This is a genomic window from Flavobacterium sp. 21.1 (assembly GCF_057801535.1).
The window spans coordinates 171239-286581 of sequence record NZ_JBYNXA010000002.1; the positions used below are offsets into that span (position 1 = coordinate 171239).

Below are 115343 nucleotides of genomic sequence, written 5' to 3' on the forward strand. Positions count from 1 at the left end.
AAATCGCTTTGATCGGTGTTGAAAACTGGGGTGTGAATTTCAAACAAGCTGGAGATTTGCGAAAAGCATCGGAAGGTGTTAATAAGGAAGATTTTAAAATTTTGATGAGTCACGACCCTTCGCACTGGAATTCGGAAGTGCAGCATCATGAAAATAACTACCAGTTGACGTTGTCCGGACATACACACGGATTGCAGTTCGGAATTGAGATTCCCGGGATTATCAGATGGAGTCCTGTCCAGTATGTCTACAAGCAGTGGGCGGGGTTGTACGAAAATCTGGGACGTTACATTTATGTGAATCGCGGGTTTGGTTTTCATGCTTATCCTGGTCGAGTTGGTATTTGGCCGGAAATAACGGTAATTCAACTAAAAAAAGGCGAAAGAGTAGCATAAATGCTTAAAAATATTATATTTGTATACTGTTTTTTTAAGAACAAGAGTTTTTAATTAATCTAATTTTCTCGCTTATGTCAAAATTTGGAGAACTAATCAACACACAGGTTCCTGTTTTAATCGATTTTTATACCGATTGGAACGAATCCTCTGTATCCATGCATCCCGTAATTAGAGATGTTGCTGCGGCGCTAGGCGATAAGGCTAAAGTGATTAAAATTGACGTGGACAAAAATCAGGAATTGGCAGAAGCTTTGCGAATTAAAGGATTACCAACGTTAATGATTTATAAAGAAGGTCAGATGGTTTGGAGACAATCCGGAGAATTGGATGCCAATACGATCATCGGTCTGGTCCAGGAAAACACTTAGTCGATTGTAACGAATTGAAATCCTTTTTCTTTTAAAATTGCGATCGCTTTCGGTAAAGCATACTCTACATTGCGGAAGGCTTTTTTGCTATCGTGAAACACGATGATGGAGCCTTGCGCCGTATTCGCGACTACATTACTCAGGCACTTTTCGGGAGAAATTCGGGTGTCGAAATCGGCACTCAAAACATCCCACATAATAATTCGGTAGCCTTTTTTGCGTAGTTGCGCAGATTGGGATGAACGTATTTTGCCGTAAGGCGGACGGAAAATTCTCGAAAATACAGGAACGTTAGATTTCGCATTTTTTTCGTTTTCTCCCTGTGCTGGCGCACCCTGCATTCTTAACTTGATTTCTTCTTCACACAAACGAATGTTTTCCAAATACTCTTTGTTTGCTGTTTTCCAGCCTTGCAAATGGTTGTAGGAATGATTTCCTATGCTGTGTCCTTCTGCTATTATTTTCAGAAAGAGTTCCGGATATTTTCTAATATTGTCCCCGATGCAAAAAAAGGTAGCCTTCACATTGTAATGCTTCAAAACGGATAATATCCATTCTGTCGCTTCGGGAGTGGGGCCGTCGTCAAAAGTAAGGTATATTTTATTTTCAGTATTCGGGAGGTCCCAAACCTGATTGGAAAATATTCTCTTGATGAGTTTGTTTGTCTTTATCCAATAGAAATCCATACTATAAAAATAAGGCTTTCAAAGTAAAAAACCTTGAAAGCCTTCGTTTATTTTAGAGTGGATTTTGCTTATTCCATGTCTCTGTCCAAAAGCGGAAAACGTTTGTTGTAGCTGTTGAATTTAACTCTGTTTTGATTGTAGAATTCCATGTCACCTCTTTGCTTCATTATGCCCAGCAGTGCTCTGTAGCTTTCAATGTCTGTGGCGATGTCCATGTACAGATCATTTTGATCCGTAGGTTTTAAGGTGCTGTAATACTTCAGGTTTTCCTGGTATTTCTTCATTAATTGTGACAATAGTTCTCTGGCTTTGGCTTTTTCGCCTAATGCATAATATCCGCCCGCAAACGGATCGACAAAACGGTAATAGTCATAATAATCTAAAGGCATTTTTGTAATCGCCAGATCGATTATTTTTCGCGCCTTGTCTTTCTTGCCTTCGTTGATTAATGCTTCCATTAAACGGGCCAAATTGGTTCGGTAAGAAATACTGTTTTTGCGGGTTTCCGGATCATGATAGATGTTCGGGCTTTCGCCATTGCCCCAATCCCATGACATCACGTTTTTGTACATTTTGTCCGTGTCGATATAGCCCATTTCAAATTGGTTGGACTCGTCGTTTCTTGGTGTTTTTACTGGCACCAAGCGATAAACCATGCCTTCCAGTTGCAGGTATTCTTTCATCCAGATGTAATCCTCGTCATCAAAACTTCCCGGCGAGAAGTAAATCGGACGTTTCCAGTTGTTGTTGGCTACCACATCCAACATCATTAAGCGGTTTTTGTAGATTACACCTCCTTTGATGTCTATATCGATATTTGAAACGATAGAATCATTCATGTTCGATGGAACCACTTTGTTTTGGATAACAGCATTTTTGTCTACAGGAATGCTGATTTTGTTGGTAGGGAAGAATTGGACTTTTTGCCCGTTCTCCATAGTTTCGATGGTTCTTTCGTCTCCGGATTGCACGAATTTCAGGAATTGTTCAATCGGAATTCGTTCTTTGGTAATTTCACGGTGAATGATATAATCGCGCGTTCCGGCAACATATTGATCATGTGTGAATCGTATAGGTAACGGTTCTGATTTGTATGCTTTTGCTTTCATCTGGTCGATATACCAATCCGTCGCAAAAAGTTGGGTGTTTACAATGCGTATGTCCGTTCGGTAGCCTTCGATTTCCTGAGCATACCATAACGGGAAAGTGTCGTTGTCCCCAATGGTAAACAGTATGGCATTCGGTTCACAGGAATCAAGATAAGCTTTTGCCATGGCTATCGCTGTATATCGGTCAGAACGGTCATGATCGTTCCAGTTTTCTTTTGCCATTAATAAAGGTGCGGCTAATAAGGAAATAGCTATGATTACCGGGCCGGCTACTTTTGGTTGTAGATATTTTTTAGCGTTTTCGTAGATCGCATAAACTCCAAAACCAAGCCACATTGCGAATACATAGAATGAACCTACAACGGCGTAATCGCGCTCACGTGGTTCAAAAGGGCGTTCGTTAAGGAATATTTTTAAAGCGAAACTTGTAAATAAGAATAAGGCTAGCAAGATGTAAAAGCTCTTCAGGTCTTTTTTTGCATGCCAAACCATTCCAAGGATAGCTAATATAAAAGGTAGGAAATAGTAAGTGTTTCTTGCTTTGTTGTTAAGAATATCCGGAGGAAGGTTTTCCTGTGGGCCAAGGTGCATATTGTCGATGAAATTGATTCCACTCAACCAGTTTCCGTTTTGGGTGTCATATTTCCCCTGGATGTCGTTTTGACGGCCAACAAAATTCCAAAGTAAATACCTCCAGTACATGTAACCGAATTGGTATTCAAACATGAATTTCATATTATCAGCGAAAGAAGGTTTTTCTACAATCAGGTAATCGCCATATGATTTCAAAAATTTATCATATCCTTCCAAATCGATTTTACCGGCAGCAAATGCACTTCTGAACTCAGACACAATTTGAACTAATTCGTCTTCGTGTGAGTATTCCGGATTAATGGTGAAATTTAACGGTTTTGTAAAAGTCATGTAGTTAACGCGCGCATCGGAACTGTCTCCGTACCACATTCGGGGTAAAATGCCATTGTGTTTGTCGTCGCCGTTGCTTTTTGCGTTTACATAATTGTTTACGATAACGTATTGGCCTGTTTTATAATTTCTTTCGTAGTTGGGTTTGTCATCCTCATACGGCTTATCCGCGTCCAGGCCTGCATACGTTTCCGAGAATAACGGGCCATAGAAAGTTTTTTGCTCTCCGTACTGTTCACGGTTGTAATAGGCAAGAACCTCTGCGGCATCGGAAGGTTTGTTCTCGTTGATAACCACATTGGCGTTCGCGCGGATCGGTAACATCAACCAGGTAGAGAATCCGATTAATACAAATAGGATACAAAGCAGAATGGTGTTATAAAACGGCAATTCTTTCTTTCTGGTGTAATTCAGGCCAAAATAGAAGAAAGCGATAATCAGAAGTAAGGCAAAAATAGTTCCGGAATTAAACGGAAGGCCAATCGTGTTGACCATGAAAATTTCCATTTTACCAAAGAAGGCTAAGGTGTACGGTAATAGGAATTTAAAAACGAAGAATAACACCGCTACCATTACCGCATTGGCAATGATGAAGTTTTTAACGGTGATTTTTTCATAATTTTTAAAATAATATAATAATCCTAATGAAGGAATGGTCAATAAGGCCATAAAGTGAACTCCGAAAGAAAGTCCGATAACAAGTGAAATCAGTAATAACCATCGGTTTCCTCGTGGTGTATGCATTTCTTCTTCCCATCGCAATCCCATCCAGATCAATAAGGCGATGAATAGGGAAGCCATTGCGTATACCTCCGCTTCGGTGGCAGAGAACCAAAAACTGTCTGTGAAAGTAAACGCCAGCGAGCCTACAAGAGCACTTCCTAAAACTACGATAGCGTTTTCTTTGTTGAATTCGGTATATGATGAGACTACTTTTTTCAGAATCAATGTCATCGACCAGAACATGAATAAGATGGTAAAGGCGCTCGAAAATACGGAGGTCATGTTAACCATTAACGCTATTTTACCTGCGCTCGGGGCAAACATTGCAAAGAAAGCACCGATCATTTGGAAGAGTGGGGCTCCCGGTGGGTGTCCAACTTCCAGTTTGGCTGAAGTAGCAATGTATTCGCCACAATCCCAAAAACTTAATGAGGGTTCTACCGTTAAGGTGTAAGTCAATAAAGCAATGGAAAACGTAACCCATCCTAAAATGGTGTTCCATTTTTTAAAGTTGAAAGTAGTCATATAAGATATGTCGGTTTTTTTCAGATTGAATTCTACTACAAAGAAACTCTTTTTTTGCATATAGAAACGTTCAAAGTTTTTTTTTAATATTTTTTTTGATAAAAATTTGGATTCAAAAAAATATGTACTACATTTGCACCCGCAATCAGCAATGAAAGCACAGTGGTACTGGTCTATGGTGTAATGGTAACACTACTGATTTTGGTTCAGTCATTCTAGGTTCGAGTCCTAGTAGACCAACAAAAAAAACCTCCTGACCGGGAGGTTTTTTATTTTCTATAATTTAGAAGTGTGTAATAAAAAGAGCCTGTTCAACTGAACAGGCTTTTTTGTATTATTTTTTGTGTTTTTAGATCTTGAAAGTAACCACAGGTCTTGCAGAGTGGTTTACCAGGTCTTCGCTGATGCTTCCGTTGAAGAAATGAGCCAGTCCTCGTCTTCCGTGCGTACTCATTCCGATCAAATCGGCGTCAATGCTGTTGGCGAAATTTAAAATTCCTTTTTCTACGTTCACATCATTATATATATGTGTGGAGAAATTGTCGATTTGGAATTTAGATGCAAATTCAGACATGATTTTTTCAGCAACTGCTGTTGATTTGAAATTATTCGGTGTGTTTACAGATACTAAATGTAAATGAGCGCCGAATTTGTTGGTGAAGTCAACTGCTTTTTCGAAAGTTTTTGTCACTTCCTCGGAGAAATCGGAAGCGAAAACAAATTTGTTTACGTTGAATTCCGGCATTTCCTGTTTGATTACCAAAACGGGGATGTCTGAAGTTCTAACCACTTTTTCCGTGTTGGATCCGATGATCATCTCTTTGAATCCGTTTACACCGTGAGACCCCATTACGATTAAATCGATATCGTTCTTTTTGCTGATGTCGATGATTCCGGTAAAAGTTGACTGTAATTTGATGATTTGAGAAACTTCCAGTCCTTCAAGGTAGCTTACACCTGTAAGTTCTTCCATTTTTTCTTCAGCTCTTCTTTTGAAGTACATGATTTCCGGAATGGCATGACCATGGGATTGGGCGTCGCTTCCTTCATGAGGAAGGTCAAGCATATGTAGTAAGAAAATCTCTCCGTTATTTTTTCTGGCAATTTGAGCGGCTACTTTTAAGGCGTATTCTGCGTGGTTTGAAAAATCGGTGGGTACTAAAATTCGTTTCATAATATTCAATGTGAGAAATTGGAGTTAAAATAGTTTTTATAAAGATATAAATTTATTTAGAACTGACAATGATTTTCAATATTTAAAAAAAAATTGTATATTTGCACCGTTGTTTGTTAAGGAACTAAATAATGAGGCACGCCATGCGTGCCTCTTTTTATACAAAATATGGCGTTTAAAGAAAAAGTAAGTGAAATTCTCAGGGAAGCCTTGGAGCAAAAGCCTTCTCTTTTTCTAATTGATCTGACAATTACCGAAGCATCCAAAATTATTGTAACTTTAGACGGTGATAATGGGGTAATGCTGCAGGATTGTATCGATGTCAGCAGGATTGTTGAAAACGGTTTGGATCGCGAAGAGCAGGATTTTTCCTTGGAAGTAGCTTCAGCAGGTGCGACGTCCCCGTTGCGGATGCCGAGACAGTTTAAGAAGAACATTGGAAGAAAGCTGAAGGTAACAACGGCAAATGAGAAAATAGAAGCGGAGATTACAGAAGCAAATGACGAGTTCATTGTCTTGGAATGGTCTGCCAGAGAGCCGAAACAAGTTGGTAAAGGAAAAGAAACTGTTCAGAAAAGAGCAGAAATAAAATACGAAGATATTAAAGAAGCAATTGTTATAATAACATTTTAAATAGAGAGTTGGCATGGAAAATATTGCATTAATCGAGTCGTTTTCAGAGTTTAAAGACGATAAACTTATCGATAGAGTTACCTTAATGGCGATTTTAGAAGATGTGTTTAGAAATGCATTGAAAAAGAAATACGGTTCAGATGATAACTTCGATATCATTATCAATCCTGACAAAGGGGATATGGAGATTTGGAGAAATCGTGTGGTGGTTGCTGATGGAGAAGTAGAGGATGAAAATTCTGAGATCTCATTATCGGAAGCCAGAAAAATCGAGCCGGATTTTGAAGTGGGTGAGGATGTTTCTGAAGAAGTGAAATTAATACAATTGGGTAGAAGAGCGATTTTGGCTTTACGTCAAAACCTGATCTCTAAAATCCACGAACACGATAATACCAATCTTTATAAACAATTTAAAGATTTAATTGGCGATATTTACACGGCAGAAGTTCACCATGTTCGTCCAAAAGCTGTAATTTTGGTTGATGATGAAGGAAATGAAATCGTGTTGCCTAAAGAAAAACAGATTCCGTCTGATTTCTTCCGCAAAGGGGATAACGTTCGCGGAATCATTGAAAGCGTTGAATTGAAGGGGAACAAACCTCAGATCATCATGTCAAGAACGTCTGAGAAATTCCTTGAGAAATTATTCGAGCAGGAAATCCCTGAGGTATTCGACGGTTTGATCACGGTTAAGAAAGTTGTGAGAATTCCAGGTGAAAAAGCGAAAGTAGCGGTGGATTCTTATGATGACAGAATTGATCCTGTTGGAGCTTGCGTTGGTATGAAAGGTTCGCGTATCCACGGAATTGTTCGCGAGTTAGGTAATGAAAATATTGACGTAATTAACTTTACAAGCAATACACAATTATATATTACAAGAGCGTTAAGCCCTGCTAAAGTTTCTTCGGTTAAGATCGATGAAGATAAAAAATCGGCTGAAGTGTTCTTGAAATTAGAAGAGGTGTCCAAGGCAATCGGACGTGGCGGACACAATATTAAATTAGCCGGGTTATTGACCGGTTATGAGTTGGATGTTATCCGTGAAGGAAATATCGCTGAGGAAGAAGACGATGTTGAATTGACTGAGTTCTCAGACGAAATTGACGGATGGGTTATCGACGAGTTTGCTAAAATTGGCTTGGATACAGCAAGAAGCGTGCTGAAACAGGATGTTGCCGATTTAGTAAGACGTACAGATCTTGAAGAAGAAACTATTCTGGACGTAATGCGAATTCTGAAGACCGAGTTCGAAGAATAATCCGGAGCAACAACAACACAACACGCATTAAGGTAATAATAAAAAGATTTTATGTCTGAAGAAAGAGTAATAAGAATTAACAAGGTTTTAAGGGAATTAAATATTTCTCTGGATAGAGCTGTGGATTATTTGAAAGATAAGGGTCATACCATCGAGTCAAGTCCGAATGCTAAAATTTCTAATGAGGAATACTCTATCTTGTGCGGTCAATTCTCTGCCGATAAAGGAAAAAAAGTAGCCTCTTTGGAAGTGAGCGAAGAAAAGAAGAAGGAGAAAGAAGCCCTTCGTATCGAGCGCGAAAAGGAGATTGAGGAGAAACGTAAGCAAGATGAAGAGAGACAGCGTCAGGAAATAATCAAAGCCAAAGCTTCACTTACGGGGCCGAAAGCTGTTGGTAAAATTGACCTGGAGCCTAAAAAGCCGGAAGTTGTTGCTGAAACACCTACTTCAGAAAAGATCGAAACTGCGGTTGAACCGACTCCTGAAAAGGTGATTGAAAAACCGGTTGTTGAAGAAGTTCAAAAACCTGTTGAGAAGGTTGAAGAAGTAAAAGAGGTAGCGAAAACAGAAAAGGTAGAAAAGCCTGAAGTTAAAGCTACGCCTGCTCCTGTAGCTGCGACTGCGGAAACTGCTACATCGGGAGAGCCTCAGGAGGAAGAGCGTATCGAGACACAATACCAAAAGCTTTCCGGGGCAACATTTACCGGACAGACTATCGATTTGTCTCAGTTCAACAAGCCTAAGAAAAAGAAAGAAGATTTCAAAAAAGACGCTGTCAATAAGCCTAACGCTGCAGGTACACCTGCAGGACAGGGTCAAGGCGGAGCAAATAAAAATAAAAGAAAACGTATTCCTGGTAAACCGGGAGCTCCAGGTACGGGAACACCGGGCCAAGGTCAGGGTGGAAACGCTCAGGGAGGAGCTAACAGACCAGGAGGTGGCGGAAAATTCGGTGGTAACAAACCGGGCTTCCAAAAAGGAAACCGTCCTGCTATTGTAGCTAAGGTTGAGCCTACGGAAGAAGAAGTTAAAAACCAAATTAAAGAGACTTTAGAAAGACTTCAAGGTAAAGGAGGGAAATCTAAAGCCGCAAAATACAGAAGAGACAAACGTGATTCTCACCGTCAGAAATCAGATGATGAGCAAAGAGCAATTGAAGAAGGAAGCAAAGTATTGAAAGTAACAGAATTTGTTACTGTAGGTGAAATTGCTACCATGATGGATGTGCCAATCACTAAAGTTATCGGAACATGTATGTCGCTTGGAATCATGGTAACAATGAACCAGCGTTTGGATGCCGAAACTTTATCTATTGTAGCTGATGAGTTTGGTTATGAAGTAGAATTCATTACTACTGATATTGAAGAAGCAATCGAGGTTGTGGAAGACAGACCGGAAGATTTGGTACACAGAGCACCAATCGTTACGGTGATGGGTCACGTAGACCACGGTAAAACATCCTTACTGGATTATATCCGTAAAACCAATGTAATTGCGGGAGAGTCCGGAGGTATCACACAGCACATCGGAGCGTATGGAGTGGAGTTGGATAACGGTCAGGAAATCGCTTTCCTTGATACACCGGGTCACGAAGCGTTTACGGCGATGCGTGCTCGTGGAGCTCAGGTTACCGATATCGCGATCATTGTAATTGCTGCCGATGATGACATCATGCCACAAACAAAAGAGGCGATCAGTCACGCGCAAGCAGCAGGTGTTCCATTGATTTTTGCTATTAATAAGGTCGATAAGCCACATGCTAATCCGGAAAAAATTAAAGAACGTTTAGCAGGTATGAACTTGTTGGTGGAAGATTGGGGTGGTAAATACCAATCTCATGATATTTCTGCTAAAACAGGGATGGGTGTTAAAGAATTATTAGAAAAAGTATTGCTTGAGGCTGAAATTTTAGATCTTAAAGCAAATCCGGATAAACCAGCCATCGGAACTGTAGTTGAAGCTCAGTTGGATAAAGGACGTGGTTATGTATCAACAATCCTTGTTCAGGCGGGTACTTTGAAAGTTGGAGATTATGTATTGGCAGGTAAAAATCACGGTAAGGTAAAAGCTATGTTCGATGAGCGTGGTAATTCCGTGAAAGAAGCAGGTCCATCAACACCAATTTCTATTTTAGGATTGGACGGTGCGCCAACTGCAGGTGATAAATTTAATGTGTTCGAAGACGAAAGAGAAGCGAAACAAATTGCAGCAAAACGTATGCAGTTGTTACGCGAGCAGTCGGTTCGTACACAAAAACATATTACGCTTGCCGAAATCGGTCGCCGTATCGCGCTTGGTCAGTTCAAAGAATTGAACATTATCCTTAAAGGAGACGTGGACGGTTCTGTGGAAGCATTATCGGATTCCTTCTCTAAATTATCTACTGAAGAAATTCAGATCAAGATCATTCACAAAGGAGTTGGAGCAATCACTGAATCGGATGTATTGTTAGCTTCGGCTTCGGATGCAATCATTATCGGATTCAACGTTCGTCCGCAAGGAAATGCAAAACAATTGGCTGATAAGGAAGAAATCGATATCCGTCACTATTCAATTATCTACGATGCTATCGATGATTTGAAAGATGCGATGGAAGGAATGTTGTCTCCGGAATTAAAAGAAGAAATTACCGGTACAGCAGAAATCCGCGAATTGTTCAAGATTTCGAAAGTAGGAACTATTGCAGGATGTATGGTTACTGACGGTAAAGTTTTCAGAAATTCGAAAATCCGTTTAATCCGCGAAGGTGTGGTTATTTACACAGGAGAGTTGTTAGCGTTGAAACGTTTCAAAGACGATGTGAAAGAAGTGTCCAAAGGATATGATTGTGGTATCCAGATTAAGAACTACAACGATCTTAAGGAGTACGACTTGATTGAATGCTTCCAGGAAGTAGAGGTTAAGAAGAAACTGAAGTAATCTTTAGCAGATATAGTATAAAAATCCCGATTCGTCGGGATTTTTTGTTTTTTGTCGATTTTACCGGATTTTGTTATAAAAATATTTTTTGGCAGATTATTTTTCAATACTTTCGCGCAAAATTTAAAAATTAAACATGAAAAGGATTACAATTTTATTTTTGCTGACTTTGTCATTATTCGGAAGTCAGAAAGCGATTTCACAAGAAGCTTTTATTGGTGAGATCAGAATGTTTGCCGGAAACTTTGCACCAAACGGTTGGGCTTTATGTGACGGTCAGATTTTGTCGATTGCCCAAAACCAAGCTTTGTTTTCTTTATTAGGGACTACATATGGCGGAAATGGTATGACTACTTTCGCATTACCGGACTTACGTGGTCGTGTACCAATGCATCCAGGTTCAGGTCCTGGTTTGACTCCAAGGGTGCAAGGTGAAGTTGGCGGATCGGAAACCAATATACTTACGATAGCTCAAATGCCGGCACACAACCACACGGTAAATGCTTCCACTGCTGACGGAGATCAGAACGTACCTACGAATTCTATTCCGGCAAATACAAAGGCTTTAGATAAAGAATATGTTTCCGGCGCCGCAAATACTACAATGAGTCCTTCCATGATTGGAGTTACAGGCCAAAATCAACCGGTAAATAACGTGCAGCCTTTCGGAACCGTTAACTTTATCATTTGTTTGAACGGGATTTATCCATCAAGAGGCTAAAGATGAAAAAGTTATTTTCTTTGTTAGTGGTTTTGGGTTCGCTTGGTTTAAATGCCCAAAGCATCACGTTTAATGGTTGTCATCCGCTTTTTGAAAATCAGGACTATGTTTTTGTTAAGGAAACCACGGATGTTACTGGCAGAAATGCTTTCACGACCATTCCCGTAGACGGTGAGCAGTCTTGCGGCGGATTGGGAACGTGTGAATTTAAGATTTTATGGAGTCAGGCAAATTCAAGATGGGAATTTATCGCGGATAGCGGTAACGGAGATTTTGTAAATCCGCATTTGATTTATTACAATTCTTCTTCTTCTTTACCAAATCCTCCTGATCTGACACTAGGAACGTGGATTGAAAATGTCGGACACACCGGTGCTTCATGTGGAGGAAGTTTGACTGCTGTGAATGCGATTATGAGCGGAGCGGTTCAAAGTACACTTTTATCTACGGACGGCTTTTCCTTAACGGCAAATAAAGTTGTAGTTTATCCTAACCCTGCGTTCGATAGGATTACTTTGGTGTCCAATGAAGCAGTTGAAAGTTTTTCGGTACTGTCGGTTCAAGGCCAAGTCGTAATGAATGTAAAGAATAGTAATGAAGCTGATGTGTCTAAGTTGCAAAACGGCGTTTATTTTATTCGTCTGCATAGTAGTAACGATAGCCAAACGTTACGCTTTATTAAAAAGTAGTACGTTTATAGATTTAAAAATCCCGATTCGTCGGGATTTTTTGGCTGCATTAATTGCAATTTTGATCGTATATAATTTAAAATTTTTGAAAGATGAGTATATGTAAATGGTTTCTTTTGATGTTTTTTTTCTTGGCATGTAGCTTTTGTTTTTCGCAGAATTATCGCGATACGGTTATCAATGAACTGGTCAATGTTTCGTTTTTTCATTGTCGAACGAATAAGGAAGAGTATCTGAAGGCAAAAGAGAAAGTGAGTCAGTTAGAGCAAGATTATGGTTATGAAGCCGATTTGAAATTAAGAATTGTTGATTACGGTTATGTTCATAAGGATTTTGAATTTTTTAAAGAACAGCTGGAAATTTTAGTAAAAAACCATGGTTTTGCTGTAGCTTATATGACAGGTCGTGAATCCTATTATGAAGCGATTTTGAAGGGTGATTTTGCCTCGTGGTTCAAGACCATGTATCTTAAGAATCATTTTATCTGGCTTGAGAATAATTTTGAAAAACAAATTGATCAGCAAAAACTGCATGAAAACCAAGTAAAGCTCCAGGCGATTGCCGCGGTAGTATCGAAAGTATCTGAAAATGAAACTTTGTCTGATGCTGATAAAAAAATTGTGGATTCTAAATGCAACGAGATCCTTTTTAGTACTGTAGCGATTCTGCACGATCTTTGTCGTAAATACGATCGATACCCAACGGGAAAGAACTTTGGAGTTGTTCAGGGAAGTATTGATTCAAGACTGTTTATGAATCTGGGTATTAAAGAAAATATGGAACGGACGTGGCTGTTGTTTGAGCCTTATATCAAAAAAAGCTACTTAAAAAATGAAACGGATTACAGGGACTATGTGGTGTATGATGCTTTCAGTTATATTCATTTTGGCCATCAAAAGTACGGATTGCTCAAAAAAGATAGTGTTCCTTTCATGTTGCGCACCCTTACTAAAATAAATGAGGTAGAAGGCGAGCTTCCGATTCAGAATGCTTTTTTTTCGGATAAGGTAAAGAGAGAAATGGGCTGGAAGTAAAATGACAGCGATTGCCATTGTTTTGTTTTAAAAAGGCGGCTTTTTGTTGTTTAGCGGAATTAAGCTGTATGGTGAATACATAATTTTAATATAAAATGTATTATATAACTGTCTAAAATTCATAATTTTACTATTAAATTTAATGTTGTTGGGAATTAAAAACAAAGCGTCATGAAATCAAAAATTGCTGTTTACGAAACGCATAAAGAAGCAGTAAATGCTATTAAAGTGTTGAATGACCAAGACTTTCCCATGAATAATGTTTCGCTTTTGGGAAAAGCGGAAATAATTGACGATCATATTCATATGCAATCTGTGGATACGCTGCAAAAAGCGCCGGCTGTGATCGGTATGGGGGCGGGAACGGTTATTGGTCTGCTTTCAGGTATCGGGGTTTTTACAATTCCCGGTTTTGGATTTCTATATGGTGCAGGCGCCTTGATTGGTGCTATAGCCGGATTTGATTTAGGTATTATTACGGGCGGACTTATTTCTTTTTTGTCCCTGTTAGGTATCAAAGAGGATGAAGTTCTGAAATATGAAGAACATTTGAACGAAGGAAAGTTTATGGTGATAGTGAACGGTACTATTGAAGAAATTGAGATGGCCGAACATATTCTGCATACGGAAGGTACGCATTTGGAGGTCACAGATTAACAGAATTGATAAATAAAAAGCCGGTTTAAAACCGGCTTTTTTTATATTGTGAATTTAGAAAGAGATTATTTCTTCTTTTGTTCAAATGTAAATTGCATTATTTGTTTGGACGGATCAGTAAAGCTGTTGGGTACTTTTTTTGAATCTCTTTGTAGTTTTTCTCGGCATCGATTCTGGTTTTGAAAGTGCCTACCCAAACTTTGTAACTTGGATTAGAATAAATAATGGTACCGTCTAAATTTCTGTATTCCTTTTTGAATGCAGACAGCATTTTTTTTGCTTCCTCATTGGTACCGTAAAATATCTGGATCTTATAACGGTCATTAACAGTAATGGAAGAATTGATTTTTCTTTTTTCGTTTAAAAGCATTTCAAACTTCGGATCCTGAATAATGTTAATTTTTGAAGTTTGCGAGTGGGCTTTAGAGCCTGAAAAAGAGCACAAAATGAAGAAGGCTAAAATAGGTAGGGTTCTTAAAATTCTCATAATAAGTAGATTTGAAACAAAAATACAATTAAATACGTCAATCTGATAACTTCGATTTATTTAGAATTGGTATAAATTACAATTTAAGACAAATTTAAGGTTTTGAGAATAGGACAATAGTCGTATTTTTGTCCGAGTTTATAAATAAGGTCTGTCTTTATAGGTGTAAAGCAGTACCAAATTTAGTTGATAATCATTTTAATTATGAAAAAAGTGGGTAACCATAATTCGTTTTCAAAAAAATTATTATTCAGTCTGGCGATGCTATTATCGCTGTCGCTGAGTTCTTTAGCCCAAGATCCGGCTGCTCCTGCTGCCGGTGCAGGTGATCCTGCAAAAGGGAAAGCTATTTTTAATGCAAATTGTGCGGCTTGTCACAAACTTGATGCAAGAGCCACAGGGCCTGCCTTACGTGGTGTTGCGGATAAGTACGACAAGGAGTGGATTTACAAATGGGTACATAACAGTGCTGAATTGATCAAATCGGGTGATGCAGATGCTAATAAGGTGTTTGAGGAATTCAGTAAAGTGCCAATGACCCCTTTTCCTCAGTTATCTACCGAGGATATCGATAATATTTTAGCATTTACTTCTGCTCCTAAAGAAGAAGCTGCGGCTGCTGGACCTACTGTCGCTAAAGGCGGTGAGGCTCAGGAAGGCGGTATTTCCAACAATGTGATTTTAGGCGTGCTTGCTTTAGTTTTGGCAATGTTGGTGGCAATGTTGTTGTTTGTGAAAAACGTACTTAACAAAATTGCAAAAGCTAACGGAATCGAGGCTCCGGTGGCTGAAAAATCACTTCCAATCTGGAAGGCATTTGTAAAAAATCAGTTTTTGGTTTTGGTGTCGTCTATCGTGATGATCTTGATAGGTATGTATTTTATCTACGGTTATTTGATGCAAATTGGTGTAGATCAAAACTATGAGCCTATTCAGCCAATCCATTATTCACACAAAATTCACGCTGGTGATAATAAGATAGAATGTAAATACTGTCACTCTTCAGCTAGAGTTAGTAAGAATGCAGGTATTCCTTCTTTGAATGTTTGTATGAACTGTCACAAAAGTATTTCTGAATTCCAAGGGGATAAAGATTCTACTTATGTTGAGTATTCAAAAGAATTCTATACGGGTGAGATCCAAAAATTATATGATGCAGTGGGATGGGATAAGAATACTATGTCTTATACTGGTAAAGTGAAGCCTGTTAAATGGGTTAGAATCCATAACCTACCTGACTTCGTTTACTTCAACCACTCGCAGCACGTATCTGTTGCCGGACTTGAGTGTCAGAAATGTCACGGTAAAGTTGAAACTTTCGAGATCATGAAACAAGACCAGCCTTTAACTATGGGATGGTGTGTGAACTGTCACAGAAAAACGGATGTGAAAATGGAGGGTAATGCTTACTATGCAAAAATTCACGAGGAGCTTTCTAAGAAATATGGTGTAGACAAATTGACTGCTGCACAAATGGGAGGTTTGGAATGTGGTAAGTGTCACTATTAATAATAAATTAAGAAGCTAATATTTATATACAATGGCATCAAACAAAAAATACTGGAAAAGTGTTGAAGAGCTAGACCAAAATAGCTCTATTGTTGAGACGCTAAGAAACAATGAATTTGTTGAAGAAATACCTACAGAAGAATTCTTAGGAGACGCAGCTACCCTGTCTGCTTCATCAACAACTCGTCGTGACTTTTTGAAATACGTTGGATTCTCTACTGCTGCCGCTTCATTGGCTGCGTGTGAAGGTCCGGTTGTTAAGTCTATTCCTTATGTAGTTCAACCTGAACAAATCATTCCTGGTGTTGCAGATTATTATGCAACTACAATGATGGATGGTTTTGATTTCGCAAATATCCTGATCAAAACCCGTGAAGGTCGTCCTATTAAAGTAGAAAATAATAATTTACCTAATGCAAAATTTGGTGCAAATGCGAGAGTTCACGCTTCTGTATTGTCATTGTATGACAGTATGCGTGTGAAACAACCAAAAATTGCTGGTAAAGCGGCCTCTTGGTCAGAAGTAAATGCTGCTGTTGCTAAAAGTTTAGCAGAAGCTAAATCTAAAGGCGGTCAGGTGGTAGTGTTGACAAATACAATGTCAAGTCCGTCTACTGACAGATTGATTGCAGATTTCATTGCAAAAAACCCAACAGCTAAGCATGTAACTTATGATGCGGTTTCTTCTTCTACGGCTTTGGATGCGTTCCAGATGGTGTATGGAGAAAGAGCTTTAGCTGATTACGACTTCGCAAAAGCGGATGTTATCGTATCTATCGGAGCTGATATCCTTGGCGATTGGCAGGGTGGAGGATACGATGCAGGTTATTCTAAAGGTCGTGTTCCTAAGAACGGGAAGATGTCTAAGCATATCCAGATCGAAGCAAACATGTCTTTGGCTGGAGCTAATGCAGACAAACGTATTCCGTTAACAGTTACTGAGCAAAAACAAGCTTTAGTTAAAATATATAATGTTATTACTGGTGCTTCTGCAGGTGCTGCCAATTTAGGCAAGAATGAAGAAGCTGTAATGAAAGCAGCAAAACAATTAAGTGATGCTAAAGGAAAAGGAGTTTTAGTTTCTGGTTTAGATGATGTTAATGCACAATTATTGGTATTGGCGATCAACAAAGCATTAACTTCTGAGGCTTTCAATCCTTCCGCTGCACGTTTGATCCGTAAAGGTGACAGCAAAGCAGTAGCGCAATTGGTTGCGGATATGAAAGCGGGTGCTGTTCATACCTTGATTATGAATGGAGTGAACCCATTATACACTTTAGCAAATGCTTCTGAATTTGCTGAAGGTCTTGCAAAAGTTAAAACATCTGTTACATTCACTTTAAGAGAAGATGAAACGGCTGTTAAATCTACGATCGTTGCCGCAGCTCCTCACTACTTAGAATCATGGGGAGATGTAATGATCGCAAAAGGACACTACGCGATCATGCAGCCGACTATCCGTCCGTTGTTTGATACTAAACAATTCCAGGAAGCTTTAATGGCTTGGACTGGTAATACAAATACTTATTATGATTTCTTAAAAGCAGTTGGTTCCTCAATTGCTGCAGGAACAACTTGGAACCAATTGGTTCACGATGGAGTTTATACTTCGGAAGTGGCTGCGGTTGCAGGAGGTTCTGCGGACTTCGCTTCAGCGGCTTCTGCTTTAGCGCAAGCTAAAAATGAAGGTGGTATGGAGTTAGTGTTATACACTAAAACCGGAATGGGTGATGGTCAGCAGGCAAACAATCCATGGTTACAGGAATTCCCGGATCCGATTACAAGAGCATCTTGGGATAACTATGTGACTGTTTCTAAAAAAGATGCAGAGAAATTAGGCTTAGAGAACCGCAATGTTGCAAACGGAGGTCTTAATGGTAGTTATTCAACTATCGAGGTTGCCGGAATCAAATTGCAGAATGTTCCGGTTATCATTCAGCCGGGTCAGGCAGTTGGTACTATCGGTTTAGCTTTAGGTTACGGTAGAAAAGAGGCAATGAAAGAAGAGATGCAGGTTGGGGTTAACGCGTACAAATTGTATGTAAACCAAAATGCAAATCAAGCTGCTAAAATTTCAAAAGCGGAAGGTGAGCATGAATTTGCTTGCGTTCAGTTGCAAAAAACATTAATGGGTAGAGGTGATATCATCAAAGAAACTACCTTGAAAATATTCAGTACTGAAGATGCTGAAACTTGGAATCCAATTCCAATGGTATCTTTGGATCACCAGGAAACTCCTGCTACAGAAGTGGATCTTTGGGATTCATTCGATCGTACGGTAGGACACCACTTCAACCTTTCTATCGACTTGAATGCTTGTACCGGATGTGGTGCTTGTGTTATCGCTTGTCATGCTGAAAACAATGTTCCTGTAGTTGGTAAATCTGAGGTAAGAAGAAGCCGTGATATGCACTGGTTGCGTATCGACCGTTACTACTCTTCAGAAGAAACATTCAAAGGAGATGGTGAATTAAAAGCAAAAGCAAGTGGGTTGTTAAACTCGATCGATACATTAACAGGAATGGAAGATCCTTCTGAAAATCCTCAGGTTGCTTTCCAACCGGTAATGTGTCAGCACTGTAACCACGCTCCTTGTGAAACTGTATGTCCGGTAGCGGCTACATCTCACGGACGTCAAGGTCAGAACCATATGGCTTACAACCGTTGTGTGGGTACTCGTTACTGTGCAAACAACTGTCCTTATAAAGTACGTCGTTTCAACTGGTTCTTATACAACAAAAACAGCGAGTTTGATTATCACATGAATGATGATTTAGGCCGTATGGTATTGAACCCGGATGTTAACGTTCGTTCTCGAGGAGTAATGGAGAAATGTTCAATGTGTATCCAGATGACTCAGGCGACTATTCTTAAAGCGAAAAAAGAAGGACGTCAGATTAAAGACGGAGAATTCCAGACAGCATGTTCTGCAGCTTGTACAAGCGGAGCGATGGTATTTGGAGATGTAAATGATAAAGAAAGTCAAGTGGCTAAATTGGCTGAAGACGAAAGAATGTATCATTTATTAGAGCACATCGGAACTAAGCCAAATGTATTCTATCACGTGAAAGTTAGAAATACGTAAGAGTAATAAAATTATTAATTAAGAAACAATATAAAGGATTATGTCGTCTCATTACGAAGCACCCATTAGAAAACCTTTAGTTATAGGTGATAAAACTTATCACGATGTAACAGTAGATGTAGCTAGACCTGTTGAAGGTAAGGCAAACAAACAATGGTGGACCGTTTTTACAATTGCATTAGCAGCTTTCCTTTGGGGAGCGGGATGTATGGTTTACACTATCTCTACAGGTATCGGAACATGGGGATTAAATAAAACAGTAGGTTGGGCTTGGGATATCACTAACTTCGTATGGTGGGTAGGTATCGGTCACGCCGGAACTCTAATTTCTGCAGTACTATTATTATTCCGTCAAAAATGGAGAATGGCGATTAACCGTTCAGCGGAGGCTATGACCATCTTCTCGGTAGTTCAGGCAGGTTTGTTCCCGATCATCCACATGGGTCGTCCATGGTTAGGATACTGGGTATTACCAATTCCGAACCAGTTTGGTTCTCTTTGGGTTAACTTTAACTCCCCGTTATTATGGGACGTATTTGCGATCTCAACGTATCTTTCGGTTTCATTGGTTTTCTGGTGGACTGGATTATTACCTGACTTCGCGATGATCCGTGACAGAGCGGTAACCCCTTTCAACAAAAGAATCTATTCCATCCTTTCTTTCGGATGGTCAGGTAGAGCTAAAGACTGGCAACGTTTCGAAGAGGTTTCTCTTGTATTGGCCGGTTTAGCAACGCCACTTGTACTTTCCGTACACACAATCGTATCCTTTGACTTCGCAACTTCGGTTATCCCTGGATGGCATACTACAATCCTTCCTCCTTACTTCGTTGCGGGTGCGATCTTCTCTGGATTCGCGATGGTAAATACATTGCTTATCATCATGAGAAAAGTGTGTAACCTTGAAGACTATATCACGATTCAGCATATCGAATTGATGAACATCGTAATCATGATTACCGGTTCAATCGTAGGTTGTGCTTACATCACTGAGTTGTTCGTAGCTTGGTATTCGGGTGTGGAGTATGAGCAGTATGCGTTCTTGAACCGTGCTACAGGACCTTACTGGTGGTCATACTGGTTGATGATGACTTGTAACGTATTCTCTCCGCAGTTCATGTGGTTCAAAAAATTAAGAACCAGTATCATGTTCTCATTCATCATTTCCCTAGTGGTAAACATCGGTATGTGGTTTGAGCGTTTCGTAATTATCGTGACTTCATTACACAGAGATTATTTACCGTCATCTTGGACAATGTTCCAGCCAACATTTGTTGATGCGGGTATCTATATCGGTACAATTGGTTTCTTCTTCGTATTATTCTTATTATATTCAAGAAGTTTCCCTGTAATTGCTCAGGCAGAGGTTAAGACTATCATGAAGACTTCCGCAGAAAATTACAAAAGAGAAAGAGAAAAAGAAGGACATCATTCACACAATCATTAATAGATCATGAGTACGAATAAAGTTATACATGCTATATATACAGATGATGATATCTTAATGGATGCTGTTAAAGCATCGAGAGCGGCTCATCATCATATTGAAGAAGTTTACACGCCATTCCCGGTTCACGGTTTGGATAAAGCTATGGGATTAGCACCAACTAGAATTGCTATCGCTTCATTCCTTTATGGAGTTGTTGGTTTAACTGTTGCGGCTAATTTATTGAATTACATCATGATTGTTGATTGGCCTCAGGATATCGGAGGTAAGCCAAGTTTTGCTTTCTATCAGAACATGCCGGCTTTCGTACCTGTAATGTTCGAGTTGACAGTATTCTTCGCTGCTCACTTAATGGTTATCACGTTCTATTTAAGAAGTAGATTGTGGCCATTCAAGGAGGCTGAAAATCCGGATGTTAGAACTACAGATGATCACTTCCTAATGGAGGTTGCAGTAAAAGGGAATGAGGAAGACATGATTTCTTTCTTCAAAAACACCGGTGCTGTAGAAGTTAAAGTAATTGATAAGCATTAATAGTAGATATGAAAGCTTTATATAAAATAGTAGCATTAGTAGGTGTATCGATTGCCGCGACATCATGTTTCGACAAATCAAAACCTAACTATCAGTTCTTCCCTAATATGTATGAGTCAGTAGCCTATGAGACTTATTCTCAATCTGCTGCATTCAAAGGTGGTAAAGAAGGTTTAAAACCAGCGCAAGGATCTATTAAGAGAGGTTTCCAACCTTATGAGATTCCAAATACTCCTGCTGGTTATATGCAGGCAAAAGCGACGCTTAAATCACCATTGGATTCATTAACTGTTAATGCTGAAAAAGGAGCGGAATTATTCAATATTTATTGCGCTATCTGTCACGGTGAAAAAGGTGATGGTAAGGGTAATTTAGTGAAAAGAGAAAAATTCCTTGGGGTTCCTAGTTATGCAGACAGAGATGTTACTGAAGGAAGTATTTTCCACGTAATCACTTATGGATTGAACTCCATGGGTTCTCACGCGAACCAATTGTCTCAGCAAGAGCGTTGGATGGTTGTGGATCACGTGTTAAAATTAAGAGGAGAATTAAAGAAGTAAAACTCATTTGAACGTTTAGAATATGTACACATTTTCAAACAAATTAAAAACCTTTGCATTTGTCCTTATGGCGCTTGGCTTGTTAGGTATTGCATATGGTTTTTTAACTGCACCTAAAACTACGCAAGACGTAGAAAAAATATTAGCCGAAAGTCATCATGAGGGTGGTCACCACGCTGCTGTTGCGGCACATGATGCTGCTGGTGCTGAGGCACATCACGATGTTGCCGTGGATTCAGTAAAACATGAAGCTCCTGCTGCTGAAACTCATGCGGTTGCTACAGATTCTGTTAAAACACAGGAGGCTGACTCAACTAAAGCAATTGTAGCTCCTGTAGTTGAAGAAGATCACCATGATGCTCATGCTGCAAAAGCAGAGTCTCATGAAGCTGATGCACACAAGGACCATGAAAAACACTTGAATCACGTATTGCACCAATTGCAAAATAAGCCATGGGCTGCATTGTACGTGGCATGTATCTTCTTCTTGTTGATTTCAGTTGGAGTTTTAGCATTCTATGCTATCCAATGGGCTGCACAGGCTGGTTGGTCGCCGGTATTGTTCCGTGTAATGGAAGGTATTACTGCTTATGTATTGCCGGGTTCAATTATCTTCTTATTGTTGCTTATCTTGTCCGGAATGGAAATGAACCATTTGTTCGCGTGGATGGCTGAAGGAGTTACTGAGCCGAAACATCCAAACTACGATGCTATCATTGCTGGAAAATCCGGTTTCTTAAATGTTCCTTTCTTCCTTTTCAGAGCAGTTACTTTCTTAGGAGGTTGGAATTTATACCGTTACTTCGCAAGAAGAAATTCATTAGCACAGGATAATGCTACTGATGATTCGTTCTACAAAAAGAACTTCAAGGCTGCTGCCGGATTCTTAGCGTTCTTTATCGTTTCGGAATCAATCGCGTCTTGGGACTGGATCATGTCTGTTGACCCACACTGGTACAGTACATTGTTCGGATGGTACGTATTCGCAAGTTTTGTGGTAAGTGGGGTAACAACGATTGCTTTTGTGACTTTATACCTTAAATCTAAAGGTTATTTAGAGTATGTAAATACAAGCCACATTCACGATTTAGCTAAATTTATGTTCGGATTCAGTGTTTTCTGGACGTACTTATGGTTTTCTCAATTCATGTTAATGTGGTATTCAAATATCCCTGAAGAGGTAACCTATTTCGTCACTCGTATCGAGCACTTTAAATTACCATTCTTTGGTATGGTTGTGTTGAACTTCGTATTGCCAATCCTAATCCTTGTGAACTCAGACTTTAAACGTTTGACTTGGGTTATTGTTATGGCAGGTATCATTATACTTACAGGTCACTATATTGATTTCTTCAATATGATCATGCCGGCAACTGTTGGAGATCAGTGGTTCATTGGAGTGTCTGAGATCAGTTCATTGTTATTCTTCTTCGGATTATTCATCTTTGTAGTGTTTACTGCTATAGCGAAAGCTCCATTATTAGCAAAACGCAACCCATTGATCGAAGAAAGTAAACATTTCCATTATTAATATATTTAAAGAAATAAACAAATGACAAGTTTATTGGTACTTACAGTTGTAGTTTTATTAGGGATTGCTATATGGCAATTGACTAAGATATTCGATCTGACACAAATCGGGGCAAAAAAGGATGATTCTGAAGTTGCAAACGATAATGATAATAATGTGAATGGTTACCTAATGTTTGCCTTTTTGGTTTTCATTTATCTTACAACTATTTACTGTGTTGTAAAATTTGGTGACTTACCTTTAATGAGTGGTTCTGCTTCGGCACACGGAGCTGATTACGATAAATTAATGTGGATTTCAATGATCTTGATTTTTATCGTGCAGACTATTACTCAGGCGTTACTTCACTTCTTTGCATTCAAATACCGTGGTAAACAAGGAAGAACAGCTTTATATTTTGCAGATAATGACAAATTAGAGTTTATCTGGACTATCATCCCGGTTATTGTATTGGCAGGTTTGATCCTTTATGGATTGTATGCTTGGACAAACATTATGTTTGTTGATGAAGAAGAGGATGTAATGTATGTGGAATTGTATGCTAAACAGTTCAGCTGGGAAGCTAGATATGCAGGTAAAGACAATACTCTTGGAAAAGCCAATGTTCGCTATATTGAAGGAGTGAACACATTAGGGGTTGATATGTCTGATCCTAATTCACAAGACGATAGACAAGTTTCTGAACTTCACTTGCCAGTAGGTAAAAAAGTGGTTTTCAAAATTCGTTCTCAGGACGTGTTGCACTCTGCTTATATGCCTCACTTCAGAGCACAGATGAATGCTGTTCCGGGTATGGTTACGCAATTCGCTTTCACACCGACAATGACAACTGATCAAATGCGTCAATCGGCTGATATGGTTGAGAAAGTGGCCCGCATCAACAAAATCAGAGCTAAGAAAAGCCAGGAGTTGGTAGCGGAAGGTAAAACTGCCTTAGATCCGTATACTTTTGATTATTTATTGTTATGTAACAAAATTTGTGGACAATCTCACTATAACATGCAAATGAAAATTATTGTTGAGAGCGAAGCTGATTACAAAAAATGGTTAAGCGTACAAAAGTTGTTGAGAATTGCGGTAGCAGAAGATAAAGCAAAAGAAGCTCCGGCGACTGAAGCTGCAGTTCCGGCTGCTAAAGTGGAAACGGTTAAAGTAGATTCGACTAAAGCTTTAGCTCAAGTTAAATAATAATTGATTTTTTAATACTATTCAAATTAAAAGAATATGTCAGCAGTAGGACACGATTTAAGTCACGATCACGGACACGATCACGATCACGAACACCACCATAAAGATACTTTCATTACAAAGTATATCTTTAGTATCGACCATAAGATGATTGCGAAGCAATATTTGATTACTGGTCTTATAATGGGTATCATCGGTGTTATGATGTCATTATTATTCCGTATGCAGATTGCTTGGCCGGAAGAATCTTTCGGTATCTTTAAATTCCTTTTAGGTGAAAAATTTGCTCCGGGAGGAGTAATGCGTAACGATATTTACCTGGCTTTAGTTACCATCCACGGTACGATCATGGTATTCTTCGTATTAACTGCCGGATTGAGCGGTACGTTCAGTAACTTGTTAATTCCATTGCAAATCGGAGCTAGAGATATGGCTTCCGGTTTCATGAACATGATTTCATACTGGTTATTCTTCGTTTCTACCATCATCATGTTATGTTCTTTATTCGTTGAATCAGGACCGGCTTCAGCGGGATGGACTATTTATCCTCCGTTGAGTGCTTTGCCACAGGCGATTCCAGGTTCAGGAACAGGTATGACATTATGGTTGGTTTCAATGGCTATCTTCATTGCTTCGTCTTTGATGGGATCATTGAACTACGTAGTTACTGTAATCAACTTGAGAACTAAAGGAATGTCAATGACAAGATTGCCTCTTACTGTTTGGGCTTTCTTTGTAACGGCTATCATCGGTATCGTTTCGTTCCCGGTTCTATTGTCTGCAGCATTGTTATTGATTTTCGATAGAAGCTTCGGTACGTCGTTCTTCTTATCAGATATCTTCATTTCAGGTGAAGTATTGCATTACCAAGGTGGTTCACCGGTATTGTTCGAGCACTTATTCTGGTTCTTAGGACACCCTGAGGTATACATCGTATTATTACCGGCTTTAGGTATCACATCTGAAATTATCGCAACTAATTCACGTAAACCAATCTTCGGTTACCGTGCGATGATTGCTTCTATCTTAGCAATCGCATTCTTATCGACTATCGTTTGGGGTCACCACATGTTCATCTCAGGTATGAACCCATTCTTAGGTTCGGTATTTACATTTACAACATTATTGATTGCAATTCCTTCTGCGGTAAAAGCATTCAACTACATTACAACGTTATGGAAAGGTAACCTGCAGTTAAACCCTGCAATGTTATTCTCTATCGGATTGGTATCTACTTTTATCACTGGTGGTTTGACAGGTATCATCCTTGGAGACTCTACTTTGGATATCAACGTACACGATACGTATTTCGTAGTAGCGCACTTCCACTTGGTAATGGGTATCTCTGCACTTTACGGATTCTTCGCCGGTGTTTACCACTGGTTCCCTAAAATGTTCGGAAGAATGATGAACAAGAACTTGGGTTACATCCACTTCTGGGTTACTGCAGTTTGTGCTTACGGGGTATTCTTCCCAATGCACTTCATCGGAATGGCTGGTTTACCAAGACGTTACTATACAAATACAGCGTTCCCGTTATTTGATGATTTAGCTGATGTTAACGTTTTAATCACTATGTTCGCATTAGTAGGTGCTGCATTCCAAATTGTATTTATCTGGAACTTCTTCTATAGCATTTTCTACGGTAAGAAAGCAGTTCAGAATCCTTGGAGATCAAACACTCTAGAGTGGACAGCTCCTGTTGAGCACATTCACGGAAACTGGCCAGGTGAAATTCCTCACGTGCACAGATGGGCTTACGATTACAGTAAACCAGGTCACGATGAAGATTTCGTACCACAAACGGTTCCTTACAAAGAAGGAGAAGAGCAACTTCATCACTAATATTATAGATTCATATAAAAAAGCCTTTCCAGTCGGAGAGGCTTTTTTATTCGCTTTTGACTGATGTTCCTGTAATTGCGAGCATAATGTGCGGGTTAGCAAGGAGCAATCTGTATACGAGTTCTGGAATGCTTTTATTGAAGCAGTTCTTATAAAAGAAATTGTCTTTAGGTTTTCGTTGACTATGAGAGGCTACGTTTTCCTCTTTGAGCAGTGGTCCTCGCTGCGCAAAGTCTCCCGACTTTGAGCAAGAATTGAAAGAAGATGCTACGTTCAGATGTTTGTTGGACGTGTTTGTCTCAATAAAAAAGAGGTCATATTGCTATGACCTCTCAATAAATTCTTGATTTACTATCACCCTACACTTAAAACAATAGATAGGATAGCGCCCGAAAAAGAACACGTTTGTAGTGCCTCTTATTCAAACATACAACAAATCAAAAATCCTGATGTAAAATTACGGCTTTTATATATTGTAACCAATTGAAAAACAGATTTTAAGAAAATTTTAGTTCCTTTTTATGAAATAACACTCCGAATTTTCGATCAGGATAATAAGAGCAATTTAGTGCCCCGACAGCCCGTAAGCACATTCCTCGCAGTTCAAACTATTTCAAATAAAAAATCCCAACCATAACAGTCGGGATTTTTTTCATGTGAGAAAGAATTAGTTTTTCGATTTAGTCAAATAATATACCGGAATTCCCGTAAGCATAATCAATACGCCCCAGCCACAGGTTGAGAATTTTGTAATCAGTAAAGTAATGCTGATAGCCGAAGCCGTTATGATGTAAAACAATGGCAAGAATGGGTAACCAAATGCTTTGTACGGGCGTACTGCATCAGGTTGCTTTTTACGAAGAATGAATATGCCGTAAATAGTCAGGATATAGAATATCAACACGATAATCACCACAAAGTCTAAAAGATCCCCGTATTTTCCTGTCAGACATAAGAAGGAAGCCCAAAAACACTGCGCCCAAAGTGCCCAGGCCGGAACGCTGAATTCATTCAGATGGCCTGCTTTTTTAAAGAATAAGCCATCTTTCGCCATCGTATAATATACACGGGCGCCGGCCATAATCAATCCGTTATTGCAGGCAAAAGTGGAAATCATGATCATTACCGCGATAATCAATGTGCCGATGTTGCCAAAAATGCTATTCGCAGCCACCACGGCTACACGGTCTGATTTAGCAAAAGCAATTTCTTCCAAAGGGACTACAGCCACATACATCACATTGGCCATAACATAAATGATGGTGACAATAAACGTTCCTAAAAACAAACTCAAGCCGACATTGCGCTCCGGATTTTTGATTTCCCCAGCAATGAACGTGACACCATTCCAGGCATCACTTGAAAATAAAGAGCCTACCATGGCAGCGGAAATTCCGGTAATAAGTGCAGTTCCGGAAATAGGTAGCCATGAACCCGTTTCGGCATTAAAGGATTTCGTCGCCCAAACATCCGTCCAGTTCGCATCCCAGACGTTGGCTTTAGCGGCCATCAAACCGAATATAATTAAGCCTAATAAAGAAGCAATTTTGATAATCGTCAGGATCGTCTGCAGTATCTTTCCGTTCTTTACCCCGCGACTGTTGATGAAAGTAAGTAATATAATGGTGAAGATCGAAACCAATTGCGCGGCATTAAGCTTGAAGGAACCGATTTCATACAGCACGTTTTCATCACTCACGGCCGGAATCAGATAAGCAGTAAACTTAGAAAAGGCAACGCCTACTGCGGCAATGGTCCCCGTCTGGATCACGCCGAAGAAACTCCACCCATATAGAAAAGCGATGAGTTTATTGTAGGCTTCTTTTAAATAGACATATTGTCCACCTGCTTTTGGGAACATGGCACTCAACTCGCCGTAACTCACCGCAGCAATAATGGTGATAAGTCCGGACAATAACCAGATGATCAGTAACCAGGCGGTAGATCCTACCTGACGTGCGATATCGGCACTTACAATAAATATTCCCGAGCCGATCATTGAGCCCACCACCAGCATGGTACCGTCCAATAAGCCCAATTCGCGTTTCAGATGTTGTGTTTCTTCTTGCATAAAATTTTTGTTAAATTGGCTTAAAGATATAAAAACATCCGTTTTAGTCAGACTTTTTTTTGTAACTTACGTAAAGCTAAATTCTTACGATTATGGACAGTGTAAAAGAATATACAAACGGTGAAGTGACTATAGTTTGGAAACAACATTTATGTCAGCATTCAGGTAATTGCGTCCGTGGATTGCCGGAGGTTTTCCGTGCCAAGGTACAGCCATGGATCAATCCCAGAGGAGCCAGTTCGGATGAAATGGTTGCCCAGGTGAAAAAATGTCCTTCGGGAGCATTATCATTTTATTATAATAAGGATAAGGCGAAAGATGGAGAATAGTTTGGAACTGTTGCCGATTTCGGTTAACGAAGAGAAAGGACGTTTCGAACTGGACGTAGACGGACAAATAGCCTTTACGGATTTTAAAATTACTAAGCAGGATATCATTTTCGTGCTGCACACCGAAGTTCCCATTGCGTTGGAAGGAAAAGGTGTGGGATCAGCACTGGTTTTAAAAACGCTGCATTGGATCAAAGAAAAAGGGTATCCTTTGGCGCCGCTTTGCCCATTTGTAGCGGCTTACATACAAAGGAATCCGGAATGGAAGGAAATTCTTGCACCGGGTTATCACATTTGATTATAAGGTTTAGAATGTGCCGACTGATTACTGCTAACTGATTACTTTCTTCCTATCTTTGCTCCATGAATGAAAATCTGAATCCTAATAAAGAGCGCTTTACCCCGCAGGAAGTTGACATCGAAAAGGCCTTGCGCCCCCTGAGTTTTGACGATTTTACCGGACAGGATCAGGTATTGGAAAATCTCAAAGTTTTCGTGGAAGCGGCCAATCTGCGCGGCGATGCTTTAGATCATACGCTTTTCCACGGTCCTCCGGGATTAGGGAAAACGACCTTGGCCAATATTTTGGCCAACGAGTTGGGCGTGGGAATCAAAATTACTTCCGGACCTGTGTTGGATAAACCCGGTGATTTGGCGGGATTGCTTACCAATTTGGATGAGCGTGATGTTTTGTTCATAGACGAAATTCACCGCTTAAGTCCGATAGTGGAAGAGTACCTGTATTCGGCCATGGAAGATTTCAAAATCGACATCATGATCGAAAGCGGACCCAATGCCAGAACCGTACAGATCAATCTGAATCCGTTTACTTTGGTTGGAGCTACCACGCGTTCCGGATTGCTGACAGCGCCAATGCGTGCACGTTTCGGAATCCAGAGCCGTCTGCAATATTACAACACCGAATTACTGACGACCATCGTGCAGCGAAGTTCGTCTATTTTAAATATGCCCATCTCCATGGAAGCGGCCATCGAAATTGCCGGTCGCAGCCGGGGGACACCTCGTATTGCCAATGCCTTATTGCGACGTGTTCGTGATTTTGCTCAAATCAAAGGCAACGGAAAGATCGATATAGAAATTGCTCGTTACGCTTTGAAGGCTTTGCATGTGGATGCCAACGGTCTGGACGAAATGGACAACAAAATTCTAACGACCATCATCGATAAGTTCAAAGGTGGTCCGGTAGGTTTGACAACCTTAGCCACAGCTGTTTCAGAAAGTGGTGAAACCATAGAAGAAGTATACGAACCGTTTTTAATCCAGGAAGGCTTTATCATCCGAACGCCAAGAGGACGCGAAGTAACTGAGAAAGCCTATAAACATCTGGGAAGAATCCGGAATAATATCCAAGGCGGTCTGTTTTAGGGCATTCCCCTTCAGGTCGGGCTTTCGCACTCGCTTTTTTTAGTTCCGCGAAGCTCCACTAAAAAAGAGCTCAGACAATTGCTCTATCCCTAATGCGGGCCCGGAACAGAAAAATCTGCGACAATCCGCAAAATCTGCGTGATTTTATAATGAGTTCTATTGCATTCCAAATGATAAAATGCATTCCGTGAAAGTAAAATCTGCGAAATTCGCCTGATTTTAAAATAAGATTTCAAATGTCAAACCAGCGGTCAAAATATACCCAAATGATTAAGTCCGAAGCCCAACGCCTCGGATTTTTGTCATGTGGTATTTCCAAAGCTGGATTCTTGGAAGAAGAAGCACCTCGTTTGGAAAATTATTTGAAACGTAATTTTCAGGGCGAAATGCATTATATGGAAAATCATTTCGACAAACGCCTCGATCCGACCTTGCTGGTGGATGGCGCCAAAAGCGTAATTTCCCTATTGCTGAATTATTATCCTTCCGAAGTGCAAAATCCTGAAAGTTATAAGATTTCAAAATATGCTTATGGTCAGGATTATCATTTCATCATTAAAGACAAACTCAAAGACTTACTGCAATTCATGCAAACCGAAATCGGCGAAGTGTCCGGACGTGCTTTCGTGGATTCGGCACCGGTGCTCGATAAAGCATGGGCAGCCAAAAGCGGTTTGGGCTGGGTCGGAAAAAATGGTAATCTGCTTTCGAAGCAGGTCGGTTCCTTTTTCTTCATAGCTGAACTGATCGTCGATTTGGATTTGGATTACGATACCATTACCACAGACCATTGCGGAAGTTGCACTGCCTGTCTCGATGCCTGTCCCACAGAAGCGATCGTGGCGCCATATGTAGTAGACGGAAGTAAATGCATTTCCTATTTTACCATCGAACTGAAAGACAATCTTCCCATGGAACTGAAAGGTAAATTTGATGATTGGATGTTTGGCTGCGATGTCTGTCAGGATGTATGTCCGTGGAACCGCTTTTCAAAACCGCACAATGAACCGCTTTTCAATCCGAATCCGGAATTGTTATCCTTCACCAAAAAAGACTGGGAGGAAATAACCGAAGAAACGTTTCAACGGGTTTTTAAAAATTCGGCGGTGAAAAGAACTAAAATAAGCGGACTTAAACGAAACATAGATTTTTTGAAGTAGTCAATTGTTTTGTTTTCGAAATTTCACCACCATGAATTTTGAAAAGAAGTAAGCGAGTACCCCCATAACACCGCTTACAATAATTGACCCTATTAAAATGGTCAATCCAGTGTCTTTTAAGTTGTCTTTCCAGTTTTCAACGTCAAATTTAATTTGAGTGTTTAGTAGCGATGAACCTACTTCATAATTCAATAACATAAAAAACGGACTCGTCAGCGGATTGGAAATCACACTCGCGGCAAGTGCGATGGCCAGATTGAATTTAAACATCCGGCTCAGTGCAATAACCAATGGCATTCCAAGTCCAAATGTGGGAAACACACTTATGAATGTCCCGATAGCGGCGCCCCACGCAATTTCTTCCGTACTGTTATGGGATCTGGCGATCTTCCAAAAGAAATCGGTGATGGTTTTCCATTTCATTTTATAATCTTTTTAAGAAACCGATTCTGGGGTAAGAAAGTCAGCATAATTTCGAAGAAGCGAACGACATAATACGAGATCCATTGACCAAAACGAACCAAGACGCTGTTTTTGGTCTGAAACGCTTCCGGAGTTATTTGTGTACACTGCGAAATAATATCCATCAAATGATCTTTATACTTCTCGGCAAAATCTGTTGAAGCGATGCCGACATTCATCTCGATACTGGCCTGTGAACTCAAATGATTTAGGTTGAACGAACCGATTGTGGTCCATTTTTGGTCGATGACCGCTGTTTTGCCGTGTAAAATGGATTGGCTCCATTCATAGAGTTCGATATTGTGGCGGAGCAGAAAAGCATAGTAGTAGTTTATTGCTGATTTTACCAGTGGGACATCGGAAACTCCGGACAGAATAAGACGGATACGGACATTTCGTTTCGCCGCTTTTTTGAGGGCCTGGGTAATTCTTCGGCCAGGTAGAAAATAGCCGCAAACGATGGTAATTTCGATTTGGGCCGTCTGAATGGATTTGATATAGGCGTTTTGGATTTCTTTTTTCCGTCGTAGCCAATCGTTTTGCATTATCTTTACACTGATCTGATTGTCCGGTTCCTGTGAAAATGTTTTACCGTTAGGGCGTTTTCCCTTTTTGAAAAAATAGTAATGACAAATCGATTGTGCCTGCCGGGCAATTGCAGGATCTTCAATTAAAACGGCATAATCCAGCCATGGCGCCTCATTTTGGTTTCCTTCATATTTTTCGGCAATATTGATGCCGCCAATCAAAACGGTTTTAGCGTCAGCCACCACAATTTTATGATGGAGCCGTCTTCCCAAATAAAAGGAATGATAGGAAAATAAAGGGGAAAAAAAGCGAAAATGAATGCCGTTTTTTTTTAAATCTTCCACAAATTTATCGGATAAAACCCGGGATCCCAATCCGTCCAAAAGCAGATAAACGGTCACTTTTCGCAAAGCCGCTTTTTTAAGAGCATTGGCTATTTTGTTTCCGGAGCTGTCGTCTGCAAGAATATACGTTTGAAGATGGATTTCGGTGTTGGCATTATTGATTAATTTTTCCAATCGGTCAAAAAAATCCCGTCCGCTGTATACGAGTGTAATTGCGTTGGTGCCAAAATCTGAAGAATTGCCGTTTTCCATTTTCTGTATCCAAATTTTCTGATAAATAGTGGAAGTTTGCGGTCCATCAATTTAGGGATAAATTATAAGATGCGCAATATTTTTTTCGGAGTGGTTGTTTTGGATTTTTTGCTTCTCAAAACCTGAAACGGTTAAAATCAATTACTTGGAGAAACAGAATTTTGGTAAGAAAAAAATGAAATGAAAACTTTTTCAAAGAATAGGGATAAAAATTTCAATTATTATCATCATCCTTTTATCTTTGTTAGTTAGTAAATAAACAAACCATGCATAAAGACAGTAAAAGGAGAGAAGCTTTATTATACCACGCCAAACCAACGCCCGGGAAAATTCAGGTTGTTCCAACCAAAAAATACGCTACTCAAAGAGACTTAGCATTGGCCTATTCGCCAGGAGTAGCAGAACCTTGTTTAGAGATTGAAAAAGACGTTGAAAACGTTTATAAATATACTGCAAAAGGAAATTTAGTAGCCGTAATTTCAAACGGTACTGCTGTTTTAGGTTTAGGAGATATCGGTCCCGAAGCCTCAAAGCCAGTAATGGAAGGAAAAGGACTTTTGTTTAAAATCTTTGCCGATATTGATGTTTTTGATATCGAAGTAGATACCAAAGATGTTGAAAAATTCATTGAAACGGTAAAAAATATTGCTCCGACTTTCGGAGGAATCAATTTAGAAGATATTAAAGCACCGGAGTCTTTTGAAATCGAAAGACGTTTAGTGGAAGAACTGAACATTCCGGTAATGCACGACGACCAGCACGGAACCGCAATTATCTCATCGGCCGCATTGCTTAATGCAGTGGAATTGGCCGGAAAGAAAATGGATGAAGTCAAAATGGTTGTCTCCGGAGCAGGTTCAGCAGCGATTGCGTGCGCGAACCTATATGTTTCTTTCGGAGTTAAACGCGAAAATATCGTAATGTTCAACAGTAAAGGTGCTTTACGTAAGGATGATCCGAAAATTTCCGAGATGCAACGCGCCTATGCTACCGATAAACATTTTGACGGGCTTGCCGATGCCATGAAAGGTTCGGATGTTTTCATCGGATTGTCTTCCGGTGATATCGTGACCCCTGAAATGCTGTTGAGCATGGCTGATAATCCGATTGTTTTTGCCATGGCGAATCCAACACCGGAAATCAGATACGATTTGGCTATTGCAACACGTAAAGACATCATTATGGCAACCGGTCGTTCCGATCATCCTAACCAGGTGAATAATGTTTTGGGATTCCCATTCATTTTCCGTGGTGCTTTGGATGTTCGAGCTACAAAAATTAACGAAGAGATGAAAAAAGCTGCGGTAGTAGCTTTGGCAAACCTCGCAAAAGCCTCTGTACCGGAGCAGGTTAATGTTGCGTACGGAGAAACAAAACTGACATTCGGTCGCGATTATATCATCCCGAAACCATTCGATCCGCGATTAATCGCCGAAGTGCCGCCGGCCGTGGCAAAAGCTGCGATGGAATCAGGCGTTGCTTTAGCACCTATCACGGATTGGGATAAATACCGCGATGAACTTTTAGAACGAATGGGCTCCGACAACAAAATGGTCCGTTTGCTCCATAACCGCGCGAAAACGGATCCTAAAAAAGTAATTTTTGCCGAAGCTGACCATCTGGACGTATTGAAAGCAGCTCAGATCGTTATGGAAGAAGGCATTGGAACACCAATTTTATTAGGAAATAAAGAAACGATTCTGGAACTGAAAGAAGAAATCGGTTTTGACGAAGATGTGGTTATCATCGATCCTAAAACGAAAGAAGAAGAAGAAAGAAGAAATCGGTTTGCCAACGTATACTGGGAATCCAGAAGAAGAAGAGGGACTTCATTGTTAGATGCCCAAAAATGGATGCGCGAGCGTAATTATTTTGCCGCTATGATGGTAAATGAAGGCGAAGCAGATGCTTTGGTTACCGGATATTCCAGAAGTTATCCGACTGTAGTGAAACCTATGTTGGAGTTAATACCAAGACAGCAGGGGGTACACCGTATTGCAACCACGAACATGATGATGACCAAACGTGGTCCTGTGTTTTTGGCCGATACTGCTATCAACCCGAACCCTGAGCCGGAAGATTTGGCAAGAATCGCTTTGATGGCTGCTAAGACCGTTAGAATGTTCGGAATGGAGCCGGTAATTGCTATGGTTTCTTTCTCCAATTTCGGATCTTCATCGGCTGAGAGTGCGGTGAAAATAAGAAAAGCGGTGGCTATTTTACATGAACACCATCCGGACTTAATCGTGGACGGTGAAATCCAAACTGATTTTGCGCTGAACCAGGAAATGCTGGCCAGCAAATTCCCGTTCTCAAAATTGGCGAATAAAAAAGTGAATACTTTGGTATTCCCTAACTTGGATTCGGCTAATATTACTTATAAGATGCTGAAGGAATTGAATAAGGTAATGTCGATCGGGCCAATTATGATGGGCTTGGACAAACCGGTTCACATTTTCCAATTAGGAGCCAGCGTAGAAGAAATGGTGAATATGGCAGCCGTTGCCGTTGTGGATGCTCAGGAAAAAGAAAAAAAATTAAAACAGGCTTTAAAACAATAATTTCAGATAATCTTTTATCCGATAAATAGGAACTTGCTCGGTTCTGATTATCAGGATAAAAGATTTTTCTTATTTTTGATAGATTAATTACTACATATGATCACGCATATTCAGGGGAAACTTGTTGAAAAAACACCTACCGAAGTCGTAATTGACTGCAATGGAGTAGGTTACAGTGTAAATATTTCGTTGCACACTTTTTCGTTGCTCCCGGAATCCGACTATTTGAAGTTGTTTACGTTTCTTCAGGTCAAAGAAGATGCTCATACTTTATTCGGTTTCGTTGAAAAAGCCGAAAGAGAACTGTTTAAATTATTACTATCCGTTTCAGGGGTGGGTGCAAGTACCGCAAGAACGATGCTCTCATCCATTGCGCCACAACAAATTATTCAGGCCATTGCTTCCGGCGATGTCGGCACCGTTCAGTCTATCAAAGGAATCGGAGCCAAAACCGCCCAGCGAATTATTCTGGATCTGAAGGATAAAGCATTGAAAATATATAATCTGGATGAAGTATCCTTTTCACAAAGCAATACAAATAAGGATGAAGCGTTATCTGCTTTGGAAGTTTTAGGATTTGTCCGAAAATCAGCTGAAAAAGTTGTCGATAAAATTGTTAAAGAAGACGGAAACGCTTCTGTGGAAACTATTATTAAACTAGCTTTAAAAAATCTCTAGTCATTTGAAAACGCATAGTAAAGACTTTTTCAAGATTCTTAAATTTGGGTTATCCCTGCTTATACTGTTTTTTGGTGTTTCCATTCAGGCGCAAGTTGATGAAGAAGAGAAGGATTCTGTAAAGAACGGAGTTGATTTAGGGCACTTGCAATTAGGAAATCCGCAGAGCATCACCGAAGCATATACGTATGATCCGGTGACTGATCGCTATATATATACCAAAACTTTCGATGGCTTTAATATAAATTATCCCATCATTTTGACTCCCAAAGAGTATGAAGAACTCTTGACCAGAGAGTCCATCCGGGATTATTATCAAAAGAAACTGGACGCTATCGATGGCAAAAAAGAAGGTGCTGAAGCAGCCAAAAAAGATTTATTGCCAAGATATTATGTGAATTCCGGTTTGTTTGAAACCATCTTCGGAGGTAATACCATTGATATTAAGCCTACCGGGTCTGTCGAAATGGATTTGGGTATCCGATTTACAAAACAGGACAATCCCGCTTTCTCACCAAGAAACAGAAAGAGTCTTACCTTCGACTTCGACCAACGAATCAGTTTGAGTTTGCAGGGTAAGGTCGGAACCCGTTTAATGGTGAATATCAATTATGATACGCAGTCGACTTTTGCGTTCCAAAACCTTATAAAATTAGAATACACCCCTACAGAAGATGATATTATCCGTAAGATTGAGGTCGGTAACGTGAGTTTTCCGTTAAACAGTTCTTTGATCCGCGGAGCCCAGAGTTTATTTGGGGTTAAAACACAATTACAGTTCGGTAAAACAACAGTTACCGGAGTGTTCTCAGAGCAAAAATCGCAAACGAAATCCGTTACGGCACAAGGCGGCGGGACATTGCAGGATTTCGAGTTATTCGCATTAGATTATGATAATGACCGACATTATTTTCTTTCGCAGTACTTCCGAAATAAATATGACGAAGCATTAGCAACTTATCCCGTTATTAGCAGCAGGGTTCAGGTAACTCGTATTGAAGTCTGGATTACCAACAAGCAAAATCGTATCAATGCAAATGATAACAACTTAAGAAATATCCTTGCTTTACAGGATTTAGGGGAAGGTCAGTTGACCGATGCGGCCGGTACCGATATTACTGCTTCGACGGTCGGTGTTCATAATCAGGGGATTCCCGGTTTTTATAATGGAACAACATTTAATGCGCCGTCCAACAACGGTAATAACCTTTTGGATCCTGCACTTATTGGCGCTCCAACAGGATTATTAAACCCTGCAATCAGGGATATTGCAACGGCGTCTAACGGTTTCAATCCGCCACTGGCAGCTGTAGAAGGCAGGGATTATGCCAAACTGGAAAATGCAAGAAAGTTATCGCCTAATGACTATACTTTTCATCCGCAATTAGGTTATATTTCCTTAAACCAGCGATTGGCAAATGACGAAGTATTGGCAGTTGCTTACCAGTATAGTATTGGTGATGAAATTTATCAGGTGGGGGAATTTGGAACCGACGGTGTTGATGCAACGGATGTAAGCGGCGGTATACCGACGACACAGAGTTTGATCCTGAAGATGTTAAAAAGTAACCTGAACAACATCGATCAGCCGGTTTGGAATTTAATGATGAAAAATATCTATCAGATTCCGGGAGCATATCAGTTGTCACAGGAGGATTTCAGATTCAATATTCTTTATACTGATCCGTCACCGTTAAACTATATTAATCTGGTGCCACCTCTGCCGAGTCCGGAGGATCAGGTTACCAGTACACCGTTATTAAAGGTCTTCAATCTCGATAAATTAAATTACACTAATGACCCTCAGGTAGGCGGAGATGGTTTCTTCGATTTTATTCCCGGGATGACCGTTGATACACAAAACGGTCGAATCATTTATACCACGGTAGAGCCCTTCGGTAAACTTTTGTTCGAGAAGTTACGTTCGAGTCCGTTGGAAAATTATGATGATCCACTGGCAGGTTATAATGCCAACCAGACGAAATACGTATTCCGAAACCTTTATAAGAAGACCCAGGCGTTAGCACTTCAAGACAGTGATAAAAATAAGTTTCAGTTAAAAGGAAAATTCAAATCAGTCGGCGGTGAAGGTATTTCCATTGGAGCCTTCAATGTACCTCAAGGTTCGGTTGTGGTTTCTACCGGCGGACGTGTTTTGGTAGAAGGTGTGGACTATACGGTGGACTATCAAAGAGGGCGTGTTCAGATCCTTGATCCTACGCTGGCCAATGCACCGATTGATGTTTCTCTCGAGAACAATTCAGTTTTCGGTCAGCAGACCCGACGTTTTTTCGGAGTTAACGTGGAGCATAAATTCAGCGATAAATTCCAGTTGGCGGGAACCTTCCTGCGGATGTCTGAGAAGCCGTTTACGCAAAAATCGAACTACGGACAGGAATCGGTAAATAATACTATCGTGGGGATGAACGGGAATTTCTCAACAGAAGTTCCGCTGTTTACTCGTCTTGTTAATAAATTACCGAATCTTGATACCGATGTGCCGTCTAATTTCTCTTTCCGTGGAGAGATTGCTTACCTAATGCCGGATGCGTCGAAGAATGACAGTTTTAACGGTGAAGCTACAATTTATATTGATGATTTTGAAGGATCGCAATCTACCATTGACATGAGAGCGCCTCAGGCCTGGTATTTGGGTAGTACTCCTTTGGAAGGCGATTTGGATGGGGTTCCTGGTGAAACTACAAGTCCACCTTCAGATGATTTATCCGTAGGGTATAAAAGAGCCAAGTTGTCCTGGTATACCATTGATCCGGTATTTTATGTCGAATCACAGCGACCGGACGGAATTTCGGAAGCCGATATGCTTACCAATAGGGTAAGAAGGATTTATAGTGATGAATTGTATCCGAATGTTGATATTGCACAGGGACAATCCACTGTCGTAAGCACATTAGATTTAACTTATTACCCTGCTGAAAGAGGACCGTATAATTACAGTCCGTTGGCAGATCCCGGTACCAACGCCTTAGCCAATCCTACCAATAACTGGGGTGGTATTATGCGAGCCATCAATTCCACGAACTTTGAACAATCCAATGTGGAATACATCCAATTTTGGATGATGGATCCTTATTACGGTCAAAATCCGGGTGACACAACTCCGGTAACGAACACGGGTAAACTGACGATCAACTTGGGAGAGATATCGGAAGATATTCTTACTGATGGAAGAAAACTATATGAAAACGGATTGCCGGAAGTAGGTTCTACTTTGCCGACCTATTCCACAAACTGGGGGAAAATACCTTCGGCGCAATCCTTAATTTATGCTTTTGATTCGGATGAGGGGAATCGTGCCGTGCAAGACTTAGGGTTAAATGGTTTAAGCGATGCAGAAGAGGCGGTTAAACATCCTTCTTTTGCAGCCAATCCGGACCCTTCGGCAGATAACTATCAGTATTATCTGAATGCCAGCGGGAACGTATTGGTTCGCTATAGAAATTACAACGGCCTGGAAGGCAACTCGCCTGTAGCTTTGTCGGATACAAACAGAGGATCTACGACATTGCCGGACGTGGAGGATGTTAACCGTGACAATACCATGAATACGATTAACGCCTATTATAAATTTGAAATACCGATTACGCCGAATCCCGTGATCGGACAGAATTATGTTGTCGATACAAGGGTAAATGATGCGGTGCCGATCACAAACGGTACAACTAAAGTGAGATGGGTACTTTATAAAGTTCCTATTCTGGAGGCTACTGCTGCCAATACGGTTGGTTCGATTTCCGATTTCCGTTCGATTCGTTTCATGAGAATGTTCCTGACCGAATTTCCGGAAGAGGTAACACTGCGTTTCGGATCATTGGATTTGGTTCGTGGCGAATGGAGACGTTATTTGTCTTCTATGGATAATAATGACCCGGATGTGTCTGATGATAATACCGGTTTTGATGTGATGTCATTGAATATTCAGGAGAACGGGGACAGAAATCCGATTCCTTACGTAATGCCTCCGGGGGTATCGCGTGAGCAATTAAATAATAATAACTCAATCATTGATCAGAACGAGCAATCGTTATCATTGCGCGTATATAGTAAAGATGGATCACCGACAGGCGGATTGGAAGAAAAAGATGCCCGTTCCGTATTTAAGAATGTGAATGTGGATATGCGTCAGTTCAAAAAGTTACGTATGTTTTTACATGCGGAATCGTTAGAAACCAGCACCGATCTGCAAAATGATGAAATGGTGGCTTTCCTTCGTTTCGGTAATGACTTTTCACAGAATTTCTATGAAGTTCAGATTCCATTGAAACCAACGGCTTTTGGTGAAACCGATCCTGCAAAAATTTGGCCTACGTCGAATGAAATTGACTTGGCGTTGTCGTTGCTTACGCAATTAAAGATTCGTGCCTTGCAGGGGACACTTCCTCCGGATGATGATTTGTCGGACGGAATCCAGTTTGTGAACGAGGATTTTCTTGATGGATCCTTGTCAGGTAAAGAAAACCTGTTACGAATAGGGGTGAAAGGAAATCCGAATTTCGGTTTGGTCAGAACCTTAATGGTCGGTGTTCGAAACAGAACGAATCCAGGTAAAACAATCCGTGGGGAAGTATGGTTCAACGAATTGCGTATGTCTGACATGGATAACAAAGGAGGATGGGCAGCTGTGGCTGCTATGGATACCAACTTTGCAGATTTTGCCGATCTTTCCGCAGCTGGTAGAAGAACAACCATCGGGTTTGGAGGATTGGAAGAAGGTCCGAATGAAAGAAGTCGTGAAGATGTTCTTCAATACAATTTAGTTACCAATGTGAATGCCGGGAAATTACTTCCGAAGAAGTGGGCCCTGACCATACCGTTCAACTATGCTGTAGGTGAAGAAACCATCACGCCGAAATATGATCCTTTCTATCAGGATATCGAACTGCAAACCTTATTGGATGTTACTCAGGATGCAGCTGAACGCGATAATATTGAAGAGCGCGCCATCGATTATACGAAGCGTACCAGCATTAATTTCATTGGTGTTAAGAAGGAAAGAACTGCAGATCAGAAGCAGCATGTTTATGATCCGGAAAATTTCACGTTCTCCCATTCCTACAATGAAATGGAACACCACGATTTCCAGATTCAGAGTTTACTGGATCAACAGGTGAAGTCGTCGGTTGATTATGCTTTTGCGTTTAAACCGAATTCGGTTGAGCCTTTGAAGAATAATAAATTCATGAAGAAAAGCAGTTACTGGAAATTGTTGAGCGACTTTAATTTCAGCTATCTTCCGACAACGGTTTCCTTCTCCACGAATATTCTTCGTCAGTACAACAGACAGGAATTCAGACAGGTTGAAGTGGAAGGTATCGGCTTGGATCCGCTTTACAGAAGAAATTATTTGTATAACTACAATTACGGGTTCAATTACAGTTTTTCAAAAGCACTTCGCTTCAGCTACAATGCGGCTACAAACAACATCGTGCGTAATTATTTCGATGAGAACAAAGTTCCTATCGAAGGACTGTCGGTTTGGGATGATTATTTCAATATTGGGGAATCTAATTTGCATACACAGCAGTTGATCGTAAATTACGACCTGCCGCTGAATAAAATTCCTTTCCTGTCATTCCTGAAATCCGTTTATTCGTATACCAGTGATTACAGTTGGCAACGTTCTTCCGATGCGCTTTCATCTGTTTCTTATCAGGGTGTGGATTTTTCGTTGGGCAACACGATTCAGAATGCAGCATCGCATAAGCTGAACAATACGCTGACTATGGATTTGTTCTATAAATATATCGGTCTGACCGCTAAAAAGAACACTGCTGCTAAACCACAGCCGAAACCGGCGGCGCCAAAACCGGGACAGAAAGTTACGGCAGCACCTACGAATGCACCGGAAGAACGTAGTTTGTTTGCGCAAAGAATGATCGGTTTAGTTACCATGGTAAAAACGATAGGGGTAAATTATACACAAACTGAAGGGACAATGCTTCCCGGATATTTGCCGAGAGTAGGTTTCCTCGGAACTACAAAACCTTCTGTAGGTTTTGTGTTGGGTAGCCAGGCGGATGTTCGTTATGAAGCTGCTAAAAACGGATGGTTAACCTATTATCCGGAGTTTAACCAAAGCTTCACGCAGATAGACAATAAAGTACTGAATATAACGGGACAGTTGGAGCCATTCCCGGATTTTAAAATCGATATATTGGCCGACTGGCTTAAGAGTAAGAATTTTTCCGAGCAATATGACGTGGATGGTAACAGTGTGTACCACTCGCGTTCGCCATACAGTTTTGGAAATTACTCGATGTCGACCATTCTGATCGGAACCGCCTTCACTAAAAGTGATGAAAATGTTTCAGCAGCCTTTGACGATTTCAGAGAAAATCGATTGAAAATTGCAAACCGATTGGCCACAGAACGCGGAATTGACATTAACAATCCTGCGAACATTGATGCGGAAGGTTATCCTAAAGGCTACGGTAAAAACAGTCAGGCGGTATTACTTCCGGCATTCTATGCGGCTTATAAAGGAACAGATGCTTCGAAAATCAGTACAAGTCCGTTCCGGGATTTCCCACTGCCGAACTGGAATGTTAAATATACCGGCTTAATGCGATATGATTGGTTTAAAGATAAATTCAAGCGTTTCTCATTGCAGCACGGCTATCGCGCTGCGTATACTTTGAATTCTTACCGCTCTAATTTTGAGTATTATGAGAATCCAAATCCGGATGTGTCTTCGGGAACGGTTAATTATCCGACTAAAGACATTATTTCGAATGTGAATTTAGTAGAGCAGTTCAATCCGCTGATCAGAGTGGATTTTGAAATGAAGAGCTCTATTAAAGTCCTTGCGGAAATGAAGAAAGACCGTGCGCTGTCATTAAGTTTTGATAATAACCTTCTTACAGAGGTTAAAGGAAATGAATATATTGTCGGATTGGGATACCGTGTTAAAGACGTAACTTTTACTTCGTCGCTGTCTGATGATCCTTCCGGTGTGATCAAAAGTGATATTAACTTGAAAGCGGACGTTTCTTTCAGAAATAATAAAACGATAGTTCGTTATTTGGATTACGATAACAATCAGTTGGGTGGTGGTCAAAATATCTGGTCAATCAAATTCACGGCTGATTATTCTTTCAGCAGAAATTTGACGGCTATTTTCTATTATGATCATTCGTTCTCAAAAGCGGTTATATCTACGACTTTCCCGATTACGAACATCCGTTCGGGATTAACGCTTCGATATAACTTCGGAAATTAAAGAAAAAACATTTTATAGTTCAAGCGAATAAATTTACATTTGTCGAATAAAAATAAACACAATGAATATACCAGCTAATTTAAAGTACACAAAAGACCATGAATGGGTTAGCCTTGATGGCGATGTAGCAACTGTAGGGATTACAGATTTTGCACAGAAAGAACTTGGGGATATCGTATATGTTGAAGTGGAAACCTTAGATCAGACTTTAGCAAAAGACGAAGTTTTCGGAACAGTTGAAGCTGTGAAAACGGTTTCTGATTTGTTCTTACCGCTTTCAGGTGAGATTATCGAATTCAATGAAGAGTTGGAAACGACACCAGAAGCTGTGAATTCAGATGCATACGGAGCAGGATGGATGGTTAAAGTTAAAATTTCTGATGCTTCTGAAATAGATTCATTGATGTCAAGCGAAGAATACAAAGCGCTAATTGGAGCATAAGAAAAATTTTCTTTTAGCGTTACTTTGGACAATTGCAATCGCGGCGGCCTGCTTGATTAGCATGGAGAAAGTGCCCACCGTAACGGTTTTCGGGAAAGACAAAACGGTTCATTCCTTTTTTTATTTGGTCTTTTCCATATTATGGTTCTTGTTTCTTTCGAAAGAATTTCCAAAATGGACTTTTACGCGAAAGGCCTTGATTGTTTTGGGTTCCTCGCTTATATACGGTGGAGTTATTGAAATCTGTCAGGGACTTTTCACCACATCAAGACAGGCAGATCTGTTAGATGTTGTTGCTAATACATCCGGCAGTGTTATCGCAGTCCTGGTTTTGTATCTCATAATAAGACCAAAGAAGTAAGGCGCTTCAAAAAAATAGTACAAATAAATCTCCCACTTCGGTGGGATTTTTTTATTTTTATCGCATGGATATAAGACAATATTTGGATTCTACCTATTTGAAGACGGCTTCCCAGGCTGGTTTGACCAAAGCTCAGAACATTGATGTGGTAAAAGGTTTTGTACAGGAGGCGATCGATGAAAAATTCAAACTGATCATGATCCGACCTGATATGGTGGCCTTAGCTAAAGAGATGATTGTTGCTTCTAGTTCTAAGGTCAATGTAGGTACTGTCATTGATTTTCCAAACGGAGACGGACTGCTGACGGAAGCTCTTAAAGAGGCAGAAACAGCAATTGTGAACGGGGCTGATGATCTTGATTTTGTGGTGGATTATGAGGCTTTTAAAAGAGGAGAGCTTGAACACGTTAAAAAGCAGGTGCTGGCAGGAACGAAACTTGGACTTTTTCATAACAGAATCGTCAAATGGATTATTGAAGTGGCTGCCATGAACGATCATCAGATTGTTCAGCTAACCGCACTTATCAAAAATGTGGTTCTCGCTAATTTTAAAGAAGAGCAATATGCAAATGTCTTTGTGAAATCATCAACAGGTTTCTATAAGACAGAGTCCGGAAAGCCTAATGGCGCGACAATCCCATCCGTAAAATTAATAATTGAAAATGCTTTTCCGTTGTCGGTGAAGGCGGCAGGCGGGGTGCGAACCTATGAGGAAGCGCTGGAGATGATTTCTTTGGGCGTAAAACGAATCGGAACGTCATCAGCCAAAGCCATTGCAAACGGACAGGCTTCCCCAAATGAATATTGAATTCGATTTTGTGCCTTTTAGGTGGAAATATTGAACAGTTATAAAGCAATTGATAAAATGAAATATTTAATAGCGTTACTTTTTTCTTTCGGCTTGAGCCAATTTGTTGCTGCACAAACCCATCCAACGGAGCAGTTTCCTGTCTTCCCTGAATGTAAGATGGCAACTGTGGGTCAGCAGGAAGCATGTTTTCATAATACCCTACAGAATTTTGTCTACACAAATTTTAAGGTGCCTCAATCCGTAACGGATAAAAATTTCAAAGGTTCGGTAATCGCACTTTTTGAAGTTGATACTACCGGAACATTTAAAGTGCTTTATACTGATACTGCTTATCCCGAGCTAACAGACGAGACGAAACGTGTGTTTTCGCTGTTGCCAAAAGTGGAACCTTCCAAATACAATGGAAAACCGGTATATTCTAAGTTTTCCATCAAAATTGCTATTCCATTGGTTCAACCTCCCGTTTTTGGAGCACCGGCAATAGCGGATCAATCAAATAAAAATGCTACGATCGACCCTAAATCGGAATCAAAGGAATTCGAATCGGTACCTTATAAAAAATTTGATAATCCGCAGTATAAGAGCAGTTTGAATATTCCTTTTACGCACGCTGTTTACAACGAGTTTGATCCTTCTTTGAATCAGGTCGGCACAAACAACCATACGGCGTCGAAACCATATACTTATGCCGAAGTCTCTAAATATCAGGATTTAGAAAAAGATTATAAAAGGAATTTGCTGAATAAGCAGTCCTGGTTTGGTCGAAAATTGTGGAATGAACATTTAATAGCACTTCAGGGGGATATTTATTGGTTTACCATGGATCCGATTTTTGATTTCCGTTTAGGGAAGGACTTCAGCAGTGAAACCGTTGATAATACGTTCGTGAATACCCGCGGAATTAATGTGCAGGGAGGTCTTGGCGAACAGTTATTTTTTACGACATCGATTTATGAAAGTCAGGGTAGATTTGCAGATTATTACAATCAGTATGCGGAATCTATTAGGCCTTCGGGTGGAAACCCGGCGATTATTCCAGGAATTGGTATTGCAAAGGAATTTAAAACAGATGCTTACGATTTTCCTTCTGCCGACGCTAATCTGATGTTTGCGCCTGCGAAATTCATCAATCTTCAGTTGGGGTACGGTCGTAATTTCATCGGAGACGGGTATCGTTCGCTATTTACCAGTGATGCGGCCAGTCCTTATCCTTATTTTAAAATCAATACCACATTCTGGAAAATCAAATATACCAATACGTATATGTGGCTGAAAGATGTTCGTCCCGAAGTTACGGTGGACGGGACCTATGCATCAAAATACATGGCGAATCACTATTTAAGCTGGAATGTGTCAAAACGTTTGAATATAGGTTTGTTTGAATCGGTTATCTGGACGGATACTAATAACAGAGGATTTGATATGAGTTTTGTGAATCCGATTATCTTCTTCCGTTCCGTGGAGTTTTCGTCTTCATCAAAAAGTGGAAATGCTACTTTAGGTTTTGCTTCAAAATACAAATGGAACAGCAAAGTGAATCTGTATGGTCAGTTTTTCCTTGACGAATTTTCACTGGACGATATGAAGTCCGGCAATCAAAGCTGGAAGAACAAATTTGCCTATCAATTAGGAGCTAAATATTACGACGCTTTTAAAGTTAAGAATCTTATGGTTCAGACGGAGTTCAATTTGGTTCGTCCGTATGTGTATTCTCATAGCGATCCTATTACAAATTATGGTCACAACAATCAGAGTATGGGGCATATGTGGGGCGCGAATTTTTATGAATTAGCGGTGATTGGACGTTATTATAAAGGCAGGTGGTTTGCAAATGCGAAGTTGACTTACGGTGTGAAAGGATTCGATTTTGAAAAACCGGCAGCTGGCGCTTCGATTCCGAATTCCAATTACGGCGGTGATATTTATCGAACATACGAAGCGGACCGTTATGCGGATACCGGTGTAAAAGTCGGTCAGGGGAATAAAACTACTATACTGATTGGGGATTTACAAGCGGGTTATGTTGTGAATCCGGCAATGAACCTGAAAATTTTTGGAAATTTGATTTACAGAAATTTTGATCCTACCAAGGACACCGCAACTACTTTTAAATCGGATACGACTTGGTTTTCTGTAGGGTTACGATCCGATTTGTTTAACTGGTATTATGATTTTTAAGGTTTTATGATTTTTTTTCGTACATTTAAGAGCCAACTTAAAAAACAAACTGTATGAAAATTGTAAAGAAATTACTTTTATTTGTTCTCTCCATTGTGGTAATCTTATTGGTTGCCGGGCTTTTTGTTAAGAAAGACTATGCTTTAGAACGCGAGGTTGTAATAAATAAACCGGAAGCGGAGGTCTTCAAGTATATCAGAATGATGAAGAATCAGGATAATTTCAGCGTCTGGAACAAAAAAGATCCTAATTCGAAAAGGGAATTCAAAGGGACAGATGGGGAAGTGGGATTTGTGTATTCTTGGGACAGTGAAAATAATGAAGTTGGTAAAGGGGAACAAGAAATTGTGAATATAGTTGAGAATGAAAGAATCGACATGAAATTGCGTTTTAAAGAACCTTTTGAAGCGGAAGATAATGCCTATTTCATGACTGAAGATCTTTCGCCAAACCAAACCAAAGTAAAGTGGGGTTTTAAGGGTCATATGGATTATCCGATGAATTTATTCCTTTTAACAGTGGATATGGATAAAGAATTAGGTGGGGCTTTGGAAACAGGTCTGAAAGATTTGAAGAAAATTTTGGAACAACAATAAGATTGAAATAATAAAAAGTATAGGCAGGCTGAAAAGTTTGCCTTTTTTTGTTAAAACTGGTTTCAAAACCTGATTTTAAAGGATTGCTATTGAGAAATATAAATTTTGAAGTATATTTGCGCACCATTTTGGCAATTAAATGAAAACTGCATTGGATACTTCGGGTAAATCGTTAACGCTGACCTCTTTACTTACTGATTTTAAAGAAATCACAAAAGCCGGATTGGCTATCAGTGTGGTTTTTTCATCCATTGTCGGGTATCTTTTGGGGGTCTCTGACGAATTTCCTTTTTCATGGGTAACTTTTATATTGCTTGCGATAGGAGGTTACTGTATGGTGGGAGCTTCCAATGTTTACAATCAGATCATTGAGAAAGATCTGGATGTTTTGATGGACAGGACCAAGAATAGGCCTTTGCCTTCGGGAAGAACTTCAAAGCAAAACGCATTTATACTTGGTACGGCTCTTACGCTGATCGGATTGATTATTTTGTATAGTATCAATCCAAAAACAGCCATGTTCGGCGCAATTTCAATATTTCTTTATACCTGTGTTTATACTCCTTTAAAAACAATTACGCCCTTATCGGTTTTTGTGGGCGCCTTCCCCGGAGCCATTCCTTTTATGTTGGGTTGGGTTGCAGCTACCAATAATTTCGGAATTGAAGCTGGGACCTTGTTTTTGATTCAGTTTTTCTGGCAGTTTCCGCATTTCTGGGCAATTGGCTGGTTTTTGTATAAAGATTATGAAAAGGCAGGTTTCTTTATGTTGCCAACAGGTAAGCAGGACAAGAAAACCGCGCTGCAGACCATTTTGTATACCGTTTGGCTGATAATCGCATCATTGCTGCCGGTGTTAGGGTTTACAGGAGATTTGAAATTAAGTTATATTGCTGCAGGCATAGTGTTGTTGTTAGGTTTATGGATGCTTTATTTTGCAGTGAAATTATACAGAGAAATGGATGAGAAGGCAGCAAGAAAGCTTATGCTGGTTAGCGTTTCTTATATTTCTTTGTTGCAGTTGGTATATGTTATAGATAAATTTTTACGATAGTATATGGAAATGGAAATGTCGCTCCAGGAGCATAATGAAAGAAAAGCAAGGTCGTATAAGATGTTGCTTTGGTTTGCAATGATCAGTATTTTGATGGTTTTCGCCGGGTTAACCAGTGCTTTTGTCATCAGTAAATCCCGTCCGGATTGGATCAGTGATTTGGTAGTGCCAAGAGTATTTGCTGTTAGTACAATCGTGCTTTTGATTAGCAGTGTTACGTTTCATTTGGCTAAGCTCTCCATTAAAAAGGATGACAGGAGTAAAACCTCAGTTTTTTTATTGATAACCTTAGGATTGGCAGTGACTTTTGTGTGGCTACAATTTTCGGGTTTTAACGAGTTGTTTAAAAGTGGTCTTGTGCCAACCGGACCTTCCAGTACAATAACGGTTGCTTTTCTGTATGCTTTCGTTATTGTGCACGTTGTGCACCTTATAGGGGGGATTGCGGCGCTTTTAATTATAATTTATAATCATTTTAAACAAAAATACAATTCTGGTCAAACCCTTGGTATTGAGCTAGGTGCGATGTTTTGGCACTTTCTTGATTTCTTGTGGTTGTACTTGTTTTTATTTTTCTATTTCTACAAATAGAAAAAAAATGTAAATTTGGGAACTTTTTAACTAATAACTTTACAATGGGAGCGACAGTTACTACAACAGCTACTAAAGAAAAAACTTGGGATGGCGGAAACGAGCCAATGGGAGCAAGTTATGGCAAAATGATGATGTGGTTTTTTATCGTATCGGATGCTTTAACATTCTCTGGATTCCTTGCTGCTTACGGTTTTTCAAGATTTAAATTTATTGAAACCTGGCCAATTGCGGATGAAGTATTTACACACTTTCCGTTCTTGCATGGTGTAGATGCGCCAATGTATTATGTGGCTTTAATGACTTTTATATTAATCTTCTCTTCTGTGACGATGGTGTTGGCAGTTGATGCAGGACATCAATTGAAAAAAACCAAAGTTGCGGTTTACATGCTTTTAACAATTTTAGGAGGTATCATCTTCTTGGGTTCTCAGGCATGGGAGTGGAAAAACTTTATTCAGGGTTCTCACGGAGCTATTGAAACTAAAGGAGGTTCTATTCTTCAGTTCGTAGACACAAAAGGGGAAAGAGTTGCTTTAGCTGATTTTGCTGCTCATTTACCAAAAGACAGAATTCAGAAAGAAAGAAGACTAGGAGTTTGGTTCGAAGGCGGTGAAACTATTGCTAACTACTCTGTAGAAGAAGTTGTGGAAGGTTTTAAAGCAAACCCGAACCTTTTAATTCGTTCCGAGCACATCAATAGCGATAAAAAGAAAACCGTTTTAACCAGAGAGCAGTCTTTGGAGCGTTTGAAAGATGCTAAAATGGTAGTGGAAGGTGCTAACCTGAAACATAATGAATACGGACATAAATTATTTGCTAACTTCTTTTTCTTTATTACCGGATTCCACGGATTCCACGTATTCTCGGGAGTTTTGATCAATATTTTGATTTTCTTCAACGTAATTCTTGGAACGTATGAGAAAAGAAGAAGCTATGAAATGGTAGAAAAAGTTGGATTGTACTGGCACTTTGTAGATTTAGTTTGGGTGTTTGTATTTACATTCTTCTATTTAGTGTAATTTATATAATAAAGAAAGAATCATGGGACACGCACACGAATCTAATACAAAAAGAATTTGGATGGTTTTCGGACTTCTGTCAGTAGTAACTATTGTTGAAGTTTATTTAGGAATCCACAAGCCGCTTTGGCTTTACAAACCGGAGCTTTTGTCAATGAATTTGTTAAACTGGATATTCATCATATTAACGATTTTTAAAGCTTACTATATCATGTGGGCATTCATGCACTTAGAAGGTGAGAAAAACAATTTAAAAACGTCAATTGTTGGGCCGCTGGTTTTTTTAATACTCTATTTAGTGTTCATCTTACTAGTAGAAGGTAATTATGTTTTTGATGTGTTTAAAACATCTCATTATAAATGGATATTTTAAGAACATATTAACTTATAAAAAAGGTACGCAATTGCGTACCTTTTTTTATTTTTGCACCCAAGTAATCAGTATGCTAACATGAAAAAATATATTGTTCTCACCGTTTTGTTCGCTTTGCCTATTTGCGCCTATCTTTTCTTTTCATCAGGCGTAAATAATTTCGCGAAGTTACCGACGCTAACAGCTAATGTTCCTGAGGTATCTCAATTAACCTCATTAGACGGTAAACCCGTGACCCTTAAAGAGAAAATCACTATTCTGGGGTTTCCCGGTTCTGAGATTTTAAAGGAAAAAGGGAATTCTTTTAACCTGGATCAGAAGATCTACAATAAAAACAAAGAGTTTAAGGATTTTCAGGTGGTAATGGTTGCGCCGATAGGAACAGAAGGCCAGGCTAAAGAATTAATGGCCGAATTAGGCAGAATTTCCGATTTGTCCAACTGGCATTTTGTCTTTGCTAAACCGGAAGAGATACAATCGTTTTACGGTAAATTGAACCTGGTAGGTCAACTGAATGAAAATCTTGCAACGTCCAATGTGTATATCGTTGACAAAGATTTAAATCTGAGAGGCAGAAAAGGAAAGAATAAAAAAGGAGAAGAAGAATACAAAGAAGGATACAATACGATATCGGCTGCGGATCTTCACAATGAAATGGCGGATGATGTTAAAATTATTTTAGCAGAATACCGTCTGGAACTGAAAAGAAATAACAAAAGAAAAATATAATTCGCAATGAAAAACAAATCTTATATAGGTATTTCATTCATCATCTTATTATTTGGGATTTGGGCGGTGCCGAAAATCGTGGCGAAATTCCAAAAGTCGGATTTGTATACCATGGGCCCGGTTCCTAAATTCGAATTGACGGATCAGAACAATAAGAAGATTTCCAACAAAGATTATTTAGGAAAGGTATATGTGATCGAGTTCTTTTTTTCGACTTGTCCTACGATCTGCCCAAAAATGAATCAGAATATGTTGCAATTGCAGAAAGAGTTCTACGGAAAGCCTGATTTCGGAATCGCATCGATAACGATTGACCCGGTAACCGATACTCCGGCGCATTTGAAAGAGCATGCCGAAACATTGGGTGTCAAACATTACAACTGGCATTTTCTGACCGGCGACAGGGATTATATCTACAAATTGGCCCAAGCCGGTTTTAAACTTTATGCTGGCGAAAATAAAAATGCGAACGGTGGCTTTGAACATTCCGGAATGTTTGCACTTGTGGATAAAGAAGGGAATATCCGTTGCAGAAGAGATGCGTTCGATTCACCCATTTTTTATTACGATGGATTGGAACAGCCGGGGATCGACATGTTAAAAGAAGATATTAAAAAATTATTAGAAGAATAGATGGAAAATTCAATCGCAAATTCGGTAGAAAACAAATACAATAAGTGGATTGTGGTTTTGTCGGTGGCAATTCCTGCGGTAGTAGGGTTGTTATTTGGAGTTAATCTTAAAAGATTAGGGTTCGATGTGCAGCCTTTGTCTTTTTTACCGCCGATTTACGCTACGATTAACGGAATAACGGCAGTCTTGCTTGTTACGGCAGTATGGGCTATTAAAAATGGTAAACGAAGCTTGCATGAGGCGCTTATAAAAACGGCGATAGCTTGTTCGGTTGCTTTTTTAGGGATGTATGTGGCCTATCACATGACTTCTGATCCTACAGAATTTGGAGGAGAGGGAGTTATCAGGTGGATTTATATTTTTATTTTGGTGTCACATATTTTACTTTCAGTGGTAATTATTCCTTTTGTTTTGATTACTTACGTTAGAGCTATTTCCAAAAGCTTTGAAAGACATAAGAAGATTGCCAGAATTACGTACCCTTTGTGGTTGTATGTGGCTGTAACCGGTGTGATTGTTTACCTGATGATATCTCCGTATTATGCTAATTAGAGATAAGAAAATAGAGCCAAGAATCAAGACGTGGAGAACGAAAATGTTTTTTTTCTTTCTTCTTGTTTTTTGTTTCTTACCGCTTTATGGTGAAGCTCAATGTGCCATGTGCCGCGCGGCTTTAGAGAGTGAAGAATCCGGCATTCAGGCGGGAGCAGTTAATGATGGAATAGTGTACTTGATGGCAATTCCCTACATTCTGGTAGGATCAATAGGATTTGCGATTTACCGACTGAAATACGGAAAGAAAAAAGTGCAGGATAAATAACAAAAAAGCAGTTTCAACCGAAACTGCTTTTTTATTTCTATGATCTGTTAACCGATCACTGAATACTGAATACTGACCATTTACCACTGCGATCTAGTCCATACCGTCAATCTTGATGTTCATCTGGCCGGAGGTTTTGATAAAAGCAATAATTGCTTTGTCGGTCAGTTCCACTTTGTCAAATTCGAAATCGTTCATCGTACCGTTTACAAAAACACCTTTCATTGGTGAATAATTGCTTAAATAAGGTAACATGTTTTTCTTGGCTTCATCTAAATTCCCCTGAATCGAATATCGGCAGCTTTCCTGGATCTTTCTCAAGATCATGCCGCTTAAAAGCCAATTGGCGGTTTTGGTCAATACGCCTTTAGTGTTTAAAACGTAATCCAGTTGGTCGAAATAGATTTCTTTGGTAACCGCATTGTAACTAGGGTAACCCGACAAATAAATGGTTCCGTTTATGCTTCCGATCATATCCAAGGCAATGATCATTTTACTGTCTTTCTGCCACAGATCTACTTTTTGAACCGTTATTTTACGGCTACCGGACGAGAAGGTCTGGCCCTGAAAGTTCTTCGTTAAAATTCTTGAAGCGCTTTCGTAAGTGGATACCGCCGCGACAGTAGCTTCGATTTTATTCGGCATTTTACTTACCGCTTTCAATGTGATGCTTTCCTTTTTAAAAGTGTTAGCCGGTTTTTCCCCAACGATCGTCTGCATCATACATTTCAGCCCCATATCCATCGTAATTTTGCTTTTTGATAAGACCGCATCGGTTACATACAATTCGGATGGAATCATCTTGAACCAGGTTTCGTATTGCTCGCTGGTAGAGAACGGCGTGCTCAGTTTTTCCAACACCGATAAAACCATTGGCTTGAAATCAGTCGATTTGTTGATGGCGTCATCTATTTTTTTGGCAATTTTCGCTTTGAAAATACGTATCGTCGGATTGACAAGATAAGTGATGGGAACATTTTTCCCGGCAATGATGATAGACGGACTTTCGCTCCATTCAAAATCCTCAATTTCCGAAGTGGTTGTAAGTTTCCAGTTCGAAAGTTTAGCGTCACTCAAAAGGGTGATGGTTCCGTTCAGGTTGATTTCACGTGTATCACTCAGTCCCAGATAATCACTTCCATACGTGACCTTCGCCCAGATTTTCATAGGCACGACAGACTGGATCTTTCCGTTTTTTTCGGTAAGTTTTATCGGCGCCTGTTTCCAGATTTTCATTTCGGTTTTGTCATCCGTCGATATACTGTCGTTGTAGATAAGTCCGGATAGGGACTTGTTGATCTGGTTCTCGATTTCCTTCAGCGGAATTTCGACCGGCATATTGATGAACGAGGTTGTCGTTTTGTAAACGGTAGGGGTGTTGCTGCTCGGAAGAGGTCTTGTTGTCTCGATTTTTTTTGCGGAAGAGCATCTGACAAATAAGGCAAGAAGTACAGAAACGGCTAATAAAGAGAAAAATAACTTCATATTAATTTTGATAAAATCCGAGCAAAAGTAAAATTTTTATTCATTGTATGCTGTAACTTTTTGTAAAGAAATGCGTCTTATGATTTTTAAGAATAAGAGAGTGCTTTCTTAATAAAGTCGATTGACTCTCTTTTCAAAATAAGTGTATGAAAAAAACAAATACGGTTAAAACATTCTTTTTCGGATTGCTGTTGATTTCCTTTCAGTCCCATGCCCAATCCAAAAAATGGACCTTGGAGGAATGTGTGAATTATGCGATGGAAAAGAATATTTCCATCAGAAATACTGCTCTGGATAAAGAACTTTCGGATATTTCCAAGAAGGAAGCTTACGGTAACTTTCTGCCGTCACTGAACGGACAGGCTTCACATTCGTGGAACATTGGTCTGAATCAGGATATTACTACGGGTTTGCTGCGAAATCAGACCACACAGTATAGTAATGTTGGGATTAATGCGAATATCGACATTTATAAAGGGCTTCAGAATCAGAGCCGATTGCGAAAAGCCAATCTTTCGATCATAGCGACACAATATCAGCTTACCAAAATGCAGGAAGATGTTTCGCTGAATGTGGTAAATGCCTACCTGCAGATCATTTTCAACAAGGAAAATTTGAAGGTACAACAGGAACAGCTGGCTTACGAATCCAAACAATTGGAACGTACTCAGGATTTGGTTGACGCAGGAGTGGTCCCGAAAGGAGATTTGATGGATGTGAAAGCAACATTGGCCACGACGACACAAAAAATGATTGCTGCCGAAAATGCCTTGCTGATTTCGAAACTGAGCCTTGCACAATTGCTTCAGCTTGATAATTTTCAGGAGTTTGATATTGCGGATACTTCGATTCCGGTTCAGGAAAGCAGTATTTTGCTTCAGGAGCCAAAATCGATTTTTGAAAAAGCTAAGGAAATCAGAACCGATATTAAACTGGCCCAAACCAATGTTGATATTGCTCAAAAAGATTTGAAAATAGCGCGAGGAGCCTATCAGCCCACGTTAAGCGGATTTTATAGTTTTGCCACCCGTGCTTCCTATTCCGATCGAATTGCAGGAGTGGATCCGATTACCGGAAATCCAATCGTTGCAGGTCCAAAACCGGTCTTAGATCAGTTTGATGAAAATAAAGGACAGAATATAGGATTGTCACTTAATATTCCGATCTTAAATGGATTATCTGCGAGAAATAATGTAGCCCGTTCTAAGGTAGCTTTGGAACGATCTAAAATCAATCTGGAGCAAAACGGACTGGATCTGGAGCGCACGGTTTATACAGCCTATACTGATACAAAAGGTGCTTTGAAATCGTACGAAGCGGCAGTTTCTACAATGGAAGCCAGAGAACAGGCCTATAATTACGCGAAGGAACGTTATGAGGTAGGTTTAATGAACGTTTTTGATTTCAATCAGGCACAGACATTATACGTAAATTCACAATCGGAAGTGTTGCGAACAAAATACGATTATATATTCAGAACCAAAATATTAGAATTTTACTTCGGGATTCCGATTGTACAAACAAAATAGATCATGACAAAAAGAACAGCATATTTACTATTAGGAGGTGTGGTAGTCTTAGTTACAGCATTGGTTGTATTAAGCAAAAAAGGTGTAATTGGAAATAAAGAAGAAGGCAAAGAAGTGGAAGTGGCCAAGACCGATGCCATCACTATCGTGGAAACAGTTTCCGCTACGGGAAAAATCCAGCCGGAGGTAGAAGTTAAGATCTCTTCCGAAGTTTCGGGTGAAATTATTGCCTTACCGGTTAAAGAAGGACAGGCAGTAAAAAAAGGCGATTTACTGGTGAAAATCAATCCGGATATTTATGAATCGGGTGTGAATCGAACCGTAGCGTCATTATCAACTACAAAAGCCGGATTAAATCAGGCGGATGCACAACTGAAGGAAGCGAAATCAAACTACGACCGAAACAAAAGATTGTTTGAAAAAGGAGTGATTTCAAAATCGGAATGGGACAAAGTAGTTTCTGCCTACGAAGTGGCTCAGGCTAATAAAGAGTCCGCGTATTACAATGTTAAAAGTGCTTCGGCGACCGTGACGGAAGCTAAGGATAATCTTGGAAGAACCACTATTTATGCGCCGGCCGACGGAACGATTTCAAAATTGGATGTAGAGTTGGGAGAACGTGTTTTAGGAACCCAGCAAATGGCGGGGACGGAATTACTTCGTGTTGCCAACCTAAATAATATGGAGGTTGAAGTCGATGTGAATGAGAATGATATCGTTAAAATCAGTATCGGAGACGAGGCTAAAATTGAAGTGGATGCTTATCTGAAGAAAGAATTCAAAGGTATTGTTACCAGTATTTCCAATTCGTCCGTGGCTACTACCACAGCCGATCAGGTTACTAATTTTAAAGTGAAAGTTCGTATTTTAAAAGAATCCTATGCGGATCTGATCGAAGGGAAACCGGCTAATTTTTCACCCTTCCGTCCGGGGATGACCGCAACCGTTGATATCATTACCACCAGAAAAGAGAATATTCTTGCTGTGCCAATCAGTGCTGTGGTGATGAAAACGGACACAACTTCGGCCAAAAAAGATATGGTGGAAGAACTGGAAAAAGAGCAGGAAGAAAAAATCAAAGGTTCTACAGATAAAAAATACGAGTGCGTATTTGTTAAAGTAGGGGATAAGGCAAAACTTCGCGTCATCAAAACCGGAATTCAGGACGATACTAATATTGAGGTGCTTAGCGGACTGAAAAAAGGAGATGTTGTTATTGTCGGCCCCTACACAACCGTAACCAAAGAGCTGAATCCGGGCGATAAGGTTTCTATTAAGAAGAAAGAAACTGAGGAAAAGGGCCAGGGGAAGGATGAAAAGGCGTAAAAAGTAGAATTTCAATTACTAAATTCAGAAATCCAAACGGTTTGGCGTAATAGCTTCCGTTTGGATTTTTTGTTTTCGGTTTTGGGAATTTGTTTTGTGACAATTGTTAACCGTATCTTTGTGAATAATTTCAACTTATGGCTTATATTTTAAATATTGAAACGGCAACTAAGAACTGTTCAGTTTCCATCGCTAGCGAGGGCAAGACTATTGCTTGCCTGGAAGTTTCAGAAGAAGGCTATTCCCATGCGGAAAAACTGCATCTTTTCTTCGAACAGGCTTTGCGTATGGCCGGAATATCGTTTCAGGATTTAAAAGCTGTGGCTGTAAGTAAAGGTCCGGGTTCCTATACCGGATTGCGAATTGGCGTTTCTGCGGCTAAAGGATTGTGCTATTCGCTGAATATTCCTTTGATTGCAACCGATACTTTGGAAGCCTTAGCCCGTAAGATCAGTATTGAAAATGGATGTATTATTCCAATGATTGATGCACGCAGAATGGAAGTCTTCGCTGCCGGTTTTGACCAAAATTATATGAAGCAGTTTGAAACCCGCGCGGATATCATCGATGCGGATTCCTATTCCGAATTGTCCGGGAATATACATTTAGTAGGTGACGGCGCTTCAAAATGTAAAGCAGTGCTTAACTCCGGGCGTTTTATTTACCATGATGAAGTGATTTTCCCGTCTTCAAACGAAATGAGCGCAATGTCGTATGAAAAGTACAAAAAAAGCGACTTTGTGGATGTCGCTTATTTTGAACCTTTTTATCTGAAAGACTTTGTGATGACTACCAAGTCTAAATCTTAACCACGGTTTTACTCAGTTCTAAAATATCGGAATTTACCATTGACAGATCGGCATGTTTTACCCAAACGCGAATGGCGAAATTCACGGTTGAATCCGTAAGTTCATGTACCGACACTTCCGGTGTAGGTGATTTTAAGACTTTGGGGTGGTTTTTTACAATGGACTCCAGTTCACCTTTTATGACTTTAATGTCGGAATCGTATCCCGTACGTACAATCAAATCGCTACGACGCGTACTCTTCTGAGAGAAGTTTTTGATTTTCCCGTTGGATAAAATACCATTCGGGATGTAAATTATGTGGTTTTGGGACGTCAGCACTTTGGTGGTGAAAATCTGGATTTCCATTACTTTACCGGTTTCGCCCTGCGCTTCAATGCTGTCGCCTACTTTGAACGGTTTGAATACAATAATTAATATTCCTCCTGCAAAATTCGCCAAAGAGCCCTGTAACGACATACCTACGGCCAATCCAATGGCTCCGAATATGGCTATGAAAGAGGTAGTGTCAATACCCAAACGTGAAATAACCGTTACGAAAAGTAATATACGGGCGCCCCACAGTAAAATATCGGAAATGAACTGGATCACCGTAGGTTCCAATTCGCGTTTGACCATGATTTGTTCCGCTACTTTTTTGAAGATCTTAATTCCCCACATACCCACAAGCAATACTACTACTGCAGAGAGTACCCTTGGTGCAAAGTCAATTAAAACATTAAAATAATGAACGAAGATGTTATTCATTTGTTCTACTTCCATAGTCATTTAGGTTATTTTTAATTCGGATACCGTTGTTTCCAAAGAGGAGTTTGGTAACTGGCAGTTTTTATTTTGGCAAATATAGAACAGAAGATTTTCTTCGTCAAATCGATCGGTTAAAAAAGGTAGTTCAGATTGTTTTGTTGTTCCGGCAATTAGTACATGAGGCAAATAGTGAGCATTGATTTTTTTTAGGTTTTCCAATGCTGTTTTACCGCATACAGCCAGTTCTTTGTTTTCTTCTGACTGACTTAACCACAGGTTCATCCAGTTTGAATAGGCAGAAGCATAATCCATGTGAGGAATCATATGATGCAGCATTTGCAGCGCCGTTTTCTCGTAATATGAATTATGATATAAAACCGATAACATATGCAGGTTGTTAGCCATCACGGAATTGGATGCGGGAATAACATTGTCTTCCGTTTCGAAATGCGGTGCAATCAGTTGTTGGTCATTTCTCGCTGTAAAGGAAAAGAACTGCAGGTTTTCGTCATAGAAATGCTCCAGGCAATAATCCGTCAGTTGTTTCGCCTGCATCAGATAGTTTTCCTCCAAGCTAACCTGATATAAACTTATGAAAGCTTCAATCACAAAAGCATAATCTTCCAGGAAGCCTTTAATGGTGCTTTTTCCGTTTTTATAAGAATGCCACAGAAAACCGTCCTGTGACCATTGTTTTTCAATAATGAATTGTGCATTTTTCTTAGCAATGTCCAGATAATGTTCGTTTCCTAGTGCTTTGTAGGCGTCGGTATAGCCTTTCAGCATTATAGCGTTCCAGGAAGTCAGGGATTTGTCGTCCAGTCTTGGTTTCGGCCGTTTTTCTCTTTCGGTATAAAGCAATTGTTCCCACTTTTTCTTTTTCTGAAGCAATTCGTTTTCGGTCAGGCCGAATTGTGACGCAAGGTTTTCAATAGTCTGACTTTGGATCAAAACATAATTGTCGTGTTCCCAAAAGCCAAAATCGTTTACGTTGAAAACCTCCGCAAAAATTTCGAAATCGTCTTTGAGAAGTTGCTTCGCCTGTTCTTTTTTCCAAACATAAAAAGCGCCCTCCTCGAGTTCGTCTATTTCGTTGATACTGTCGGCATCCAGAGCTGAATAGAAAGCATTATCCGAATTCAATAATTCACGTTCAACGAATAACAGTGTTTTTTCAATTACTTCTTTATAAAGTGGGTTCTGTGTTCTTTTATAAGCCTCGGAATAAAGGGAAATCAATTGGCCGTTATCATATAACATCTTTTCAAAATGCGGAACGTGCCAGCGCATGTCTACCGAATATCTTGAGAAACCGCCGTCGATGGTGTCAAATAAACCTCCGTAGGCCATTCGCGTAAGCGTTAAATCAACAAATTCCAATAGCTCTTTGGATCGCGTCTGATAGCCATAGCGCTGTAAAAACATATAGTTATTGGGCATCATGAATTTAGGTGCTCTGGCATATCCGCCAAACTCCCAGTCGAAGCTTTTAGACCATTTCTCAACTAACGGTCTGATGTTGTTAGTGCTTTCTCTTTCTTCTGACGGATTTTTTTCAACCAGACCCAAAATCTGGATTCCCTGATGCAGTTTTTCGGCATATTCAATCATTTTTTCCGGATTTTCCGAATAAAGATTTTGGAGTTGATTCAGAATATCGATCCAGTTTTCTTTAGGGAAGTAGGTTCCGCCCCAGACCGGACGTCCGTCGGGAAGACATACGGCATTTAGAGGCCAGCCGCCTTGTTTGGTCATCAACTGAACGGCTTTCATATAAACGGCATCCACATCCGGACGTTCTTCGCGATCGACTTTTATGGAAATGAAGTTCGAATTCATGGCGTCGGCCACGTTCTGGTCTTCAAAACTTTCATGCTCCATCACATGGCACCAATGACAGGAGGAATACCCGATGCTAACAATGATGAGTTTGTTTTCATCTCTCGCCGTGGTAAGGGTATGGTCGTTCCATGCTTTCCAATGAATGGGATTGTTGGCATGTTGTAATAAATAGGGGCTGGTTTCGTACTGTAATTCGTTCATAATGGTAAATAAAAAAAGCGTTCAACTCTGAACGCTTAAAGGTACGGTGAATTCCCGAATATTATTTGATTTCGAACGTCAGTTTCAGGTTGACTCTGTAGTGGGTGACTTTGCCTTCGTCGTTAACTACGGCACTTTGCTCCTGAACATAAGCCGATCGAATGTGTTTTAGTGTTTTTGCGGCTTCGGCTACTCCTTGTCTGGTAGCTTCTTCCCAGCTCACATCAGAACTGGATAAAATTTCAATTACTTTCAGAACTCCCATAATGTATTGTTTTTAAAGGTTTACCTAATAAAGGTAAATGGCATTTTTTTTAAAAACAATTCTGACGGAAAGTTTTAGAGCAAAGGACGAAATTAACCGTTAACTGCTTCTACTTTGATTTCCTGATCGTGCAGCATTTCTTTCAGCATGTTTTCGATACCGCTTTTTAAGGTGAATGTAGAGGAAGGACAACCGCTGCACGCACCCTGAAGAATTACTTTTACACGTTTTTCTTTTTCATCATAGGATTGGAAAGCTATGTTTCCGCCATCAGACTGTACCGCCGGTTTCACATATTCTTCCAAAATGTTGATGATTTTTTGAGAAGTAACGTCCAGATTTTCGAAATAGGCTTCCTGTTGTTTTTCGTGATTCGCTGTATTTACGATTTGTGTTTCGTCAATAACTGTTTTTCCTTCTTCAATATAAATTTTGATGAATGAACGGATTTCCTGAGTGATTTCCATCCATTCCGCAATTTCGTATTTGGAAATGGAAACATAATTCTCGTCGATGAATACTTCTTTAACGAATGGAAATTTGAATAATTCTTTTGCTAAAGGAGATGCGGCTGTGTCATCTATGTTTTTGCATTCCACCGCGGTTTTCGTAAGCATTTTGCTGGCTACGAATTTCATGGTCGATGGGTTAGGTGTGGTCTCGCTGTAAACGGTTACCGGTATTTTTTTATTGGCAGTGTCTTCGATGTTCAGAATCTTTCCGCCTTTGTCAACAAAGGTTTCAATTTGCTCGGCTACCAATTCTTTAACTTCATGCCACTCCACGATGGAGAATTTTTCAATGGCAATGAAATTTCCCGAAATGTAAACGGTTTTGACAAACGGAAGGTAAAATAATTGTTTTGCCAAAGGTGATTGGGCGGTTTCATCTATGTTTTTGAATTCAAAATTCTGGCTTTTAGTAATGAAATCAGGAAATTCAAATTTTAATATGCTGGGATTCTGCGTTTCGCGTATAATTACTTTTTGCATGTTTTTGTGATTTTTTGCAAATTTAACGAAGTTATATGCTATGAATAATTATATTTGGCGTTTTAAAGAAAAAATTAACACAATGAGGTTGATTTTTTTACGTTAAAATTGAACATTAAAAATATTTGGTTGTTTTTCTTACCTAAAAATTTATATATTTGGAGGGTTTGAAAAATACCAGCATCTTTTAAATTAAACGACCCCTATTTTCAATAATAAAGAAATATGAACATACTGAAAAAGCGCTTTTTATTTTTAGCTTTATTTTTGACCCAATTCTCTTTTGCGCAGGAAGGTCTTCCTGTTTATTCGGATTATTTATCTGACAACTATTATTTGATTCACCCATCAATGGCTGGAGCTGCAAACTGTGCAAAGGTCAGATTGACTGCACGTCAGCAATGGTTCGGTGAGGCAGATGCGCCAAAATTGCAAACCTTGAGTTTTAATACGGCTTTAGGTGATGAAGGAACTTCTGCTTTTGGGGCTATCGCTTTCAATGATAGAAACGGATACCATTCGCAAAAAGGATTCAAAGTGACTTATGCACACCACATCCGTTTTTCGGAAGGAAATGATGATTTGAACATGCTTTCTTTCGGTGCGAACGTTGGAGTGATTCAAAGTGTTTTGGATGAAACGGAATTCGAGCCGGTTTTTGATCCGGTTGTAGGTGGTACCACGCAAAAATATACTTATTTCAATGTAGACTTAGGTATGTCTTACCATTTCGTAGATTTTTATACGCACTTCACGGTTAAAAATGCAATAGAGTCAAAACGTGAAATTTATTCTGATATCGAAACTGATAATTTAAGAAAGTACATCATTTCAGCGGGTTATACTTTTGGTAATGACGAAAGTCTTCAGTGGGAGCCTTCGGTTATGTTCCAGATTTTTGAGCAGACTAAAGAAAAAACCATTGATATCAACTTAAAAGTGTACAAAACAATGGAAGATTTCGGTAAAGTATGGGGAGGTCTTTCGTACAGAAGAAGTTTTGATGCAACACAATACTATCAGGGTGGTACTGTAGAAGATCAGACATTACAGTATTTTACTCCGATCGTTGGTATCAACTATAAGAGCTTCATGTTTGCGTATACGTACTCGTATTTATCACAAGCGGTTAAATTTGATAACAGTGGTTTCCACCAAATCACTCTAGGTTTCAACTTTAACTGTAAACGCGAGCCTTACCACTGTAACTGTCCTGCAGTTAACTAATAAAAATAATATAGTCCCGTTTATCGGGACTTTTTTTTGAATATACTATGGCATTGATTAAAGAAGTTAGAGGAAAGTATCCTCAGATACCGGAAGATTGTTATGTAGCAGAAAATGCTACTATTGTTGGAGATGTTACTTTTGGTTCATCTTGCAGTGTTTGGTTTAATACCGTTGTCCGTGGTGATGTTCATTCGATCACCATAGGAAATAAGGTAAATATTCAGGATGGTGCGGTGATTCATTGTACGTATCAAAAACATCCGACCATTATTGGAAATAATGTTTCAATAGGTCACAACGCCATAGTTCATGGTTGTACGGTACATGATAATGTTTTAATCGGAATGGGGGCTATTGTAATGGATAATTGTGTTATCCATAGCAATACGATTATTGGTGCAGGTTCTGTTGTTACGCAAAACACGGTTGTGGAATCCGGGGCGATTTACGCGGGTATTCCGGCGAAGAAGGTAAAAGATATCAATGCATCGGATTTCGCAGGTGAAATCGAACGTATTTCGAATAATTACGTAATGTATTCCAGTTGGTTTAAAGAAGAAAATTAGAATTCCTTTTCAAATACATTTTCGGAAAAGCCAAGAATATCTTTAAGGACCTTGGAGTCACCGTTACTATAGAAAATCTGCTTTTTGGTTTCCTCGGAACTATTAAGCAGATTGTTTTTTTTAAGTATGTTCTGCGTCTGTCTTGCCACGGCTTCCCCTGAATCGATGATCTTGATATGATCCGGGATTATTTTTTTTATCTGGGGAATAAGATAAGGGTAGTGGGTGCAACCTAAAACCAGATAATCGATATTGGCTGCTACCATCGGTTTAAGGTATTCTTCCAAGAGTGCGGTCATCTCAGGCGAGTCTATTTTTCCTTCCTCCACTAACTGCACAAGTCCATGTCCGATTTGCTCAATTATTTTGACGTTGGAATATGAGGCAACCGCTTTACTGAATAATTCGCTGTTAATAGTTCCCTGAGTGGCTAAAATGCCTATTGTTTGAGTCTGTGACTGATTAGCTGCCGGTTTGATAGCAGGTTCGATTCCTATGAACGGGATATCGTATTTTGCACGCAGTTCTTTAATGGCATTTGTTGTGGCGGTATTGCAGGCCACGACGATCAACTTGCAGCCTTCAGCAATGAGAAGGTCGGTATTTTTATAGCAAAGTTCAATTATTTCTTCTTTGGAGCGCTGGCCATACGGTGCGTTCTTACTATCGGCAAGATAAATTGTGCTTTCATTTGGTAAAAGGCTGTGAATCTCCTTCCATATCGATGTTCCGCCTATACCGGAATCAAACACGCCAATTGGGTTTTTATTGCTCATAAAACAAATGTAAAAAAAAACTGCCCTTAAAGTAGAGCAGTTTTTCATATTTAGGAAAAGTTTATTAAAATCCTAATTCTTTTTTAACGTCAGCTAACAAGCTTGGTCCGTCTGCAACGATTACACCACTACCTGGAGTTGCATCAAGTACGTATTGGTAACCTTTAGCCTTAGCCACTTTTTGAATAGCCGATTTAGCTTTGTCCATGATAGGTTTTACAAGATCCATTTCTTTTTGCTGTAATTCTTTCTGAGCGCTGTCTCTGTACTGTTGGATACGTTGCCCCATATCTTGCATTTCTTTTGCACGGGTTTCGTTAACTGCTTCAGTTACCGTTGTAGCTTCCGACTCGTATTTTTTCATTTTGTTTTGGTACTCAGTCACCATCGTTTTGTATTCGGTGTCATAAGTTTCGCTGATTTTTTTAACCTGTGCCTGAGCAGTTTTCATTTCCGGCATGTTAGTCATCAGTTCCTGAACATCGATATGGGCTACTTTTGCCTGAGCAGAAATGGTTTGATTTGCACCAATGAAAAGTGCTGCAGCGATAAGTAAAGTTTTTAATTGTTTCATTGTTAGAATAGTTATTAGTAATTTTTAATTTTTGTTTTCTGTTTTATTTTCTTCAGGCTTGTTTTCCCCTGTTTTTTTTTCTTCAGCTTTCTTTTTAGCGGCTTCTTCTTTCTCTTTTTTGGCTTTTTCTCTGTCTTCTATTATTTTCTTGCGGCGTTCTTCCAGTAATCGTTTTCTTTCTTCCAAGAGTTTCTGGCGCTCTTCTGCCGCTGTTTTTTTCTTAGCTTCGGCTTCTGCTTTTTTGTCGGCGGCTATTTCCGCTGCGGTTTTTTCAGCAGGTTTGTCGTCAGCATTCTTGTCATCGGCAGGTTTCGCATCAACAGGTTTCCCGTCTGGCGTTGTCGGAGTTTTTTCACCCGGTTTGGCAGTGGTGGTATCCGTTGCTTTACCTTGTTTCTTTTTTCTTTCTTCTAAAAGTTTTTTTCTTGACTCTTCAGTAGCTTTCTTCTTTTCTTCGATCGCTTTTTTTCTGTCCTCTATAAGTTTTTCGCGAGCTGCTTTTTTCTCGTCCAGTTTTTTCTGTCTTTCTATCTGATCAGGATTTTCGGCTGCCATATCATCTAAGGCATCCTGTTTTTCCTGTTCTTTTATTTGTTTTTTACTCATTTGCTCTTTTTTCTGAGCACGCATTAAAGTTCTTAAAACTCTATCGCTTAAATCGAATCGTTGTGCCGCAAAAAGCATCGTCATGTCCGACGACTTGTCAAAAATGAAATCATATTTCTGTGCTGTAGCAATATCCTGAACAGCATTAAAAACCTGATCCTGTATCGGTTTAATCAAAGTGGCTTTCTGAATCATCAGATCGCCGTTTGGACCAAAGCGCTTTTGTTGGTATTCCAACAGTTCTTTTTCCAGGAAGGCAATTGCTTCTTCTCGTTCGGCAATCAGTTCCTTGGTTAAAAGTACTTTTTCAGTATTTAAATTGTCTTTTAGTTTGGTTATTTCCGTTTTCTTAACTTCAATCTCCTGCTTCCAAGCTTGTGCTTTTTGTTCTAACTGGTTTTTAGCTTCGGCATAATCCGGCGCTTTTTCCAGAATATAATCCATGTCAATATAACCTACCTTAACCCCTTTACTTTGGGCGTTTGCAGTTAAAAAAGCCAAGCTTACAAGTACAACTAAAAAATGTTTTCTCATAATGTTGATAAAGTTAATTTCAACTATCATGCCAAACTTTAAAATTGTTGGCCAATGATGAAATGGGTTTGCCATCCGCTTTTTTGGGTTTCTCCCGGAATTGCGTCGAATCCGTGAGCAAAATCGATTCCCAATAAACCAAAGGCAGGCATAAATACTCTTAAACCTAATCCAGCCGATCGTTTTAAAGAAAATGGTGTGTATGTCTTAAACGAATCGAAGGATGCACCTGCTTCCGCAAAGGTGAGAACGTAAATAGAGGCTGTCTGTGCCAAGGTTATCGGATAACGCAATTCCAATGAAAACTTGTTGTAAACAGTTGCTCCAATCTGTTGTCCTTTTTTCGGACCTTCTTCAATAATTGGGGCTAAGGATTGATTTGGATATCCTCTTAGCTGAATCACCTCACGGCCATCCATAGAGAAGTTTGCCAATCCGTCACCACCTAAATAAAAACGCTCGAATGGTACCAGACCTCTTTCCTGGTTGTAGGCACCAAGGAATCCGAATTCCCCTAAGGTACGTAAAACTAATTTTTCATACACTTTAGTATACCAATCGGCTTTGAATTTTATTTTATAATATTCTAACCAGTTAAAACGAATCTGATCCACTTTGGCCGGATCCGCAGCTGCTAAGGTGTAATCGTTACCTGGAACTGCATTTCCGTCGGCGTCCAAATAAGTTCCTGCAGGAACATACGTACCGTCTGCTGTTTGCTGGTTCTGAGTGGTTACCATTTTATTTTCCTCTAAATTACCTAAATTTCCGTAATCTACACCATTGAAAAGTGAATAAGGCAGTGTAAATTTCCCGGTAAGTGTAAATTCAGATCCATAGGTTGGGTAAATCGGGTTCATACCTTTACTGTTTCTTGATAGTGCAACAGTATAGGTTAAGTTTCGCGAAGTACCGTTACCAAAGGTAAAAAGTCCTGTGAAATAGTTGTTCAGATCGTAGTATTGGAAAGCTGCCGACTGGGATAAAATAAAATAATCATCCGGTACGGTAAGTTTTTTAGCCATACCTACAGAAATAGACGAAATCGTAAAACTCTGGTTTCTGGTGACGTCACGTGTCGAATAATTGTATAAATATTGTTTACTGTGGGATAATGATGTCGAGAAACTCACCGGTTTTTTACCTCCAAGCCAAGGTTCTGTGAAGGATAAACTGTAAGTCTGGAAATAAGAACTTCCCTGTAAACGCAATGCCATTTTCTGGCCGTCACCCATTGGCAACGGTTTGTAGGCATCTTTGTTGAAGACGTTCCTGATGGAGAAATTGTTGAAAGAAAGTCCCAGCGTTCCGATGAAACCACCTCCGCCGTAACCTCCCTGTAATTCTACCTGGCTCGATCCTTTTTCAACAACGTTATAATTGATGTCAACAGTACCGTCGGCTCCGTTTGGCTTTACATCCGGCTTAAGGGCTTCCGGGTCAAAGAAACCTAATTGTCCCAATTCACGAAGACTTCGCATAAGGTTTTCCTTGCTCCATTTTTGTCCCGGTTTAGTGCGTAGCTCACGGAAAATTACGTGATCATTAGTTCTGTCGTTCCCGCTAATCGTAACGTTGTTGAAATACGCGATAGGTCCTTCAACCACTCGGATTTCAAAATCAATCGTATCGTTAACTGTTTTTACCTCTACAGCATTGATGTTCGAGAATAGGTAACCGTTGTTTTGGTATTCATTAGTAAGATCTTCACCATCCGGTTTTGATTTGTCGGCGATTCGTTCCTGTAGTAATTTACCGTTATAAACATCTCCTTTTTTAATTCCCAATATCTGTTCCAGGTGCTGGTTGGTGTATACGGTGTTTCCTAAGAATCGGAAATTTCCGAAGTAGTATTTTTTACCTTCTTCCAGATCGATTTTGATGTCTACCGTATTTTTTTTCTTATCGTAAATAACGGTTTCATTTGTGATCCTTGCGTCCCGGTAACCATTTTCCTTGTATTCTTCAACTAAAGAGTTCAGGTCTTCCGTGTATTTTTCTTTGATGAATTTAGATGGTTTTATGATTCGCCACGGATTAAAGAAGCTTTTTTCTTTTGTATTGGATAATGCGCTTTTAACTTCAGTGGTTGTTAACTGTGAATTTCCTGTGACTTCAATGTTTCTGATCTTTACTTTTTTTCCGCGGTCAACGAAAACAACCATATTTACGGTGTTGTTGGTTGAGTCAGGAATAGTGTTAATGGTAACTTTTGTATTGTAGTAACCGTCTTTTTTGTACTTGTTCTCGATGTAATTCTTAGTGGTGGTCAGCAAGTTTTCATTAACGACTTTGTCTTTTTTAAGATCATTGTCTTTAATCAGTTCGTCCACTTTTCCTTTTTTTACACCCTGAAATTTAACTTCGTTAAGTTTAGGTAACTCGTTGATGTTCAGTTCAAGGAAGATGCTGTCATTCTGGATTTTATCCACATAAAAAGTGATGTCATTGAAAAGTCCGAGTTTCCAAAGTTTTTTTATGGCGCTGCTTATTTCGTCTCCGGGAACGGTAATGAGTTGTCCTTTTTCCAAACCTGAAAATGTTACGACGGTTTGCTGATTGTAAGTTATCTTTCCGGTTACGTCAACATTGGCAAGAATATATTTTTTTCCTGATTCCGGGGTGTTGTCGTCTTGGGCGTTTACGGTGTATATACTTCCTAAAAATATAATTGTAAAAACTAACTTGATAGTTTTTTGAAACATTTTGAAGTTATTTAATTTGTTCACTTGTTTTTCCAAATCTTCGTTCTCTTTTTTGATAACTGATAATCGCGTCATATAAATCTTTTTCTCTGAAGTCAGGCCATAAGACATCAGTAAAATAGAACTCAGCATACGCGATCTGCCACAGCAAAAAGTTGCTGATACGGTGCTCGCCACTGGTTCTGATTACTAAATCTATATCCGGTAAATCATGCGTGTAAAGATGCTGATTAATAATTGATTCATCAATATCAGTTGTCGAAATTATATTATTTTTAACTTTATCGCTGATGTTTCTTACAGCTCTGATGATTTCTTCACGGGAGCCATAGCTTAACGCAAGCGTTAAAGTCATTCGTTTATTGTCTTTTGTTTTGTCGATAACCTCAAGTAATTCCTTTTTTACAGAAGCCGGAAGCGTGTCCAGATTTCCAATGGAATTCAGTCGGATATCGTTTTTCAGAAGTGTTTTCAGTTCGCCTTTCAGGGATGAAATAAGGAGTTTCATCAAAGCATCAACTTCAATTTTAGGACGGTTCCAGTTTTCAGTCGAAAATGCATACAGTGTTAAATTTTCGATGCCGATTTTCGCGCACGTTTCTACTACGATGCGAACAGATTTGGTTCCGCTTTCATGACCAAAAGCACGAAGCATTCCTTTTTGTTTTGCCCAACGGCCATTGCCATCCATTATTATGGCAAGATGTTTAGGTAAATTGTCCTTATTGATGTTTTCCGGTAAACTCATTTTATTGTGCGCAGTAACAAGGGTTTTGACCAAAAGTATACGTTAAGGTAACTCCGGTAAAAACATACCAGTCATTGCTGTTTAAATTTCCAAATTTTAAAGAAGAATAGGCCGAATTATCGGGATTGCTTCCATCTAAATTATCAGTAAAACTATATTTTACGCTGCTTTCTACTCCTAAAACCAAATGATTTGCGATTCGGGTTTTTAAGCCCAAAGTCATCGGAATGGCAAAGGAATACTTGCTTTCGTCGATTTTCGTTTCTCCGTTCAGGACGTATAATTCGTCGTAACGAAACGCGCTCAATCCGGTATAAACATACGGAGTGAGTAAAAACCCGCTGTCATGAAGATTGAAATCAAAGAAATTAAATTCTAATCCGGCAGAAAGTTCTTTGATCTCGTTTTCGAAATTATAACCTCTTTGTTTTCTTGCCGACGCATCCGAATCCAAATCATCAGATGTTATTTTTCCCTGAGTGTATGAGATTCGAAAAGCATGACGTATGCTTCGGTTCCATTTATACAAAACGCCAAAACTGAAATCCTTTGGTGCGATATAAGTCGTCGGACCTACATCACCAATGTAATTGCTTCCTCCCAGAAAAACGCCTAATTCGTGAATCTGAGCATTCACTTGTGTGCATATCAAGAGGAAGAATATGGCCGTAAAGATTCTTTTCATTTTGTTAAAATAGTGTGCAAATATAACAATATTGATTTCTAAACCATCTTTGTTATAGCTTTTTCACGTGGTTAAAAGTAATAAAATTCGAATTAATCTTTACCTAACGGAATTTGTGGGCTTTGTAGTATGAAGGAAGGGGCGAAATTCGTTTAGTTTCGTTTGTCCTCTCCCCAGAGAAGTTTGTTTCGTAAAGTTTTTAGGAACCCTTCGTCCGGAAAGTCAACCATGTTTATGGTAAAAGGGGCTTTCTTTACATGGATTTCATTTTCGTTATCAATGGCTTTTGTGCCGGAATCGAGTGAAACCAGAAATTGGGGTTCCCTGCCCGAAACTTTTAGTTTTATTTCGGTTTCATCACAAATCACTAAAGGGCGGACATTCAGATTGTGAGGGGCAATAGGAGTAATGACAAGGCATTTGGATTCAGGTGTAATTACGGGGCCTCCGCAACTTAAATTGTATCCTGTTGAGCCCGTCGGCGTTGAAATAATCAGTCCGTCTGCCCAAAAAGAGGTCAGATATTCGCCGTTCAGACAGGTTTCAATGGTGATCATCGAAGTGGTGTTTTTACGGGAAACGGTGATTTCATTTAAAGCGAAATTCAAATCATAGATATCGCAGGGATCGGGGTAGCATTCCAAACTTAGTAAAGTTCTTTCGGATACTTTATAATTACCTTCAAATAAATATTGCAGTGATTTTTCTATGGAATCCTGCTGAACGTTCGCCAAAAAACCCAAACGGCCGGCATTGATGCCAACGATCGGTATTTCTTTGCTTTTTACAAAAGTGGTTGCGCGAAGCATCGTTCCGTCACCGCCGATACTGATGAAGAAATTAAAACCTGAATTTAGTTCTGTATGGCTGGAAAAAGAGGGTTGTTCTTTTACGGCAATGTTGTTTTCGACTAAAAGCGCATGATATTTAGCTTCAAAAACCACTTCGGCATTGTGCTTTTGGGTAACCGCCAAAATTCTGTCGATGATGTCTTTAGTGTTTTGCTGATAGGTTTGTCCGTAAATCGCTAACTTCATAAAGCGGGTTTCTGATTAGATGTTTAAATATTTGTCCAGATAGTCGGAACGGTCCTTCAGGTTGTTTAGATAAGCATCTTCCTGATGTTCGCTGATAATTTCATAATTATATCTTCTGAAGGTCTGAATGATTTCGTTCATACCGCCGAGACTCAGTTTTAAAGTAACCTCTACTTTTTCCATGTCGTTATATGAAATGAAAAGGCCAAGCAGTTTCGCATTATTGCTTTCGACAATTTGCGCAATTTCACTCATGCTGTATTCTTTTATTCCTTTTTGTACAATAAGGATGCCTCCGTCTTCTTTTAGAAACGGGGTGTCGTGAAAGCATTTTATTGCATCGGCTATTTCATAATAACCTATATAGGTGTTGTTTGAGTCTAAGATAGGAACGACGTTCGTTTCATTTTTGGCAAAAATTTCAAGAACATCCAGCCAGGGCATGGTGTCTCTTGCGAAAAAACGTTCGAATGTATAACGGAATTCACCTATTTTCCGATCACTGTCAAGAAGTTCAACATCCTCGGCGCTGGCGCATCCAATGTAAACTCCCTCTTCCAAAACAGGAAAATGACTGTATGGAAATTCAAGAAACAGATCCTGAACCGTTTCGATTGAGTCTTCAATGTGCAGCGGTTCAACTTCGTTGTTAATATATTCGGTAATTTCACTCATAGCTTAAAAATCGAAATCGACTGCAAAATAATCAAAAAATAGGATATTCCAGCTTAATTTTACTTTGTATTTTTGTGGGAAAATCATTTTAGCATGACAAAATTATCTGTAAACATAAATAAAATAGCCACGCTGCGAAATTCCCGCGGAGGTAATGTGCCTAATCTGCTTCAGGTTGCGGCTGATGTTCAGCGTTTCGGCGCGGAGGGAGTCACCGTGCATCCAAGACCTGACGAAAGACACATCCGCTATCAGGACGCGAGGGATTTGGTTTCGGTAGTTACTACAGAATATAATATTGAAGGCAATCCGCAACACAATTTTATCGATTTGGTTTTGGAATGCAAACCCACGCAGGTAACGTTGGTTCCAGATGCTGTCGGAGCGTTGACTTCCAATGCGGGATGGGACACGGTGAAAAATCAATCTTATTTGAAGGAAGTTATTGCCGAATTTAAAAACAACGGCATACGAACCTCTATTTTTGTTGATCCTGTTTTGGAAATGATTGAAGGTGCCAAAGCAACAGGTACGGATCGTATCGAGTTATATACCGAAGAATTTGCACATCAGTACGGATTAGGGAATAAAAAAGGAATCGAGCCTTATGTTTCTTCGGCGGTTTTGGCAAACGAATTGGGTTTGGGTATCAATGCCGGACATGATTTAAGTCTTGAGAATATTAAATTCTTCAAAGAGAACATTCCTGGGCTTTTGGAGGTTTCAATAGGCCATGCTCTAATTTCCGAGTCACTTTATCTCGGATTGGAGAACGTGGTTAATATGTATCTGCAACGATTGAAATAATGGAATTACATTCAAGGATAGAAGGCGAAGGACAGCCACTTTTGATCATTCACGGTTTTTTAGGAATGTCCGACAACTGGAAAACATTGGGAACTCAGTTTGCCCAACAGGGATATCAGGTGCGTATGCTGGATATGCGCAATCATGGGAAAAGCCCACATTCGGAAGATTTTACATATGATGTGATGGTTCAGGATGTTTACGACTATTGTGAGAAGAATCAATTGGACAAAATCGTTCTTCTCGGACATTCGATGGGCGGTAAGATCGCGATGCTTTTTGCCACGACTTATCCTGAAAAAGTGGATAAACTGATTGTGGCTGACATCGGTCCGAAATATTATGCGCCACATCATCAGACCATTTTAGCGGGTTTGAATGCAGTCGATTTTTCAACAAAACCAAGTCGTGCGGAAGTTGAAGCGACTGTTTCGAATTATATAAAGGACTTCGGGACGCGACAGTTTTTGCTGAAAAGTCTCTATTGGGTCGAGCCGGGGCAACTTGGCTTCAGATTCAATCTGGATGTTTTCAATCGAAAAATTGAAACGATCGGCAATGCGCTTCCGTTCGAAAATCACTTTGACGGACCGGTGCTGTTTCTTCGTGGGGACAAGTCGGATTATATTGCGGATTCCGATTTTGAAACGATTCGTCATCATTTTCCTGAAGTCGAGATAGTTACCATTGCAAATGCCGGACATTGGCTGCACGCCGAGAATCCAAAGGATTTTTATGAAGCGGTTATAGGTTTTCTGACTAAATAAATCAGGTTTTCAAAAGGGTGTTATTAAAATAGTATGATTGCATAACATTTTTCTTAAAAAAATTGTAAAATCCATATTTTGTTATAAATTTGGAAGTGTCATTAAGAAAAAATGATCAGAAAACTAACACTTTTGTAACTATGAGAAAACTATTATCAGTAACATTATTGGCTCTGGCGAGTACTTCTGCATTTGCGGGAGGTTATCGTGTGAGTTTACAGGGACAGAAGCAGCTTGCAATGGGGCACACGGGTGTAGCTGTTGTAAACAGTGCCGAAGTTTTGTTCTTTAATCCTGCGGGGATGTCTTTCCTGGAAGATAAATTCAATGCGTCAATAGGAGCCAATGCGCTTTTTGCGAAAACGAAATTCCAAAATGAAACGTATAACATGCATAACTCGACAGATAATATGGGGACGCCGTTTACTGCATACGTTTCTTATAAAATAAACAAATGGTTGTCGGCAGGTCTTGCGGTTTATACGCCCTACGGAAGTGAAGTGGAATGGGATCGTGACTGGGAAGGTTCGCACTTAGTGAACAATATTGATTTGAAAGCAATCTACATTCAGCCGACCGTTTCCTTTAAGATCAGTGATGAACTTGCTATCGGTGGTGGGCCGATTTATGTTACCGGTTCGGTAGAATTCAACAGAAACCTTAACCGAAGCCTTACGGATGAAAACGGAAACAGATCCGATGTGACTTTAGATGCAAGCGGAATCAGTGCTTGGGGATACGCTGCCGGATTGATGTTTAACCCTTGCAAAGAAATGCGTTTAGGGGTGAATTACCGTTCGGAGATCATTATGGAAGCCCGAGGAGGGGATGCTACTTTTAATGATGTTCCTGCTTTCCTTCAAGGAACTTATTCGAATACTACATTCAACGCAGATTTACCATTACCGGCCGAATTAACTGCCGGTTTGTCATTGAACGTGACGAAAAAGTGGATGATCGCATTCGATTATAACAGAACAATGTGGAGAGCTTATGAGTCTTTAACTGTGGATTTCGGTAACAGTGTACCGACTTCAGTAAATCCAAGGAATTATCATGACACTAATACTTACCGTATAGGTACACAATACAAAGCAACGGATAAGTTTACGTTCAGAGCCGGATGGTACAAAGATGAAAGCCCTATTTCTTCAGGTTATTTTGCGCCTGAAACGCCTCGTAACGATTCTATGGGGTATACAGGAGGTTTGACTTTCCAGATCAATAAAAATTTAGGTGTTGATGCTTCATTCTTATACCTGCATTTTGATGAGATTGATGCTTCTTATGATCATTATCAGGAGACTACAATTGTAAACGGTCAGCCTGTTACAAGCACAATTCCTTTTGGAGGAACTTATAAATCAAGTGTTTTCTCTCCTGGTGTTGGTTTAACGTATAGCTTCTAATTAGTAAAAGAAAATTGAGATGAAAAATAAATTTATATATTTTGCAGTAATAGCAGCTTTAGGTTTTGCGTCTTGCGAACCTGAATTTGAAACGGAAGTAAATAATGCTTCTTATTCGGCGGGAGAAGCAGATTTTTCTTCGTATGTAGCTATCGGAAATTCACTGACCGCAGGTTACATGGACGGAACGGTTTCTCGCGGAGGTCAGAAGTATTCCTACCCGAACTTATTGTCGCAACAATTTGCAGTTGTAGGAGGAGGGGAGTTTACCCAGCCTTCCTATGAAGATGATGTTAATAATCTGGGCGGACTTACATTAGGAGGTGTTCAGATAGGAGGAACCAGACTGGTTATCGATTACTCTGTACTGTCTCCGGAAAATATTGCAGGGACGCCAACAATTGAGGTGTCTGATTTACAGCAAAAAGCCTTTAATAATATGGGTGTGCCGGGAGCAAAATCATTCCATTTACTGGCATCAGGTTATGGGAATTTGCAAGGGGTTCAGTTAGGTTTGGCAAATCCCTATTTTGTTAGACATGCGACCAGTCCTACAGCGACGATTTTGGAAGATGCCATGTCTAAAAACCCAACTTTCTTTACCAACTGGATAGGGTCAAATGATGTATTGTCGTATGCAACATCCGGTGGTATTGGTGTTGATCATAATGAAACCGGAAATATAGATCCTTCTACTTATGGAGGTAATGATATTACAAATTCGAACGTGTTTGCCAGTGTGTATTCCACAATCATCAATACATTGACTGCGAATGGTGCTAAAGGAGTTGTTTCGACTATTCCAAGTGTAACAGCTATTCCTTTCTTTACGACAGTGCCTTATAACCCGCTTACAAAATCAGTATTGGGTCAGGGGAACGAAGCTGCCGGCGAAGCGACCATCAATGCTTTAAATACACAATTATATGGTCCTTTAAAGCAGGCTTTGACCGCTTTCGGTGCAGGTAACAGAATTAATTTATTGTCTACTACCGGCGGAAATCCATTGTTGATCAAGGATGAGTCACTGACAAACTTATCGGCTCAGTTAACTGCTGCCTTTACACCGACCCTTGGAGCTGCAGCGGCTACATTTTATGGTCAGGTATTTGGACAGGCAAGACAGGCGACTTCTCAGGATTTAGTGCTTTTGACTACAAAAGGTGCTATAGGAACTGCTCCGACAGGTGTTCCGGCTCCACTGGATAAATATGGAATTACCTATCCGTTAGAGGATAAGCATATTTTGATACCAACTGAAAAAACGGCCATTGCAAATGCAACTGCTGCTTACAACTCGGCAATCGTATCAATTGCGGCTTCCAAAGGCTTGGCAGTAGCAGATATGAATAAAATCATGAACCGTTTGGTTTCAGGAATAAGATTGCAGGATGGGCAGATTTATACTGCTGATTACTTTACAAGTGTCGGAGGTGTTAGTAACTACAGTTCCGTATTATTTTCTTTAGACGGTGTGCATCCTAATCCTAGAGGATATGCGGTTATTACTAATGAAATTATTAAGGTGATCAATTCACACTATAAATCAAAATTGCCAATTCATGATATCGGTAAGTTCCCGGGTATTACTATCCTTGGTTCGAACTAATAAAATATTAGCTTAAAAAAAGCGCTGAATTTTCAGCGCTTTTTTTATTTTTATCCAATATTTAAACCTTATGAAAAATTTACTTATCCGACTTTTACTAACAACAATCCTGATCGTTGTTTTGTCTCATTTTCTTCCGGGTATTCATGTGGATACCATAAAAGCAGCATTAATAGTAGCGGTGGTTTTAGGATTGCTGAATACTTTTTTAAAGCCTATTTTGGTTTTCTTTACTTTGCCGATTACGCTTTTTACCCTCGGTTTGTTTCTTTTGGTGATTAACGCCGGAATGGTTTTGCTGGCAGATTATATGATTGACGAATTTAGAGTGGATACCTTCATCAACGCCTTGGTTTTCAGTGTTGTTTTGTCTGTAAGTCAGTGGCTGCTGAATGTTTTTGTGAAGGATTAATTCAGTGCAGAGATTGTTTTTCTTTAGGGTTGTCAGTGATCTGTTTTAGTCTTATAAAAAGAGATAAGATCGGTTTTTGTTCCTTTGTCTGACAGCGGAAAAGCAAACAATTATAATCAAATGAAATACAATCAGTTAAAAACTTGGATGAGTTGTAAAAAATATTTATTTTTGCAACCCAATTTTAGTACGTAAAAAAAATAAATAATGAATATTACAAGAAACAACGTAGACGCGTTAAATGCAATTGTAACAGTTGAAGTTACAAAAGAGGATTATGCAGGTCAGGTAGAGAAAGTGTTGGCTGATTACCGTAAAAATGCTAACATTCCGGGATTCCGTAAAGGTGCTGTGCCAATGAGTATGATTAAAAAACAATACGGTAAAGCGGTTCTTTTGGACGAAGTGAACAAGTTGTTGCAAAATTCATTAAACAATTATCTTGTAGAAGAGAAATTGGATATTCTTGGGAACCCACTTCCAAAAATCACGGAAGATTTCAACTGGGATACTGATAACTATAAATTCGAATTCGAATTAGGTTTGGCGCCTGAATTCAAAGTAGATTTATCTGCAAAAAATAAAATTACAAAATACACTATCGTTGCTGACGACAAAATGTTAGATGAGCAAGTAGAGCGTATTCAAAAACAATACGGAAAATTGATTTCCAAGGATAAAGTTGAAGAAGGTGATGATATCAGAGGAACTTTCTCTAACGAAGAAAAAGGAATCAACAGTTCTGTTAATATTGCTTTAGATATCTTCAAAAGAAAAACGGATGTTAAGAAATTCATCGGTAAAAAAGTTGGTGATGTAGTTGCTTTGGGAACTAAAGGTCTTTTCGATGACGATCATAAATTGATGGATTACCTGACGGTAGATCACGATGATGTTCACGGTTTAGATATCGAAGTGAACTTCACAATTGAAGAAATCAACACTTCTGAGAAAGCTGAGTTAAACCAGGAATTGTTCGATAAATTGTTCGGACCTGGAAACGTATCTTCGGTAGAAGAAGTGAAAGGGAAAATCAAAGAAGATGCTGAGCAGCAATTTGCAACTCAGGCAGATCAGAAATTCTTAAACGATGTTACTGAGTTCTTAATCGAAAACACAAAATTCGATTTACCTGCTGAATTCCTTAAAAAATGGATCCAGACAGTTGGTGAGAACCCATTGACTCCGGAGCAGGCTGAAGAAGAGTACGCTAAATCAGAAAACGGTTTACGTTACCAGTTGATCGAAGGGAAAGTGATCGTTGAAAATAATTTGCAGACTACTTTCGAAGAGTTAAAAGGCTTTACGGCTGATTTGATCAAAAAACAAATGGCACAATTCGGTCAGATGAACCCAACGGATGCTGATGTTGACGGAATCGTTGCAAGAGTATTGTCAAACCAGGAAGAAGTAAAACGTTTATCAGAGCAGATCATGAGCCAGAAGATGGTAAACCTGTTCAAAGAGAAGGTTTCTGCTAAGACTAAAGAAGTTTCTTATCAAGACTTTATTAAAGAAATGTACGGAGAATAATTTTTCGTAAAAAAATAAGTATATTTGAGCGTCAGACATTAGTTTGACGCTTTTTTTAACTTTATAAACCAATAAGTTTACGATATGAATTACGGGAAAGAATTTAAAAAATATGCCACGAAGCATCACGGAGTGAACAGTATGTATTACGATAAGATCGTAGGAAGTATGACTCCGTACATTATTGAAGAGCGTCAGATGAATGTTGCATCTATGGACGTTTTCTCGCGTTTGATGATGGACAGGATCATTTTTTTAGGTACCGGTGTTGATGATTATGTAGCAAACATTATCCAGGCACAGTTGTTATTTCTGGAAAGTGTGGATGCATCAAAAGATATCAGTATTTATATCAATTCTCCGGGTGGAAGCGTATATGCAGGTTTAGGTATTTATGATACGATGCAGTTTGTTAAACCGGACGTAGCTACTATCTGTACCGGAATGGCGGCGTCAATGGGAGCGGTTTTACTGTGTGCAGGAGCAGACGGAAAACGTTCTGCATTACCTCATTCCCGTGTTATGATTCACCAGCCTTCGGGAGGAGCTCAAGGTGTTGCTACAGATATGGAAATCAACTTGAAAGAGATGTTGAAACTGAAAGAGGAATTGTATCAGATTATTTCGCATCATTCAAAACAACCGTTTGAAAAGGTATTTAAAGATAGTGAAAGGGATTACTGGATGAAGTCCGATGAGGCTAAAGAATACGGTATGATCGATGAAGTATTGAGAAGAAGTTAAATTGAATTTCAGCTGCGGCTGAAGTTTACAATCTATTAAAAAATGGCTAAAGAAGTATTAGAGTGTTCTTTTTGCGGAAGGAAAAAGCCAGAAACCAATTTGTTGATTGCCGGAATCAATGCTCACATTTGTGATAAGTGTATCGAGCAGGCTCACGGCATTGTGCTTGAAGAATTGAAACAAAGCGGAGCATCCGGATTGCTTACCGACTTGGTGTTAAGTAAACCAAAGGAAATTCGCGCCTTTTTAGATCAGTACGTGATCGGACAGGATCAGACCAAAAAAGTGCTTTCTGTTGCGGTGTATAACCACTACAAACGTTTGTTGCAAAAGCAATTTGATGATGAGGTGGAAATCGAAAAAAGCAACATCATCATGGTGGGGCAGACCGGGACCGGAAAGACATTGGTGGCTAAAACGATTGCGAAAATGCTGAATGTTCCGCTTGCGATAGTAGATGCAACGGTATTGACCGAGGCGGGATATGTAGGAGAGGACGTGGAAAGCATCCTTACCCGATTGCTGCAGGCTGCCGATTACGATGTGGCTAAAGCGGAAAGAGGAATCGTTTTCATTGACGAGATTGATAAAATTGCCCGTAAAAGCGATAATCCTTCGATAACCAGAGATGTTTCCGGAGAAGGGGTGCAACAGGCTTTGTTGAAGCTTTTGGAAGGAACTGTTGTGAATGTTCCGCCTAAAGGTGGTCGTAAACACCCGGACCAGAAATTCGTTGAGGTAAACACCCAAAATATTCTGTTTATTGCCGGAGGTGCTTTTGATGGTATCGACCGAATCATTTCCAAACGATTAAATCGTCAGGCAGTGGGCTACGGTTCATCTAAAAATACAGATGCAATCGATAAGGATAATCTGTTACAATATATCATTCCGAAAGACATTAAGGATTTTGGGTTGATTCCAGAGATTATCGGACGTTTGCCTGTATTGACACACATGGATCCTTTGGATAAAGCAACTTTGCGAGCTATCCTTACGGAACCTAAAAACGCTTTAGTGAAACAATATAAAAAGTTGTTCGCTATGGATGATGTTGAGTTTGGTATTTCGGATGAAGCTTTGGATTTTATCGTAGAAAAGGCTTTGGAATACAAATTAGGTGCCCGCGGATTGCGTTCGCTTTGTGAAGCTATCCTAACGGATGCCATGTACGACTTGCCAAGTTCAGATGAAACCAGTCTGTATATTGATAAAGAGTACGCAGAACATTCGCTGAGTAAAAATCTGCTCCAGCGTTTGCAGGCTGCTTCTTAAATAAAAAAATCCCGATTCGTTCGGGATTTTTTTATGTTTTAATCGAAAAATATTTCTTCGGAAAAGTCAAGTATTTCCGAGTCGAGAAAGTTGTTCTTCATTTCATCCAGTCCTTTGGCTAAAAGCAATTCAGTTGTGAATTTTCTGCTGATGCCATGTATGTGGTCCTTCAGGATAAGCTTGAAGAAGAACTTGCCTGCAGGGGTTTTAAATTTTAAAAACGAGGTATTTTCAAAGCGCTGCTTTAAAAGCCAAATGTCTTTTTCGCAGTCTTCTTTGCTTTTGTAGCTCTGACTCGTAAAAAGCGTTTTTCCTTTTCGGGAATTGAATTCGAATTTGATTAATCCGTTCTCTTTTCTGCTGATAACGAAAGTTCCCATTTGTGGTTATTGTTTTAAAGGCTGCAAAAATATAAAAGTCCCGAAATATACCGGGACTTTTTGTTTAAACTGCATGCTGCTTTTCGTTTATTTTTGTTTTTTCCGATTTTACATACCTCGCTTTGCAATTCCATAGGGTTATTACGCAAAGGACTTTAACATAAACTGTTTTTTTCATTTGTTATTCGATGATAAATTCAATTCTTCTGTTCTTGCCGTCTTGTTCTTCTGTGCATTTAACGCCGCAGTTGAATTTCAATTGTGTTTCACCAAATCCTTTGTACGTTAATCGGTCGGAAGAAATTCCTTTGCTGATCAGATAAGTATAAGCTGCCTTAGCCCGTTTGTCTGATAAGTTCATGTTGTATGTGTCAGAACCTTTCGCATCTGTGTGGGCATTGATGGCAATTTTCATTGCCGGATTATCATTCAGCACTTCGATGATTTTGTTTAATGAAAGTTCGGATTCTTGCTTTACTGTTGCTTTATTGAAATCGAAATAAATGTTTTCAATTACAATGGCGTTATCAACAATTGCCGCTTTCGTTTGTTTTAAGGCAATTTCTTTGTTGTAATTGCTGTTGGCATTGCTCCAGGCTTTGAAAGTGGATTCGTTGCTGTCGTAACCTTCTTTTTCAGTTAAGATGGAATATTGGGTTAGTGGTTCAACATTTAATGTTATCCTTCCGTGGTTGTCCGATGTGATGTTTTTGATCACTTCGCCAAATTCGTTTTTAATCAACACTTTTGCGTTCGGTAACGCGGTTTTGGAGTTGGTTTCTATCACGATGGCGTTTAGGCTTTGATTAATGCGGGTTAGTTCAAATTTGTAAACATTGAAATCGCTTTTGTCGCTGTTTTTATTTGATGAGATATAACCTCTTGTAGGGCTGCTTAAGATAAAAGCTAATTCATCGTTTGGTGTATTTAGGGTATTGCCTAAATTGGATCGGTTGGTAATTCCGTTATCTGTTAAAGAAGCTCTGAAGATATCGTATCCGCCATAAGTTTCGTGTCCTTCCGAAGAAAAGTAAATATGTCTGTCGGCAGTATAAGGGTGTTTTTCGTTTTTTGATGAATTTACTGTTGGTCCCAGATTTACTGGATTTCCGAGAGTGCCATCAGAAAGTATATCGGCTGCATAAATATCGAATCCGCCAAAACCTCCGGGTATATTGGAAGCAAAATACATTCTTTTACCGTCCGCGCTAACTGAAGGTGTTTCTACGGAATAGTTTTTATTGTTGATGGATAATTCCTGTATGTCTTTCCAGTACCCTTTAATTTCTAAATCTAAAGTAGCTTTAAGAATCTGATACCGGTTTGGATTATCGGCGTATGATCTTGTCAGGTATATTGTTTTTTGGTCCGGCGAGAAGGCTACCCCTCCTTCGTTGTTTTCTCCGTCAAGTAATCTTGAAAAAACGATGGGTGTGGAAAGGTTTCCGTGCTTGTCGATATTCACACAAAATAAATTGTTGTTTGCTGTGTTTGTATTGGCGTCGACGGTTACTTTGGCAAAGCCTCTTTTTTTGTTGGATAAGATCAGGTATTTGTCTTTAAAGAAAGTTGAGCCTACTTCTGATAGTTCAGTATTGATGCCTGCATCGTCAATGATAAAGTTCATTCCTGCGGTTTCCATTGTTGCGGCAGTTAATGCTTTGCTTGTGGTTTTTGTGTTTTGTCGACCTTGTGAAAAGGCGGAAAAAGAAAGTGTGATGAATGAAATCAACACTAGAACTTTTGTTCTCATTTTTGCGTTTTAGTTTTGTTTTTTGAGGATTCGATTATAAATGTTTAAAATCGAGCGCAAAAATACTTATTGTTTTGCAGAAATATTAAATAATCGACAAACGGCAAAAATAATCGACAAGTTACATTTGTAACATATTTTAATCTAAATGTTTTAATTGTAACAACTAAAGGTGAGGAATAAAAAAAGCCTCAAACATTGTTTGAAGCTTTTTTGTACTCAAGGCGGGACTTGAACCCGCACGGACTAATGTCCACTGGATTTTAAGTCCAGCGTGTCTACCAATTCCACCACTCGAGCATTATATTGGTTTGAGCGAAAAACGGGGTTCGAACCCGCGACCTCAACCTTGGCAAGGTTGCGCTCTACCAGCTGAGCTATTTTCGCATTATCATCTTTTTAAAGAACCGCAACACTTGTTCTGTATTGCGAGTGCAAATGTAGCACATAAATTTAATTTCGCAAGTGTTTTGATTAAAAAAAATGAAACTTTTTTTTAATTCTTTGATAACGTATGCGTTATAAAATGATTATTTTTTGCCCAGCATACGTTTAATTTCGTTTAGCTTCATCAGTGCCTCAACCGGAGTTAAGGTATTGATGTCTAAATTCAGGATTTCTTCCTTGATTTCCTCCAAAAGCGGGTCGTCCAAATTGAAAATACTCAGCTGCATTTCTTCTTTATCCGATTTTATTCCGGCTAACGCTTCTCCCGAATGATCTTTTTCGAGCTTCTTAAGAATTTTTCCGGCCTTTGCAATTACAGTCTGCGGCATACCGGCCATTTTCGCTACATGAATACCAAAACTGTGCGCGCTTCCTCCTTTTACCAGTTTTCGGATGAAAAGAACGGTGTCTTTCAATTCCTTAACTGAAACATTGAAATTCTGAACACGCTCGAAAGTTAGTTCCATTTCATTCAGTTCATGATAATGGGTGGCAAACAGTGTTTTCGGTTTGTTCGGATGTTCGTGCAGATATTCGGCAATGGCCCAGGCAATCGAAATTCCGTCATATGTTGAGGTTCCTCGTCCGATTTCGTCTAACAATACCAGGCTTCGGTTAGATATATTGTTCAAAATCGAAGCGGTTTCATTCATCTCTACCATGAACGTAGATTCACCCATAGAAATGTTGTCGCTGGCGCCCACACGCGTAAAGATCTTGTCGACAATCCCCATACGCACATTTTCCGCAGGTACAAAACTTCCCATTTGAGCCAATAAGACGATCAATGCGGTTTGACGAAGGATCGCGGATTTACCCGACATGTTCGGACCGGTAATCATGATGATCTGCTGGCCGACATTATCAAGAAAAACATCGTTTGAGATATAAGGTACACCAGCAGGCAACTGTTTTTCAATCACCGGATGACGACCGTTTTTGATGTCCAAATCAAAACTTTCATCCAATTCAGGGCGAACATAATTATTTTCAATAGCCAGTTGGGTGAATGAACACAAACAGTCTAATTGTGCTACCAGATTGGCATTCAGTTGAACCGGTCTGATGTACGTGGAAATCCATTGCACCAATTGTTCGAATAATTCCGATTCCAATTTGTGGATTTTCTCTTCAGCGCCTAAAATCTTGGTTTCATATTCTTTCAGTTCTTCTGTAATGTAACGCTCGGCATTTACTAAAGTCTGCTTGCGAATCCATTCTGCCGGAACTTTATCTTTGTGGGTATTTCGGATTTCAATATAGTAACCGAATACGTTGTTGAATGATATTTTTAAAGATGGAATTCCGGTTTTTTCACTTTCGCGGGCTTCCATGGCCTCAAGATATTCTTTTCCTGAAAATGCAATGGTACGCAACTCGTCCAATTCCGGATGAATTCCTTTCGCGATCGCATTTCCTTTATTGATAGCTACAGGAGCCTCCGGATTTAATGTGGTTTTTATTTTTTCGCGCAATAAGTCGCATGAATGTAAACTGTCACCGATAGTTTTTAAGGCTTCATTAGTGCTTTCCAAAGCTTGTGTTTTCATCGGGATGATAGCATCCAGGGAATTACACAGGTAAACCACTTCACGCGGACTCACTTTTCCGGTTGCGATCTTCGAAATCAAACGTTCCAGATCGGAAATCTGTTTGATCTGTTGCTGCATTTTTTGCAGTACTTCGCTGTTGGTTTTCAAATATTCCACAACCTCATGTCTTCCTTCAATTTTTTTGGCGTCTTTTAACGGAAGAGCCAACCAGCGTTTCAGTAATCGCCCGCCCATTGGGGAAAGCGTTCTGTCGATGACCTCTAATAAAGTAACCGCATTAGGATTGTAGCTGTGGTATAATTCTAAATTGCGAATTGTAAATTTATCCATCCAAACATAAGCGTCTTCTGCAATACGGTGGATGTTGGTGATATGCTGAATTTTGTTATGCTGTGTTTCGGACAAATAATATAAAATTGCTCCCGAAGCAATGATGCCTTCCTGTAGTTCCTCAATGCCGAAACCTTTAAGTGAATTGGTCTGGAAGTGAGTGGTAAGGCGTTCAAAGGCGTAATCTTCTTTATATATCCAATCCTCAAGGAAAAAGGAATGGAAATCTTCGCCAAAATGTTCTTTAAACTGATTTTTATAATGCTTCGGAACTAAAATCTCACTCGGATTAAAGTTCTGCAATAATTTGTCAACATATTCTTCATTGCCCTGAGCCGTTAAAAATTCTCCTGTGGAAACATCAAGGAATGAAACGCCTACATTTTTCTTTCCGAAATGAACCGAAGCCAGAAAATTGTTGGATTTCGAGTGCAGTACTTCGTCGTTCAGTGCGACACCCGGTGTCACCAATTCCGTCACGCCTCTTTTTACGATGGTTTTGGTCATCTTCGGATCTTCCAGCTGATCGCAAATAGCTACTCGAAGACCTGCCTTTACCAGTTTTGGAAGATAAGTGTTTAAGGAGTGATGCGGGAATCCTGCTAATGCAGTCTCCGAATCCGAGCCGGCACCTCTTTTGGTTAAGGTAATGCCCAAAATGCCTGAAGCGCGCACGGCGTCCTCGCCAAAAGTTTCATAAAAATCACCTACACGGAAAAGCAAACAGGCATCGGGATATTTGTTCTTTATCTCGTTGTATTGCTTCATTAATGGGGTTTCTTTAGGCGCTTTTTCTTTTGTTGGCATGATTATTGGTTTATTTGCAAATATACACGAAGACTTTATTCCGGAAATAGTTGTCTTAAAAATTAATTAAAATTAAGTTTTATTGAAAATTGAATTATCTTTTTTAATAGATTTGCCTTCTAAATGTTTAATAAACAAATTAGTTATGAAAAAAATATTGCTACTAAGCGCGTTTTTTGTATTTGGCTTAACAGCTGCTACGGCACAAGAAACTGCTAAAACGACAAAAGTTACTACTGAAGTAAAAACAACTAAGAAATCTAAGAAGTCTAAAAAGACTGCAGTTGCTACTCCTGAAGTTAAAGGACCTGGAATTGTTTTCGAAAACGAAACTATCGATTACGGAACAATCAATCAGAACGAAAACGGTCAGAGAGAATTCGTATTCACTAATAATGGTAGCGAGCCATTAGTGATTAAGAGTGCGCAAGGATCTTGTGGATGTACAGTGCCTGAAGCTCCAAAAGAGCCAATCGCACCTGGAGCAAAAGGTGTTATCAAAGTAAAATATGATACAAACAGAGTAGGTGTGTTCCAAAAGAACGTAACCATTACTACTAATATTTCTGATACGCCGAAAATTTTAATGATTAAAGGTGATGTGAAATCTGTTGCAGCTCCAATTACTCCAGTGACTCCAACTCCGGTTGCAAGTCCTGTGGCTCCTGCAAAAGTTCAGGAAGTAAAAAGCTAAATTTTTACGATAAATAAAATAGGAAGCCTTCAAAATGTTTAATTTTGGAGGCTTTTTTAATGCATCAAAATGAGAAAACTGGCCAACAGCGAACTGGAACGCAAAAATATAGAGGAGTTTAAACAGGCGGACAAGACGCCCATTATCATTGTATTGGATGATATTCGAAGTCTGCACAACATCGGTTCGGTATTTAGAACTGCCGATGCTTTTTTAATCGAGAAAATCTACCTGTGCGGAATTACCGCGACACCGCCAAATAGAGAAATCCATAAAACGGCTTTAGGTGCCACGGAAACGGTAACCTGGGAATATGCTAAAGACGTGCTGGAAGTTATACGGCAGTTGAAAGACGAGAATATTTCCGTTTATTCAATCGAACAGGTTGAAAATTCTGTTATGTTGAATGATTTTCAGGTGGAATCAGGACAAAGATATGCCTTGGTTTTCGGAAATGAAGTAAAAGGAGTAGCGCAGGAAGCCATTCATCTGAGCGATGGAGTGATTGAAATTCCGCAGTTGGGAACCAAGCATTCATTAAACATATCCGTTAGCGCCGGAATAGTGGTTTGGGATCTGTACCAAAAAATAGCGGATTTGAAAATGAGCTAATTTGAAAATTATTTCGAATTTATTTTTTCAAGGATTTTTAAGTAATCTTCCTGATTTTCCATAAAGTCCAGATCGGAAACATCAATGACCAAAACGTTTAAATCGGTTTGAGTTTGGATGTGATCCAAATAACTCTGGTTAATCTTCTCCAGGTATTCGGCAGGGATTTCCTGTTCGTATGAACGGCCACGCAACTTGATCTGTTGAAGCAAGCGTTCCGTATTTTGGTATAAATACACAAAAAGATCCGGTTTGGGCATTTCTTTGTAGATAATGTCGAACAGGTTTCGGTACAGTCGGTATTCGTCTTCTGCCAAAGTGACTTTCGCAAAAACCAAAGACTTGAAAAAGTGATAGTCGGAAACTATGAAATCTTTAAACAGATCGAACTGGGATAAATCATCTGATAATTGCTGGTGACGGTCGGCCAAAAAAGAGATTTCCAAAGGGAAAGCATAGCGATTCTGGTCTTCGTAGAATTTAGGCAAAAACGGATTATCGGCAAACCGCTCCAGCACTAACTTCGCGTTAAAGTCTTCCGAAATTTTAGTAGATAAAGTCGTTTTGCCTACGCCGATATTGCCTTCAATCGCGATATGTTTAAATTGGTTGATTTTGAAATTTTCTAAAGGTGTATTTAGGCTTTCAACCACTTTACAATCGCTTTTATCATCTGTTTCTTTTATCAGATCTGAAATTGTTTGTTTGGTTTTCGGATGCAGCCAATCCAAATTTAGATCCTGCATCGGTAATAGGACGAACAGTCGGTTTTGCATCTGCGGATGCGGGATGTGCAATGTTTCGGTTTCCAAAACCAGTTCGTCAAAACTAATGATGTCGATATCAATAAGTCGCGCCTGATAACCTTGTTGCTCACTTCTTATGCGACCAAGCTGTTTTTCCGTTTCCATAATCTTGTCTAAGATCTTTTGTGCAGAAAAAGACGTATGCACTAATACAGCGCAATTATAAAACGCATCGCTGTCAAATCCCCAGGAAGGCGTTTCGTATATTTTGGAAACACGAATAACGGTACCTATGGTTTTGTGAATTAAAGAGATGCAGGCTTGTAGGTTCTCCAAACGTTCCCCCTGATTACCTCCTAACGATAAAACAACTTGATGCTGACGGTTCATGTGGCAAAATAACTAAAAGTATTTCAGTATTTAAGATTTTTCAGCAGGATACTTATAAACTTATTTTGGTCTTCAGGTGTAACAATTTTAACATTTTGACTACCTATCATAAAAACAAAAAGAAATGAAATTTTTAGGAAATGTACTGGCAACAATCGTGGGATTGTTTGTGTTTTTTATGATCTTTTTCTTTGGGATCGTATTGATCAGTGCCATTTTTGGTGGTGACGGTGATCATGTAGCCGTGAAAGACGATTCGGTTATCGAGTTGGATCTTACGGAAGTATGTCAAGATTACGGCGGACAATTCAAGTTTACCGATTTTGATTATTTTGAAACCAAACACGATGGTGTTGCTGATGTTTTAAATGCTATTGAAGCCGCTAAAACCGATGATAAAATTAAAGGAATTTCAATTCTGAACAGTGAATCACAAATCGGATTGGCGCAAAGCAAAGCCATTCGTCGCAAACTGGAAGAATTCAGGAAATCAGGTAAATTTATAGTGTCTTACGCCAATGCATTTTCACAGAAGGAATATTACCTTAATTCAATCGCCGATACAATCTATCTTAATCCGGTAGGCGAAATGGATTTTAAGGGATTGTCAGCCGAAGTATTGTTCTTTAAAAACTTTGAAGATAAATCCGGGATTAAAATGGAGGTAATCCGTCACGGAAAATACAAAAGTGCCGTAGAGCCGTTTCTGGAAAATGAAATGAGTGAAGCCAATCGCGAACAAATGAGTGAATTGCTGAACTCGATCTGGAATTCTGTGGTGGCTGATATTTCCAAAAGCAGAAATGTATCCGTAGACAGCTTGAATGCCATTGCTAACTCATTGGGAGCACGTACGCCGGAATTAGCGTTGAAAAAACATCTGATCGACAAAATAGGATATGAAGATGAATACCATAACGGTATCCGAAAAGCATTGAAAGTGGACAAGGATGAGGAGTACAATAAAGTAAGCATTTTGGATTATGCCGAAAATGTAGCCAGAAGCAATACCGATTATAGTAAGAAAGATAAAATTGCCATCGTGTATGCCCAGGGTGAAATTCAATCCGGTGAAGGCGATGTGAGTTATATAGGGGAAGGATCCATGCGTCGTTCTTTGGAGGAAGCGCGTAACGACGAGAATGTAAAAGCCGTAGTTTTAAGAGTGGATTCTCCGGGAGGAAATGCGTTGACATCCGAACTGATCTGGAGGGAAATCGAACTGACCAAGAAAGTAAAACCGGTAGTGGTGTCCATGGGGAATTTAGCCGCTTCGGGAGGTTATTATATTTCTTGTAATGCCAATACGATTTTTGCGGAGCCAAATACGATTACCGGTTCCATTGGGGTTTTCGGGGCTTTGCCGAATTTCCATCCTTTGGCAACAAAATTGGGGATTAACGCCGAGCAGGTAAAAACCCATCAGAACGCAAGCGGTTACAGTGTTTTTGAACCAATTAACGAAAAATTTAAGGAAGTAACGACCGAAAGTATTGAAACGATTTACACTACATTTTTAAAACGCGTATCGGCGGGAAGAAAAATGACGACCGAGCAGGTTGATGCTATTGCCCAAGGTCGTGTTTGGACCGGTGCCGATGCTTTAAGGCTTGGATTAGTGGATAAGATCGGAGGAATGGATGCGGCTATTAAGCATGCGGCATCGTTGGCAAAGATCAAGGAATACAGAACAGAAGACTATCCGGAATATGAAAAGACCTTTGAAGACTGGCTTCGAAATTTCGGTGGAATCTCAATGTTCCAGTCAAAAGAAGCTTTGATTAAAGAAGAAATCGGAGCGGAGAACTATCAGGTTTTAGAGCGCATCCGAAAAGCAAACCAGCGAAGAGGTACACAGGCGGTAATGCCGTTTGAGTTGAACATCCAGTAAAAAATCCAATCTCATTTCATACTAAACCAACTTATTTTATGTTTTCATTTATAAGTTGGTTTAATTTTTGTAGTACTTTCGTGAAATAAATAGTTCAAGCCATGGTGAAGAAAATTTTAAAGATTACAGGAATTTCTCTGTTGATCATAGTTGTTGCGTTAGCGGCGACACCTTTTTTGTTTAAGAACAAAATTAAAGAGTTGGTGGTTAAATCCATAAATGAAAATGTGGATGCCAAGGTGGCTTTTGAAGACGTGGGCTTGAGTTTGTTTAAAAATTTCCCCAATGCCAGCGTTACCATTGATAAGTTAAGTATTATCAACAAGGCGCCTTTTGAAGGGGATACGTTATTTTATGCCGGTGAAGTCAATCTGAAAATGTCGGTTAAAGAACTGTTTAAAGGAGAAGGAGAGGCGATGAATATTGAAGGTTTTTCCTCAAAAGACGGATTGGTGAATATCATTTTTAATAAAGATGGTGTCGGTAATTTTGATATTGCTTTAAAGGATCAAAAACCGGAAGATGAGTCAAAAAGCAAGCCATTTGCCATGAGCATTCAGAAATATTCCATTGAAAATCTGCGTTTTCGCTATACCGATGAAAAGTCGAAGATTAAAATGGTGATCGATAGTCTGAACCATGAAGGAACTGGTGATTTAGCGGCAGATAAACTGGATTTAACCACGAAATCCACTGCGAAACTATCGCTGGATATGGATAAGATGAACTACATGAAAGACGTAGCGTTATCTTTGGATGCCGTTTTGGGAATCGACATGAAGAATCAAAAATATACGTTCCGAAACAACAAAGCTTTGATCAATCAATTGCCGTTGGAGTTTGACGGATTCATTCAAATGGTGGAAAAAGGACAGGTTTATGATCTGAAATTCAAAACACCTACTTCGGATTTCAAAAACTTCCTGGGATTGATTCCGGCAGCTTATGCAGGCAATATCAATACGGTAAAAACAACGGGTGAATTTAGAGTGAACGGAACTGTGAAAGGAGAACTGACCGATACGACTGTTCCGAAGTTTAATATCGGAATCGCGTCCGACAATGCGTCTTTCCAGTATCCGGATCTGCCTAAATCGGTACAGGATATTCATATCGACACAAAAATTATTAACGAAACCGGTTTGATGAACGATACTTATGTGAATTTGGATAGATTATCATTCCGTATCGATCAGGATGTTTTCAACGCAAAAGCCAATATCAGAAATGTGGCCGAAAATGCCTTGGTGAATGCCGAATTGAAAGGAATTATCAATCTGGCCAATGTGACAAAAGCTTATCCGGTGAAATTAGATAAACCGCTTTCCGGAATTCTGAAAGCCGATGTGGTGACAAAATTCGATATGAAATCGGTTGAAACCAGTCAGTACCAGAATATTCAAAACTCAGGAAATTTGTCGCTTACCGGATTTAATTATACGGGTCCTGAAATGGCAAAACCGGTTCAGATTTCACAAGCGGTTGTGGCATTTAATCCGAACCAGATCCGTTTGAACCAATTGGATTTAAAAACCGGAAAATCAGATGTCCATCTTACCGGAACTCTGGATAATTTCTACGGCTTCGTGTTTAAGGATCAGATCCTGAAAGCAAATTTCAATATGAGTTCCAACCAGTTCTTGGTTTCCGATTTTATGGCGCCATCTGCACCGGCTAAGGAAGGAACGGCGAAGAAAGAAGCGGTTAAAATCCCGGCCTTTTTAGATTGTACTGCAACGGCAAACGCAAATACGGTCGTGTATGATAATCTGACGTTAAAAGATGTATCCGGAAAAATGATCATCCGTGATCAGGCCGTAACCCTTCAAAATCTGAAATCCAGTATTTTTGACGGGACAATCGGAGTGGATGGTGTGGTTTCTACGAAAGGGAAAGTGCCTTCGTTTAAAATGAATTTAGGTTTAAATAAAGTGGATATCGCTAAATCATTCACTCAATTGGACATGTTGAAGTCCATCGCGCCTATTGCTGGAGTAGTGGACGGAAAACTGAATTCGACGATCAATCTTTCCGGAAATTTAGATGCTATTGAAATGACTCCGGATCTGAAAACCATTTCGGGTGATTTGGTAGGGCAATTGCTGGGCGCTAAAGTTAATGCCCAAAATTCGCAAGTATTGTCTTCGTTGTCTTCTAACGTTAAATTCATTGATGTAAATAAGTTGAGTCTGAATGATGTTAAGGCAGCACTGTCTTTTACTAACGGAAGAGTGAACCTGAAACCGATGGATTTGAAATATCAGGATGTTAAGGTGACAGTTGGCGGATCGCACGGTTTTGACCAAACCATGAATTACAATCTGAAATTTGATGTTCCGGCAAAGTATTTAGGGCCTGAAGTAAATAAATTGCTTGCAAAACTTACACCGGCAGAGCAAGGGAAAATTGAAAATGTTCCGGTAAATGCCACGATGACCGGAAATTTCAAAAACCCAAAGATCACTACCGACATGAAGCAGGCAATGACTAATGTGACCACGCAGTTGATTAACTATCAGAAAAATAAATTGCTGAATCAGGGAGCTTCTGCTTTAGGAAATATTTTAGGCGGAACCAAAGGGAATACGACTACACCGAAGGATACTGCTAAAACAACTACTCCAAAACCAAAAACGGATGTTAAATCAGCGGCGGAAGATGCTATTAAAGGTTTGCTTGGGGGTAAGAAGAAAAAACCACAACAAACACCTTAAAATAAAAAGCCCCTTAGTTGGGGCTTTTTTTATATTAAATCGATTTGAACCACATAACCTTCAAAGGTGCGGACGTTGAAAACCGTTCCGTCTTCAAAGATGAGGTACTGACCTTTTACTCCGGATAATTTTCCGGAAAATTCTTGGGTTTTGTCCAGGTTCAAACTGTTGACTTTTTTAGGGTATTCCAAAACAGGATAAACCAGATCGTATTTTTTTTCGGGTATCGGTTGGAAATAAGGCTGTACTTCCTCCGGAATCAGATTGCTCAGGCTGTTTCTTTCGGCCACTAAATCGACACTCGGGATTTCGTTTTTAAGCATCTTCTGCCAATTAGTTTTGTCAGCGTAATGGTTTTTTAAAGCCACCTCTGTAATCCCCGCTAAATAACGGTTGGGAACTTCGACGATCGGCACGGCTTCAATTGCTCCTTGGTCGATCCATCGTGTTGGCACCTGCGTTTTTCGGGTAACACCCACTTTTATCTCACTCGACAGGGCCAGATAAACTATGTGCGGTTGTAATTGTACCTTTTTTTCGTATTCTAAGTCGCGGTCAGCAATATCTAAATGGGCAGTGCTCAATTCCGGTTTCATGATCCAATCACCTGCGGCAGCACTTGACATAAAACAGTCGTAACAGAATCCCTGGCGGAAAATTTTCTTCTTTTTTCCGCAATTCAGACACTGATAACCCATAAAGGTAATTTTCAATTCTTTGTTCAACAGCTGGTTAATGTTCAAATAGCTGTTTTCAAAAACAAGATAATACTGAATCGGGTTTCCGAATTCGGTTTGCATTTTCGTCAGTACGCCTTCGTATGTCATTTTTTAAAGGATTTGAAAATTTAGGAATTGGGTTTGCGGGGCAAAATTATTGCTAAAATTTGTTATATTTGGTAAAGTTGTAAAGTTATAATTCCTATTTTACAATTCATAATTCATTAATTGCGAAAAGATGCCATTAACCATTATAAATTCAATTGCGTCCTGGATACTGAAAAAGAGAATTCATCAGATGGAATTGTTTTTGAAATATCCCAATGAAGTTCAGGAAGAATTGCTTTTCAATTTGCTTCGAACGGCCGAAGGAACCGTATTGGGAAGAAAATATGAATTCTCGACGATAAAGAGTTACAAGACCTTTTCGGAAAGAATTCCGGTATCGACCTATGAAGAACTGGAGCCTCTGATTGAGCTTACCCGTAAAGGCGAGCAGAATGTGTTTTGGAGTACACCAATCAAATGGTTTGCCAAATCAAGTGGTACGACCAATGCGAAAAGTAAATTCATCCCGGTGAGTAGTGAAGCGCTGGAGGATTGTCATTATAAGGCCAGTAAAGATTTGTTGTGCCTTTATTTGAATAACAATGAAGAATCGGAATTGTTTACGGGTAAAAGCCTTCGTTTGGGAGGAAGTAAACAGTTGTATGAGGATAACAATACCTTTTTTGGGGATTTGTCGGCTATTTTGATCGATAATATGCCTTTTTGGGCGGAATTCAGTAGTACGCCAAGCAATAAGGTGTCGTTGATGAGTGAATGGGAAACCAAAATAGCGGCCATTATTAACGAAACCAAAAATGAAAATGTTACCAGTTTTGCCGGTGTTCCATCGTGGATGTTGGTATTGCTAAACAAGATGCTGGAGGCTACCGGAAAAGAGAGTTTGCTGGAAATTTGGCCGAATCTCGAAGTGTATTTTCACGGTGGGGTAAGTTTTGAACCGTACCGCGAGCAATACAGAAACATTTTGCCGAAAGCTGATTTTAAATATTACGAGATTTATAATGCCTCCGAAGGTTTTTTTGCTATTCAGGATCTGAACAACTCAAGTGATTTGTTATTGATGCTGGATTACGGCATTTTTTATGAGTTCATACCAATGGATACTTTTGGGACGCTTAACCAGCGCGTAATTCCTCTGGCAGAAGTACAAATGAATAAAAATTATGCTGTGGTAATTACTACCAATTCCGGTTTGTGGCGCTATCTGATTGGAGATACGATTCGTTTTACGTCGTTAAGTCCGTATCGCATTCGTGTCACCGGAAGGACAAAACACCATATTAATGTGTTCGGCGAAGAACTGATGGTTGAAAATACGGATATGGCATTGGCAAAAGCTTGTCAACAGTTAAATTGTGAGGTGATTGATTATACCGTGGCTCCGATTTTTATGGAAGGAAAAGAAAAAGGAGCGCATGAATGGATGTTGGAATTTAGAAAGATGCCTGAAAACATTGATGAATTCAGTAAATTGTTGGATTTGTGCCTGCAGGAAGTAAATTCGGATTATGAGGCGAAACGTTATAATAATATGACGTTAAATCCGCTGGTTTTAAATGTGGCGCGGACCAATTTGTTTTATGATTGGCTGAAAGAGCAGGATAAGTTAGGCGGACAGCATAAAATTCCGAGATTGTCTAATCAAAGAGATTATCTGGAACAATTAAAGACGTTGCAGTTATCTGAAATAGTTTAAATTATGAAGAAAGTATTGTTATTGATGGTCTTTGCCGGGCTGGCTGTTTCATGCGGTCCCAAAAGATTGGGCTGTGGGCCGGGAAGATGTGAAGTGGTAAAAGCACAAAAAAAGATTTCAAAACCTTGTTGAAGTTTTAGCTAAAGCCTAAAAAAAAGTCCCGCTATGCGGGACTATTTTTTTTCTTACTGTATTTAAAATACTAGTGAGCAGCTGGAGCTTCAGCAGCTGGAGCAGCAGCAGGAGCAGCAGTCTCAGTAGCAGGAGCAGCAGTTTCAGCAGCAGGAGTTGCAGCAGAATCAGTTTCAGTAGCAGTAGCCTCAACAGCCTCTTCAGCAGCTGGAGCAACTTCTTCAGTTACAGTTTCTTCTTTTGCAGTTTCTTTACATGATACGAAAGAAACACTCATCATAGCTACTAAAGCTAAGCTTAAAACAACTTTTTTCATCTTACTAAATTATAAAGGTTAATTATTAATTCGGGGCAAAGATATAAATTTTTTTATACGATGAAATAATTTTTTTTCATTTTTTAAAAAAAATATTCCCTTGAATCCCACTGCTGTAAAAACAAATTTCATGCCATTTTTATCAAATTGAATTTGTAAGTTAAATTTTTCTTTGTTATATGGTATGTATTTGATTTACAGTTTGGTGCTATTTTTTCTTGGTTTTTGCCGGTGTAACCAATTTCATCTCCTGAATCAGATTTTTTGCTCCGGCATATTTATCAATTACGAACAAAACATAACGCATATCGACCATAATATTCCTACATATCGAAGGATCGTATTGAATGTCGCTCATTGTTCCTTCCCAAACACGGTCAAAATTCAGTCCGATAAGGTTTCCGTTTGCATCCAGTGCCGGGCTTCCGGAATTACCGCCGGTTGTATGATTGGTTGCAATGAAGGCTACAGGCATTTTACCGTTTTTGTCTGCATACGGGCCATAATCTTTGGCATTGTATAAATCAATCAGCTTTTGAGGAACATTGAATTCATAATCGCCGGGAATGTATTTTTCCATCACTCCGTCTAAATAAGTCATCGGCTCATAGCTCACAGCATCACTTGGTTCGTAGCCCTTTACTTTTCCATAGGTAACGCGAAGTGTGCTGTTGGCGTCAGGGAAAATACGCGCTGATTTCGGACTCAATTCCAGTATCGCTTTCATGTAAGTACGCTGCAATGCAATATTCTTCAGGTTTAATTCGTCGTATTTAGGTGCTACATTTTTATTGTAAGCATCAGCGATCGTTTTTACTAACATGTATGCCGGGTCCTGATTTATTTTTGAGATCACGGATTTTGCATCACCGTCCATTAGTCCTTTTAATCCGTTATAAGAAGTTAATTTCGAATTAGCGAAAATAGATTTGGCTGCCGATTCTGCATTGATGTTTTTAATGCTTTCCGGTAAAAACTGTTGCGGTGATTTTTTAGCATAAAGATCAATCAGCTGCTCAAAAACTTTTTCGTCTACATTAGCATTGAAATCTTTGTATAAAGGTTCAAATCCTGCGATCAGGTTGGCTTTTCTGTCGTTGAAAGCCTGTTCTCCTTTGGTGTTGTACACTTGTTCCAGTTGGTATAAACGATAACCGAAGCTTAAGATTTCCGTATTTCTTAAAACAACTTCCGAAAAGTAATCTCTGGCTAAAGCATAAGGAGCGATAGCATCGTATGTTGTTTTGAAATCAGGTAAAATAGTACCGTATTCAGCCTGTTTTCCGGCTTTGACAACTTTCGATGTAAAGTCTTTTTCAAATTGTTGTTTGATAGCAACGGCATTGACTTTTTTCAGTCCTTTTGATTCGCCGATCCATTTTTTCCAGTAATTAGCCACCTGTGCATATTTAGCGGCGTACTGAATTTTGATGGCGTTGTCTTTTCTCATAAAACCATCCTGTGTTTTTAAGGCACGGTCACGGATTTCAATTTTTGCGGGATTTAACGAATTTACGATTTGCTCCACAGCATAAGATGGTAAGTATTCCTGAGTTCTTCCCGGGTAACCCATTACCATAGTGAAATCGTTTTCTTTCACACCCTGAGTAGAAACAGGGAAATAATGTTTCGGTACATACGGTACATTGTCTTTAGAGTATTCCGCCGGACGGTTGTCTTTTCCCGCATAAATTCGGAACAAAGAGAAATCACCGGTATGACGCGGCCAAACCCAGTTGTCTGTATCCGAACCGAATTTTCCGATCGATGAAGGCGGTGCTCCCACCAAACGAACGTCCTTGAAGGTTTCCGTTATAAATAAAAGGTACTGGTTTCCGTCATAAAAAGTACGGATGCTGTTTTCCTGCCATGATTCTTTGGGAAGGGTTTTGTTCAGCATCGCGATGTTTTCCTGGATTTTCTTTTGTTTTTCTGCTTCCGTCGGAAGATTAACAACACCTTCCATAACCTTATTGGTAACGTCTTCAATTTTTACGATGAAGGTTACGAATGCATCTTTGTTAGGTAATTCATCTTCCATTTTATAAGCCCAAAAACCGTCGGTTAAGTAGTCGTGTTCTACGGAAGAATGGTCCTGGATGTTGTTGAAACCACAGTGGTGGTTGGTAAGGATCAGTCCTTTCGGAGAAATTACCTCGGCGGTACACCCTCCGTTAAATTGAGGAACCGCATCTTTTAAACTGGAATGGTTCACCGAATAAATAGCATCGGTACTGATTTTCATTCCCATATTTTTCATTTCGGTTTCGTTCATCCCTTTCAGTAAAGAAGGAACCCACATACCGCCTTGTTGGCCATATATCGGAAGAACGAATAAAATAACAAGTAGTTTTAGAAATTTCATAGTGTGAATTTAAGAGTGTGCAATTTACAATTTTTGAATTTCAGTAGCCTGATTTATGATTTATAATTTGTTTTGATATGATTAATGATCGTATTCGTCGCTCCTTTATTCATCTGAACAAAAGTGCTGCAGATGTGTCCTTTTTCATAGCGCTCGTCTTCGTTCTGAGTCAGTAGATCAAATGCCTGATTTAATTCGTTCTGATTGGAAATAGAGATACAACCTTCAATATTGACCAAGGCCGTCGCTTCTGCAAAATGAGAATAATTCGGGCCGATTACCACCGGAATCCCAAAAGTTGCCGGTTCCAGAATATTGTGAACGCCCGGATTTCCGAATCCACCACCTACATAAGCAATATCGGCGTAGCTGTATATTTTGGTCAGAATACCAATCGTGTCAATGATGAAAACCTGTGAATCAGGAAGATTTTGATTTTCTTTTTCCGAAAATAAAACCGTTTTTTTAGCGATAGCGTTTCTTAATTGCTGAATCTGATCCGGTTTGATGTTGTGGGGTGCGATGATGAACTTCACATCGGGATCAGATTGATTGATGTAATTCGTTAGTAATGATTCGTCTTTAGGCCATGAACTTCCGATGACAACCGTAGTCGCCTCTCCTTTGAAATCAGCAATAAAATCCAAAGAATTATCACGGTCCAAAATGGAGACCACGCGATCAAAACGAGTGTCGCCCGATACTTTTGCATTGTGAAAACCGATACTTTGAAGCAGTTTTTTTGAGCTCTCGTTCTGAACAAAAAAATAATCGATGTTTTTTAATGCATTTCTGTAAAAACCGCCATACCATTTAAAGAAACTCTGCTTTTCCCTGAAAATTCCTGAAATCAAATAGGTTTTGATGTTCTGTTTTTTGAGTTCATTCAGGTAATTGGGCCAGAATTCATATTTGATGAAGAACGCTATCTCCGGACGAACTAACTGCAAAAAGGTTTCTGCATTTTTTTTAGTATCCAGGGGAAGGTAAACTGTTGCATCGGCAACCGTATTGTTTTTGCGCACTTCATAACCGGAAGGAGAAAAGAAAGTCACCACAATTTTATGCTCCGGGAATTCTTTTCTGATTTCTTCCATTACCGGAAGTCCCTGTTCGTACTCGCCAAGTGAAGCGGCATGGAACCAAATGGTTTTGTCGGAGGAGGAAATTTTGGATGAAAGTGTGCTGAAAACCGACTTCCGTCCATCCACAAATAATTTGATTTTCGGGCTGAATAAGGCCACAATCTTAAGTAAAAAACCGGCTATTCGAACCACAATATTGTAGAGGAAAAACATAACTTTTCTTTTGTCGCGCTAAAATACGGTTTCTTTTTATTATCCTTAAATCATTCTACTTTAATTCGTATTTTTGCGTGTTTTTAAATCGACTTTTCAAATGAGAAAATTACAAATGGTTGACCTTAAAAGTCAATACGAAAAAATAAAAGATACCGTAAACGCTTCTATTCAGGAGGTTTTAGACACCAATACTTATATTAACGGACCGCAGGTGCAGCAATTCCAAAAAAGTCTCGAAGATTATTTGGGTGTTAAGCACGTGATTCCTTGCGCTAATGGTACTGATGCCTTACAGATTGCCATGATGGGATTGGGTTTACAGCCGGGTGATGAAGTAATCACTGCTGATTTTACTTTTGCGGCGACTGTTGAAGTTATTGCTTTACTGAAACTTACTCCTGTTTTAGTGGATGTGGAAGTGGATAATATGAACATTTCATTGGAAGCGATTAAAAAAGCGATTACTCCTAAAACAAAAGCAATCGTTCCGGTGCACTTGTTCGGTCGTGCGGCCAATATGGATGCTATCATGGACATTGCTAAAGAACACAATTTGTATGTGATCGAGGATAATGCTCAGGCGATTGGTGCTGATTTTACTGATAGAGACGGTGTTAAGAAAAAAGTCGGGACTATCGGTCATGTGGGAGCAACTTCATTCTTCCCTTCTAAAAACTTAGGTTGTTACGGGGATGGAGGTGCAATCTTTACTAATGATGATGATTTGGCTCACACACTTCGCGGAATCGTAAATCACGGAATGTATGTTCGTTATCATCATGATGTGGTGGGAGTGAACTCGCGTCTGGACAGTGTTCAGGCGGCGGTTTTAAACGCAAAACTACCGTTTTTGGATTTGTACAACGAAGCAAGACAAAATGCTGCCCGAAAATATTCAAAAGGATTTGAGGGACATAAAAATATCATAGCTCCGGTAATTCCAGATGAATGCGACTGGCATGTTTTCCACCAATACACCTTGCGCATTATTGATGCGAACCGTGATGGGTTGATGGATCATCTTCAGGCGAAAGGAATTCCGTGTGCTATTTATTATCCGATTCCATTGCATAGTCAGAAAGCGTATTTGGATCCGAGATACAAGGAGGAGGATTTCCCGGTAACGAATCAATTGGTGAAAGAAGTAATTTCATTGCCGATGCATACCGAGTTAGACGACGAACAAATCGGTTTTATCGTCGATTCTGTTCTTGAATTTTTTAAATAGTCTGTTATAAGGCTTACTTTTATAGAACACAATTATTAATAAATTCAAGGTAAAAGGAAATGAAAATACTTGTTACAGGTGGATTGGGTTTTATCGGATCGCATACAGCGGTGGAATTGCAAAATCAGGGTTTTGATGTTGTGATTGTCGATGATTTATCTAATTCTTCCCCGGAGGTATTGGATGGGATCACAAGGATTACCGGAAAAAAACCTGAATTTGAGAAGTTAGATCTACGCGAAAAAAAAGCTGTTGAGGATTTTTTCAGACGGCATAACAATATTTCGGGTGTAATTCATTTTGCCGCGTCAAAAGCTGTAGGTGAAAGTGTTGAAAATCCACTCCTTTATTATGAAAATAATATCAATTCGTTGGTGTATCTTCTTAAGGAATTGGAGAAATTAAGTGAAGCTAATTTTATTTTCAGCTCTTCCTGTACGGTTTACGGTCAGGCCGAAAAAATGCCGATCACAGAAGATGCTCCCGTTCAGGAGGCTATGTCTCCTTATGGAAATACAAAACAAATCGGAGAGGAAATAATTAAAGACGTCGTTAGGGTGTCCAACATAAATGCTGTTTTACTGCGCTATTTCAATCCGATCGGTGCCCATCCAAGTGCTGAAATAGGTGAGTTGCCAATCGGTGTACCACAGAATTTAGTGCCGTTTATTACCCAAACAGGAATAGGGCTGCGCGCGGAATTATCAGTTTTCGGAGATGATTATCCGACACCGGACGGAACCTGCATCCGGGATTATATCCATGTGGTTGATTTGGCAAAAGCGCATGTGGTAGCATTACAGCGTTTACTGCAGAAAAAAAACACCGAAAAGGCCGAACTCTACAATGTAGGCACCGGTAAAGGAAGCTCGGTGTTGGAGGTTATCACAGCTTTTGAAAAAGTGAGCGGACAGAAATTACCATACAAAATTGTAGGCCGAAGAAGTGGAGATATTACCGTAGCGTATGCAAATACAGATAAAGCCAATACTGTTTTGGGATGGAAAGCCCAATCTACATTAGAGGAGGCGTTGAACAGCGCCTGGAAATGGGAACAGAAGATCCGAAAAGTAGTAGTTAAATAAAAAAAATCCCAAATTATTGATTTGGGATTTTTTTTTAAAGATTTGGGTATAAATAAAAAAAGGCCGGTTTCCCGACCTTTAAAAATTACTTTTTAACCTCTTCTTTAACTTCTTTTGCAGCTTCTTTACCAGCTTCTTTAACTTCTTTAGCAGCTTCTTCTACTTTTGCAGTAGCAGTATCTGCAGCAGTTTCCATTGCAGCAGCAGCAGTATCAGCAGCTTGAGTCATTTCAGTTGCAGCAGCATCTGTTGCTTCTTCCATTTTCTCTTCAGTTTTTTCTTTACAAGAAACCATTAATGCTCCAACGAAAGCTAAAGCTAAAAGTGTTTTTTTCATTTTTTAATTTTTAAGAATTAATAATTATTTATACTAGCGATAAAGTTAAAATTTTTTTTTAATTAAAAACATTTAAGGTAAAAAAAATTAATCCCGCCTCGTTTTTTTTGAATTATGCGGACAGTGTCAGTGCCTCTTTATTGATTTTGTTTACCGATCCGACTACTACTTTTCCTGAATCTCCAATTGATTTTAGGATTTTGATACTATCAGTAATAATTAGTATCGGAAGTGTGATCTTTGCTTTAACAACGCTATAAAACCAATTCCTTAAATAAATTTTCAAAAGTCTTATCCAAATCCATACTAAATCCGGGATGTGGTCTTGAAGTTTGTATGCTTGAACTCCTGACAGCAGTAAGCCAACGGAAACGTTCTGCGATTTCAAAAGCGGCAATAGGACCCCCTTCGCTTTTTCCTGAACAGATTTTAGTGAATGATGTGAGGTTTTCTTCCAATTGTTCCAGATCAAAATCCGGGCAGAACGACTTTATTTTTTCTGCCGGGATTTTATGTTCTATTCGTAAATATTTTTCCCGTTTTGAAAAAAGTATCAATCCGATGTTGATGAATTCTTCGCGTTCAACTTTTGGTACGACACGAATTACGGCATATTCATATAAGTGTTTTTCGTGCATCTTGTATTTGTTTTAAAAATAGGTTCGCGTTTGCTAATCGAATGGATAAAAACTGAAAATAAACTTCTTTGATTTTCTCAGGAGAAATTGCTCCGTTTTCCCATTGTAACCAATCTGTTGGAATTAAATTTACGAGTTCTTTCAGGACCGTTTCGTTCAATTTCTCGGTAAATTCTTTATGAACTTCTTCTATTTTTGTTGCTTTTGGTAACAAAACATGATCTTTTATCAGAGGAAAAGGACTCATAGCATTTGCTTTCCAATTCTCCCAGGAATGGTGAAAGTAAAAAGAGGCACCGTGGTCAATCAACCAAAGTTCTTTGTGCCAAATGAGTAGATTGGTGTTGCGAAACGTTCGGTCCACGTTAGTGATAAAAGCATCCAGCCAAACTATTTTTGAAGCCAATAGCGCATCACAATTATTTACGGCAGCGTCATAGGTTATTGCTCCGGACAGATAGTGCAATCCTAAATTCAATCCCTGACTGAATTGCAATAAATCCTGAATTTCCTCGTCACCTTCCGTTCTTCCAAACCCTTCATCTAGTGTGGCAAAAACCAATTCCGGGACGGGCAAGCCTAAGAAACGGGCAATTTCTCCACCCAGTAGTTCGGCAATCAGTGCTTTTACGCCATGACCGGCACCGCGAAATTTCAAAACGTATTTAAAATCGTCATCGGCTTCGGCCAGTGCGGGCAATGAACCTCCTTCGCGCAATGGAGTTATATACCGGATTACATTTACGGTTCGTAAATTTTCAGGATTCATAGTGTATAATTCTTGTATAACAAAGATATCATTAAAATAAAAAACTCCGACGGACAACCATCGGAGTTTCAAATGTCAATTTTTAAGAGTTATGCAGAAATCGTTTCTACTTCCTTATTGATTTTGTTTACCAATCCAACTAATACTTTTCCTGGTCCGACTTCTGTAAACGAAGTAGCTCCATCAGCAATCATCTGTTGTACTGACTGAGTCCATTTTACGGGAGCGGTCAATTGGATGATAAGGTTCTTTTTGATTTCGGTTGGATCCGAAACGGCACTGGCAGTTACGTTTTGATATACAGGACAGATCGGAGTGTTGAAAGTTGTAGCTTCAATTGCGGCAGCCAATTCTTCACGAGCCGGTTCCATCATCGGTGAGTGGAAAGCGCCACCAACCGGAAGTATCAAAGCGCGTTTTGCTCCGGCTTCTTTCATTTTTTCACAAGCTTCTTCCACGGCTTTCAATTCGCCTGAAATTACTAACTGTCCAGGACAATTGTAATTCGCTGCGACTACAACACCATCAATAGACGCACAAATGTCTTCTACGATTTTGTCATCCAAGTTTAGTACTGCGGCCATGGTGGAAGGTGTAATTTCGCAGGCTTTCTGCATTGCTAAAGCACGTTGTGAAACTAATTTCAAACCGTCTTCAAATGATAAAGTCCCATTAGCCACCAAAGCTGAAAATTCTCCTAAAGAGTGACCGGCAACCATTTCCGGTTTAAAATCTTCTAAAGTTTTCGCTAAAATAACCGAGTGCAAGAATACGGCAGGCTGCGTTACTTTGGTTTCTTTTAATTGTTCTGCGGTACCTTCAAACATGATGTCGGTAATGCGGAAACCTAAAATTTCGTTCGCTTTTTCGAACAGTTCTTTCGCTAAAGGGGAAGTTTCATATAAATCTTTACCCATTCCGGTGAATTGCGCACCCTGACCCGGGAAAACGTATGCTTTCATAAATTTGATTTAAAGATTGAAAAAATATAAAGATTGAAGAAAGCTCAATCGGGTACAAAAATACAGTTTTTTTTAGAAGCATAAACATAGGGACACTTTTGGTTTGTCGTTCCTGTTGTCCGCTATGCCATCCCATAAGAGAAGACCGCTCTCATCTTTTCTAACGATAAAGTCTGTTTTATGCCGGTAAAGAAAAAAGCCCGCAATTCATAGAGAACTACAGGCTTTTTATCATCAATCAAAATTTATTAATTTAAAATTTTATGCTCGAACCAGTTGTATTTCAACGTCAATTTTTACTTCATCACTGAGTAAAAAACCACCGTTGTCCAAAGGTGAGTTCCATTTTAAACCCCAGTCTTTACGGTTTAGCACTCCAAAAATATTAATGCCGACTTTGGTGTTTCCCCAAGGATCGGTCATCATTCCGCTGAATTCTGCCGGCAGTTTTACAAATTTGGTCATTCCTCTAATGGTAAGATCTCCTGCCAGTACATAATTACCTCCATCCCCTTTGGTGAAGGAAGAGGCTTTGAATGTTATTTTCGGATAACCTTCCGCATTAAAGAAATCAGCGCTTTTCAAATGATTGTCACGGTCGGGATTTCTTGTGTCTACCGAATTTGAATCAACGGATAATTCAATGATCGCTTTAGTGAAATCATCGTCTTCCGTGATGATGTTTGCTTCATAACTCGTAAATCTTCCCGATAAATTGGTAAACATCATGTGCTTTACTTTAAAGCTGACGTCCGAGTGTACCGGATCGATTACCCATTTTGTTGTTGCCATGATCGTTTGTTTAAATTTCTCTATTCTCGTTTACAGCGCCATCGGAACTTCCATCAAAAGGAATTCTGTATCCGAATTTGCTTTAATTGTCACTTTATCAGTATCCCAGATTCCGAAACCATCGCGGGTGTTCAGTTCCTGGTCGTTAATCGTAATGTCTCCGCTCAGCACAAAAACATACAAACCGTTTCCTGGTTTTTTGATAGTGTATTCGGTTGCAACATCTTTATCGAATTTTCCAAGATGAAACCAAGCGTCCTGATGGATCCAAACACCGGCATCTTCCGGGTTCGGTGACAGGATTTGCTGCAGTTTATTGTGGCGGTCTTCAGCATTTAATGTGATCTGATCGTATCGGGGCGCAACATTTCGTTTGTTCGGATAGATCCAAATCTGCAAAAATTTCACTTGTTCACCGGCATTTTTATTGTATTCGCTGTGACGGATTCCGGTTCCTGCACTCATGACCTGGATATCACCGTTTTTGATCACGGTTTTGTTTCCCATGCTGTCCTGGTGTTCCAAATCGCCTTCCAATGGAATACTGATAATTTCCATATTATCGTGCGGATGTGTTCCGAAGCCCATGCCTGCCGCTACGGTGTCGTCGTTCAGAACGCGCAGAACACCAAAATTCATACGCTCAGGGTTATGATAGTTGGCAAAGCTGAAAGTGTGAAAACTCTGCAGCCAGCCGTGATTTGCATTTCCTCGTGTGTTGGCTTTGTGTAAAATCGTATGGTCCATAATCTTAGAATTGGTGTTTTGAATGTGATTGAATCCAAGTGTTTCTTCGGTTTTCTCAGAGGCATTATTTGCCAATGCAGTTCCGGTGATAATAGCACCGCTGCCTAGGATTGTTTTTCGGATAAAATCTTTTCGGTTCATAACTATTGTTTTGATGTTACAAAGTTACGCCGGGTTTAGGCCGGAAGTGCTTAACCTAGATTAAGAAAATCTTTTAAAGTTTTAAGATGCTAAATTGCTAAGATGTTAAGGTTCTTACTTTTTAAGAAGTCTGGCTTTCATTTTACTGAAAAACTCCGGAGTGACGCCTATATAAGATGCGATTTGCTTTTGAGGTAGACAATGGATCAAATCAGGGTATTTTTTACTGAACTTGTCATAACGGGCTTCGGCAGTAAAACTCATGTTATCGATCAACCGCTGTTGATTGGCTACCAGTGAATTTTCGATAAGAATACGGAAATAACGTTCCAGTTTCGGAACCTGAAGGTATAGTTTTTCCTGATTTTCTTTGGAAAGCAGAAGTACTTCGGCCTCCTCATTGGTTTCGATGTACAATTGGCCCGGTCGTTGTGAAAGAAAACTGTACATATCGGCAATCCACCAGCCTGGGCAGGCGAAACTCATCACATGTTCCACGCCATTTTCATCAAAGGTATAGCTTCGCAGAATGCCTTTAACAACAAAAAAGGAATATTTGCAGATTTCTCCCTCCTTCAACAGGATGGTTTTTGCTTTGTACCGTTCGGTCTCAAGTAAAGCCAAAACAAGTTGCTGCTCTTCCGAAGTAAGGGAGACGTGTTTGGCGATATTTTCTGTAATAAGCATTACTCAAAGGTAATTATATTTATGTGTGAATTACTTGCAATCGGATATATTTTTACTGCGGTAAACAGCTTCAATAAAAAAGCCCCTTTTGTACGAATTGATTTCATACGAAAAGGGGCGGTTTACTATTTTAAGCAGACTTTTATCGGCCGTTGATGCTATTATCTTATGGCATTAAAGCTTTTTTCACAATGGTTTGTTTATTGTCAAAAGTCACTTTTACAATAAGCATTTGTGAAGATGCATGAACGCCGTTGGTACGGAATTCTTTTGAAAGAATGTTGTTCTGACTGTATACCAATTTCCCTAAAAGATCACGTACTTGTACACTTGCAATGTTTGAACCGGACGATTTTACCGTGATTTCTTTGTCCTTCGTTAGGATGATCAACGATTCGGCAGTGTTGATTTGCGGATCTATACTTAATGTTGGATTGGTAAAGCGCAATTCGAAACGATTGTTGAATTCTCCGCTTACAGTTGTAAAGGTAAATGCTGCGGCTTTCAAATCGTGGTAAATTCCGGTATTGCTGTCGAATAAGTAAACATTCTGGTTGTCAAATTGACCATCAAAATTTTCTAAACTGATACTGAATTGTCCGTCAATTGTTGTTGTGTATCCAATTGGAATGATTTCCGTATCGGCAAAAGGAAGCGCGCGACCTTGAATAGACAACTTTTCGTTTGCCAACATGGAGTAGATTGCAACAGTGTTTCCGGAAGGTACATTCTTTGCATCAAATAATCGGTCTACTTCGTTTGTGGCGTTCTGAATATATCCAACCAATGCTTCGTTATAAGCGCCTTCTGTATTGCTTAAAGAAAGCCAAACGCGGTGTTTTTCAAGTCCTGTTGCAGGAGTTGTATTGTTTTCGTTTGATGAATTTCGGAAAAACTGATTATTGTTTCCGGATACACGCATTGAGTTTCTGAAAGTAGCTGTATAACTTCCGTTAGCCAAAGCTGTATTTGCTTCGATTAAGAATGACTGGCCTGCAGCAATTTTTCCTGTCGGTGCAGCACCTCCGGTTATTGCCGCGGAAGCTGTTCTTAGTCCTCCGGTAAGGTTGTATTTTGCATAATCGTCAACTGTGTAGTTGTATGTATAACCTCCAGGTATACTGCTGCTGATAGCTGTATTGTGTGTCCAAAGGTAGATTGTCCCACTTACAATGCCTGAATTAGCAGCATCAGTTAAAAACAGATCGATGTCAATTGCTGAAGGATATGGGTTACCAATTAAGTTGGCAATTCCTGCTCCTTTTACTATAGGTGTCGTTATAGTACCGTTGTTAGGCGTACCTGTGAAACTAGTCTCTACAGTTTGCGCTGTAGCGTAGTTAAGATTGCTTGGTGCTCGTCCGATATACCCTTTACCAAGAATCATCGTAGTGCTGCCGCCTTGGTTAACCCAGTTGTTGATACTTGGGCTAAACTCATAGAATAATGAGTTGGTAGCAAGTTGGCTAAGGGTAGCGTTTGCCACGGGTGATGCCCAATACGTATAATCATATTGTTTTAACGGCGTGGTTTTTCTTTTGTAAATGATATTTCCGGAGTTTACTGCTGATGCGTTAGTTTGCAGTAAGCTACTGTTGTTTTCGAACGTCAAAGACCCGCCTGATACAGTAACAGCATCTGTGACTGATAAAGTGTTGCCCGAATTGATAATAATGTTGCCTGAATTAATCTGGCAAGAACATCCTGTAATATCCGTTGAAGAAGAGTAATTTCCTGCGAAAACAATTCTTTGGGAACTTGTTGGAGCTGATCCTGTTGACCATGTCGTACCATTCCAGGTGTTGGTTGTAATCGGGTTAAGAATTATACTAGCGGAAGCAATTGAAGGGCAAGTACCTGAAGTAGCAGTAACAGTATACGTACCTGCCGGAGCAGTAACAGTAGATCCTGAAATGGTCACTCCTGTTGATGGAGAAACGGTGTAGGAGTAGGATGCGTTATAATTCGTGATTGAAAAGCTTCCGTTCGCTACTGAACAAGTAGGTTGTACAGCTGATCCTACAGTAGGCTGTGCTGTAGAAGCATTCACAGTTAATACTGCGTAATTTCCATTTTTAGTACATCCTCCTCCGGTAATTTTAGCTCTGTATTCGTAGCCGCTCATTGCGGTCGTAACAGAAGTAATAGTAAGATCGGCAGAAGTTACTCCCGAATAGATCCCACCATTTGTCAAGTCGTTCCAACCTGTGCCGGTATTGATCTGCCACTGGAAGTTTGGAGTGCTGTGCGAAGTTGAAACTGAGAAAATTACAGAAGATCCTTCGCATACCGTTTTACTTGAGGGGTCATTTGTGGTAAAAGGACATGCACCTCCGAAAATCACTGTGTTTACGATATCCTGGATAGCAGTGCTCTCACCTGATACATTATTGCCCGGAACAATTGTGTTTGGGGTAATGTTGACAGTGGCATTTGGGTTCAAGGCGTAAATCTGATTCGTACCAGTCCCTCCTGTAAGGTCAAAAGATCCAATAATGTTTCCGCCTACGATAACATTCCCGTTGTTTTGTAATTCGGATGAAGAAGGGCTTGATAAGTCACCGGTAATAATAACAGTTCCTTTCCAAAAATCAGTGACACCGTTGTTGATATAATTTCCATATACAATTAAAGTTGCAATAGTTCCACTTCCATTTTCATCTAAAATGTTGAAATTTCCACCCGAGTTCACGGTAAAGGTTCCTGCTGCTGTACTGGTGCCAACGGTTAATTTAATACCGTCCATTAAGGCAAGAGTACCTGATACACTTACGCTTTTAGCAAATGCATCAACATTAATGCTTACAGTTCTTCCTGAAGGAATGATCACATCATCAGTAATTGCAGGAACTCCGGACGGAGACCAATTGGCAGCTGTTTCCCAGTTTCCTGAAGCAGGTCCGTTATAGGTTTTTTGGGCAATTACAGTCAGACTGAAAAGTACTGTAAAATAAAAAAGTAGTAATTTTTTCTTCATTGTATTTTTATTTTAAAATCACGAGAATTTAGTGCTCATAATTTTTTGTAAAAATACTTACGGATTACGGTTAAGCGAACTTAAAATCGTTATTTAGAGTGAAAAAAACGTTAAAGTGTATTTTTTATAAATTTTGTAAATATTTGACTACTGTATTTTTTTTGACTTTTGAATTATTTTCAAAAAAAAGTTTTTTAAAGGGTTGTTTTTGAAAAATAATGTGATTTTTTTATGTTTTCTTGCTTTTTTCTAAAAAAACACAGTTAGATTTTGATGGTTTTTTTGAATAAAAAAAAGAGTATTTAATAGGAAATGTAGTAAGCTAAAAATGAAAAAAAGACGTTTTTTTCATTTTTAGTGAAATAAAACGTCTTTTTTTTGGTTGCTTTTTAGAGGCTAAAATGTAAGAATTATTTAGTACCTGCTCTTTTTTCTTCTAGTAAGACGAACGAAGTTGCTTTGAAACGGTTTTCAGTAATTTCACCAGAAACTTTTGCTTTTCTCACAGCATTACAGAAGCCGTCCTTAGCATGTGCATCTCCATGCTCATCTAATGAGGTTCCGTCCACAAAATACGATTTTCCGTCAATGCGGACGGCCAGATCACAGCCATCCGCTTTCATCCCGAATTGGCATTGACCGCAGGATGCTTCCACGATTTGATCTTTAACAGTATCTTTTTTATCCTGGGCATTCACCGCAGCAATCGACAAAAAGAATAGGAAAGAGAAGATTTTTTTACTCATAATGTTCTGTTTTTTAGTTGTTAGTAACACTTTAATTATAAACTTATGAATTCACAGTCACTAAGATAGCAGTTTTTTTAGCTCGTTCCACAACTTCTTCAACCGGTGTATCCAAACTGTCATTTGATAACACCACTCCCATTCTTCGGTAAGGTCGGGAAGTCGGTTTTCCGAAGATTCTAAAATCAGTTTTGGATAGACCGGCGACTTTATCGATTCCCGCATAAGTTGGGTTTTCTGAATTTTCAGAAGCTAAGATTACCGCACTGGCACCCACTTTTTCCAATGTGATCTCTGCAATGGGTAATCCTAAAATGGCACGCAGATGCAATTCGAATTCGTTGAAATTCTGTGTTCCGGATAAGGTGACCATTCCCGTGTCGTGAGGACGGGGTGATAATTCCGAAAAATAAACACCTTCATCGGTTAGGAAGAATTCTACACCAAAAAGTCCTGCGCCGCCTAAAGCTTCGGTTACTTTTCGCGCCATGTTTTGGGCTTCTTCTATGTCTTTTTGCGAAACGTGCGCCGGTTGCCAGCTTTCCTGATAGTCACCGCGCTCTTGCCTGTGTCCGATCGGTGCGCAGAATAAGGTATGGTTGTTGTGTTGGGTAACCGTTAGTAAAGTGATTTCCGAATTGAAATTCACAAACGCTTCCACAATGACTTCGATAATATCGCCTCGGGAACCTTCCACAGCATAATTCCAGGCTTTTTCAATGTCGGTTTCGGTTTTTATGGTAGACTGTCCTTTTCCGGAAGAACTCATCAGTGGTTTTACAACACATGGGGTGCCGACTTCCGCAACAGCTTTTTCCAATTCGTCTTTAGTTGTGGCATATCTGTAATTGGCAGTTCGTAGTCCTAAATCTTTAGCGGCCAAATCACGAATCGCTTTTCGGTTCATGGTGAAATTAGCAGCTTTTGCAGAAGGAACTACGGTGATGCCGTTCTTTTCATAGTCGTAAAAACGTTCGGTTCGGATGGCTTCGATCTCAGGTACGATAAAATCGGGCTTATGTTTTGCTACAATGCGGTCCAATTCGGCGCCATCTAACATATTGATGACTTCGAATTCGTGAGCAACCTGCATTGCCGGAGCATTTTCATAACTATCGACCGCTATAACTTTTTGGCCAATGCGTTGTGCTGCGATAACGAATTCTTTTCCGAGTTCTCCGGAACCTAATAAAAGTATTTTTTTTTGCATTTTTTTGTGTTGGTTTAGGGTTTAAAGGTAAAAAGTTTAATGGTTTTTGACAACACTGTTTTCCAGATACTTTTTTGCGGAATTTGAAGTTATAATATCGTATTTTGCTATTGTGTAAGTTTGTTTCGAATTTATTGTTTTAGTATCATGTTAAAAAAGATAGTGTTTTTATTTTTAGCGCTTTTTGCATCGGATTTGGATGCGCAGGAACGGTTTATTGTCGTAAAGGATTCCGTTAGCCGTGAAGTGCTTCCGTACACAAGTATTGATTTTCAAAATGGTTACGGACTGTTTACAGATGAAGCAGGCAAGGTGATTTTGAATAGCGATCTTCCGAATAAAATCAGAATCACGCATGTTGGATATGCTTCTAAAACCATTGCTGCTGATAATTTAGTGGGGCATGAGGTGTTGCTCCGACCCGAAACAAATGTGCTGGGCGAAATGAAAATTGCGGCACCCGGAAAAGGAGTAAAGAAGCGTAAGGAATTTGTAGTTAAACCTTTGATTCACGATGATATTGATGAAATGTATTGGTCGTCCATCGGGCAACAATTTGCGTTTTTCATTCCGTATGAAAAGGAAAACGGCGTGTTGAAGTCGATTGCAATTCCCTTAATTGTCAAAGATCTTTATCAGGGAATAACGGAATCGTCTTTTGCGGATAATCCATACGGAACTATGGTTCGATTTGAATTCATGAGTAATGCAGGGATGCAGCCGAATGCTAAATTATATGATTACGAAAAAATCTTTGTCATCCAGTGCGATAAAGAGGTTCAGAAAGCCGAAATTAATTTTGAAGAGCCTATTGCCATTCCCGACACCGGTTTTTTTGTGGTGATGACGGTAATCGGAAAAACAAATAAAAAAGGCGAGTATGTTCCGGAACTGCCTTTTGTGGTTAGTAGTGTCCACGGAGAAAAAAAGAAAAGCATGAAAATTATACTGCCGAATTATCCTTTGGTGGAATTGTCAAAAGGGAAGGTGATGCTTATCAGAAATGTATTTAGCGATAATGCCAAATGGAGCCGGATTGAAAGGCCAATGGTTTACAAAAAGGATAAAAAATATCCTTCCTATACTATAGGTATTGGTTATACAGTTTCCTATTAGTTGTGAAAATAAAAAAGCCTCAATAAAAATTGAGGCTTTTTTAAATTATGCTAGAACTTCTGTAGTCGTTACTGCTTCTTTGATTCTGCGTAACGCTTCTTTCAGTAAATCTTCGCTTGTTGCGTACGAGAAACGAATACAGTTCGGATTTCCGAAAGCGTCTCCGGTTACCGTCGCTACATTGGCTTCCGCTAAAAGATACATGGAGAAATCATTTGCATTTTTAATTTCGTGACCTCTTAATGTTTTTCCGAAGAACGAAGAAACGTCCGGGAATACATAGAAAGCACCTTCAGGAACATTAATTTTGATTCCTGGGATTTCTTTTAATAAACTAACCACTAAATCACGACGGCTGTGGAATGCGTCTACCATGTGTTTTAAAACCGATGGATCTGCATCAACAGCAGCGATGGTAGCACGTTGAGCAATCGAGTTTGCTCCGCTGGTTACCTGTCCTTGTATTTTTGTACACGCTTTAGCGATAAATTCAGGTCCTCCGATATAACCGATTCTCCATCCTGTCATGGCGAAAGCTTTTGCTACTCCGTTAACGGTGATGGTTCTCTCAAGCATTCCCGGAATAGATCCGATACTGCAGAAGGTTCCTGAGAAGTTGATATGTTCGTAGATTTCATCAGAAACCACATAAATGTTCGGATATTTTTCCAATACTTTAGCCAAAGCGGTCAATTCCTCACGGTTGTAAACTGAACCACTCGGGTTACATGGTGAACTGAACCACATCATTTTCGTTTTTGGTGTGATGGCGGCTTCTAACTGTTCTGGTGTGATTTTGAAATCCGTGTCTACTGAAGTTGGTACTTCAACCGGAACTCCGCCCGAAAGTTTGATGATTTCAAAGTAACTTACCCAATACGGTGCAGGAAGGATCACTTCGTCTCCGTCGTTTAGCATTACCTGGGCAATATTGTATAAAGATTGTTTCGCACCTGTAGATACTACAATTTGCGAAGGTGTATAGTCTAAATTATTGTCTCTTTTGAATTTACGGCAAATAGCCTCTTTCAGTTCAAGATAACCTTCTACTGGTGTATAAGTGCTGTAGTTCTCGTCTATGGCTTTTTTAGCAGCTTCTTTAACGAAATCCGGCGTGTTAAAATCCGGTTCACCTAAACTTAAACTTATAATATCTTTTCCCTGAGCTTTTAATTCTCTGGCTAAGGCAGCCATAGCTAACGTTTGTGATGTAGATAAATTGTTGATTCTGTCCGAAAGCGGGTTCATAATTGTGATGTTATGTAGTTATTTAATTTATGCTAATTGCGGCTTCTGTCCTAATTCCTTCAGGTGCTTGAAGTGGGAATATACGGCAGAGCGCATGGTTTTGAATTCGTAGTACGGTAAGTTGCATTCGGCAGCAGTCTGTTTGACGATTTCGCCAATCTTGCTGTAGTGAATGTGACTGATATTTGGGAAAATATGGTGTTCGATCTGATGATTTAATCCGCCTGTATACCAGTTAACCAACCAGTTTTTAGGGGCAAAGTTTGCCGTTGTAAACAATTGGTGAATAGCCCAGGTGTTTTCAATTTCGTTGTTTTCGTCCGGTTCTGGGTGGTTAGTCTCTTCAACAATATGAGCCAACTGGAAAACGATGCTTAAAATCAAACCGGCAGTATAGTGCATGATGAAAAATCCTAAAAGAACCTGCCACCATACAACGCCTAAAATCATTGGGATTACCAACCAGATTGAAAAATAGATAGCTTTCGTGATCACCAAAGTGCTCCATAACGTAACGGGACTTGCTAATTTACCATAGGATAATTTTCTACTAATGTATCTTCTCGTTTGTTTGATATCCGTTGTAAGGGACCAGTTGAAAGTCAGTAACCCGTATAGGAAAATAGAATAATAATGCTGGAATTTATGAATGGGTGACCAATCGGAATGCTTCGTAAAACGGATAATTCGTCCGGCTTCCAAATCTTCATCATGACCATGAATGTTGGTATAAGTATGGTGCAAAACATTATGTTGTACCTGCCAATTATAAACATTTCCGGCTAAGATATAGATACTGCCTCCCATGATTTTGTTAAGCCAAGGCTTTGAGGAATACGAACCGTGGTTTCCGTCGTGCATTACATTCATTCCTACACCCGCCATCCCGATTCCGATTACTATGGTCAAAAGTAAATCGATCCACAAAGGCAGATTCAGGGTTAAGATCAAAAAATAAGGTGTCAGAAACAACGAAAACATGATAATAGTTTTCAAATGTAATTTCCAATTACCGGTTTTTTTGAGGTTGTTTTCCTTGAAATAATCGTTCACGCGCTTGTTCAGAATCCTGAAAAACTTGCGATTATCCGCCTTGGAAAAAATGGGCGTCGGTTTATCCATTATGACAATACATTAAATTAGTGCCAAAGGTAACTATTAATAAAAATGTAACCGTTAAAATGATTAAAAAATTCATCGTGAAAATGCTTACTTTTGTATAAAATTTAGAATA

At 39.5% G+C, this 115343-nt stretch carries 98 protein-coding genes and 3 tRNA genes (1 of these 101 cut by a window edge); 59 read left to right on the forward strand and 42 right to left on the reverse strand.

The window, feature by feature from the left end; translation table 11 throughout:
- Together AC3E9U_RS04155 and AC3E9U_RS04160 are read left to right on the forward strand one after the other, a co-directional pair.
- Positions 1-395 carry the end of a metallophosphoesterase gene (locus AC3E9U_RS04155; RefSeq protein WP_488745655.1) on the forward strand. Its footprint begins 835 nt before the window's first position, so 395 of the gene's 1230 nt are visible here — the last part of the coding sequence; the start codon falls outside the window, past its left edge; its stop codon occupies positions 393-395.
- A 74-nt stretch (positions 396-469) separates the two neighbouring features.
- Positions 470-766 carry a thioredoxin family protein gene (locus tag AC3E9U_RS04160; RefSeq protein WP_023573323.1) on the forward strand — a complete coding sequence of 99 codons (297 nt, stop codon included), beginning with the start codon at positions 470-472 and terminating at the stop codon, positions 764-766.
- Here AC3E9U_RS04160 and AC3E9U_RS04165 read toward each other — a convergent pair.
- Both AC3E9U_RS04165 and AC3E9U_RS04170 read right to left on the reverse strand, forming a co-directional pair.
- The gene (locus tag AC3E9U_RS04165) at positions 763-1452 is read right to left on the reverse strand and encodes a polysaccharide deacetylase family protein (RefSeq protein ID WP_488745656.1); all 690 of its coding nucleotides are present in this window, start codon (positions 1450-1452) and stop codon (positions 763-765) included. The two genes, AC3E9U_RS04160 and AC3E9U_RS04165, sit on opposite strands and share 4 nt — an antisense overlap.
- A gap of 68 nt (positions 1453-1520) precedes the next feature.
- Positions 1521-4733, reverse strand: coding sequence for a glycosyltransferase family 117 protein (locus AC3E9U_RS04170; protein WP_488746132.1), 3213 nt, complete (start codon positions 4731-4733; stop codon positions 1521-1523).
- A 169-nt stretch (positions 4734-4902) separates the two neighbouring features.
- Between AC3E9U_RS04170 and AC3E9U_RS04175 the strand changes: the two genes are divergently transcribed.
- Positions 4903-4973, forward strand: a tRNA-Gln gene (locus AC3E9U_RS04175).
- Between the two features lie 109 nt (positions 4974-5082).
- Here AC3E9U_RS04175 and AC3E9U_RS04180 read toward each other — a convergent pair.
- Positions 5083-5907 (reverse strand): universal stress protein, encoded by an 825-nt coding sequence (locus AC3E9U_RS04180; protein ID WP_488745657.1) that lies wholly within the window; start codon positions 5905-5907, stop codon positions 5083-5085.
- A 168-nt stretch (positions 5908-6075) separates the two neighbouring features.
- On the opposite strand from AC3E9U_RS04180, the gene rimP reads away from it, so the two are divergent.
- The 7 genes from rimP to AC3E9U_RS04215 all read left to right on the forward strand — a co-directional run bounded on the left by rimP (position 6076) and on the right by AC3E9U_RS04215 (position 13818).
- Complete coding sequence (rimP, locus tag AC3E9U_RS04185) at positions 6076-6540, forward strand: ribosome assembly cofactor RimP (protein WP_488745658.1); 465 nt, start codon at positions 6076-6078, stop codon at positions 6538-6540.
- A gap of 13 nt (positions 6541-6553) precedes the next feature.
- Positions 6554-7798: a transcription termination factor NusA gene (gene nusA, locus AC3E9U_RS04190; RefSeq protein ID WP_488745659.1), complete on the forward strand. Its 1245-nt coding sequence runs from the start codon at positions 6554-6556 to the stop codon at positions 7796-7798.
- Between the two features lie 51 nt (positions 7799-7849).
- Positions 7850-10717 carry a translation initiation factor IF-2 gene (infB, locus tag AC3E9U_RS04195; protein ID WP_488745660.1) on the forward strand — a complete coding sequence of 956 codons (2868 nt, stop codon included), beginning with the start codon at positions 7850-7852 and terminating at the stop codon, positions 10715-10717.
- Positions 10718-10853: 136 nt separating this feature from the next.
- The gene (locus tag AC3E9U_RS04200) at positions 10854-11438 is read left to right on the forward strand and encodes a phage tail protein (RefSeq protein WP_488745661.1); all 585 of its coding nucleotides are present in this window, start codon (positions 10854-10856) and stop codon (positions 11436-11438) included.
- A gap of 2 nt (positions 11439-11440) precedes the next feature.
- A complete protein-coding gene (locus tag AC3E9U_RS04205; protein WP_488745662.1) occupies positions 11441-12127 on the forward strand; it encodes a T9SS type A sorting domain-containing protein in 687 nt (228 codons plus the stop codon).
- 92 nt (positions 12128-12219) lie between these two features.
- Positions 12220-13161 (forward strand): hypothetical protein, encoded by a 942-nt coding sequence (locus AC3E9U_RS04210; RefSeq protein ID WP_488745663.1) that lies wholly within the window; start codon positions 12220-12222, stop codon positions 13159-13161.
- Positions 13162-13332: 171 nt separating this feature from the next.
- The gene (locus AC3E9U_RS04215; RefSeq protein ID WP_488745664.1) at positions 13333-13818 is read left to right on the forward strand and encodes a hypothetical protein; all 486 of its coding nucleotides are present in this window, start codon (positions 13333-13335) and stop codon (positions 13816-13818) included.
- 97 nt (positions 13819-13915) lie between these two features.
- Here AC3E9U_RS04215 and AC3E9U_RS04220 read toward each other — a convergent pair whose 3' ends face one another.
- Complete coding sequence (locus tag AC3E9U_RS04220) at positions 13916-14305, reverse strand: SPOR domain-containing protein (protein WP_488745665.1); 390 nt, start codon at positions 14303-14305, stop codon at positions 13916-13918.
- A gap of 204 nt (positions 14306-14509) precedes the next feature.
- On the opposite strand from AC3E9U_RS04220, the gene AC3E9U_RS04225 reads away from it, so the two are divergent.
- From AC3E9U_RS04225 to AC3E9U_RS04260, 8 genes are read left to right on the forward strand one after another with little or no spacing between them, the layout of a single operon-like run.
- On the forward strand, positions 14510-15814 hold the full coding sequence (locus AC3E9U_RS04225) for a c-type cytochrome (protein WP_488745666.1): 1305 nt from the start codon (positions 14510-14512) through the stop codon (positions 15812-15814).
- A 31-nt stretch (positions 15815-15845) separates the two neighbouring features.
- Positions 15846-18899, forward strand: coding sequence for a TAT-variant-translocated molybdopterin oxidoreductase (locus AC3E9U_RS04230; RefSeq protein ID WP_488745667.1), 3054 nt, complete (start codon positions 15846-15848; stop codon positions 18897-18899).
- A 40-nt stretch (positions 18900-18939) separates the two neighbouring features.
- Positions 18940-20346 (forward strand): NrfD/PsrC family molybdoenzyme membrane anchor subunit, encoded by a 1407-nt coding sequence (gene nrfD / locus AC3E9U_RS04235; protein ID WP_488745668.1) that lies wholly within the window; start codon positions 18940-18942, stop codon positions 20344-20346.
- A 6-nt stretch (positions 20347-20352) separates the two neighbouring features.
- Entirely contained in the window at positions 20353-20880 is a 528-nt protein-coding gene (locus AC3E9U_RS04240) for a DUF3341 domain-containing protein (protein WP_488745669.1), read from the forward strand.
- An 8-nt stretch (positions 20881-20888) separates the two neighbouring features.
- Positions 20889-21440, forward strand: coding sequence for a c-type cytochrome (locus AC3E9U_RS04245; protein ID WP_488745670.1), 552 nt, complete (start codon positions 20889-20891; stop codon positions 21438-21440).
- Between the two features lie 22 nt (positions 21441-21462).
- Entirely contained in the window at positions 21463-22971 is a 1509-nt protein-coding gene (locus AC3E9U_RS04250) for a quinol:cytochrome C oxidoreductase (protein WP_488745671.1), read from the forward strand.
- A gap of 21 nt (positions 22972-22992) precedes the next feature.
- The gene (locus tag AC3E9U_RS04255) at positions 22993-24159 is read left to right on the forward strand and encodes a cytochrome c oxidase subunit II (RefSeq protein ID WP_488745672.1); all 1167 of its coding nucleotides are present in this window, start codon (positions 22993-22995) and stop codon (positions 24157-24159) included.
- 36 nt (positions 24160-24195) lie between these two features.
- On the forward strand, positions 24196-26004 hold the full coding sequence (locus AC3E9U_RS04260; protein WP_488745673.1) for a cytochrome c oxidase subunit I: 1809 nt from the start codon (positions 24196-24198) through the stop codon (positions 26002-26004).
- Positions 26005-26671: 667 nt separating this feature from the next.
- Here AC3E9U_RS04260 and AC3E9U_RS04265 read toward each other — a convergent pair.
- On the reverse strand, positions 26672-28075 hold the full coding sequence (locus tag AC3E9U_RS04265) for an APC family permease (RefSeq protein WP_488745674.1): 1404 nt from the start codon (positions 28073-28075) through the stop codon (positions 26672-26674).
- A 92-nt stretch (positions 28076-28167) separates the two neighbouring features.
- On the opposite strand from AC3E9U_RS04265, the gene AC3E9U_RS04270 reads away from it, so the two are divergent.
- The 4 genes from AC3E9U_RS04270 to queG all read left to right on the forward strand — a co-directional run bounded on the left by AC3E9U_RS04270 (position 28168) and on the right by queG (position 30950).
- Entirely contained in the window at positions 28168-28404 is a 237-nt protein-coding gene (locus tag AC3E9U_RS04270; RefSeq protein WP_488745675.1) for a (4Fe-4S)-binding protein, read from the forward strand.
- Positions 28394-28702: a GNAT family N-acetyltransferase gene (locus tag AC3E9U_RS04275; RefSeq protein ID WP_488745676.1), complete on the forward strand. Its 309-nt coding sequence runs from the start codon at positions 28394-28396 to the stop codon at positions 28700-28702. The genes AC3E9U_RS04270 and AC3E9U_RS04275 overlap by 11 nt, the downstream gene beginning before the upstream one ends.
- 65 nt (positions 28703-28767) lie before the next feature.
- Entirely contained in the window at positions 28768-29790 is a 1023-nt protein-coding gene (gene ruvB, locus AC3E9U_RS04280) for a Holliday junction branch migration DNA helicase RuvB (RefSeq protein ID WP_488745677.1), read from the forward strand.
- A gap of 236 nt (positions 29791-30026) precedes the next feature.
- Complete coding sequence (gene queG, locus AC3E9U_RS04285; protein ID WP_488745678.1) at positions 30027-30950, forward strand: tRNA epoxyqueuosine(34) reductase QueG; 924 nt, start codon at positions 30027-30029, stop codon at positions 30948-30950.
- Here queG and AC3E9U_RS04290 read toward each other — a convergent pair whose 3' ends face one another.
- Together AC3E9U_RS04290 and AC3E9U_RS04295 are read right to left on the reverse strand one after the other, a co-directional pair.
- Positions 30951-31373, reverse strand: a complete 423-nt coding sequence (locus AC3E9U_RS04290; RefSeq protein ID WP_488745679.1) for a DUF2062 domain-containing protein — start codon at positions 31371-31373, stop codon at positions 30951-30953.
- The gene (locus tag AC3E9U_RS04295) at positions 31370-32536 is read right to left on the reverse strand and encodes a phospholipase D-like domain-containing protein (RefSeq protein WP_488745680.1); all 1167 of its coding nucleotides are present in this window, start codon (positions 32534-32536) and stop codon (positions 31370-31372) included. Before AC3E9U_RS04295 ends, AC3E9U_RS04290 begins: the two co-directional genes overlap by 4 nt.
- Positions 32537-32802: 266 nt before the next feature.
- Here AC3E9U_RS04295 and AC3E9U_RS04300 point away from each other — a divergent pair, with 266 nt between their 5' ends.
- From AC3E9U_RS04300 to AC3E9U_RS04375, 16 genes are all read left to right on the forward strand, one after another.
- Positions 32803-35097: an NADP-dependent malic enzyme gene (locus AC3E9U_RS04300; RefSeq protein WP_488745681.1), complete on the forward strand. Its 2295-nt coding sequence runs from the start codon at positions 32803-32805 to the stop codon at positions 35095-35097.
- Positions 35098-35193: 96 nt separating this feature from the next.
- Complete coding sequence (gene ruvA / locus AC3E9U_RS04305; protein ID WP_488745682.1) at positions 35194-35775, forward strand: Holliday junction branch migration protein RuvA; 582 nt, start codon at positions 35194-35196, stop codon at positions 35773-35775.
- A gap of 34 nt (positions 35776-35809) precedes the next feature.
- Positions 35810-43015 (forward strand): T9SS outer membrane translocon Sov/SprA, encoded by a 7206-nt coding sequence (gene sov / locus AC3E9U_RS04310; protein ID WP_488746133.1) that lies wholly within the window; start codon positions 35810-35812, stop codon positions 43013-43015.
- A 61-nt stretch (positions 43016-43076) separates the two neighbouring features.
- Complete coding sequence (gene gcvH, locus AC3E9U_RS04315) at positions 43077-43457, forward strand: glycine cleavage system protein GcvH (protein WP_488745683.1); 381 nt, start codon at positions 43077-43079, stop codon at positions 43455-43457.
- A 61-nt stretch (positions 43458-43518) separates the two neighbouring features.
- Positions 43519-43818 carry a VanZ family protein gene (locus AC3E9U_RS04320; RefSeq protein ID WP_488745684.1) on the forward strand — a complete coding sequence of 100 codons (300 nt, stop codon included), beginning with the start codon at positions 43519-43521 and terminating at the stop codon, positions 43816-43818.
- A 64-nt stretch (positions 43819-43882) separates the two neighbouring features.
- Positions 43883-44626 carry a deoxyribose-phosphate aldolase gene (deoC, locus tag AC3E9U_RS04325; protein WP_488745685.1) on the forward strand — a complete coding sequence of 248 codons (744 nt, stop codon included), beginning with the start codon at positions 43883-43885 and terminating at the stop codon, positions 44624-44626.
- A 57-nt stretch (positions 44627-44683) separates the two neighbouring features.
- Positions 44684-46807: a gliding motility protein RemB gene (locus tag AC3E9U_RS04330; RefSeq protein WP_488745686.1), complete on the forward strand. Its 2124-nt coding sequence runs from the start codon at positions 44684-44686 to the stop codon at positions 46805-46807.
- A gap of 53 nt (positions 46808-46860) precedes the next feature.
- The gene (locus tag AC3E9U_RS04335) at positions 46861-47403 is read left to right on the forward strand and encodes an SRPBCC family protein (protein WP_488745687.1); all 543 of its coding nucleotides are present in this window, start codon (positions 46861-46863) and stop codon (positions 47401-47403) included.
- A 139-nt stretch (positions 47404-47542) separates the two neighbouring features.
- Positions 47543-48457, forward strand: coding sequence for a heme o synthase (gene cyoE, locus AC3E9U_RS04340; protein ID WP_488745688.1), 915 nt, complete (start codon positions 47543-47545; stop codon positions 48455-48457).
- Positions 48458-48460: 3 nt separating this feature from the next.
- Positions 48461-49048 (forward strand): cytochrome c oxidase subunit 3, encoded by a 588-nt coding sequence (locus tag AC3E9U_RS04345; RefSeq protein ID WP_488745689.1) that lies wholly within the window; start codon positions 48461-48463, stop codon positions 49046-49048.
- A gap of 44 nt (positions 49049-49092) precedes the next feature.
- Entirely contained in the window at positions 49093-50070 is a 978-nt protein-coding gene (locus AC3E9U_RS04350) for a cytochrome c oxidase subunit 3 (RefSeq protein WP_488745690.1), read from the forward strand.
- 22 nt (positions 50071-50092) lie between these two features.
- Complete coding sequence (locus AC3E9U_RS04355) at positions 50093-50443, forward strand: cytochrome C oxidase subunit IV family protein (RefSeq protein WP_488745691.1); 351 nt, start codon at positions 50093-50095, stop codon at positions 50441-50443.
- 78 nt (positions 50444-50521) lie between these two features.
- Complete coding sequence (locus AC3E9U_RS04360; protein WP_488745692.1) at positions 50522-51172, forward strand: hypothetical protein; 651 nt, start codon at positions 50522-50524, stop codon at positions 51170-51172.
- A gap of 6 nt (positions 51173-51178) precedes the next feature.
- Positions 51179-51805, forward strand: coding sequence for an SCO family protein (locus AC3E9U_RS04365; RefSeq protein WP_488745693.1), 627 nt, complete (start codon positions 51179-51181; stop codon positions 51803-51805).
- Positions 51806-52357, forward strand: a complete 552-nt coding sequence (locus AC3E9U_RS04370; RefSeq protein WP_488745694.1) for a DUF420 domain-containing protein — start codon at positions 51806-51808, stop codon at positions 52355-52357.
- On the forward strand, positions 52347-52625 hold the full coding sequence (locus AC3E9U_RS04375) for a hypothetical protein (protein WP_488745695.1): 279 nt from the start codon (positions 52347-52349) through the stop codon (positions 52623-52625). Before AC3E9U_RS04370 ends, AC3E9U_RS04375 begins: the two co-directional genes overlap by 11 nt.
- Before the next feature lie 93 nt (positions 52626-52718).
- Here the strand turns inward: AC3E9U_RS04375 and AC3E9U_RS04380 are convergent, their stop codons facing one another.
- Complete coding sequence (locus AC3E9U_RS04380) at positions 52719-54110, reverse strand: DUF4403 family protein (RefSeq protein WP_488745696.1); 1392 nt, start codon at positions 54108-54110, stop codon at positions 52719-52721.
- Between the two features lie 146 nt (positions 54111-54256).
- On the opposite strand from AC3E9U_RS04380, the gene AC3E9U_RS04385 reads away from it, so the two are divergent.
- The 3 genes from AC3E9U_RS04385 (at position 54257) to tsaB (ending at position 57774) form a co-directional block, all read left to right on the forward strand.
- On the forward strand, positions 54257-55639 hold the full coding sequence (locus AC3E9U_RS04385; RefSeq protein WP_488745697.1) for a TolC family protein: 1383 nt from the start codon (positions 54257-54259) through the stop codon (positions 55637-55639).
- 3 nt (positions 55640-55642) lie between these two features.
- Positions 55643-56965 carry an efflux RND transporter periplasmic adaptor subunit gene (locus AC3E9U_RS04390; RefSeq protein ID WP_488745698.1) on the forward strand — a complete coding sequence of 441 codons (1323 nt, stop codon included), beginning with the start codon at positions 55643-55645 and terminating at the stop codon, positions 56963-56965.
- A gap of 137 nt (positions 56966-57102) precedes the next feature.
- Entirely contained in the window at positions 57103-57774 is a 672-nt protein-coding gene (tsaB, locus tag AC3E9U_RS04395) for a tRNA (adenosine(37)-N6)-threonylcarbamoyltransferase complex dimerization subunit type 1 TsaB (protein ID WP_488745699.1), read from the forward strand.
- Here the strand turns inward: tsaB and AC3E9U_RS04400 are convergent.
- The 4 genes from AC3E9U_RS04400 to AC3E9U_RS04415 form a co-directional block, all read right to left on the reverse strand.
- Positions 57764-58534, reverse strand: coding sequence for a mechanosensitive ion channel family protein (locus AC3E9U_RS04400; RefSeq protein WP_488745700.1), 771 nt, complete (start codon positions 58532-58534; stop codon positions 57764-57766). The genes tsaB and AC3E9U_RS04400 overlap by 11 nt on opposite strands.
- Before the next feature lie 6 nt (positions 58535-58540).
- The gene (locus AC3E9U_RS04405; protein WP_488745701.1) at positions 58541-60562 is read right to left on the reverse strand and encodes a thioredoxin domain-containing protein; all 2022 of its coding nucleotides are present in this window, start codon (positions 60560-60562) and stop codon (positions 58541-58543) included.
- A gap of 61 nt (positions 60563-60623) precedes the next feature.
- A complete protein-coding gene (locus AC3E9U_RS04410; protein WP_488745702.1) occupies positions 60624-60827 on the reverse strand; it encodes a dodecin family protein in 204 nt (67 codons plus the stop codon).
- 92 nt (positions 60828-60919) lie between these two features.
- Entirely contained in the window at positions 60920-61819 is a 900-nt protein-coding gene (locus tag AC3E9U_RS04415; protein WP_488745703.1) for a NifU family protein, read from the reverse strand.
- Positions 61820-62044: 225 nt separating this feature from the next.
- Here AC3E9U_RS04415 and AC3E9U_RS04420 point away from each other — a divergent pair, with 225 nt between their 5' ends.
- Both AC3E9U_RS04420 and AC3E9U_RS04425 read left to right on the forward strand, forming a co-directional pair.
- Positions 62045-63046: a PorP/SprF family type IX secretion system membrane protein gene (locus tag AC3E9U_RS04420; RefSeq protein ID WP_488745704.1), complete on the forward strand. Its 1002-nt coding sequence runs from the start codon at positions 62045-62047 to the stop codon at positions 63044-63046.
- A gap of 47 nt (positions 63047-63093) precedes the next feature.
- Positions 63094-63615 carry a gamma carbonic anhydrase family protein gene (locus tag AC3E9U_RS04425; RefSeq protein WP_488745705.1) on the forward strand — a complete coding sequence of 174 codons (522 nt, stop codon included), beginning with the start codon at positions 63094-63096 and terminating at the stop codon, positions 63613-63615.
- On the opposite strand, the gene murI is transcribed toward AC3E9U_RS04425, so the two are convergent.
- The 8 genes from murI to AC3E9U_RS04465 form a co-directional block, all read right to left on the reverse strand.
- Positions 63612-64391, reverse strand: a complete 780-nt coding sequence (gene murI / locus AC3E9U_RS04430; RefSeq protein ID WP_488745706.1) for a glutamate racemase — start codon at positions 64389-64391, stop codon at positions 63612-63614. The genes AC3E9U_RS04425 and murI overlap by 4 nt on opposite strands.
- A gap of 64 nt (positions 64392-64455) precedes the next feature.
- Entirely contained in the window at positions 64456-64965 is a 510-nt protein-coding gene (locus AC3E9U_RS04435; protein WP_488745707.1) for an OmpH/Skp family outer membrane protein, read from the reverse strand.
- Positions 64966-64989: 24 nt separating this feature from the next.
- On the reverse strand, positions 64990-66105 hold the full coding sequence (locus AC3E9U_RS04440) for an OmpH/Skp family outer membrane protein (protein WP_488745708.1): 1116 nt from the start codon (positions 66103-66105) through the stop codon (positions 64990-64992).
- Positions 66106-66143: 38 nt separating this feature from the next.
- The gene (gene bamA / locus AC3E9U_RS04445) at positions 66144-68885 is read right to left on the reverse strand and encodes an outer membrane protein assembly factor BamA (protein WP_488745709.1); all 2742 of its coding nucleotides are present in this window, start codon (positions 68883-68885) and stop codon (positions 66144-66146) included.
- Positions 68818-69558 carry an undecaprenyl pyrophosphate synthase gene (gene uppS, locus AC3E9U_RS04450; RefSeq protein ID WP_488745710.1) on the reverse strand — a complete coding sequence of 247 codons (741 nt, stop codon included), beginning with the start codon at positions 69556-69558 and terminating at the stop codon, positions 68818-68820. Before uppS ends, bamA begins: the two co-directional genes overlap by 68 nt.
- Position 69559: 1 nt before the next feature.
- Entirely contained in the window at positions 69560-70243 is a 684-nt protein-coding gene (porG, locus tag AC3E9U_RS04455) for a type IX secretion system protein PorG (RefSeq protein WP_488745711.1), read from the reverse strand.
- A 152-nt stretch (positions 70244-70395) separates the two neighbouring features.
- Complete coding sequence (locus AC3E9U_RS04460) at positions 70396-71280, reverse strand: NAD kinase (protein ID WP_488745712.1); 885 nt, start codon at positions 71278-71280, stop codon at positions 70396-70398.
- Between the two features lie 15 nt (positions 71281-71295).
- Positions 71296-71955, reverse strand: a complete 660-nt coding sequence (locus AC3E9U_RS04465) for a CBS domain-containing protein (RefSeq protein ID WP_488745713.1) — start codon at positions 71953-71955, stop codon at positions 71296-71298.
- A 93-nt stretch (positions 71956-72048) separates the two neighbouring features.
- Here AC3E9U_RS04465 and AC3E9U_RS04470 point away from each other — a divergent pair, with 93 nt between their 5' ends.
- From AC3E9U_RS04470 to clpX, 8 genes are all read left to right on the forward strand, one after another.
- A complete protein-coding gene (locus AC3E9U_RS04470) occupies positions 72049-72762 on the forward strand; it encodes a pyridoxine 5'-phosphate synthase (RefSeq protein ID WP_488745714.1) in 714 nt (237 codons plus the stop codon).
- Positions 72762-73529, forward strand: coding sequence for an alpha/beta fold hydrolase (locus tag AC3E9U_RS04475; protein ID WP_488745715.1), 768 nt, complete (start codon positions 72762-72764; stop codon positions 73527-73529). The genes AC3E9U_RS04470 and AC3E9U_RS04475 overlap by 1 nt, the downstream gene beginning before the upstream one ends.
- Positions 73530-73669: 140 nt before the next feature.
- Positions 73670-74938 carry an OmpP1/FadL family transporter gene (locus tag AC3E9U_RS04480; protein ID WP_488745716.1) on the forward strand — a complete coding sequence of 423 codons (1269 nt, stop codon included), beginning with the start codon at positions 73670-73672 and terminating at the stop codon, positions 74936-74938.
- Positions 74939-74957: 19 nt separating this feature from the next.
- A complete protein-coding gene (locus tag AC3E9U_RS04485) occupies positions 74958-76547 on the forward strand; it encodes a G-D-S-L family lipolytic protein (RefSeq protein WP_488745717.1) in 1590 nt (529 codons plus the stop codon).
- Between the two features lie 70 nt (positions 76548-76617).
- Positions 76618-76959 carry a phage holin family protein gene (locus tag AC3E9U_RS04490; RefSeq protein ID WP_488745718.1) on the forward strand — a complete coding sequence of 114 codons (342 nt, stop codon included), beginning with the start codon at positions 76618-76620 and terminating at the stop codon, positions 76957-76959.
- Positions 76960-77166: 207 nt separating this feature from the next.
- Entirely contained in the window at positions 77167-78492 is a 1326-nt protein-coding gene (gene tig, locus AC3E9U_RS04495) for a trigger factor (RefSeq protein ID WP_488745719.1), read from the forward strand.
- An 84-nt stretch (positions 78493-78576) separates the two neighbouring features.
- The gene (gene clpP / locus AC3E9U_RS04500; protein ID WP_488745720.1) at positions 78577-79236 is read left to right on the forward strand and encodes an ATP-dependent Clp endopeptidase proteolytic subunit ClpP; all 660 of its coding nucleotides are present in this window, start codon (positions 78577-78579) and stop codon (positions 79234-79236) included.
- Between the two features lie 42 nt (positions 79237-79278).
- Positions 79279-80511 carry an ATP-dependent Clp protease ATP-binding subunit ClpX gene (gene clpX, locus AC3E9U_RS04505; protein ID WP_488745721.1) on the forward strand — a complete coding sequence of 411 codons (1233 nt, stop codon included), beginning with the start codon at positions 79279-79281 and terminating at the stop codon, positions 80509-80511.
- Positions 80512-80549: 38 nt separating this feature from the next.
- Here clpX and AC3E9U_RS04510 read toward each other — a convergent pair whose 3' ends face one another.
- The 5 genes from AC3E9U_RS04510 to mutS form a co-directional block, all read right to left on the reverse strand.
- Positions 80550-80891, reverse strand: coding sequence for a YegP family protein (locus tag AC3E9U_RS04510; RefSeq protein ID WP_488745722.1), 342 nt, complete (start codon positions 80889-80891; stop codon positions 80550-80552).
- Between the two features lie 181 nt (positions 80892-81072).
- On the reverse strand, positions 81073-82644 hold the full coding sequence (locus tag AC3E9U_RS04515; protein ID WP_488745723.1) for an OmpA family protein: 1572 nt from the start codon (positions 82642-82644) through the stop codon (positions 81073-81075).
- A 216-nt stretch (positions 82645-82860) separates the two neighbouring features.
- Positions 82861-82944 (reverse strand) — tRNA-Leu (locus tag AC3E9U_RS04520).
- Between the two features lie 14 nt (positions 82945-82958).
- Positions 82959-83031, reverse strand: a tRNA-Gly gene (locus AC3E9U_RS04525).
- Positions 83032-83174: 143 nt separating this feature from the next.
- Complete coding sequence (mutS, locus tag AC3E9U_RS04530; RefSeq protein ID WP_488745724.1) at positions 83175-85781, reverse strand: DNA mismatch repair protein MutS; 2607 nt, start codon at positions 85779-85781, stop codon at positions 83175-83177.
- A 145-nt stretch (positions 85782-85926) separates the two neighbouring features.
- On the opposite strand from mutS, the gene AC3E9U_RS04535 reads away from it, so the two are divergent.
- Together AC3E9U_RS04535 and AC3E9U_RS04540 are read left to right on the forward strand one after the other, a co-directional pair.
- The gene (locus AC3E9U_RS04535; RefSeq protein WP_488745725.1) at positions 85927-86475 is read left to right on the forward strand and encodes a DUF1573 domain-containing protein; all 549 of its coding nucleotides are present in this window, start codon (positions 85927-85929) and stop codon (positions 86473-86475) included.
- A gap of 69 nt (positions 86476-86544) precedes the next feature.
- Entirely contained in the window at positions 86545-87087 is a 543-nt protein-coding gene (locus tag AC3E9U_RS04540; RefSeq protein ID WP_488745726.1) for an RNA methyltransferase, read from the forward strand.
- Between the two features lie 8 nt (positions 87088-87095).
- Here the strand turns inward: AC3E9U_RS04540 and folK are convergent, their stop codons facing one another.
- A complete protein-coding gene (folK, locus tag AC3E9U_RS04545; RefSeq protein WP_488745727.1) occupies positions 87096-88223 on the reverse strand; it encodes a 2-amino-4-hydroxy-6-hydroxymethyldihydropteridine diphosphokinase in 1128 nt (375 codons plus the stop codon).
- A gap of 124 nt (positions 88224-88347) precedes the next feature.
- Between folK and sppA the strand changes: the two genes are divergently transcribed.
- Together sppA and AC3E9U_RS04555 are read left to right on the forward strand one after the other, a co-directional pair.
- Positions 88348-90114, forward strand: coding sequence for a signal peptide peptidase SppA (sppA, locus tag AC3E9U_RS04550; protein ID WP_488745728.1), 1767 nt, complete (start codon positions 88348-88350; stop codon positions 90112-90114).
- 101 nt (positions 90115-90215) lie between these two features.
- Positions 90216-92828, forward strand: a complete 2613-nt coding sequence (locus AC3E9U_RS04555) for an AsmA family protein (RefSeq protein ID WP_488745729.1) — start codon at positions 90216-90218, stop codon at positions 92826-92828.
- 29 nt (positions 92829-92857) lie between these two features.
- Here AC3E9U_RS04555 and AC3E9U_RS04560 read toward each other — a convergent pair whose 3' ends face one another.
- Complete coding sequence (locus AC3E9U_RS04560; RefSeq protein WP_488745730.1) at positions 92858-93655, reverse strand: DUF2797 domain-containing protein; 798 nt, start codon at positions 93653-93655, stop codon at positions 92858-92860.
- Positions 93656-93785: 130 nt separating this feature from the next.
- Here AC3E9U_RS04560 and AC3E9U_RS04565 point away from each other — a divergent pair, with 130 nt between their 5' ends.
- Positions 93786-95312, forward strand: coding sequence for a GH3 auxin-responsive promoter family protein (locus AC3E9U_RS04565; protein ID WP_488745731.1), 1527 nt, complete (start codon positions 93786-93788; stop codon positions 95310-95312).
- 202 nt (positions 95313-95514) lie between these two features.
- Here AC3E9U_RS04565 and AC3E9U_RS04570 read toward each other — a convergent pair whose 3' ends face one another.
- From AC3E9U_RS04570 to AC3E9U_RS04580, 3 genes are all read right to left on the reverse strand, one after another.
- Positions 95515-95760, reverse strand: coding sequence for a hypothetical protein (locus AC3E9U_RS04570; RefSeq protein ID WP_488745732.1), 246 nt, complete (start codon positions 95758-95760; stop codon positions 95515-95517).
- Between the two features lie 208 nt (positions 95761-95968).
- Complete coding sequence (locus tag AC3E9U_RS04575; protein ID WP_488745733.1) at positions 95969-98125, reverse strand: S46 family peptidase; 2157 nt, start codon at positions 98123-98125, stop codon at positions 95969-95971.
- A 53-nt stretch (positions 98126-98178) separates the two neighbouring features.
- Positions 98179-99423, reverse strand: a complete 1245-nt coding sequence (locus AC3E9U_RS04580; protein ID WP_488745734.1) for a 3-deoxy-D-manno-octulosonic acid transferase — start codon at positions 99421-99423, stop codon at positions 98179-98181.
- Positions 99424-99523: 100 nt separating this feature from the next.
- On the opposite strand from AC3E9U_RS04580, the gene AC3E9U_RS04585 reads away from it, so the two are divergent.
- Both AC3E9U_RS04585 and galE read left to right on the forward strand, forming a co-directional pair.
- Complete coding sequence (locus AC3E9U_RS04585; protein WP_488745735.1) at positions 99524-100654, forward strand: DegT/DnrJ/EryC1/StrS family aminotransferase; 1131 nt, start codon at positions 99524-99526, stop codon at positions 100652-100654.
- Positions 100655-100713: 59 nt separating this feature from the next.
- Positions 100714-101739: a UDP-glucose 4-epimerase GalE gene (galE, locus tag AC3E9U_RS04590; protein WP_488745736.1), complete on the forward strand. Its 1026-nt coding sequence runs from the start codon at positions 100714-100716 to the stop codon at positions 101737-101739.
- Between the two features lie 85 nt (positions 101740-101824).
- Here the strand turns inward: galE and AC3E9U_RS04595 are convergent, their stop codons facing one another.
- From AC3E9U_RS04595 to purT, 10 genes are all read right to left on the reverse strand, one after another.
- Positions 101825-102076 carry a hypothetical protein gene (locus tag AC3E9U_RS04595; RefSeq protein ID WP_488745737.1) on the reverse strand — a complete coding sequence of 84 codons (252 nt, stop codon included), beginning with the start codon at positions 102074-102076 and terminating at the stop codon, positions 101825-101827.
- Between the two features lie 254 nt (positions 102077-102330).
- Positions 102331-102714 carry a DUF3037 domain-containing protein gene (locus AC3E9U_RS04600; protein WP_488745738.1) on the reverse strand — a complete coding sequence of 128 codons (384 nt, stop codon included), beginning with the start codon at positions 102712-102714 and terminating at the stop codon, positions 102331-102333.
- On the reverse strand, positions 102692-103483 hold the full coding sequence (locus AC3E9U_RS04605; RefSeq protein ID WP_488745739.1) for a HipA family kinase: 792 nt from the start codon (positions 103481-103483) through the stop codon (positions 102692-102694). The genes AC3E9U_RS04600 and AC3E9U_RS04605 overlap by 23 nt, the downstream gene beginning before the upstream one ends.
- Before the next feature lie 89 nt (positions 103484-103572).
- Positions 103573-104445 carry an ACP S-malonyltransferase gene (gene fabD / locus AC3E9U_RS04610; RefSeq protein WP_488745740.1) on the reverse strand — a complete coding sequence of 291 codons (873 nt, stop codon included), beginning with the start codon at positions 104443-104445 and terminating at the stop codon, positions 103573-103575.
- Positions 104446-104706: 261 nt separating this feature from the next.
- Positions 104707-105237 (reverse strand): YceI family protein, encoded by a 531-nt coding sequence (locus AC3E9U_RS04615; RefSeq protein ID WP_488745741.1) that lies wholly within the window; start codon positions 105235-105237, stop codon positions 104707-104709.
- Between the two features lie 30 nt (positions 105238-105267).
- On the reverse strand, positions 105268-105984 hold the full coding sequence (locus AC3E9U_RS04620; protein WP_488746134.1) for a pirin family protein: 717 nt from the start codon (positions 105982-105984) through the stop codon (positions 105268-105270).
- 255 nt (positions 105985-106239) lie between these two features.
- Positions 106240-106812: a Crp/Fnr family transcriptional regulator gene (locus AC3E9U_RS04625; protein WP_488745742.1), complete on the reverse strand. Its 573-nt coding sequence runs from the start codon at positions 106810-106812 to the stop codon at positions 106240-106242.
- A 166-nt stretch (positions 106813-106978) separates the two neighbouring features.
- The gene (locus AC3E9U_RS04630) at positions 106979-109789 is read right to left on the reverse strand and encodes a DUF8693 domain-containing protein (protein ID WP_488745743.1); all 2811 of its coding nucleotides are present in this window, start codon (positions 109787-109789) and stop codon (positions 106979-106981) included.
- A gap of 410 nt (positions 109790-110199) precedes the next feature.
- Positions 110200-110535, reverse strand: coding sequence for a DUF6370 family protein (locus tag AC3E9U_RS04635; RefSeq protein ID WP_488745744.1), 336 nt, complete (start codon positions 110533-110535; stop codon positions 110200-110202).
- Between the two features lie 43 nt (positions 110536-110578).
- Positions 110579-111745 carry a formate-dependent phosphoribosylglycinamide formyltransferase gene (gene purT, locus AC3E9U_RS04640; protein ID WP_488745745.1) on the reverse strand — a complete coding sequence of 389 codons (1167 nt, stop codon included), beginning with the start codon at positions 111743-111745 and terminating at the stop codon, positions 110579-110581.
- 147 nt (positions 111746-111892) lie between these two features.
- Between purT and AC3E9U_RS04645 the strand changes: the two genes are divergently transcribed.
- A complete protein-coding gene (locus tag AC3E9U_RS04645; RefSeq protein ID WP_488745746.1) occupies positions 111893-112861 on the forward strand; it encodes a hypothetical protein in 969 nt (322 codons plus the stop codon).
- 45 nt (positions 112862-112906) lie between these two features.
- Here AC3E9U_RS04645 and AC3E9U_RS04650 read toward each other — a convergent pair whose 3' ends face one another.
- Entirely contained in the window at positions 112907-114109 is a 1203-nt protein-coding gene (locus tag AC3E9U_RS04650) for a pyridoxal phosphate-dependent aminotransferase (protein WP_488745747.1), read from the reverse strand.
- A 27-nt stretch (positions 114110-114136) separates the two neighbouring features.
- On the reverse strand, positions 114137-115231 hold the full coding sequence (locus AC3E9U_RS04655) for a fatty acid desaturase family protein (protein ID WP_488745748.1): 1095 nt from the start codon (positions 115229-115231) through the stop codon (positions 114137-114139).
- Positions 115232-115343: the final 112 nt, after the last annotated feature.

Coding starts and splice junctions, on each gene's coding strand:
- murI (WP_488745706.1), bottom strand. CDS start 64,391: ATGAGCAATAAAAACCCAATTGGCGTGTTTGATTCCGGTATAGGCGGA.
- AC3E9U_RS04390 (WP_488745698.1), top strand. CDS start 55,643: ATGACAAAAAGAACAGCATATTTACTATTAGGAGGTGTGGTAGTCTTA.
- cyoE (WP_488745688.1), top strand. CDS start 47,543: ATGAAAACTGCATTGGATACTTCGGGTAAATCGTTAACGCTGACCTCT.
- AC3E9U_RS04480 (WP_488745716.1), top strand. CDS start 73,670: ATGAGAAAACTATTATCAGTAACATTATTGGCTCTGGCGAGTACTTCT.
- AC3E9U_RS04560 (WP_488745730.1), bottom strand. CDS start 93,655: ATGACATACGAAGGCGTACTGACGAAAATGCAAACCGAATTCGGAAAC.
- AC3E9U_RS04370 (WP_488745694.1), top strand. CDS start 51,806: ATGGAAAATTCAATCGCAAATTCGGTAGAAAACAAATACAATAAGTGG.
- AC3E9U_RS04245 (WP_488745670.1), top strand. CDS start 20,889: ATGAAAGCTTTATATAAAATAGTAGCATTAGTAGGTGTATCGATTGCC.
- purT (WP_488745745.1), bottom strand. CDS start 111,745: ATGCAAAAAAAAATACTTTTATTAGGTTCCGGAGAACTCGGAAAAGAA.
- AC3E9U_RS04385 (WP_488745697.1), top strand. CDS start 54,257: ATGAAAAAAACAAATACGGTTAAAACATTCTTTTTCGGATTGCTGTTG.
- mutS (WP_488745724.1), bottom strand. CDS start 85,781: ATGCCAACAAAAGAAAAAGCGCCTAAAGAAACCCCATTAATGAAGCAA.
- AC3E9U_RS04260 (WP_488745673.1), top strand. CDS start 24,196: ATGTCAGCAGTAGGACACGATTTAAGTCACGATCACGGACACGATCAC.
- AC3E9U_RS04360 (WP_488745692.1), top strand. CDS start 50,522: ATGAAAAAATATATTGTTCTCACCGTTTTGTTCGCTTTGCCTATTTGC.
- folK (WP_488745727.1), bottom strand. CDS start 88,223: ATGAACCGTCAGCATCAAGTTGTTTTATCGTTAGGAGGTAATCAGGGG.
- deoC (WP_488745685.1), top strand. CDS start 43,883: ATGGATATAAGACAATATTTGGATTCTACCTATTTGAAGACGGCTTCC.
- AC3E9U_RS04425 (WP_488745705.1), top strand. CDS start 63,094: ATGGCATTGATTAAAGAAGTTAGAGGAAAGTATCCTCAGATACCGGAA.
- AC3E9U_RS04290 (WP_488745679.1), bottom strand. CDS start 31,373: ATGAAATGGAAAACCATCACCGATTTCTTTTGGAAGATCGCCAGATCC.
- AC3E9U_RS04510 (WP_488745722.1), bottom strand. CDS start 80,891: ATGGGAACTTTCGTTATCAGCAGAAAAGAGAACGGATTAATCAAATTC.
- uppS (WP_488745710.1), bottom strand. CDS start 69,558: ATGAGTTTACCGGAAAACATCAATAAGGACAATTTACCTAAACATCTT.
- ruvB (WP_488745677.1), top strand. CDS start 28,768: ATGAATGAAAATCTGAATCCTAATAAAGAGCGCTTTACCCCGCAGGAA.
- AC3E9U_RS04320 (WP_488745684.1), top strand. CDS start 43,519: ATGGAGAAAGTGCCCACCGTAACGGTTTTCGGGAAAGACAAAACGGTT.
- AC3E9U_RS04605 (WP_488745739.1), bottom strand. CDS start 103,483: ATGAATCCTGAAAATTTACGAACCGTAAATGTAATCCGGTATATAACT.
- AC3E9U_RS04375 (WP_488745695.1), top strand. CDS start 52,347: ATGCTAATTAGAGATAAGAAAATAGAGCCAAGAATCAAGACGTGGAGA.
- tsaB (WP_488745699.1), top strand. CDS start 57,103: ATGGCTTATATTTTAAATATTGAAACGGCAACTAAGAACTGTTCAGTT.
- AC3E9U_RS04490 (WP_488745718.1), top strand. CDS start 76,618: ATGAAAAATTTACTTATCCGACTTTTACTAACAACAATCCTGATCGTT.
- AC3E9U_RS04620 (WP_488746134.1), bottom strand. CDS start 105,984: ATGGACCATACGATTTTACACAAAGCCAACACACGAGGAAATGCAAAT.
- porG (WP_488745711.1), bottom strand. CDS start 70,243: ATGAAAAGAATCTTTACGGCCATATTCTTCCTCTTGATATGCACACAA.
- AC3E9U_RS04355 (WP_488745691.1), top strand. CDS start 50,093: ATGGGACACGCACACGAATCTAATACAAAAAGAATTTGGATGGTTTTC.
- AC3E9U_RS04215 (WP_488745664.1), top strand. CDS start 13,333: ATGAAATCAAAAATTGCTGTTTACGAAACGCATAAAGAAGCAGTAAAT.
- nusA (WP_488745659.1), top strand. CDS start 6,554: ATGGAAAATATTGCATTAATCGAGTCGTTTTCAGAGTTTAAAGACGAT.
- AC3E9U_RS04465 (WP_488745713.1), bottom strand. CDS start 71,955: ATGAGTGAAATTACCGAATATATTAACAACGAAGTTGAACCGCTGCAC.
- AC3E9U_RS04415 (WP_488745703.1), bottom strand. CDS start 61,819: ATGCAAAAAGTAATTATACGCGAAACGCAGAATCCCAGCATATTAAAA.
- rimP (WP_488745658.1), top strand. CDS start 6,076: ATGGCGTTTAAAGAAAAAGTAAGTGAAATTCTCAGGGAAGCCTTGGAG.
- AC3E9U_RS04170 (WP_488746132.1), bottom strand. CDS start 4,733: ATGACTACTTTCAACTTTAAAAAATGGAACACCATTTTAGGATGGGTT.
- AC3E9U_RS04265 (WP_488745674.1), bottom strand. CDS start 28,075: ATGCAAGAAGAAACACAACATCTGAAACGCGAATTGGGCTTATTGGAC.
- AC3E9U_RS04555 (WP_488745729.1), top strand. CDS start 90,216: ATGGTGAAGAAAATTTTAAAGATTACAGGAATTTCTCTGTTGATCATA.
- AC3E9U_RS04435 (WP_488745707.1), bottom strand. CDS start 64,965: ATGAAACAATTAAAAACTTTACTTATCGCTGCAGCACTTTTCATTGGT.
- ruvA (WP_488745682.1), top strand. CDS start 35,194: ATGATCACGCATATTCAGGGGAAACTTGTTGAAAAAACACCTACCGAA.
- AC3E9U_RS04400 (WP_488745700.1), bottom strand. CDS start 58,534: ATGGAAGTAGAACAAATGAATAACATCTTCGTTCATTATTTTAATGTT.
- AC3E9U_RS04345 (WP_488745689.1), top strand. CDS start 48,461: ATGGAAATGGAAATGTCGCTCCAGGAGCATAATGAAAGAAAAGCAAGG.
- AC3E9U_RS04275 (WP_488745676.1), top strand. CDS start 28,394: ATGGAGAATAGTTTGGAACTGTTGCCGATTTCGGTTAACGAAGAGAAA.
- bamA (WP_488745709.1), bottom strand. CDS start 68,885: ATGACGCGATTATCAGTTATCAAAAAAGAGAACGAAGATTTGGAAAAA.
- AC3E9U_RS04210 (WP_488745663.1), top strand. CDS start 12,220: ATGAGTATATGTAAATGGTTTCTTTTGATGTTTTTTTTCTTGGCATGT.
- AC3E9U_RS04220 (WP_488745665.1), bottom strand. CDS start 14,305: ATGAGAATTTTAAGAACCCTACCTATTTTAGCCTTCTTCATTTTGTGC.
- AC3E9U_RS04240 (WP_488745669.1), top strand. CDS start 20,353: ATGAGTACGAATAAAGTTATACATGCTATATATACAGATGATGATATC.
- AC3E9U_RS04515 (WP_488745723.1), bottom strand. CDS start 82,644: ATGAGAACAAAAGTTCTAGTGTTGATTTCATTCATCACACTTTCTTTT.
- AC3E9U_RS04160 (WP_023573323.1), top strand. CDS start 470: ATGTCAAAATTTGGAGAACTAATCAACACACAGGTTCCTGTTTTAATC.
- AC3E9U_RS04165 (WP_488745656.1), bottom strand. CDS start 1,452: ATGGATTTCTATTGGATAAAGACAAACAAACTCATCAAGAGAATATTT.
- AC3E9U_RS04475 (WP_488745715.1), top strand. CDS start 72,762: ATGGAATTACATTCAAGGATAGAAGGCGAAGGACAGCCACTTTTGATC.
- AC3E9U_RS04225 (WP_488745666.1), top strand. CDS start 14,510: ATGAAAAAAGTGGGTAACCATAATTCGTTTTCAAAAAAATTATTATTC.
- AC3E9U_RS04300 (WP_488745681.1), top strand. CDS start 32,803: ATGCATAAAGACAGTAAAAGGAGAGAAGCTTTATTATACCACGCCAAA.
- AC3E9U_RS04460 (WP_488745712.1), bottom strand. CDS start 71,280: ATGAAGTTAGCGATTTACGGACAAACCTATCAGCAAAACACTAAAGAC.
- AC3E9U_RS04540 (WP_488745726.1), top strand. CDS start 86,545: ATGAGAAAACTGGCCAACAGCGAACTGGAACGCAAAAATATAGAGGAG.
- AC3E9U_RS04580 (WP_488745734.1), bottom strand. CDS start 99,423: ATGTTTTTCCTCTACAATATTGTGGTTCGAATAGCCGGTTTTTTACTT.
- AC3E9U_RS04335 (WP_488745687.1), top strand. CDS start 46,861: ATGAAAATTGTAAAGAAATTACTTTTATTTGTTCTCTCCATTGTGGTA.
- AC3E9U_RS04350 (WP_488745690.1), top strand. CDS start 49,093: ATGGGAGCGACAGTTACTACAACAGCTACTAAAGAAAAAACTTGGGAT.
- AC3E9U_RS04535 (WP_488745725.1), top strand. CDS start 85,927: ATGAAAAAAATATTGCTACTAAGCGCGTTTTTTGTATTTGGCTTAACA.
- AC3E9U_RS04270 (WP_488745675.1), top strand. CDS start 28,168: ATGGACAGTGTAAAAGAATATACAAACGGTGAAGTGACTATAGTTTGG.
- tig (WP_488745719.1), top strand. CDS start 77,167: ATGAATATTACAAGAAACAACGTAGACGCGTTAAATGCAATTGTAACA.
- AC3E9U_RS04585 (WP_488745735.1), top strand. CDS start 99,524: ATGAGAAAATTACAAATGGTTGACCTTAAAAGTCAATACGAAAAAATA.
- AC3E9U_RS04405 (WP_488745701.1), bottom strand. CDS start 60,562: ATGAACGAATTACAGTACGAAACCAGCCCCTATTTATTACAACATGCC.
- AC3E9U_RS04575 (WP_488745733.1), bottom strand. CDS start 98,125: ATGAAATTTCTAAAACTACTTGTTATTTTATTCGTTCTTCCGATATAT.
- AC3E9U_RS04365 (WP_488745693.1), top strand. CDS start 51,179: ATGAAAAACAAATCTTATATAGGTATTTCATTCATCATCTTATTATTT.
- clpP (WP_488745720.1), top strand. CDS start 78,577: ATGAATTACGGGAAAGAATTTAAAAAATATGCCACGAAGCATCACGGA.
- AC3E9U_RS04655 (WP_488745748.1), bottom strand. CDS start 115,231: ATGGATAAACCGACGCCCATTTTTTCCAAGGCGGATAATCGCAAGTTT.
- AC3E9U_RS04230 (WP_488745667.1), top strand. CDS start 15,846: ATGGCATCAAACAAAAAATACTGGAAAAGTGTTGAAGAGCTAGACCAA.
- AC3E9U_RS04180 (WP_488745657.1), bottom strand. CDS start 5,907: ATGAAACGAATTTTAGTACCCACCGATTTTTCAAACCACGCAGAATAC.
- AC3E9U_RS04470 (WP_488745714.1), top strand. CDS start 72,049: ATGACAAAATTATCTGTAAACATAAATAAAATAGCCACGCTGCGAAAT.
- infB (WP_488745660.1), top strand. CDS start 7,850: ATGTCTGAAGAAAGAGTAATAAGAATTAACAAGGTTTTAAGGGAATTA.
- AC3E9U_RS04630 (WP_488745743.1), bottom strand. CDS start 109,789: ATGAAGAAAAAATTACTACTTTTTTATTTTACAGTACTTTTCAGTCTG.
- AC3E9U_RS04615 (WP_488745741.1), bottom strand. CDS start 105,237: ATGGCAACAACAAAATGGGTAATCGATCCGGTACACTCGGACGTCAGC.
- AC3E9U_RS04635 (WP_488745744.1), bottom strand. CDS start 110,535: ATGAGTAAAAAAATCTTCTCTTTCCTATTCTTTTTGTCGATTGCTGCG.
- AC3E9U_RS04205 (WP_488745662.1), top strand. CDS start 11,441: ATGAAAAAGTTATTTTCTTTGTTAGTGGTTTTGGGTTCGCTTGGTTTA.
- galE (WP_488745736.1), top strand. CDS start 100,714: ATGAAAATACTTGTTACAGGTGGATTGGGTTTTATCGGATCGCATACA.
- AC3E9U_RS04570 (WP_488745732.1), bottom strand. CDS start 95,760: ATGAAAAAAGTTGTTTTAAGCTTAGCTTTAGTAGCTATGATGAGTGTT.
- AC3E9U_RS04565 (WP_488745731.1), top strand. CDS start 93,786: ATGCCATTAACCATTATAAATTCAATTGCGTCCTGGATACTGAAAAAG.
- AC3E9U_RS04650 (WP_488745747.1), bottom strand. CDS start 114,109: ATGAACCCGCTTTCGGACAGAATCAACAATTTATCTACATCACAAACG.
- AC3E9U_RS04295 (WP_488745680.1), bottom strand. CDS start 32,536: ATGGAAAACGGCAATTCTTCAGATTTTGGCACCAACGCAATTACACTC.
- sppA (WP_488745728.1), top strand. CDS start 88,348: ATGAAATTTTTAGGAAATGTACTGGCAACAATCGTGGGATTGTTTGTG.
- gcvH (WP_488745683.1), top strand. CDS start 43,077: ATGAATATACCAGCTAATTTAAAGTACACAAAAGACCATGAATGGGTT.
- AC3E9U_RS04255 (WP_488745672.1), top strand. CDS start 22,993: ATGACAAGTTTATTGGTACTTACAGTTGTAGTTTTATTAGGGATTGCT.
- nrfD (WP_488745668.1), top strand. CDS start 18,940: ATGTCGTCTCATTACGAAGCACCCATTAGAAAACCTTTAGTTATAGGT.
- AC3E9U_RS04410 (WP_488745702.1), bottom strand. CDS start 60,827: ATGGGAGTTCTGAAAGTAATTGAAATTTTATCCAGTTCTGATGTGAGC.
- AC3E9U_RS04250 (WP_488745671.1), top strand. CDS start 21,463: ATGTACACATTTTCAAACAAATTAAAAACCTTTGCATTTGTCCTTATG.
- AC3E9U_RS04625 (WP_488745742.1), bottom strand. CDS start 106,812: ATGCTTATTACAGAAAATATCGCCAAACACGTCTCCCTTACTTCGGAA.
- fabD (WP_488745740.1), bottom strand. CDS start 104,445: ATGAAAGCATACGTTTTCCCGGGTCAGGGTGCGCAATTCACCGGAATG.
- AC3E9U_RS04330 (WP_488745686.1), top strand. CDS start 44,684: ATGAAATATTTAATAGCGTTACTTTTTTCTTTCGGCTTGAGCCAATTT.
- AC3E9U_RS04595 (WP_488745737.1), bottom strand. CDS start 102,076: ATGAAAAAAACACTTTTAGCTTTAGCTTTCGTTGGAGCATTAATGGTT.
- AC3E9U_RS04200 (WP_488745661.1), top strand. CDS start 10,854: ATGAAAAGGATTACAATTTTATTTTTGCTGACTTTGTCATTATTCGGA.
- queG (WP_488745678.1), top strand. CDS start 30,027: ATGTCAAACCAGCGGTCAAAATATACCCAAATGATTAAGTCCGAAGCC.
- AC3E9U_RS04645 (WP_488745746.1), top strand. CDS start 111,893: ATGTTAAAAAAGATAGTGTTTTTATTTTTAGCGCTTTTTGCATCGGAT.
- clpX (WP_488745721.1), top strand. CDS start 79,279: ATGGCTAAAGAAGTATTAGAGTGTTCTTTTTGCGGAAGGAAAAAGCCA.
- AC3E9U_RS04420 (WP_488745704.1), top strand. CDS start 62,045: ATGAACATACTGAAAAAGCGCTTTTTATTTTTAGCTTTATTTTTGACC.
- AC3E9U_RS04440 (WP_488745708.1), bottom strand. CDS start 66,105: ATGAGAAAACATTTTTTAGTTGTACTTGTAAGCTTGGCTTTTTTAACT.
- AC3E9U_RS04600 (WP_488745738.1), bottom strand. CDS start 102,714: ATGCACGAAAAACACTTATATGAATATGCCGTAATTCGTGTCGTACCA.
- AC3E9U_RS04380 (WP_488745696.1), bottom strand. CDS start 54,110: ATGAAGTTATTTTTCTCTTTATTAGCCGTTTCTGTACTTCTTGCCTTA.
- AC3E9U_RS04485 (WP_488745717.1), top strand. CDS start 74,958: ATGAAAAATAAATTTATATATTTTGCAGTAATAGCAGCTTTAGGTTTT.